Raw genomic sequence first — 111,565 nt, forward strand, 5'->3', positions numbered from 1 at the left:
CGGCGTTCGACCGCTACGGGTCGCCGTCCGAGGTGGCTTCGGCGGTGTCCTACCTGGCCGCGCCGGCCAGCGCGTACGTGACGGCCGCTGCCGCTCCGCTCGACCTGTCCACGACCTACCCGTCCCGCGACAGTGCCGCCGAAGCCGCCCGTGCCGAGCACGGCCACCCCCGTCAACGCCAGCGCGACGAGCGCTTTCCGCATCTAGTTGGCGCCTCCCGACTTGGCCGTGGCCTTGCGGGCCCGGATGGTCGCGCCGGCCCCGACGCCGAGCCCGATGGCGCCGACGAGCAGGCTGGCCCCGCCGAGCCAGCGGGCGGTGTTGTCGGACGTCGCCGCGGCGGCTTCGGTGTGCTCGCCGGTGGTCGATGCCGTCCCGGCCGCCATCCCGGCGTGGTCGTCGCCTTCCACCGCCTTCGCGGCCAGCTTGACGACCGGCGACGGGTGCTCCGGCTCCTCGCCGTTCGCCGGCTTCGGCTGGTTCCAGTCGACGACCTTACCGTCGCTGTAGGTCTGGTGGGCCGGGAACTCCACCTGGTCCACGTTGCTGGGCAGCGGGCCGAAGCTCACCGAGAACTCCTGGTAGTCGGTGGCCTTGAGCTCGTTGCCCGGCTGGGCGGTCCAGGTCACCGCGGTGACGGCTTCGGTGATCTGCGTGCCGTTGTCCTTGGTGATCGGCGTGGGCAGCTTCGACTTGACGACCTCGGCGGTCCAGCCGGGGAGCGGCTTGGTCCGCACCGAGCCGATGCCGTAGTCCGCCTTGAAGTCGACGGTGAGCTTCGTGGTGGTGAGGGGGGCCTTCTCCTCGCTCGGCACGCGGAACACGATCGCGGCGTAGCCGCCCTTCGTCGGCTGCGGGCCGTACACGTTGGCGGTGACGTGCGCGGAGGCGACGCCCGCGCCGAGGAGACCGGCGACACCGACGGTCGCGGCGAGGAAGCCGGCGCGCCTGAAGACGTGCTGGGACATGGGTTCACTCCTGATGAACTCAAGGGGACAACAGCGAACTCGGGGGTTCGCTGTCGTGAAGGAGGAAAAGCTGAGGTCAGGAGTGAACGGGCGGGCCGCGCCGCCCGCGGATCCGGCGCAGGTCGACGCCGACGAGGTGGTCCGGCCCGGCGGTGCGGGCCGGGACGAGGGCGGGAGCCGCTGCCGGCACCGGCAGCGGGGTGAGCAGCCGCGGCAGGATGGCGCGCAGCACGGCCAGCACCGTGAGCAGGGTCGCGTCCGCGCGGGCGAGCAGGAGCGCGGTCAGCACGGTCGCGACGGTGTGCGCGACAACCATGCCGAGCCCGGTGTTCCCGGGCGACGCGGCCATGCCGTGGTGCTCGGCGAGCGTGGTGAGCAGCAGGTGCATGACCAGCTGGGCGGCCCCCAGCAGGGTGATCGTGGCGACCGCTCCGCGTGCCTTACGGGTGAGGGCGGTCGCGGTCCAGCCGAACAGGCCGGTGAGCAGCACCGTCATCGCCGGGTCGGGCAGCCCGCCGTCGGCGAGCCGGTGCGCGGTCACGGTAAGCGCCGCCGCGCTCACGGCGAGCAACGCGCCGCGGGTAGCCCCGAGCACGGCGGGTCGCCGTGCCGGGACGTTCATGACGAGCAGCCTAAGCGACGCACCAATGGGTGATCGCGCGGTCCCGTCAGGTGAGCACACACAAAGTTAACGGCTCATGCGCCGGTTCGGTTCAGCGTGGTTGTTGCCGATCACGCCCGGATGCGGAACGGTGGCGGAATCACCGAGGCCGAGAACGGAGGTTTGGCTTCTCCGCACGGTGGGTACTGAGCCGTCGGTCAGGAGCTAGCCCGTTCGGGTGAGTCTCAATGGACGCGGGCGGGAGTGCGGACACGGATGAATCTCTTCGAGTACATCTCGGACCGGGCGAGCAAGTTGTGGCTGGAGGCCTACCTGCACACCAGCCTGGTGGTGCAGTGCACGATCCTCGCGGCGGTACTCGGCGTGCTGATCGGGGTCGCGGTCTACCGCAGCTCGATCGGTTCGGCGGTGGCCACCGCGTTGGCCAGCACGATCCTGACGGTTCCGTCGTTCGCCCTCCTGGGCCTGCTGATCCCGATCTCCGGGCTCGGACCGACGACCGCCGTCATCGCGCTGGTGCTGTACGGCCTCCTGCCGATCGTCCGGAACACCATCGTCGGGCTCGACGGCGTCGACCCGGCGATCACCGACGCCGCGCGCGGCATCGGGATGAGCCGCTTCGGCGTGCTCACCCGCGTCGAGCTGCGGCTGGCCTGGCCGGCGATCCTCGCCGGCATGCGGGTCGCGACGCAGATGCTGATGGGCATCGCGGTGATCTCCGCCTACGCGAAGGGCCCGGGCTTCGGCGCCGAGGTCTTTTCCGGGCTCACGAACGCGGGGAGCACGAACTCCCTGAACCAAGCCGTCACCGGCACGGTCGGGGTGGTCATCCTCGCCCTGCTCCTCGACGGCGTCTACGTCCTGATCAAGCGCTTCACCATCTCTAGGGGTGTCCGTGGCTGAGAACGAGGAAGTCTCCGGCGTCGAGATCGAGCTGGAGCAGGTGACCAAGCGGTACCCGGGCACCCGTGAGCCGGCCGTCGACGACTTCTCGATGGTCGTGCCCGCCGGCAAGATCGTGGTCTTCGTCGGCCCGTCCGGGTGCGGCAAGACCACCACGATGCGGATGATCAACCGGCTGATCGAGCCGACGTCCGGCCGGATCACCATCGGCGGCGACGACGCGCTCAAGCTGGACGTCGACACCCTGCGCCGCCGGACCGGCTACGCCATCCAGCAGGCCGGGCTGTTCCCGCACTTCACCGTCGCGCAGAACATCGCGGTGGTGCCGGGCCTGCTCGGCTGGGACAAGCAGAAGGTCAACGCCCGGGTCGAGGAGATGATGGACCTGGTCGGGCTCGACCCGGCCGACTTCCGCGACCGCTTCCCGCGCCAGCTCTCCGGCGGGCAGCAGCAGCGCGTCGGCGTGGCGCGGGCGCTCGCCGCGGACCCGCCGGTGCTGCTGATGGACGAGCCGTTCGGCGCGGTCGACCCGATCACCCGCGGCAACCTGCAGGACGAGCTGCTGCGGCTGCAGACGGAGCTGAAGAAGACGATCGTGTTCGTCACGCACGACTTCGACGAAGCCGTGAAGCTCGGCGACAAGATCGCGGTGCTCGGCAACCGGTCGTCGATCCTGCAGTACGACACGCCCGAAGCGATCCTGGCGAACCCGGCGGACGACACGGTCGCCGGCTTCGTCGGCGCGGGCGCGTCGCTGAAGCAGCTGACGCTGCTGCGGGTTCGCGACGTCGAGCTCCAGCAGGACGCGCTCACCGTGACCGTCGACGAGTCGCCCGCGTCGGTCCGGGAGAAGCTCGAGAAGTCGCGCAAGCACTTCGCGCTCGTCCTGGACGCCCGCCGCCGTCCGACGCGGTGGGTGCACAGCCGCGAGCTCACTTCGGCGTCTTCGCTGGCCAACCTCGGCAAGCCGCTGCGCGACGTCGTCAGCCTGCAGTCGACGCTGCAGGACGCGCTCGAGGCGATGCTCGCCGAGGGCGGATCGGTGCCGGTCACCGGTGCGCGCGGCGAGTACGCGGGCACCATCCAGCTGGACACCGTGATCGAGACCATCCAGCAGCTGCGGGACGAGCACACCAACGGCGAGGAGGTGTCCGCGTGACGGTTGACGTCGACACCGGTTTCAGTACCGAGTCCGGCTCCAAACGCGCGGAACGCGTCCGGCTCTTCGCGCAGCCCGCGGTCGTGCTGGTGATCGTCGCGGTCACGCTGGTCTCGGTGTTCTCCAGCGGGCTGACCGCGACCGAGAAGGAGACGCTCAACGCGTCGTCGTTGCTCACGGCGTTGTGGGACCACCTGCTGATCACGCTCGTGGTGACCGCGATCGTCGTGCTGGTCGCGGTGCCGCTCGGAGTCATCGTGACGCGGCCGTGGGCGCGCTTCCTGGCGCCGATCTTCCTGGCGATCGCGAACATCGGCCAGGCCGCGCCCGCGCTCGGCGTGCTGGTGCTGTGGTTCATCGTCACCGGCGCGACCGGCGGGATCTGGGTGGCGGCGCTGCCGCTGGCGTTCTACTCGCTGCTGCCGGTGCTGCGGAACACGATGGTCGGCATCCAGCAGGTCGACCCGGCGCTGATCGACGCGGGCCGCGGCATCGGGATGCCGGCGTCCGCGGTGCTCTGGCGGGTCGAGCTCCCGCTGGCCGTCCCACTGATCCTGGCCGGCCTGCGCACGTCACTGGTGCTGGCGGTCGGCACGGCGACGTTCGGCATGTTCGTCAACGCGGGCGGGTTCGGGCTGCTCATCGACACCGGCTACAAGCTGAACCTGACTTCGGTGCTGGTCACCGGTTCGGTGCTGGCCGTGGCGCTGGCGCTGCTGGTGGACTGGCTGGGCGCGGTCGCCGAACAGTTCTTCGGACCGAAGGGGCTGCGATGAAACTCCGGCGTTGGAAGGCCGTCCTCGGGGTGGCCGTGCTGGGCGCGACGCTTTCGGCGTGCGGGCTGACGGTCAACCAGGCGGTGCCGTACGACATCCGGCCCGGCTCGATCCAGCCGATCCCGTCGCTGCAGGGGCTCAAGGTCACGGTGGGGTCGAAGGACTTCACCGAGAACATCATCCTGGCGTACATGGCCGAGATGGCGCTGACCGCGGCGGGCGCGGAGGTCGTCGACCTGTCCGACATCAAGGGCTCCAACTCGTCGCGCCAGGCGCTGCTGTCCGGGCAGACGGACGTCACGTGGGAGTACACCGGCACGGGCTGGATCAACTACCAGGGCAACGAGCTCCCGGTCCCCGGCGGCGAGAAGGCCCAGTACGAGGCGACGGCCAAGGCGGACGAGGAGAAGTTCGGCGTCACGTGGCTGAACTACTCGCCGCTCAACGACCAGTACGCCTTCGCCGTCACCGAGGCGTACGGCGCGCAGAACAACCTGAAGACGACGTCCGACCTGGCGGCGTTCATCAAGCAGAAGCCGGACCAGGCGGTGTTCTGCCTGGAGACGGAGTTCACCAGCCGCCAGGACGGCTTCCCGGCGGCGGTCAAGGCGTACGGCTTCCAGAACCCGACGGTGAAGAACTTCGGCATCGGCACGATCTACTCGGCGGTGGCGAGCGGAACCTGCCCGGTGGGCGAGGTCTTCACGACGGACGGCCGGATTTCGGGCCTCAACCTGCGGGTGCTGGAGGACGACAAGAAAGCGTTCCCCCAGTACAACGCGGTCGCGACGCTGCGCACGGAGTTCATCAAGGCGCACCCGGACCTCCGCGGCCCCCTGGAGACGGTCAGCGCGGCGATCACCAACGAGCAGATGATCGAGCTCTGCAAGCAGGTCGACGTCGACGGCCAGGACGCGGGCAAGGTGGCCCACGACTGGATGGTCAAGAAGGGCTTCGTCAAGTAGCCGGTTCATCGACCGAACGGCCGGGCAGTTCGCTGCCCGGCCGTTTTGTCAAATCAGCCATCCACAGGACCGAAGTTGTCCACAGATTTCCGCGGCCGGGGTTTTTGCCCCCTGCCGCCGATAGACTGGATCTGGGGACGCCCCCCGGGACGGGTGGGGGCTGCCCTCAGATCCCCAGCCGGTGCAGCAGCTGGCCTTCCAGCCGTTCCAGCTCGCCGGCCACCGCGCGGTGGGCCGACTTCCGTCGCGCCGCCGGCATTCGCTCGGCCGCCCGGATCGTGGCCGACAGCTGCTCCAGCGTCCCGAGCGCGTCCTTCGCGAACTCCGTGTCCGTCGTCGAAGCCTTCGCCGACTTCCGCAGGTCGCGGCAGCCGTCGGCGAGGCCGGCGATCCGGGCGTGCAGGGCCGCGCCGCGGCCGGTGTACTCGCCCAGCTTCTCGACCGAAACCCCCAGCTTGCGCGCCTGGTAGCGGTCGTACACCTCTCGCGCGACGCCCGCCGCGCGGACCGCGTACGGCGCGACCACGGGAATCATGGCCGGGCCGAGCACCTTCGCCACCGCGATCGCGTTCTTCGCCTTCTTGGGGGTGAACCTGGCTTCACCCTCGACCTTGGCCTTGCGCGCCATGGCACCTCCTGCGACGTGTCGAGGTCGAACTTACTGGTCGCCCGGGTGGCGGGCATGGCGGCTCGGCGGTGGGAATCTAGAGTGATCTCCATGAAGGGCGAGGTGGTACTCGACGCGGGAGCGGTCAGCCGCTGCCGCCGTCGCGTGCACCTCGAACACGATCCGGCGATGCGCGAGGTCCCGCTCTCGCCGCCGGACCCCACGGCGCAGCAGCGGATCGACGACGCCGCCGCCCACCGCGAGGACATCGTCAGCCGGCTGATGGCCGCCAATCCCGGTCAGTGGGTGAAGATCGGCCGCGACCTCCCGGCGCATGAGCGCGTCGAACGCACCGAACAGGCATTCGCCGCCGAAGCCCCCTACATCTGGGGCGCGCTGCTGCCGGTCGACCCGGCCGGGCACCGGCGCGGCGGCATCGACCTGCTCGTCCGCACCGGCCGCGGGTACGTCCCGGTGCTGGTGGTGCGCCACCGCATCACCGACCGCGGCAGCGGCGCGATCGTCACCGGCCTGACCGACCTCGACCCGACGCACCGCGCGGCCGACGACGGCCGCAGGATCCGGTCGCAGCCCCGCGACCAGCTCCGGCTCGCGCACATCCGCCGCATGCTGCAGACGCTCGGGCAGGCCGACGAAAGCCTCGTGCTCGGCGGCGTGATCGGTCTGGACGCCGACGTCGTCGTCTGGCACGACCTCACGGCGGGCACCTGGCCCGGCGGCCGCAGCGCACTCACCGAGTACCAGGCCCGGTTCGCCGACCGGCTCGCCATCGCCACCGCGGCCGCGAACGGCGACGAGCCGCTGGCCGAGCCGTCGCGCGTGCTCGAGTGCCGCAGCTGCCCGTGGTGGCCGACGTGCGCGGCCGAGCTCGCCGAGGCCCGCGACGTCAGCCTCGTCGTCCGCGGCGAGGACGCGGTGGAGCTGCGCCGGGCCGGCGTGTCCACTGTGGACAAGCTGGCGGCGCTCGACCCGGCCGGCGAGTCGCCGTCGGTGAACTGGACGGGCGTCACCTTCCCGGACGCGGTCGTGCTCGCCCGCGCCTGGCTGGCCGACCTCACCCTCGTCCGACGCGTCGAGGAGGTGGAGGTGCCGCGCGCCGACGTCGAGGTCGACATCGACATGGAGAGCTTCGGCGACGCCGGCGCGTACCTCTGGGGCTGCCTGCTGAGCGGCGCCGACATCGGCCTCCCGCAGGGCTACCGCGCCTTCGCGACGTGGGACCCGCTGCCCACCGACGACGAGGCCCGGTCCTTCGCCGGCTTCTGGGCCTGGCTCACCGACGTCCGCGAGCGCACCGAAGCGGCGGGGCTGACCTTCCGCGCCTACTGCTACAACGCGCTCGCCGAGAACCGCTGGCTCTTCGGCTCCGTCGAGCGCTTCGGCGACCACCCCGGCGTCCCGGCGAAGAAGGAAGTCCAGTCCTTTGTGGACTCCGACGAGTGGGTCGACCTCTTCCGCAGCGTCAGCGACCAGTTCCTGTGTTCCCACGGCAAGGGGCTGAAGGTGATCGCCCCGGTCGCCGGGTTCTCCTGGCGCGACCCCGAGGCGGGCGGCGAGGCGTCGATGCGCTGGTACCGCGACGCCGTGGGCATGGACGGCGAGACGCCGGACGACGCCCAGCGCGAGCGGCTGCTGCGCTACAACGAGGACGACGTCCTCGCGACGCGGGCGCTGCGCGAGTGGATCAGCGCGCGGGCGCAGACCGAAGTCCCGTACATGTTCGACCTCTGAGTTGGTTTGTCGACTAAGACACTTGCCTCCTGGCGCGTCTTGCGTAATACTCGTCTGCGAGTACTCGTGGACGAGGAGTCCAGATGAAGCGGCGGAAGGTCGGCAACCTGCTCGGGCTGGCCGTGCTGTCCGTCGTGATCGAGGGCCCCAAGCACCCGTACGAGATGGCTGCCGTGCTCAAGCAGCGCGGCAAGGACTCGGACATGCCGATCAAGTGGGGCTCGCTCTACACCGTCGTCGCGAACCTGGAGAAGCACGGCTTCGTCGAGGCCGTCGAGAGTGTCAAGGACGGTGGACGGCCCGAGCGCACCGTCTACCGGATCACGCCGGCCGGGCGCGAGGAGTTCGAGGACTGGGTCCGCGAGCTCGTCGGCACCCTCGACCGGGAGCCGCCGCGGTTCAAGGCCGGACTGTCGATGATGGGCGTCCTCGGCCCGGACCAGGCGATCTCCCTGCTGCGGCAGCGGGCGACCGAGCTGGACGAACGCGCCGAGGCACAGCGGGCGGGCCTCGAACAGCTGCGCGGCGTGATGCCGCGGCTGTTCCTGGTGGAGGTCGAGTACGACCTCGCGATGACCGAGGCCGAGGCGCGTTGGGTGCGCACCTTCCTCGGCGAGCTGACCAGTGGCGCCGTGCCCGGCACGGACGCGTGGCGCCGCTGGTACGAGACCGGCGAATTCCCCGACGACCTGGGGGAGTTCGTGGAAGGGAAATAGCACGGACCCCGGGTGGTGCTGGCACACCGCCCGGGGTCCTCGACCCCGAACCGAGCACGCCCGGCCCCGAGGTGGCACCGAAAGGATAACCGGGCGGCTCTTCGGTTCGGCACACCGAAGAGGAGAGATCCATGGAGACGACCCGCAAGCACAAAGTGCCCGAGATGGAGGGCTTCCAGGCGCGCTGGTACGCCAAGAACCGGGGCACCGAGGCGCAGCTCGCGCAGTACCGGCGGCAGGCGGCCGAGGTCACGGCCGGGCTGGCGGAGGGCGCCGAGATCCTGGAGGTGGCGCCCGGGCCCGGCTTCTTCGCCGTGGAGCTGGCGAAGCGCGGCTACCGCGTCACCGGGCTCGACATCAGCCACACGATGGTCGAGATCGCCCTCGAAGAGGCCCGGAAGGCGGGCGTGGCCGTCGGCTTCCGGCAAGGGGACGTCACCGAGGCGCCGTTCGACGACGAGTCGTTCGACTTCGTGATCTGCCAGGCCGCGTTCAAGAACTTCCGGCGGCCGGTGGCCGCGCTGAACGAGATGCACCGGGTGCTGCGGCCCGGCGGGTTCGCGGTGATCCACGACCTGAACCACGAAGCGACCAGCGCGGACATCGAACGCGACGTCGCCGGGATGGACCTCGGCGTGGTCAGCGGCTTCACGGTCCGGCAGACGCTGGGGTGGCTGCGGCGCCGCGCGTTCACGGCCGCGCAGTTCGAGACGCTGGCCGCGGAAAGCGCGTTCGGCGGCTGCTCGGTCACCACGGACGGCATCGGCCTGGAGGTCCGTCTCACCCGCTGAGACGAACTTTCCCTAGGAAAGATGCGTCCGAAGGCCCTCAGACGCATCTTTCCTAGGGAAAGTGCCGTCCTTGGGGGTCAGCGCGGGGCCATGCGGAGGGAGCCGTCCATCCGGATGACCTCGCCGTTGAGGTAGTCGTGGTCGATGAGCGACAGCGCGAGCTGCGCGTACTCGTCCGGCCGCGCGAGGCGCTTCGGGAACGGGACCCCGGCGGCGAGCGACGCGCGGAACTCGTCGCCGACGGTGGCGAGCATCGGGGTGTCGACGATGCCCGGCGCGATGGTCAGCACGCGGATCCCGTGCGAGGCGAGGTCGCGGGCCGCGGGGAGCGTCATGCCGACGACGCCGCCCTTGGACGACGAGTAGGCGACCTGCCCGATCTGGCCGTCGAAGGCGGCGATGGACGCGGTGTTGATGATGACGCCGCGGGCGTCGTCTTCGAGGGGCTCGGTCTTCGCGATCGCCTCGGCCGCGACCGTCAGCACGTTGAACGTGCCGATCAGGTTGATCTGGATGACCTTCGCGTACAGCGCGAGGTCGTGGCGGCCCTTCTTGGACAGGATCCGCGCGGACGGCCCGATGCCGGCGCAGTTCACGACGGTCCGCAGCGGCACGCCGGACCCGGAAGCGGTCGCGACGGCGGCCTCGACCTGCTCGACGTCGGTGACGTCGGCCTCGACGTAGGTGATGCCGTCGAGCTGCTCCGCCTTCTCGATCGACGGCGCGAGGTCGAGCGCGAACACCCGGGCGCCCTTGGCCGCGAGCGCCGTCGCCGTCGCTCCGCCGAGGCCGGACGCGCCTCCCGTGACGAGCGCCGCGGTGTCGGTGATCTGCATCTGTGCCGTTCCCTTCGTGGCCTGCTGCTCGGATTCCGGACCCAGGTTAACGCTCGTTCGCACCGGCGATTCGTGTCTTCGCTCACCGCTCCCGGGCGCGACTGTTTCCGTTAGCGCGGTGGTCACGTCCGGCTGCCACCTTCAGCACCATGACGTCAGCTCGGATCGTGGTGGTGGGAACCGGTTACGTCGGCTTGACCACGGGGGCCTGCCTCGCGAGTCTCGGCCATTTCGTCACCTGCGTGGACGTCGACCGCGCGAAGGTGTCCCGGCTGTGTGCCGGCCGCGTCGACATCCTCGAACCGGGGCTGGCCGACCTGGTCGCCCGCGGGGTCGCGGCGGGGCGCCTGCGGTTCGTCGTCGGCGCGCGGGACGCGGTCCGCGGCGCCGAAGCGGTGTTCCTCTGTGTGCCGACGCCGATGGGGGCGGGCGGCTCCGCGGACCTCCGCGCGGTCGAGGCGGTGGTCGCCGAGATCGGCGACGTCGTGCCCGCGGGCTGTGCGCTGGTCACCAAGTCGACCGTGCCGGTCGGCACGGCGAAGCGGATCCGGGAGATGCTCGGCCGGACCGACGTGCCGGTGGTGTCGAACCCCGAGTTCCTCCGCGAAGGCACCGCGGTCGCGGACTTCCTTGGGCCGGACCGGATCGTCGTCGGCTCGGACGACCTCGCCGCCGCGCGCCGGGTCGGCGAGCTGTACGCCGACCTCGCGGCTCCGGTCGTCGTCGCCGACGCGGCGAGCGCGGAGCTGGTGAAGTACGCCGCGAACTGCTACCTCGCGCTGAAGCTGTCCTACGTCAACTCGATCGCCGAGCTGTGCGAACGGCTGGGCGCGGACATCTCCCTGGTCACCGAGGGCATGGGCTACGACCGGCGGATCGGCCGGACGTTCCTCAAGCCGGGCCCTGGCTGGGGCGGCTCGTGCCTGCCGAAGGACACCAGCGCGCTGGTCAAGGTCGCCGAGTCGGTGCACTACGACTTCAAGATGCTGACCTCGGCGATCGACGAGAACATCGCCCAGCGCGACCGGATCGTCGCGAAGATCGCCGGCGCGGTCGGCGGCACGCTGGCCGGCGCCCGGATCGGCGTGCTGGGCCTGGCCTTCAAGGCGGGCACCAACGACCTGCGCGACTCGCCCGCGCTGGCCGTGTCGTCGGTGCTGTGCGCGCTGGGCGCCGAGCTGATCGCCTACGACCCGGCGGTCGACGGCGAGATCGACGGGATGACCGTCGTGGACGACGCCTACCAGGTCGCGAAGGACGCGGACGCCGTCGTGGTGCTGACCGAGTGGGCCGAGTTCAAGCACCTCGACTGGACCGCGATGGCCGAGCTGATGGACGGCATCGACGTCGTCGACACGCGCAACCTGCTCGACCCACGGGCGATCGTGGACGCCGGGCTGTCCTGGCAGGGCGTCGGGCGGCCGCGGGCGGCGGCGCGAATCAAGGTCTCTTGAAAAGGCACTGCGTGAGCGCTCGATCTTGGCTAGGCTGGCCGCACGGCATCGCGTGTCGGTCACCGGCTGGGTGAGGCATGGAGGTGGCGGGAGTGCCCCGGAGGCATTTCAATCGTGTCAGTATCCGTTTCCGTTGAATTGAACCATTTGATCGTCCCGTCCCGGAACAACCGGGAATCCGCCGAATTCCTGGCGAACCTGCTCGGCCTCGAAGTCGGGGAGGAATGGGGCCCGTTCATCCCGGTCGAGACCCGCAACGGCGTCCGCCTGGACTTCGCGACCATCCCCGAAGAGGACCTTCGCCTGCAGCACTACTGTTTCCTGATCCCGGAAGACGACTTCGACGCCGTCTTCGCGCGGCTCGTCGAAACGGGTGTGACGTACCACGCCGACCCGATGGGGAAGCAGGTCGGCGAAATCAACAACAACCACGGCGGTCGTGGTGTCTATTTCCTCGATCCCGGTGGGAACGGGATGGAAATCATCACGCAGCCGTACGAGCCGGACCGGCGTCGCCCAGCTCGCTGGTAAGTTCCTTAGCAATGCGTACTATCGGGGCATGTTCACGACGAGGCCGGAGCTGGCCGGCACCTTCGGGATGGTGGCATCGACGCACTGGCTGGCTTCGGCCACCGGGATGGCGGTGCTGGAAGACGGCGGCAACGCGTTCGACGCGGCGGTCGCCGCCGGGTTCGTCCTGCAGGTCGCCGAGCCGCACCTGTGCGGGCCGGCGGGCCAGGTGCCCGGCCTCTTCGTGACGGCGGACGATCCGACCCCGCGGGCGCTGGCGAGCCAGGGCCCGTCGCCCGCGGGGGCCACGCCCGCGCACTTCGCGTCGCTCGGGCTGGACCTGATCCCGGGCAGCGGCCTGCTCCCGGCGACCGTCCCCGGCGCCTGGGACGGCTGGCTCCTGCTGCTGCGCGACTACGGCACGAAGTCCCTTCGCGAGGTGCTGTCGTACGCGATCGGCTACGCGCGCAACGGCGTCCCGCTGGTGTCGCGGGTCGGGGACACGATCCGCGCCGTCGAGCGGCTGTTCGTCGAGCACTGGCCGACGTCGGCCGAGCTGTGGCTGCCGGACGGCAAGCCCGCTTCGGGCCTGCATCGGAATCCGGTTTTGGCCGGCACGTGGGAGCGGCTGCTGCGCGAAGCGGAGTCCGTCCCCGGCCGGGAAGCGCAGCTCGACGCGGGACGTCGTGCCTGGTCACAGGGCTTCGTCGCCGAATCGATCGACGCGTTCAGCCGGCAGGCGTTCCGCGACGACTCCGGCCGGGACCACGCGGGCCTGCTGACCGGCGACGACCTGGCGTCGTGGTCGGCGACGTACGAGGAACCGGCGTCCGTCGACGTCGGCGACTGGCGCCTGGTCAAGCTGGGCGGCTGGACGCAGGGCCCGGCTCTGTTGCAGCAGGCGCTGCTGATGCACGGCTTCCGCGACGAGCTGTCCTATGTGGACGGCGTGCCGTCGGAACGCACGGTGCACCTGGCGGTCGAAGCGGCGAAGCTGGCCTTCGCCGACCGCGAGGCCTGGTACGGCGACACCGACGTGCCCCTGGACGTGCTGCTTTCCGCGTCATACACCGATTCCCGACGCGCCTTGATCACCGACACGGCGTCTCCCTCGCTGCGCCCTGGCGACGCTCGTGGTCCGGCGCGGCTACCGGCGATCTTGGATTCGCTGCGGGGCGTGCGGGCCGAGGGCGGCGCGACGGGCGAGCCGACGGTCGGCCCCCAGGGCCGGACCCGCGGTGACACGGTCCACCTCGACGTCGCCGACGCGGCGGGCAACCTGGTCTCGCTGACGCCGTCCGGCGGCTGGCTGCAGTCCAGCCCGGCCATCCCTTCGCTGGGCTTCTGCCTGGACTCGCGGGGCCAGATGTTCTGGCTGGAGCAGGGCCTGCCGAACTCCCTGGCACCGCGCAAGCGTCCCCGGATCACGCTGTCGCCTTCGCTGGCGCTGCGCGACGGAGTCCCGACGCTGGCCTTCGGCACCCCGGGCGGCGACCAGCAGGACCAGTGGCAGTTGTGCTTCTGGCTCGCGCACGTCTACGGCGGGCTGAACCTGCAGGAGTCGATCGATTCGCCGGCTTGGCACACGACGGCGTTCCCGAGCTCGTTCCACCCGCGCTCGTGGAACCCGCGCGAGCTGGTGGTGGAGTCCCGCCTCGGCACGTCCACTGTGGATGCCCTGCGCGCCCGCGGCCACGAGATCGTGGACGCGGGCGACTGGGCGTTGGGCCGCCTCTCGGCGGTCTCCCGCTCCGGAGGCCTGCTCCACGCGGCGGCCAACGCCCGCGGCATGCAGGGCTACGCCGCGGGCCGTTAGCTCGGGCGCTCCCAGAGCCAGAACTCGATGCCCTGGTTGTCCGTGCAGTCCGCGGTGGTCCCGTACGGGTGCCGCTCCGCCTCGCCCGCCTGGCCGCCCTGCTCGCGAACCCGCGTCCGCGCCGCCTCCAGGTCGTCCACCGCGTACATCAGCTTCCAGCCGACCTGGCGGTCGCCGGCCCACAGGCCACCTTCGAGACCCGGGCCCGAGAACGACCACGCGTCCGAGACCGAGCCCGGCGAGAACTCCCAGCCCAGCACCGCGCCGTAGAACGTCTTCGCCGGCTCGGCCTCCGGGACCTGGAACGTGAAGTACATGGCCTCGCCCTGCTTCGGCGCCGGCTTCGGCGTCGCCTGGGACACCAGCCAGCGCTGGCCGAACGGGTCGCGGAACGAGCCGCCGCGGCCGTACGGCGAATCGCTCACCGCGCGGATCAGCGTCGCGCCCAGCTCCACCGCCCGCGCCACGCTGGTGTCGGGATCCGGCACCTCGACCCGCACCGAAGCGCCACCCTCGCTCGCGGCGACGTGCCCGATCTCGGGGTACTCCTCGGCGAGCATCAGCACGGTGTCGCCGATGGCCAGTTCGGCGTGCCCGATCCGGCCGTCGTCCATCAGGATCGGTTCGGCGCGCCGCACCGCGCCGAAGACCTCGACGTAGAAGTCGAGCGCGGCCCGGGCGTCGGACACGGCGAGGTACGGGGTCAGCGAGCGTAGTTCGGCGCTCGTCGCGGGCGCTTCCGTGGTGGTCATCTCGGCTCCGTTCAAGATCAAGCGGCGCAGGTTGTCGCGCAGCTCGGCGGCGAAGTCCGGGTCGGGGGCGACCCGCTCGGAGGGACGGCGAAGCGCGTCGAAAGGCTCAGGCATCGCGACCCTCCTTCACTTCGTAGGCACGTCGGAACGCGGCACGGGCCCGCACGAGCAACGCCTCGGTGGCGTGCACGCTGCGCCCCAGGTGGCCGGCGACTTCGGGCACCCCGAGGCCGTCGACGTAGCGCAGGGTCAGCGCGGCCCGGTGGTGCGGCCCGAGGGATTCGAGCACCTGTCTCGCGCGCAGGGCGTCGAGCCGCTCGTCCCACGGGTCCTCGACGTCCGGTGCGCTGTCGTGCGCCAGCCGCAGCCCGCGTTCTTCCCGTTCTTTGCGCCGCCAGTGGTCGGCGAGCTTGTGCCGGGCGACGCCGATCAGCCACCCGGTGCTCACTGGAGGTGCGTACTCCTTGCGACAGGCGGCGACCGCCCCGAGGAACGTCTCGGACGTCAGCTCCTCGGCGAGCGTGCGGTCGCCGCACCGGGACAGCAGGTACCCGTAGACCTCCGGCAGCGCGGTTTCGTACAGCCCGAGCAGCGCGAAGGCCGGGTCCGGTCGCACCCGAGGTTCCGTCACACCCTCATCGTCGCTCCCCGCGCGCTTTTTCCGACGGGTGAATCCGTGATTTCTTCAGTCACGCGGGTCCGGCAACCGCCGCGCGGTGACCGACACGATCGCCGCCAGCACCGCGACCACCCCGATCACCAGTGCGAAAGCGTCCCGAGGGCCCATCGCGCCAGGCGCCGAGAGCGCCGCGTACAGACTCCCCAGCGTCGCCACCCCGAGCGCCAGCGACGTCTGCTGGTTCGTCGTCATCACGCCACTGCCGACCCCCGCCAGCTCGGTGGGCACGTGGGACAGCACGATCCGGAACAGCGTCGTCATCGCCAGTGCGTTGCCCACGCCGATCGCCACCATCGCGGGCGCCAGGTCCAGGATCGTCACGTGCGGCCACGCCGCCGAAGTCGTGCAGAGCAGCGCCACCATGCCGATCGCCGTGATCGCACCCCCCACCGCGACGACCTTCTGGCCGTAGCGCGCCACCAAGCGGCTACTCAGCATCGACACCGTGAAGTACGCGACCGCCAGCGGCGTCAGCGCGCCGCCCGCGCCCAGCGGCCCGAAGCGCAGGCTCTCCTGCAGCGTCATCGCGAACACGAACATGAACGAGCCGAACGCGCCGAAGAACGGGATCGCCACCATCAGCCCGCGCCGCACGCTGGGCAGCCGCATCACCGACGGCGGCAGCAGCGGCGTGCCGCCGAGCCGCTCGAGACGTCGTTCGACGTGCACGAACGCCGCCGCCGCGAACGGGGAGACCACCAGCAGGGCGATCGACCACGCCGGCCAGCCCAGCGCACGGCCCTCCATCAGCGGGACCAGCAACGACAGGAGCGTCACGGCCAGCAGCGCCGTGCCCAAGCGGTCGACGCCCAGCGGGTTGTGCGCGCGGCTCTCCGGCAGCCGGCGCGCCATCACCAGCACCACCAGGCCGATCGGCACGTTCACCAGGAAGATGGGCCGCCAGCCGGTGCCCCACAGGTCGGCCGCCACCAAGGCGCCGCCGAGCAGCTGGCCGACGACCGTCGAGATGCCGCCCGTCGCGCCGTAGAGACCCAGCGCCTTCGAGCGCCGCTCGCCCGACGTCGTCGCCTGGATGATCGACAGCACCTGCGGCAGCAGCAACGCCGACGCCGCCCCCTGCGCGGCGCGGGCGATCACCAGCGTGCCGGCCGTCGGAGCGACGCCGCAGGCCAAGGACGTCAAGGTGAACAGCCACAGCCCCCAGAAGAACAGCCGTCGCCTGCCGAACGAGTCGCCGAGGCGGCCGCCGACCACCAGCAGCACGGCGTACGCGATGCCGTAGGCGGCCACCACCAGTTCCAGGGTCGCGGTGGACGCGTGGAGGTCGGCGTCGATCGTCGGGAGTGCGACGTTGACGATGAAGAAGTCGATGATCGGCAGTGCCGCCCCCAGCAGCACCGTGACCAGTCCGGCGGGGGTCAGTCCCGGCCGAAATCTGGCTCCGGCCGCGCTCGGCGCGAGTTGAGTCGTGGTCATGGGTACTACGATCAACCCAGTTCGAACCTGGTACCAGTTGCTGTTTATCCGGGTACCGGTCACTACCTGGTACCAGGTTGGGCTGCGTGCCATCCTGGCACCATGACCACCGCTGTCGAATCCGAACTCCGCCGCCAGGAGCTGGCGAGGTTCCTGCGGAGCCGGCGTGAACGGATCACGCCCGAGCAGGTCGGCCTCCCGATCGTGGGTCGTCGCCGGACGCCGGGCCTGCGCCGCGAAGAGGTCGCGCAGCTCGCCGGCGTGGGGGTCACCTGGTACACGTGGCTCGAGCAGGGCCGCGACATCAACGCGTCCGAGCAGGTGCTGCAGGCGATCGCCCGCACCCTGCGGCTCGACCCGCACGAGCACACCCACCTCTTCCGCCTCGCCGGGGCGCCCGAGCCGGAGAGCGGGAAGGACTGCCAGATCATCACGCCGCAGCTGGAGCTCATGCTGAAGAAGCTGGAGCCGTACCCGGTCGCGGTGCGCAACGCCCGCTGCGACCTGCTCGGGTACAACCGCGGCTACACCTGGCTGATGGGTGACGTCGACGCGATCCCGTTCGAGGACCGCAACACCCTGGTCCAGTGCCTGCTCAACCCGCAGTGGCGGGAGCGGATGCTGGACTGGGAGACGAACATCCCGCGCGTGATCGCGTCCTTCCGCGCGGCGATGGCCGACCACGTCGCGGAGCCGGCGTGGAAGCAGCTGGTGAAGCGGCTGAAGGCCGAGTCGGCGCTGTTCGCCGAGCTGTGGCCGCACCACGACGTCAACTCCGAGCCGATCCGCACGAAGCGGTACCTGCACCCGGACGTCGGGCTGCTGCGGTTCAACTTCACGTACCTCTACTACGGCCGCCGTTCGGAGATCACCGTGTCGACCTACACCCCGGCCGACGAAGAGACGGCGGCGAAGCTCCCGCTCATGTTCGACTGACTACGGCGCCCGACGTACGCCGGGAGCCGCTTCGGGACGGACGCGGCCACCGCCGTCGCCCGGTAGCTTTCGCTGCATGAGATGGTCGCCGCGGTCGCGCGTGTCCCCGTGGGTGGGACGCGGGGTGCGCACCGTCGTCGTCCTCGTGTTCGTGCTCGGGGCGACCAATGCCTCGTCGCGGTGGCAGCCCGGCGCGTCGCCGCTGCCTCCGCTCGGTAGCGCGTGGCTGGCCGCGACCGTGCTGACCCTGCTGGTCGTCCACCGCTTCCCGCTCACGATCTTCCTGGTCACCGCCGCGTCCGCGTTCGGCTACTACGCGTCCGGCCTGCCGGGCGGGCCGGTCATCGCCGTGCCGACGATCGCGTTGTTCCTGCTGACCCGGCAGCGCGGGCCACTGACCGCCGGCGGCACCGGCGCGGCCGCGCTCGCCGCGGCCTACGTCGTGCACGTCGTCAAGTCCGGTTCGTTCGCGATCCAGATCGGCTCCTGGTTCCTCGTCGTCTGGCTGGTCGCGGTGATCGGGATCGGCACCGCCGTCCGGTACCAGTCCGCCGCGAACGCCGCCCGCCGCGAACAGGCCGACGAGCACCGGCACCGGCTCGCCGAACAGGAACGGCTGCGCATCGCCCGCGAGGTGCACGACGTCGTCGCGCACAGCCTCGCCATGATCAACGTCCAGGCGGGCGTCGCCGCGCACGTCGCCGACCGGCGGCCCGAGCAGGCGAAGGAGGCGCTGCTCAACATCAAGGCGGCCAGCGCGTCCGCGCTCAAGGACCTGCGCGCCACCCTGGCCGTGCTGCGCTCCGGTGAGGACAAGGCGCCCGCGCCGAGCCTCGCCCAAGCCGCCGAGCTGCTGGAACACGCCCGTGACGCCGGGCTCAAGGTCGACGTCCACGGCGAAGCCGGTGAACTCCCCGCGCCGGTCGACGGCGCCGCCTACCGGATCCTGCAGGAGTCGCTGACCAACGTCGTCCGGCACGCCGACCAGGCGAATCACGTCGACGTCCGGTTCGAGCGGCGGCCGGGGACCTTCACGCTCCGGGTCCGCGACGACGGCCGCGGCACCACCCGGCCGACCCCGGGCCACGGCCTGCGGGGCATGGCCGAACGCGCCGCGGCGCTCGGCGGGCGGTGCACCGCCGGTCCGGTCGACGGCGGCTTCGAAGTGTGCGTCGAGCTACCGATCGAGGGGGAAGCATGATCCGCGTCCTGCTGGCCGACGACCAGGTCCTGGTCCGCGCCGGGTTCCGCGTGCTGCTCGAGACGGAGGACGGGTTCGAGGTGTGCGGCGAAGCCGGCAACGGTGAGCAAGCCGTCGCGCTCGCGCTCGAGCACCAGCCGGACATCGTGGTGATGGACGTCCGGATGCCCGGTGTCGACGGCCTCGAAGCCACCCGCCGGATCACCGCGAACCCCGGCCTCGCCGGGACGAAGGTGCTGGTGCTGACCACTTTCGACGTCGACGAGTACGTCTACGAAGCCCTGCGCGCCGGTGCCAGCGGGTTCCTGCTGAAGGACACCGAGCCGGTCGAGCTGCTGCGCGCGCTGCGGGTCGTCGCGAGCGGGGAGGCGCTGCTGGCGCCGACGGTCACGCGCCGGCTGATCCAGGAGTTCGTCGGCCGCCCGGAAAACCGGCGCATCGACACCAGCGCCGTCCGCGAGATCACCGACCGCGAACGCGAGGTCCTCGGTCTCGTGGCGGGCGGCATGTCCAACGACGAAATCGCGGCCCACCTGGTGATCTCGACGGCGACGGCGCGCACCCACGTCAGCCGCATCATGACGAAGATCGGCGCCCGCGACCGGGCGCAGCTGGTGGTGCTGGCCTACGAGTCCGGGCTGGTCACGCCACGCCGCCCCGCCTGACCCGGCGCACCACGCGCATCGCCCGCACCAGGAACACGACGGCGAGGACACCGACCAGGCAGATCCAGATCACGGCGCCTCCTCTCCGGGCCGATGCTCTGCTCAGAGGGCGCCCGGGAGTGGGACGGCGTTCACCGACACGGCGGAAGTCACACCTTCGGGTTATCCGGCGACCTTCTGCAGCCAGATGTTCCCGCCGGAGTTGCCCGCCAGCGCGGGCACCCGGCCCTCCAGCAGATCGCGGTGGTGGGCCCACATGAACTGCTGGTACCAGCGGATCTCGAAGCGCCGGTTGTACATCAGGAACGCGCGGAGCAGGTAGTCCTCCTGCCACGCCCGGCCTTCGACCAGCCAGTCCATCGGGTACTCGAACGGGAAGAACACGTCGTGGACGTGCACCCACACGCCGTCGTTGAGGCGGGGGAGCACCTCGAAGAACAGGTAGTTGACGTCGGAGCCCGCCTTGACCACGTGGGTCGAGTCGATGAACAGCACGTCGCCCGCCCGCAGCTGCGCGAACGTCTCCAGCGGGACGTCCTGCACCGCCTGGCCGAGCACCCGCACGCGCTCCTCGTCACCCGGCCGGAACAGGCTCTGCAACAGCTGCGGGTACGGCTCGATGCAGGTCAGCTCCAGGTCCGGAAGCCAGCCGTCGGCCGTGTCGAGCGTCATCGCCGTCGAGTAACCCGAGCCGACTTCGATCATCCGCTTCGGGCGGAGGTGCCGCAGCATCGTGTGCAGGATGATCGCGTCCGACCACGAGTACGCGGTGTTCTCGTAGAAGTACCGGTGCTCGTCGGTGCGCTCCGCGGTGAACGGGAGCTCGCCGGCGAGGTCCGCGAGCGCGCCGAACAGCTCGATCTGCTCGGTTTCCCGCAGGTCGACCGCCTCGGGCCGGGCGTCGATGTCGAACATCGACGCGGCGCGCGCCCCGATCTCCTCCTTCGAGGCGAACGGCGAATAGAAGTGCCCGGGCGGCACCCACGTGCGGTACTGCTCCTCGAACGCCTGCTTCGCCTCGACGACCTCGGCGTGGCGGGCCTGCAGCTCTTCGTGGTGGTTCAGCAGGCTGTCGTAGCGCGCGGACAGCTGGTCGTAGCGCGAAGCGAGCCGCTCCTCGCGGATGGCGAGGTCGTCGTACGACTTCCTCGCCACGGCGTAGCGCTTCACGAACTTGCGAAGCCGTTTCTCGAGCCGCATGTCAGTTGTTCGTGCGCTCGGTCGGCGGCGCCTTCTGGACCTGCGCGGTCAGCAGCGTCTTGAACGAGCTGAGCGTGGCGTCCTTGTCCGTGCCGTAGGCGTCGACGATGATCACCCGGCTGTACAGCACGTACACCGCGCGGTAGACGGTCTGCTGGCCCCCGTCCGGCGCGGCGAACACCGGCACGCCGTGCAGCGACAGGTCGCGGCTGGCGGTCAGACCGCCCTCCTGCTGGGCGTTCGCGTACTCCTGCGCCACCGGCGTCGTGGCCTGGGGGTTCGGCATCTCGAGCGCGTACAGGCCGAGCGTGACGTCGCCGTCGGTGGTGGTCTTGAGCAGGCCCTCGGTCATCCCGCCCGACTTGAGCCGCTCGATGACCGTGGCCGGCAGGAACTTCGCCGACTCCAGCTTCGCCAGGTCGAACGTGCCTCCGCCGGCGCGGGTCTTCCCGGCCGGGGTGACCAGCGCCGCGGAGTTCTCGCTCGGCTCGGACTTGGCGGCGGGCGGCTCCGGCAGCGGCTTGGTCGACGGCACCGGCGGCGGCTGCTGGCTGGTGCTCTGCTGGGCGACCGGGGTGGAGCCGTTGTCCTTGATGAACAGCGCCCAGACCGCGAACCCGAGGCCCACGAGCACGACCAGCCCGAGCGCGGCGAACGCGATCTTCTTGCCCTTGCCGGACGACGACTGCGTCTGGAAGGTCTCGGGGCCCTGGCTGATCCAGTCCGCGTTGTTCGACGGCGCCAGCGGCGGGAACTCCGAGCCGCCCCACGGCGGGCTGACGTCCTGCTGGGACGCGCCCCACGGGTTCTGCTGCGGTGGCTGCTGCGGGTGCTGTGGCCGGGCGAACCCGCCGGCCGGCGAAGGCTGGCCGTACGGCGGCTGCTGCATCGGCTGCGGGAACCCGCCTGACGGCGAGTTCGGGTTGTGCTGCTGCTGCCACGGCTGCACCACCTGGGTGCGCTCGCCACCCGCGTCGGCACTGGAGACGATCTGCGTGGCTTCGGCCGAACCGGCCTGCTGGCCGGGGCCCGGTGGCGGCCCCTGCGGCGACACCGGGGTGATGATCTGCGTCTCCGCGGCGTTCGACGGCGGCTGCGACGGGGCCTGCTGCGGCTGCTGCGGCTGGTTGTCGGCGGTCGTGACGGCCATGCTCAGCACCCGATCACGCCGGCTCCGGTACTCGTCCGCCGTCAGGTTCCCCGCCGCGAGCTCCTCGTCCAGCCTGCGCAGCTCTTCCTGCCAGGTCACCCCGGTACCCCCTTCGGGTAGTTCGTCCCGAAACCCATGCGAACGTGTGGCGCGCGGCCGATGACCCTCGTGGCCGCACGCAGCCATTGTGCACGGGTGTGCTTACCCGTCGGCGTCCGCCACCCCGTCGTTACCGACGCGTGCCACCACCTGCGCCGAGGTCAGCGCGGGTGCTGGGCCAGCGCGTTCGCCAGCGCGCCGATCGTCTGGTCGCGCAGCAGCGCCGACGAGCCGCCGGTGACGCTCCGCTCGACGAACTCGAACGTGACGACGTCCCGGTCGGCGAACATCTCGGCGAGCCGCGCCTCGGTGCTCTGCGCGACGGTGTCGCTGTGCACGATGGTGACGTCCTGGCAGGTCGCGGCCAGGTACGGCGTCGCGAACTGGGTGAACGAGTCGGCCACCATCCCGATTTTGGGGGCGATCGAGCCGACCGGCCGCGCGCCGTCCGGCTGCGTCAGGCGCAGCGGGGACCGGAAGTCGCTGGCGATGTACCGGGCGCGGTCCACCCCACCGTCGGTGGAAAGGCTGTACGTCGGCAGCTGCCGCTGCTCGGTGCGGCCGAGCACCCTGGCCAGGTCCGCCGGCCACGGCCGGATGCCGTTCGGCGCCGCCCGCCACCCCGCCGTGCTGCCGGGGGCGATCGCCTGGCCCAGCGCGTAGGTCATGACCAGGCCGCCGTCGTACGACCAATGCGTGTCGTTCGGGTCGTAGAGCGGCCGGCTGAGCCGCTTCTCGGCGTCGTCGAGCGCGGGCCGCAGGTCGAGCGCGCCGGTCTCACGTGGCACCCGGTTCCAGAAGTCGGTGGTCCTGGCCTGGGCGCAGGCCTTGCCGACGTAGTCGTCCGGCAGGTGCGACGGCTCCTCGGTGTACTTGTCCGGGGCGAAGACCAGGACGAACCGGCGGCCGGAGCTCTCCACCGCCGCGCGCAGCCGTCCCAGCGCGGCGACGACGTGGTCCAGGTCCATCACCGGCCGGCACTTGGCGTTGACGTCCTCGCCGAGGTACAGCCAGCCGTCCTTGCCGGGGATGACGTTCGGGTAGACGTAGCCCGGGACGTCGCCGGTGCCCGCCGGCCGCTGACCCTGGCCCTGGTCGACGCCGACGGTGTCGTGGTTGGTGCCCTGCCCGGAGCCGGGCGGGTCGCCGAAGACCCCGGTCCCGATGCCGTCCGCGGCCTGGACGCCGGCCTGCCGCAGCGGCAGGTGGTCGGTGGCCCAGCCGGTCAGCCCGGTGAAGAACCCCCAGCCTTCGCCGAGGCCGGGGAACGACCGCAGCGGCCGGTTCTCGAACGCCGTCGGCCGCACCCCGGTGACCCACAGCAGCACCGGCGTCATGAAGAAGACGATCGCGCAGGTCAGCGCGGTGCGCTGACGGCTGCTGTGCCGCGGGCGGTAGAGGTTGTGCTCCTTCGGGAGCCAAGACTCCGGCGTCTGCGGAAGACTGCCTTCGGCAGGTGACTGCGGACGGAGTCGGGACGGCACAGCCGTATCGTAGCGCCGGGCCGGTCCCGAGCCGTTCGGAACCGGAGCCGGGGAAGCAGGGACGGGCGATGAGCGGTGGCCGAGGGCCGGCGTACGAGCAGCGGCTCGCGAGGGAGCGGGAGACCTTCGCCGACCAGGCGGAGGTGCACGGCAACCTGCCGCCGTCGGCGCACCACTGGGCCGCCCGGCACCTGCAGCCGAAGCTCGCCGCGCTCAGTGTCCCTGGCATCGACGAGCTGATCACCGGCGAAATCGCCGAGCGGGCGGAGCGGCTCGGCCGGGACGTCGTCGTGCTGTCGCTCGGCAGCGGCAACGGCGACCAGGAACTCGGCTGGCTGCGCGCGCTCGGTGCGGCGGGGCGGCACAACGTGCGGCTGCGGCTGCTGGAGCTGAACGCCGACATGCAGGCCCGCGCCGAGGCCGCGGCCCGCGAGCAGGGCGTCGCCGACCGGGTCGAGCTGATCACCGGCGACTTCAACACCTGGCGCGCCGACGCCGCGCACGACGTCGTCGTCGGGTTCCAGGCGCTGCACCACGTCCTCGACCTGGAACACCTCTACGGCCAGATCCGTGACGGGCTCGATCCCGACGGCGTGCTCGTCGTGCACGACATGATCGGCCGCAACGGCCACCGCCGCTGGCCCGAGGCGCTGGAGGTCGTCGACCGGATCTGGGCGACGCTGCCGCCCCGCCTGCGCCGCAACGCGCTCACCGGCGAGATCGACGAGCAGTTCGTCGACATCGACTGCGCGGCCGACGGGTTCGAGGGCATCCGCGCCCAGGACGTGCTGCCGGTGCTGCTGGAGTACCTGCACCCGAGCCTGTTCCTGCCCTACGCCAACGTGATCGACCCGTTCATCGACCGGATCTACGGGCCCGGCTTCGACCTGGCGAATCCCGAGGACGTCCGGTTGCTGGACCACCTCGGCGACCTCGACGACGCCCTCGTCGACCTCGGGATCGTCAGCCCGACGCACCTCATCGGGCTGTTCCACCCGTCCGCCCGCCCGCTGCGCGTGCACGGATCGCGGACGCCGGAGCGGTCCGTGCGCGACACCCGCGTCGTCGACCCGGCCGGGCGGGCGTCGTTCCGGCCCGGCGGCACCGGCGGGGAACGGCTGGTGCGCGGGGCCGGCATCGTGACCGGCCGGATGAACGGCGTCGCGCACGACGACTGGGCCGCGCCGTCGGTCGAGTTCCCGCTCCTGACGACGGCCACGGTGGCGGCCGTCGAACTGCGGACCTACCTGCCGGACGACTCCGCCGACCACGGCACCCTGACGATCGCGGTCGACGGCGTGCCGGTCGCCAAGGCGGACGTCGGGCCGGGACTCGTCGAGCAGGTGGTGCCGGTACGGCTGGCCGCGCACCGGCAGGTCCGGTTTTCGCTGGACGCGGACTGGTCGATCACCGCCGGTTCCGGCGCCGATCGGCGGACGCTGTCCTACATCCTGGTCGGCCTCGAGCTGCGGGAAAACTGAGGTCGGGCCCGGCGGCCCTGGTCGGGCGGCTAATCTGCCCGGCATGGGCAAGGGGACGAGCGGCGAGCGGCTGATCGAGTGGACCGGCGAGCGGTGCGTGCCGTGGACCGACGACTTCCAGGTGATCTACGAGCACTACCACCGCTATGCGTTCGCGGCCCGGTTCGTCGCCGGCAAGCGGGTGCTCGACCTGGCCAGCGGTGAGGGCTACGGCAGCGCGCTGATGGCGCGGTCGGCCACCGAGGTGGTCGGCCTCGAGCTGGACCCGACGACCGTCGAGCACGCCAGGAAGCGCTACCCGCTGGGGAACGCGCGGTTCGAGGTCGGCTCGATCACCGACCCGTCGGCCCTCGACGGCGAAACGTTCGACGTCATCACCTGCTTCGAGGCGATCGAGCACGTCGACGAGCAGGACCGGCTCATGGAGCTGGTCCGCAACCGGCTCGCGCCGTCCGGGATCTTCCTGTGCAGCACCCCGGACGTCGAGGTCTACACCCACGACCACGGCAACGAGAACCCGTACCACGTGCACGAGCTGACCGGTCCGGCGTTCCGCTCGCTGCTCTCGCGCAGCTTCGAGCACGTCGTCGTGCTGCGCCAGAACGTGGCCGTCGGCTCGCTGATCCACGACGGCGGCGCGGGCACGGGGGCCGAAGTGCTCACCGTGCGGCCGGACGACGCCGACGGCTGGGTCGTCGAGCCGGGGGCGCCGCACACCTACTTCGTCTCCGTCGCGTCGGCCGAGCCGGTCGAGGTGCCCTCGACCTCCGCCATGGTCGACCCGAAGCTGACGCTCGTCGCCCGAGCCGCGGCCGAGGCCGGGCGGCTCGCCGCCGAGCTGGCCCGCGCCGAAGCCGAGCGCGAGCGGGCGACGGCTTCCGAGACCCGCCTGACCGCGGAACTGACCGACGTCACCGCCGCCGAACGGCGGGCCGCGGCCGAGCGCGACGAGGCGCTTTCGCAGGCCGACCGCGCCCGCGAGGAGCGGCGTCGCGCGTCCGACGAGCTGAACCTGCTCAAGCGGAAGATCGGCTATGACACCGAACGCCTGGAGTGGCTGGCGGGCAACAACGCCGGGCTCAACGAAACGATCGGCAGGCTCGCCGCCGAGAACGCGAAGCTGCGCGCCGAGACCTCGGCCATCGCGCAGCGGCTGATCGGCCGGTACCGCGGGTCGATCGAGAAGTTCGCCCCGCGCGGCACGAAGCGGCGTGACCTCTACGAGACGGCACTCGGGCGCCAGGCGGGCGCCGTGCCGGCCACGCCACCGGTGCCCGGCCCGGTCGCGGTCACCACCAGCGACCAGCCGATCGTCAGCGTCGTCATCCCGGTCTACGGCAACTGGCCGTTCACCCGCGGCTGCCTCGACTCGATCCAGCGGCACCTGCCTTCGACGCCGTTCGAGGTGATCGTCGTCGACGACGCCTCGCGCGACGACTCGGCCGACCGGGTCGCCGGCTGCGCCGGGGTGCGGCTGGTCCGCGCCCCGAAGAACCTCGGCTTCGTCGGGGCCTGCAACCTCGGCGCCGAGCACGCGCGCGGCGAACACGTCATGTTCCTCAACAACGACACCGAGGTCCGGCCGGGCTGGCTGGACGAGTTGGTCGCCGTCGTCGAGTCCCGGCCCGAGGTGGGCCTCGTCGGCTCGAAGCTGGTCTACCCGGACGGCAGGCTCCAGGAGTGCGGCGGGATCATCTGGGCCGACGGGACCGGCTGGAACTACGGCAGGCTGCAGTCGCCGGACGCCCCGTGGTTCCAGGCCGTGCGCGACGTCGACTACTGCTCGGGCGCGGCCCTGCTCGTCCGGCGCGACCTCTTCGAGCGGATCGGCGGCTTCGACAAGCGCTTCGCGCCCGCGTACTACGAGGACACCGACCTCGCGTTCGCCGTGCGGGCGGCCGGGTACCGGACGGTGATCCAGCCCGCGTCGGTCGTCGTGCACCACGAAGGCATCACCAACGGCACGGACGTCTCGTCCGGCGTGAAGCGCCACCAGGAGCTCAACCGCGGCGTCTTCGTCGACAAGTGGAGCGTCCAGCTGCGCGACCACTTCCCCGAGGCGAGCCCCCGCGCGGTCTGGGCCGGGCGGCAGCGCACGAAGGACGGGCACCGCGGCGGCACCGTGCTGGTCGCCGACCACCAGGTGCCGATGCCGGACAAGGACTCCGGCTCGGTGCGGATGTTCCGCATCCTCGAACTGCTCGTCGGCCTCGGCCACCGGGTCGTGTTCATGCCGCTCAACAACGCGCTCCCCGAGCCGTACGCGGAGGCGCTGTACCGCGCCGGCGTGACGGTGGTGACCGGGCCCGGCGAACAGCAGGAGTTCCTCCGCGACGCCGGACCGGACCTGCGGCTCGCCGTGTTGTCGCGGCCGCACGTCGCCTGGCAGCTGCTGGAGCAGGTGCGCGAGCACGCGCCGGACTGCGTCATCGCCTACGACACCGTCGACCTGCACTTCGTCCGGCTCAACCGGCAGGCCGACCTGGCCGCGCGGCTCGGCGACAGCCGTGAGGAGCTGACGCTCCGGCGGCGCGCCGAAGTGCTGCGCGAGTCCGAACTCGGCCTCACCCGCGCCACCGACCTCACGTTCACCGTGTCCGATGTGGAGCGTGCGCTGCTGCGGGAGCTCGTGCCGTCGGCGCGCGTCGAGGTGCTGTCCAACGTGCACTACGCCGACGGCGCGCTGGCCGTCCCGGACGGCCGTGCGGGCGTGCTCTTCGTCGGCAGCTTCGACCACGTGCCCAACCGCGACGCGGCGCGCTGGCTGGCGACCGAGATCATGCCGATCGTGCGGCGCCGCCGCCCCGACGCGGTGGCGGAGATCGTCGGGAGCAACCCGCCGCCGGAGATGTTCGAGCTCGCCCGTGACGGCGTCGTCGTCCGCGGCTGGGTCCCGGACCTCGACAGCGCTTACCAGGGGGCCAGGGTCGTCGTCGCGCCGCTGCGCTTCGGTGCCGGCGTCAAGGGAAAGCTGGGGGAGAGCCTCGGCTACGGCGTCCCCGTCGTCGCGACCCCGCTGGCCGCCGAGGGCATGCACCTGACGCACGGCCGCGACGTCCTCGTCGGCAGCTCGGCCGAGGAGCTCGCCGAGGAGATCGTCACCCTGCTCGAGGACGACAAGCTGTGGCAGCGGCTCTCCGAAGAGGGCAAGACCGTGGTGGACCGCCTCTTCGGTGCCGACGTCGCCCGCCGCACGCTGACCTCGGTGCTCGACCAGGCCTGATCAGCTGGGCGGCAGCGCTTTCTGGAACACCGCGAGAGCGTTGTCCAGGCTGGCCTTCAGCTCGTTCTTGTCCTTGCCGAACGGCAGCGACGCCCAGAGCACGACGGCGACCTTGTCCGAGGTGTAGAAGGTGCCGTCCATCCGCCGGTCGCCGTTGCGGCCGGAGACGACCTTCGGATCGGCGGCGAGCGGGGCGAACCCGCCGGCGTCCGCGGCCGCGCGCAGGTAGTCGACGACGGCTTTCGCGCCGTCGGCGGACTCGGTGGGGACCGCGAACGCGATGTAGCCCGTGTCCCCGGCGCTCGAGCCGCGGTAGACGACCTGCGTGACGCCGTGCTGCGAGAAGACCTGGGCGGTCTCCTTCGGGTAGAGGTTCAGGTCCAGCCCCTTGGCCAGCGAAATCGTCGCGCTTTCGGGGAACTGCAGCCCGGGCAGCGGCGGAACCTGGTCCTCCAGCCGCGGCTGGGCCGCGGCGGCCGGTGGCTGCGTCACGACGGGTGTGAACGTGGACAGGGCGGTGGGCTTCGAGTCGTCCGATCCCAGCAGCATCGTCGCGCCGGCGATCATGCCGAGCACCACGAGCACCCCGAGCGCGATGAACGGCCAGGTCGTCCAGCTGCGCCCGGACGACTCGTCATCGGTGTCCCAGCGGTGCTTCCCGGGCGGCGGCCCCGGTTCGGCGTCGGGCAGCTGCGCCGGCGGGCGGGATTCGCCGCCCGGCGGCGTGATCGGCGGAAACCGGCTGCCCGGCCCTTGCTCGGGGGGACCGTCGACGCGCAGGTACCGGGTCGGCGTGATGTCGGCCGGGCTCGGCGCGGTCGTCATGTGGTCGGGGATGGCCGGGATGTGGCTGGTGGACAGCGCCTGCTGCGGCAGCCCGGTCCGCTGCCAGGGCGGGTGGGGCTTCTGGAACGGCGCCGCGGGCCGGGGCGACGCGGTGCGCTGCGCCGGGGCGTGCTGAATGGGCGCCGGGTGGCTCGCCGGGTTGGTGCTCCGCCAAGCGTCACCCGGACGGCGCAGCGGAGACGGCACCGGTGACGGCACCGTCGAACCGGAGGCCTGCGCGAGCAACTCGTCCCGCTGTTTGCGGTGGTCAGCGGGTTCGATGCGACCCTCCGCCAGCTCCGCGTCGAGTCGACGAAGCTCTTCCTGCCAGCTCATCCATGGACCCCCATCCACCATTCGGGGCATCAGTCTGGCACGCGCGGCCGACCTGCGAGGTTGCGGTTTGAGGTTGATCGGCAACGTAGCGCAAGTCCGGCGTTTTCGGGAGACCCCGTCCGCCGGCGGCCCGCTTCACCCGTCAAGCCCCCGAAACTGTCGTACGTATGTTCTAAAATTGGCGTTGTCCAGGGGAGATGCCGCTCGCGACCGCGAGTGGCGTGATGGAGGAAGGCAGGGCCATGGCCTACATCACCCTGCCCACATTCGTGGGCTACAGCGCGAGTTCCGGTCCGTCGCGGTCGTCGTTCGTCCGGCGGCAGCGCCGGCTCTACGAGGACCCGGCGCGGGCGGCGTTCAACTACTACCGGCGGGCGGCCAACGCGGTGCGGTCCGGGCGCGCGGCGAATCAGGACGAGGTGGCGCTGCGCGCGCTGGTCAACGCCGCGGACGAGCGGACGAAACCGCACTACGCCGCGATCGCCGAGGGCTGGCTGCGGTACCTCGGCCGCCGATCGCCCCGGCTGGTCGAGGTCGGCCGGGGCCGGTGCCGGATCGGCGAGCTCGAGATCGGCGTCAGCCCGCACCTGGGGCTGCGCAAGAGCGACGGCCGGCGCTACGCCACTTGGCTCTACTTCAAGGAGGAACCGCTGACGAAGGACTCGGCGCAGCTCGCGCTGTGGGTGCTGGAGCAGGCGATGCCGGACGTGCTGCCCGGCGGTGAGGCGCTGGTGATCGACGTCCGCCGGGCGAAGGAGTTCCAGCTGTCCGCCCGTGACCGCGAGCGGTTGCGCCCCTGGGCGCGTAGCGAGGCTTCGGCGTTCCTCACCCTCTGGGACGCCGCCTGAGCCGGGGAGGCGCCGGGTCCGTCCGGCGCCTCCCCCCCCCAGCATCGGCCCCGAGCGGTCAGCGAGCACGGTGCCACGCTGCACGCGATCATGGACGACCAGCCGGCGCTGGAGCGCGGCCGCGGTCCGCTCGGCGACGCCGTGCGCGGGCTGCTCTCACAGTCCACTTCGGACCGGCTCGACCCGGCCGAACTGCCGACGATCCTCTTCGCGCCGGTGACGGCCGAGGTCGCCGCGCCGCCACCGACCACAATGGACTGGGACCCGCCGTCGAAGACCAAGGAGTTCCTGATGGGCTACCTGGTCGTCTGAAGCAGCACCTCGGCCACCAGGTCCGGGCGCGTGACGAACGGGTGGTGCGCCACCGGCAATTCGACGACGTCGGTCGCGCGCGCCGCGTGGGTCCGTTGCTTCGATGGCGGCGTCGCGAGGTCGTCGCCGCAGACGACGTAGGTCGACGGGATCTCGTGCCACGCCGCCGCGGTCGTCCGCTGACCGAACACCGCTTCGTTCTGGGTGGTGAGCCGTTCCACGGCCGCGGCGTGCGTCGCGTCGTCGAAGTCCTGGGCGAACAGCGGCCGCAGCACCTCCGGCCGGACGCTCGCGGTGCCGTCGCCGTGGCTGACGTGCCACGACGGCGGCTCGCCGGTGCCGAAGTCCGCGAGCGCCTCGCCGGTGTCCGGCAGGAACGACGTCACGTACACGAGCCGGTGGACGCCCGGGTGGCCGGCGGCGGCCTCGCTGACCACCATCCCGCCGTACGAGTGCGCGACGAGCAACGCGGGCACCCCCGGCTCCTCGGAGGCGTCGAGCAGGGCGCGGACGGCCGCGGCGTCGTCGTGGAGGTCGCCGCGCGGCTCGCTTTCGCAGCTCGGCAGCACCGCCGCCGAGCTGCGCAGACCGTGCCGGGCGAGGATGTCCGCCGTCGGCCGCCACCACCATGCGCCGTCGCGGACGAACGCCCCGTGCACGAAGAGGACCCTCATGGTGACAACCTGGCAGAACCCACCCGGACGAGTGGCACAGTTCGCGACGAGCGGACGAGGACTGGACAAACCGGAGACCGAACACGAAGCTTTCGCGTGTTCTTTCGTGCCGGGCCAACGCAAAAGGTCGAAACAGTGATTGCTGCCTGGGAAGCCGTCTCCCGTGTCGCCGACGAGCCCGCCTGGTACTGGGTGTACGACAAGCTGGCGTTCTGGCCGAGCACCTACGCCCACGCCTGGCCGGGCTTCCGCGAGCCCGCGCCGTCGCGGGCGTGGGACCTTTCGTCCGGTGACCTGGACCGCGGCTCGGCCGAGTTCCGCCTCAGCCCGTTCGCGGTCGAGGAGCACCAGGTCGCGGCGATCGCGCTGGCCGCCTTCCGCGAGGTCTGCGGCCCGGACGACTGGCTGTGGGCGCTGCACTGGCAGCGCCAGTCCTACCGCGTCCGGCCGCACCGGATGACCGAGGGCGCTCGGTGGCCGGTGCCGGTGTTCCCGCGCGGGGACTATCACCTGTTCCTGGCGCAGGACTTCTCCTACGGCACGCTCGGCCATCCGTGGGAGCGCACGCTGTGCGTGTTCGGCGAGAAGCTGGTGCCCGCGTTCGAGCGGCTCGGCGAAGGCGTGCTGAAGAACGTCCTGCGTCGTGACGGGAAACCGGCCGAGCTGGCCCGCTGAGCTCGCGGTTGATCTCTTGCTACCGTTCTGCTGGTGTTCGAATATCACGGCTGGGTGACCATCCAGGCGACCGCGAGCGGCGATGACGACGCGGCGCTTCTGGACCGCCTGGTCGACCGCGTGCATCGCGCGATCCGCGACGCGGGTGATTTCGATCTGGTGGACCTCCGCTGGAGCGCGGGGATGCCGATGCTCCACTTCGCCGGCTTCGACAAACACGGCGGCCGGCTCGGCCCGGCGCTGCTGGACCTGTTCACCCGGGTCGGCGAGCTGGCCGCGGGTTCGTACGGCCTGCTGTATGTCTGGGACGACCAGGACACCGAGCACGACAACGACTTCCGCGTGTACCGCATGGCCCGCGGCCAGGTGACGGAGCGCGAAGATCCGCACCTGACCCCGGTGGCCCCCACGGTCCTGGACGTCTACGAGCTGTAGCCACATCGCAACCGGGCCTGAGTAGTCCTGCTCAAGACACCTCGGCGGGGTGCGCGAGACCGTGGTCCCATGCCCAAATCCGGAACCACATCCCCGACCACGACAGCCTTCTACATCCAGGCGGTGCTCTCGTTCGGCTTGGCGCTGGCGGCGGTCACGGGCGGGATCGCCTACCTGCCGGTCGACGGCTGGATCCGCGGTTTCCTCGCCCTAGGCATGCTCTACCTGATCACCTCGACATTCACCCTGGCCAAGTGCGTCCGAGACAGACAGGACGAAACCTCAGTGCTCTCCCGGGTGGACCAAGCCCGCCTGGACAAACTCCTGGCGGAGCACGACCCCTTCAAATCCCCAGCGGCCTGAAGAAGATGTGACAGTGGTCACCAAGCAAGATCACCGGCAACCCAGCCACGCAAACGAAGAGAACCCAGTCACGGCCCAGGATCAGCGACAACCCAGCCACACGGCCCACACGCGAAGTCCGAGGGAGGCACCGTGGGGGGTCCGGGGGGCTCGGCCCCCCGGGCGAAATGGCGAGCGGGGCACGTCGGCGCTTTCTGCCGACATGCCCCGCTCCCACGCGAGCGGATGACGGGATTCGAACCCGCGACCCTCACCTTGGCAAGGTGATGCGCTACCAGCTGCGCTACATCCGCGTTGTTACTGCGATGGACACACTCTATACCCCGCGTCAGTTGCTCCGATGAGCGGGTCCCCCCGTGCGCTGACCCGGTGCTTCGGTGTCACAGCTGACGTACAAGGGGTGACGACGGCTGATTCCCTCCGTATGGTGTCCCCATTCGACCGAATGGTGAGACCTTCGGGGAGGAGGTGCCGGGCCGGATGACCGAGCTGGGCACGGTGCCGCCAGCAGCGGCCTCGGAATCCGACGAGCAGGCACTGCTGCAACGGCTCCGCGACGGCGAAGACGCCGCGTTCGGGGAGCTGTTCGAGCTGCACGCCGCCGCCGTCCGCAGGCTCGCGCAGAGCTTGGCGGCCGACCGGTCCGAGGCCGAGGACATCACCGCGGAGACGTTTTTCCGTGTGCTGCAAGCACTCCGCCGTGGCTCCGGCCCGAGGGACTACGTCCGGGCCTACCTTCTGACCGTCGCTCGCCGGGTCTCGTGGGAGTGGCACGGCGCTCGCCGTGACGTCCCGGTGTCCGACGACGAGCTCACCTTCCGCGCCGGCGCGGGTGCCGACACGCACGCCCGAACGGCCGAGCACACGCTGATCACCACGGCGTTCACGAGCCTGCCCGAGCGCTGGCGGACGGTGCTGTGGCAGACCGAGGTCGAGGGCGAGCAGCCCGCCATGGTCGCGCCCCACTTCGGGTTGAGCGCGAACGCCACCGCGGCGCTGGCCCGCCGTGCCCGCCAGGGGTTGCGCGCGGCTTACCTGCAGGCACACCTCTCGGTGAACCGTGGCCCGGATTCGTGCCGCGCGGTCGTGGAGAAGCTCGGCGGGTTCACCGCGGGCAGCGTCACCGGCGCCGAAGCGGAACGGATCAAGGCGCATCTGCTCGGCTGTCCGTCGTGCCGGGCCACGCAGGACGAGCTGCGTGACGTCTGTTCGTCGCTGCGCGCGCACGCGGGGGTGCTGGTGCTGCTGGTGCCGGCCGCCGCGTCGGTGGGTGGCAGCGGGGTGCTGACCGGGCTGGGCGCGACGATCAAGGGCGTCCTGGTCGGTTCGAAGGTCAAGATCGGGCTGGCGCTGGCGTCGACCGCGGCCGTGGGCGCCGTCGGCGTCGCGGCCGGGCCGGTGCTGTTCGGGTCGACGCCGGTGCGGGACGTCGGGCTGACCGGCGGGGCGCCCGAGCTCGTGGTGGTGCCGCCGACCGAAACGCACCACCAGCCGCCGCCACAACAGCAGGAGGACCCGCGGATCGGCGTCGGGGTGATCAACGGCCGGGGCACCGGAGTCGCGATCCCGGTGCGCTCGCGCGACGAGGCCCGTCAGCTCGCCGCGAACGAGGTGCCTGAGCTTTCGGTGGCGGGGAGCGTCCCGATCGGGAACACCGGGGCCGGCGACGCCCTGACCCCTCGCGAAGACCTCACGTCCTCGACTTACACCCGGAGCGACCATCCGGCGACGTCGCCGCGGCTCGACACGACCAGTTCCGGCACGACGATGACCACCGACTCCAGCGGCAAGACCGTGCCGAAGAGCACTGACGCGCCCGAGCTGGCGCCGACCGGCGCGGACTCGTCGCCGGCGGAGACCGGCAAGCCGGAACCGGCCGACAGCGACGCCGGGACCGCCGAGCCGTCGACCACGGTGACGCCGACGTCCGGGAAACCGTGCCCGGGCAGCGCGTCCGAGGTCACTGGTTCGGGAGGACCGTCGGATCCGCCCCCGGCAACCCCGTCGGGTTCCTGATCAGCGGTGATCGACTCCGCTGGGCGGGATGCCCGATTGCTCCCTCGCGCGGGTGAGCCCGGGCACGGTACCGTTGAGGCGCTCACCCTGCGGGCGCCCCGGGAGGCAACTGAATGAACCGGCTGGTACGCGGCGAAGACGGCCGCGACTGGGTGGTCCGTGCCCAGATGGAATGGCGTGCGCCGGCCACGGCCGACGACTTCGAGCACGACGTCGCCGGCAGCTACGGCCCCGGCATCGCGATGATCGTCGTGACCGCCCTGCTGGCGGTGATCCTCGTGGTGTGGACGCCGGACCAGGTCGACATCCCGGCGTGGGTGCTGCTGGCGCTGCTGCTCATCGTGCTGTTCTTCCCCCTGCGGTGGATTCTCCGCCGTCCGTGGACGGTGGTCGCGGAGACCGAAGGCGACGTGACCGGCGACCGGCCGTCCGAGCGCTGGGTCGGCACCATCCGCGGCATGTTCACCGTGCAGGGCGAGGTCAAGAAGATCTCCAAGACCATCCAGCGGCACTCGCTGCCGGACTTCGACGGGCCGTTGCACCCGGTCGAGTAGCCGGTACCGCATTTCGGCCGGAGGGGTGAAACTGGGGACATGCCCGAGCTGCCCGAGGTCGAAGCGCTGGCCCATCACCTGCGCGAGAACGCCGTCGGCCGGACCGTCTTCCGGATCGACGTCGCCTCGCTGAGCGTGCTGAAGACGGCGATGCCGCCGTGGACCGACCTGCACGGCCGCGAGATCACCGGCGCGACCCGGCACGGCAAGCACCTCGACGTCGTCGCCGGTGACCTGCACCTGGTCGTCCACCTGGCCCGGGCGGGCTGGCTGCGCTGGTCCGACGGTCTGGCCGCCGCGCCGCTCAAGCCGGGCAAGGGCCCGATCTCGCTGCGCGTCCACCTCGAGTCCGCCACCGGGCCCGGCTTCGACCTCACCGAAGCGGGCACGAAGAAGGGCCTCGCGGTGTGGATCGTCAAGGATCCGCAGGAGATCTCGAGCGTCGCCCGCCTCGGCCCGGACGCGCTGGCGCTGGACGCCGCCCAGCTCCGTGAGCTGTTCGCGGGCAAGAACACCCGGCTGAAGTGGGCGCTCACCGACCAGTCGGTCATCGCCGGGATCGGCAACGCCTACTCCGACGAGATCATGCACCGCGCGAAGCTCTCCCCCTACGCCACGGTCGGCAAGCTCGACGACGGCGCGCTGGAAACCCTCGCCGAGGCGATCCACGAGATCGAAGCCGACGCCGTCGAGCGCTCGGTGGGGCAGAAGGCGGCCCGGCTGAAGGGGGAGAAGCGCTCGGGCCTGCGGGTCCACGCCCGCACCGGGCTGCCGTGCCCGGTCTGCGGCGACACGATCCGCGAGATCTCCTTCGCCGACAAGTCGTTCCAGTACTGCCCGACCTGCCAGACCGGCGGCAAGCCGCTGGCGGACCGCCGGATGTCGCGGCTGCTCAAGTAGCCCCGGCGCCCCCGTGACGTGCGTGGTCACGACGTCACGCAGCGGATTCCCCCGTTCGGCGGCAAGTGCTGCGCCGATGGCCGCTCCGGCGTCTCGACCGCTCGGACCGCGTCGACCGAAACCGCCTCCGGCCTGCTCCTTTCCCCGGATCCGGTGGAACAGGACGGCCCTTCCGCGTGTTGCGGTCAGTGACCGTGAGAACGGCTCTCGACTCTGAGTAGGGTCATGTCGACCCTCCGTCGTCACAGTTCGACAGAAAGTGGGATCAGGCCTTGCACCCGGTTGGTCGAGCGCAGAGCATGGACGCCGTGTCCGGGTTTCCGCTTGCGCAGATCGTTCCGTGGGGTCTTGCGGTGCTGCTCGGCATCGCGGTGATCGTGTTGCTCGTGAAACAGCGCAAGCCGGCCAGCGTGGTGGAGGACGCCATGCTGCAGGCGGTGCACCGGATGTCGAAGGCGGCGCCGAACCTCCGCTCCGGCCTCGACGAGGACGCCGCCGACAAGATCACCACGCAGCTCCTGCAGATGCTCGACTGCGTCGCCGTCGGCATCACCGACAGCGAGGGCACGCTGCTGTCCTGGGACGGCGAGGCGAACGAGCACTACATCGACCTGGTCGACGCCATCAGCGCGGCCATGCGCAAGCACCGCCGCGAGGTCGTCGGGCACGACAAGATGCAGTGCAACCACCGCGGCACCTGCCGGATGAAGACCGCGGTCATCGTGCCGCTGCTGGTGGAGGGCGAAACCGAGGCGGCGCTGATCGTCGTCGGCCGCACCCGCGGCCGGCTGGTGCAGATGGCCGACGCCGTCGCCCAGTTCGTCTGCACCCAGTTCGAGCTGTCCCGGCTCGACGAGTCGAAGCAGCAGCTCCAGCAGGCCGAGATCAAGGCGCTGCGCGCGCAGATTTCGCCGCACTTCGTCTACAACGCGCTCAACACGATTTCCGCGCTGATCCGCACGGACCCCGAAGAGGCCCGAGAGCTGCTTCAGGACTTCGCGGACTTCACGCGGTACTCGTTCCGGACGTCGGGCATGTTCACCTCGCTCGCCGAGGAGCTGCGCAACATCGACCGCTACCTGACGATCGAGAACGCCCGCTTCGGCGGACGGCTCGAGGTGCGGATGAAGATCGCGCCCGAGGTGCTCAGCGTGGTCGTGCCCTTCCTGATCATCCAGCCGCTGGTGGAGAACGCGGTCAAGCACGGTCTGGCCAGCAAGCCCAGCGGCGGCTGCGTCACGGTGATCGCGCAGGACTACGGCACCGAAGCGCTGATCAGCGTCGAGGACGACGGCATCGGCATGGACCCGCGGCGGCTGAAGGACGTCAAGAACGCGCACAGCACCGGCGCGCACGTCGGGCTCGGCAACATCAGTCAGCGCATGCAGCAGGTCTTCGGCAGCGACTACGCGGTGATGGTCGAGACCGCGCCCGGCGCCGGTATGAAGGTGACGCTACGGGTGCCCAAGTTCGTCCCGGGTGTCCGGCCGAACATGCCGGACTACAGCGCCGAAAACGACACGGGTGAGGCCGAGGTCCCGCCGCAGGGCGGCCGGGCCCAGCTGAACGGTGCTGAGGTGAACGGCGTGAACGGCACGCGCTCCGGCATCCTCCCCATGAGCTGAAGCCCGCTAGCCTGGCTTCATGAGCGTTACGGACAAGCTGGCTTCGCGGATCCCGGTGCTCGCCGACCGGGTCGAGCGCAAGGACGTCGTGGCCGTGGTGAAGCTGCACGGCGTGATCACGCCGTCGCCGTCGCCGCTGGCCAGGGGCGCGATCAACTTGGCCGCGGTGGAATCCGCGCTGACCAGGGCATTCGGGCACGACCGGCTGAAAGCGGTCGCGTTGCTGGTGAACTCGCCGGGTGGCGCGCCGACGCAGTCCGGGCTGGTCGCCGAGCGGATCCGCCAGCTGGCCGACGAAAAGGGCGTGCCGGTGCTGGCGTTCTGCGAGGACGTCGCCGCGTCCGGCGGCTACTGGCTGGCCTGCGCGGCCGACGAGATCTACGCGCACCGGACGTCGATGGTCGGCTCGATCGGCGTGATCAGCGGCGGGTTCGGGTTCACCGGGCTGCTGGAGCGCTTCGGCATCGAGCGGCGCCTGCACACGGCGGGCGCGAACAAGTCGCGGCTCGACCCGTTCTCGCCGGAGAAGCCCGAAGACGTCGAGTGGCTGAATAAGATGCACACCCAGCTCCACGAGCTGTTCGTGAACTGGGTCAAGGAGCGCCGCGGCGACCGCCTGACGGACTCGGAGGACCTCTTCACCGGCGACGTCTGGCTCGGCGCGAAGGCGGTCGAACTCGGCCTGGTCGACGGCGTCGGCAGCCTCCGGCAGATCATCACCGAGCGCTACCCGGACGCGGAGATCTCGGTGGCCGAGCCGAAGAGGCCGCTGCTGGCCCGCCTCGGCATCGGCGCGCCCGCCGCGGCGTCGGCGGTGCTGGACGCGGTGACCCAGAAGGCCGCGTGGTCCCGCTTCGGCCTCTGACGAGCAGCAACTCACCGTCTCCTTCGGCAGGAGTTGCGAACACTTCTGAAAAAGTTCCCGGCTTCGGAGGGCTCCGTGGCGGCGGCGCGTGCGCTCCGCAATGTGCTGGCTCACCTCCCGCGGGATTTGGCGGCGAAGGCGCTCCTCGACGAGTTTCCGTGGGTGGACGTCCTGCCCGAGCCTGAGCAGGCCCAGTTCGTCCGGGACTTCGCCCGCGCTTTCCAGGCCTCCGCAGAACTGGGTCAGTGGTCGGTGCTCGCCCAGACGATCACGGAGTGGCGCAGCACCGCCGCCATTCACGCCGACCCGGCGCTCGCGGGCAAACTCACTGGTCCGATCGAAGAGGACTTCGGTCCCGTGCCGGCCCCCACGGACGTCTGAACGATGCCTGCGAAACGCGGCGACCGCGTCGCGCCGCCCGCGCGTCCTGGTGGCAGGCCGCGAAGTCCAACACGTGGGAGGCGTGGATCGTCCTGACGGAACGGCCCACGTCGCCGGAGAATCCGGCACGGCAGCACAAACTCAAGGGCGCGTTCGCCACGCGTGAGGTCGGCGGCCGGGTGCTCGATCAGTGGCAATACGAGGTCACTGCGGGCGGTCGGATCTGGTACTTCCGGGCAGTCTTCGTGACCTGAATCACCCAACCCCTGTAACGCCTCTGGAATCCGCGTGAGGCGTCAGGTTTCCTCGTACACGGGCTTTGTTGTGATCGGCAACAAATCCGGACGACGAGGAGGTCGTACCTGATGCCCCACCTCTCCCGTTCCCCACGGCGGTTCGCGCTCGGCGCGGGCGCCGTGCTCGGTGCCGCGCTCATCGCCATTCCGCTGACCATCCCGGCCTCGGCTTCGATCCCACCGCCCGAGGCGGGGTGGACGACGGTGTTCGCCGACGACTTCACCGGCGGCTCCGGCTCGCTCCCGTCCAGTGCGAACTGGATCGTCGACACCGGCCACAGCTATCCCGGCGGCCCCGCCAACTGGGGCACCGGCGAGATCCAGAACTACACCGCGAGTCCGAACAACCTCTCGCTCGACGGCGCCGGCAACCTCCGCATCACGCCGTTGCGCGACGGCTCGGGCGCGTGGACGTCGGCGCGGATCGAAACCCAGCGCAGCGATTTCAAGCCGCCGCCGGGCGGGGTGATGCGGATCGAGAGCCGCATCCAGATGCCGAACGTCACCGGCGCGGCCGCGCTCGGCTACTGGCCGGCGTTCTGGGCGCTCGGCGGCCCCTACCGCGGCAACTGGTGGAACTGGCCCGCCATCGGCGAGTTCGACATCATGGAGAACGTCAACGGGATCAACTCCGTCTGGGGCGTGCTGCACTGCGGCGTCAACCCCGGCGGCCCGTGCGACGAGACCACCGGCCTGCCGAACCACCGGGCGTGCCCCGGCAGCAGCTGCCAGTCGGCCTTCCACACCTACCGCTTCGAGTGGGACGCGAGCGTGAGCCCGCAGGTCTTCCGCTGGTTCGTCGACGGGCAGCAGTTCCATTCGGTGAGCCAGAACCAGGTCGACGCGACGACGTGGGCCAACATGACCGGCCACGCCGGCTACTTCGTGCTGCTGAACCTCGCGATCGGCGGCGCGTTCCCCAACAACAACTCCGGCACGACCACGCCGGGGCCGGGGATCGTGCCGGGACACCCGATGGTCGTCGACTACGTGACGGTGACCACGCGCGGTGGCACGACGACTCCGCCGACGACCACGGCTCCGCCGGGAGGCAGCGCTTACAGCACCATCCAGGCCGAGTCGTACACCCAGCAGAACGGCCTGGCCAAGCAGACGACCACCGACACGGGCGGCGGCCAGAACATCGGGCCCGCCGGCAACGGCGACTGGGCCCTCTACCCGAACGTCGACTTCGGCGGCAGCGCGGCCACCAACTTCCAGGCGCGGGTGGCTTCCGGTGCCGGTGGCGGGGTCAGCGGGCTGGTGGAGGTGCGGCTGGACAGCCTGTCCAACGCGCCGATCGGGAGCTTCGCCATCGCCGGCACCGGCGGCTGGCAGAGCTGGCGGACCGTCCCGGCGAACATCAGCGCGGTGACCGGGGTGCACAACGTGTACCTGACCTTCACGAGCGGCCAGCCTGCCGACTTCGTGAACCTCAACTGGTTCACGTTCGTGCACTGATACGAGGGACCCGTGGGCGATGCGGTCCGCGGGTCCCCCCACTTCAGGCGGACGGGGGCTGGACATTGCACTCGGCAATGGGCAGGATGCGTTTCACTGTGAGTGCTCACGATGACACCCGGAAACTCGTGGTCCTGGCCGTGGACGACGAGCCGAACGGTCTTGACGAACTCGTCCACTGCCTGCGCAACAGCCCACACGTGGCGAAGGTGTTCCCGGCGATCGACGCCTCCGAGGCGCTGCGGTTGCTGTCCACCGACGACCCGAGGCTGCGCGAGCGCAAGGACCGCGGCCTGCCGATCGTCGACGCGGTCTTCGCCGACATCGACATGCCCGGCCTGTCCGGGATGGAGATGTCCCGGGTGTTCGCCGCGCTGCGGCCCTCGCCCGCCCTGGTGTTCGTCACCGGGCACGCGGAGGAAGCGGTCAACGCCTTCGACCTCGGCGCCCTCGACTACGTGCTCAAGCCGTACCAGCAGGACCGGCTCGACCGCGCGATCTCGCGGGTGCTGGACAAGCTGGCCGCCGCCGCGGCGCCCCCGCCCGGCGCCATGGGCGGCGATCCGGTCAAGAACGACGACGAGGTGATCCCGGTCGAGCTGGCCGGCACCACCAAGCTCATCCCGCGCTCCTCGGTCCGCTGGGTCGAGGCGCAGGGCGACTACGCGCGGCTGTTCACCACCGAAGGCAGCCACCTGGTCCGCATTCCGCTGGCCCAGCTCGAGGAACGCTGGGAGAAGGCCGGCTTCGTCCGGATCCACCGGTCGTTCCTCGTCGCGCTGCCGTTGATCACCGAGCTGCGCATGGGCCAGGGTGGCTACCAGGTCGTGATCGGCAACGAGGAGAAAGTGCTGCCGGTGAGCAGGCGGCACACCCGCGCGCTGAAGGACCGGCTGGTCGGTTCGGGCCGGAACGGCTGACCCGGGACCGGCCATGACCGACGACTTCCCCGAGCGCCGCGCGAACGGCGTCCGCGAACCCGATCCCACGCTCGGCAGGCATTCCCGCCCGCAACGTCCGCTGCCGCAGCCGACCGACCGGGCCGTCGTCGAGCCGCTCCCGCCCGCGCCGGAGAACGAGCCGCCGCCGAGGCCGGAACACCACGCGAAACCCAAGCGGGAGCGGGTGATCCTCGCCGACCCCCGCCGTGGCGCCGGCACCTTGCGCGCCCGTGTCGAGCTGGAAGAGCAGACCAGCTGGGGAAAGCTGCTCGTCCGCGACCACCTGGTGAAGGTGCAGCTGCGGACAGCGCTGCTGCTCGCGCTGCTCGTCGTTGGCGTGTTCGGCTCGCTGCCGGCGCTGTTCTACCTGGTTCCCGGGTTCTCCCGGTTGAGCCTGGCCGGCATCCCGGTGGCCTGGCTGATTCTCGGCGTCTTCCCGTTCCCGTTCCTGTTCGGCGTCGGCATCTGGTACAACCGGCTGGCCGAGCGCAACGAACGCGCTTTCGTGGACATGATCGAGAACTAGTTTCGCACCCACTCGTGCGAGGATTCCCCCGTGCAGCTGAACCCGTGGGCCTTGACCGGCATAGTGCTGGTCGCCGTGGTGGTGCCCTACCTCGGTCACCGCTCCTCGCGTTCGGCCACGAGCACCCACGACTTCCTGCTCGCGCGGCGCACGGTGCGGTCCCGGCGCAACGCCGCCGCCATCTCCGGTGAGTACCTGTCCGCGGCGTCGTTCCTGGGCATCGCCGGGATCGTCCTCAAGGACGGCGCCGACGCGTTGTGGTTTCCGATCGGCTTCACCGCCGGCTACCTCGCGCTGATGCTCTTCGTCGCGGCACCGCTGCGGCGGTCCGGCGCCTACACGCTGCCCGACTTCGTCGAAATGCGGCTGGGGTCGAAGGGGCTCCGCCGGTTTTCCACGGCGTTCGTGGTCTTCATCGGCGTCCTGTACATGGTCCCGCAGCTGCAGGGCGCCGGCCTGACGCTGGCGACGATCGTGCCGGTGCCGGTGTGGGCGGGCGCCGCCGTGGTGATGGTCCTGGTCGCGTTCAACGTGATCTCCGGCGGCATGCGCGCGATCACCGTCGTCCAGGCCTTCCAGTACTGGCTCAAGCTGTTCGCGATCGCGGTGCCCGCGTTCGTGCTGTGCATGGTCTTCTTCGCCGACGGCAGTCCGGACGGCTTCCGCCCGCTCGGCGCGGCCGCGCCGCCGGTGTTCACCGGCGACACGACGGTGAACGTGCAGACCGACGTGACGCTGCACGTCACTTCGGACACGTTCTTGTACGCCTACGGTCGCACCGACAACGGCCCGGCCGCCGGGCCGACGCACTGGACACCGCTGGCCCCCCACACGGTCTCCGAAGGCACCAAGCTGAAGTTCCTCGCCGGCACGCCGGTGCCCGTGGTCAGCGACTCCGTCGCGGACAACGCGAGCTGGCTGCACCCGGCCTCCGGCAGCCTCACCGACCTGCTCCAGACGTACTCGCTGATGTTCGCGACGTTCCTCGGCACGATGGGCCTGCCGCACGTGCTGGTCCGCTTCTACACCAACCCCGACGGCAAGGCCGCGCGCCGCACGACCGTGCACGTCCTGCTGTTGCTGGGGTTGTTCTACCTGTTCCCGACGTTGCTCGGCGCGCTGTCCCGGATGTACGTGCCGGAGCTGCTCGTCACCGGCAAGACGGACGCGGCGATCCTGCGGCTGCCCACGGCGATGCTGCCGGGGGTCGGCGGCCAGATCCTCGGCGCGGTCACCGCGGCCGGCGCGTTCGCCGCGTTCCTGTCCAGCACGTCCGGGCTGCTGGTGAGCGTCGCCGGGGTGGTGTCGACCGACGTGCTTCCCGGGCGGGTGCGGGACTTCCGCCTGGCGACCGCGCTGGTCGCACTGCTCCCGATCGGGCTGGCGGTCGCGCTGCGGCCCGAGGACATCTCGCTGTCGATCGGGCTGACGTTCGCGCTCGCGGCGTCGACGTTCAGCCCGCTGCTGGTGCTGGGCATCTGGTGGCGCAAGCTGTCCTGGCCGGGTGCGCTGGCCGGGATGTTCGTCGGCGGCGGCCTGGTGCTGGCCGCGCTGGGCGTCAACATCGTGAGCGGCTACACCGGCGGCTGGGCGCCCTGGTTCGTCAACCAGCCGGCGCTGATCACCGTGCCGGTCGCCTTCGTCACGACGTATCTGGTCAGCCGCGTGACCGGATACGGCCGCCCGGAACACGTCCACGACATCATGTTGCGGCTGCACGCGCCCGATCCGCTCGGTTTCATGCGCGACCGGGCCGTCGCGCGGTTCGGCCAGGCCGAGGAAAAGACGCGGATCGTCAGCCGCGGCCGGCATCGCAAGTGATCTGCCGACAGCCGAGTTTCGGTCTGGTACCCGGGGCCGGACCGTTCACACGTCCACCTCACGCGCGGGCAACACCCCCGCATGGCAGCATGGAGATCGTGGTGAGCCCTGCTGAACTGCCGACCGCCGAGGTCCGCGACCTGCCCAAGGACGGCCTCGTGCTGCTCGATGTCCGCGAAGACGACGAGTGGGCCGCCGGGCACGCGCCCGGCGCGGTGCACATCCCGATGGGGGAGCTCCCCGCCCGCGTCGGCGAGCTGGCGGAACTGCCCGACGACCAGCCGGTCCACGTGATCTGCCGCAGCGGCGGCCGCTCCGCGCGGGCGACCGCGTGGCTCAACCAGAGCGGCTGGGACGCGGTGAACGTCGCCGGCGGCATGGGCGCGTGGCAGCGGGAAGGCCGTCCGATGGTCGGCGAGCACCCCGGTATCGAACCTGAAGTGATCTAGCCTTGCACCCGGGTCCGCCTCCGCCGCGACCGCCGTACCCGCCCGGGTACTGGCCGAGTCAGGCGCCGCCGCCGACCGCCCAGCAGCTGCAGGGCCGGAGGCTGGCCGCCCAGCCGGAGCCGTATCCCTACCACCGCCGCCAGACCATCCGGCCGAAGCTGCGCTGGGTGGCGACCCCGCCGCCCGGCGCGTGGCCGCGGCGCCGGGTGCTGCCGCCCGAGCCGTACCTCGGGCCGCCGTCGTACCCGGTGCCACCGCGCTGGGGCTTCCCCAACCTGGTCTGGCGCCGCCCGACGTCGGTGCCCGGCACAGCGTCCGACGCGACCCGCCCGATCGACCGGGTGCCGGTGCTCAGCCGCAGCCTGATCGGCGTCCTCTTCGGATTCGCCCTCCTCGCCGTGGTCGCCGCCGGCGCGGAGATCTGGCGCTACGTGCTGCTCGTCCAGGGCCGGGATGCCGCGCTGACCCGCTCGGTCGTGGCGTTCTCCGACGGCTTCGTGCTCGCCACCGGCCTGCTGGCCTCGATCCTCGCGCTGCTGCCCGCCGGGCTGTCGCTCTGGTGGCTGCTGATCGCCCGGCGGGCGGCCGCGGACGTGTCGGGCGACGACCCGCCGCGGCCGGTGTGGCAGGTGCTGGTCAGCGTCCTCGTGCCGGTGGTGAACCTGCCGATGGCGCTGTCGGTCGTCGGCGAACTGGAACACGCGGTGCTGAGCCGCCCGCGTGACGTCCGGCCGAAGCCGTCCCGCCCGGTGCTGGTGTGGTGGGGCGCCTGGCTGCTGAACTGGGTGCTGCTCGGCGCTTCGATCGTCTGGCGCTTCCGCGACGACGTGCAGTCGATGGCCGACAGCGTCGTCCTGGTCGCGCTGACCGACCTCTCCGCGGCTCTGCTGGCCGTGGTGACGGCGTTGGTGGTCCGGCGGTTCTCGGCGCTGCTGGCGCCGTCGGACGCGCGGGACGTGCGCGAGATGCGCGTGCTGAAGGTGGAGGGTGCTCCGGAGCCGGAGTTGCGAACCCGGCGCCCGGCCGGCGCGGCGCGCTAGTCAGTACCCGCCCTCAATACCCGCCCTCAATACCCGCCGAAGGCCGGCTCGAGCTGGTCGAAAGCCTGCTCCGCGACGGGCCACAGGGTGTCCACGATCTCCTTCTTCGGCTGGTCGTCGACGGTCCGGTCGAAGACTTCCTCGAAGAGCACCCGCAGCACCGTGGTGAGGTGCGCGGCGGCGAGCACCGGGGCGAGGCCCTGTTCGGGGTGGCGCCGGATCAGCAGGTCGACGAGGTTCGCCTCGCGCTCGCGGTGCAGTTCGTGCAGCGCGTTCGTCAGGACCGGGCTCTGCCTGATCATCCACGCGAAACCCTTGCCCGAGAAGCCGACCAGGGCGTGCTGGGCGTCCAGCGCTTCGAAGTAGAGCTCACGGGTGTCGTGGAAGACGCTGTCGTGGATCAGGGCCGACGGCCAGGACGTGAAGTCCGCGCGGATGTCGAAGACCAGGTCCTCCTTGCGCGGGAAGTGGTTCGTCACGGTCATCTTGGCGACCCGCGCCTCGGCCGCGATGTCCGCGATCGTCACGTCCTCGAAGCCGTCGCGGATGAACAGCCGCGTCGCCACGTCGGAGATGGTCTTCCTGGTCTCGTGCTTCTTCTGGGCCCGGAGTCCCTCGCTCATGGGCGTCACTCTACTGGGTCGAACCCAAGATTGTGCTTGACCCATTGAGTGGGGCGGACCTAATCTGAGGTTCGACCTAATGAAGGGGGTGGGCATGACGACGGCAGCCGTCCGTCCGGATGCGGCCTTGTGGCGGCTGGGCGGTGTCCTGATCATGGGCGCGGTGCTGTCGATCCTCGACGCGACGATCGTGACCGTCGGGATCGACTCGATCGCCCGTGACCTCGGCAGTCCGCTGCCCACCGTGCAGTGGGTGGCGAGTGCGTACCTGCTCGCGGCCTCGGCGGCGATCCCGCTGTCGGGCTGGCTGACCGACCGGTTCGGCGGCCGCGCGGTGTGGCTGACCGCGGTGGCCATCTTCACCGCGGGCACGCTGCTGTGCGGTTTCGCCTGGTCAGCGCCGGCCCTGATCGCGTTCCGGGTGCTCCACGGCCTGGGCGGCGGGCTGATGCAGCCGGTCGGGCAGGCGGTCTTCGCCCAGGCGGCGGGCCCGGCGCTGGGGCGGATGATCGGCGTGATCGCCCTGCCGGCGACGGTGGCCCCGGTACTGGGCCCGCTGCTCGGTGGTGCGCTCGTGGCGGACTTCGGGTGGCGCTGGATGTTCTTCGGGATCGTCCCGCTGGGCGTGGCGACCTTCGTCTTCGCGCGCCGGCTGCTCCCGGCTCCATCGCCTGATGGCGTGCGCGAGCCCTTGGACGTCCGGGGAATCGCGCTGCTCTCGCCGGGACTCGGCGCGTTCGTCTACGGCCTGGCCGAGGGCGCGGCCGTCGCCTGGGTGGCCGGAGCCGCGTTGCTGCTGGCGTACGGCGTCCACGCGGCCCGGACCCCGTCCGCAGTGCTCGACCTGAAGCTGTTCCGGGACAAGGGGTTCTCGGTCGCGAGCGGGAGCACGTTCCTGCTCGGGGCGTCGCTGTACAGCTCGATGCTGCTGCTTCCGCTGTACTACCAGCAGGTCGAGCATGCGAGCCCGTTGCGGGCCGGCCTGCTGCTGGCACCGCAGGCCCTCGGCTCGGCCGCGGTCATGCTCGCGGGCGGCCGGCTCCAGGCCCGCTTCGGCCCCCGCCGGATGATGCTGGCCGGGATCGGACTGTCGTTGGTGGGCACGATCGCGTTCACCCAGCTCGGTTCCGCACCCGGCGGGGTCTTGCTGATGCTGTCGTTGGTGGTGCGGGGAGCCGGTCTGGGCGCGGCCGCCACGCCCGGCATGACCACGCTCTACAGCTCGCTGGAACGCTCCCGCATCCCGCGCGCGGCGAGCGCTTTCAACGTGATCAACCGGATCGGCGGTTCCCTCGGCACCGCCTTGCTCGCCGCGATCCTCCACGGCGAACTCGCGACCGCGGCCGCGCCCACGGCCTTCGCCACCACGTTCACTTGGGCGCTGGCGTTCACCGCCTTGACCTTGATCCCCGCGGCGTTCTTCCCGCGGCGTCCTGCCACAGCGTCCTTCCGGAAGGGAGTTTGACGTGACCCACCGCCTCCTGAGCGTCCACGCTCACCCCGACGACGAATCCAGCAAAGGTGCGGCCACCCTGGCCCGCTACGCCGCCGAAGGTGTCGACGTCCTGGTCGCCACCTGCACCGGCGGCGAACGTGGCGATGTCCTCAACCCCGCGCTGGACACCGAGACGACCCGCGCCGATCTCCCGGCGATCCGCCGCCGGGAGATGGCCGCGGCCGCCGAGATCCTGGGCGTGCGCCAACGCTTCCTCGGTCTGGTCGACTCCGGTCTGCACGAGCCGCTACCCGAAGGATGCTTCGCGGCCCTGCCGCTGGAAGAAGCCGCGGCTCCGCTGGTCGCGTTGATCAGGGAGTTCCGCCCGCACGTGGTGATCACGTACGACGAGACCGGCGGCTATCCCCACCCGGACCACATCCGCACTCACGACGTGACGATCGAAGCCTTCACCGCGGCCGCCGACCCCGCCCGCTACCCCGGCACCGGCGCACCATGGCGACCACAAAAGCTGTACTACCAAGCGGTCCTGAGCCGAGCCTGGTTCCAAGCCATGCACGAAGCGACCCTGGCCGCCGGCCTCGAGTCGTCCATGGGCCCGGTCCTCGAGGAACTGCCACCCGACGAGGAACTCCCCGTCACCACAAGAATCCGTTGCGAGTCCCACTTCGAGACGCGCGACCGAGCCCTGCTGGCCCACGCGACCCAGATAGACCCAGCGCACCCGTTCTTCACTCACTCAAGAGAAATCGAACGAAAAGTCTGGCCCTACGAGGACTACCACCTGGCCCACCCCACGCCAGCCCCCGAACCGGAAGACGACCTCTTCACCGGAGTAACCCATGAACCCACACCGTGATGCCTCCCCAATCACGCGAGATCCGCCTTCAATCACGCGAGATCCGTTTCCAATCACGCGAGATCCGCCCCGGATCACACGGTGACCCGAAGTTCGCGCAGTCCGCGGATCACGAACTCCGGCCGTCGCCGCGGCGTCTCGGCCAGGCGCAAGCCCGGCAGCTTGTCCGCCAACGCACTCAACGCCGCGGCGATCTCCACCCGAGCGAGAGGAGCACCCACGCAATAGTGAATCCCGAGCCCGAACCCGAGATGGGCGTTGGGCGTCCGTCCGATGTCGAGGCGATCCGGCTCGTCGAACACCTTCGGGTCGCGGGCCGCGGCACCCAGGAGCGCACCGATCTTCTGGCCGCGTTCGACGACGTGACCGCAGATGGAGACGTCCTCAGTGGCCGTCCGCTCGAACAGCTGGAGCGGCGCGTCGAACCGGATCAGCTCCTCGACGCAGGAGTCGAGCAACTCGGGTGACGCCAGCAGGCGCTCCCACTGGTCCCGGTGCGTCAGCAGCGCCGTGATCCCGTTGCCGAGCACGTTGACCGTCGCTTCGTGGCCGGCCATCAGCAGGAGCACGGCGGTGGCGACCAGCTCGTCGGGCGTCAGTTCGCTGCGGAGGAGGTCGCTGATGATGTCGTCGCCCGGTGCGGCCGCCCGGGCCTCCGCGACCTCGCGGATGTACGAGACGAACTCGGCGGCCGCCCGCTCGGCGGCGTCGCGCCCCTCCTCGGAGAGGCCGTACTCGTACATCTTGACGATCGCGTTCGACAGGTGAACCATCCGCGGCCCGTCGGTGCCGGGGACGCCCAGCAGCTCGGCGATCACCGCGACCGGCAGCGGCTGGGCCAGGTGCTCAAGCAGGTCGGCACTGCCCTCGGTGGCGATTTTGCCGGCCAGGTCGTCGACCATGCGGGCGGCGAGCGTCGCGACCATCGGGCGCAGCCGCTGCACGTGGCCGCGGCCGAACGCGCCCGCGACCAGGCGGCGTAGCCGGGTGTGGGCCGGCGGCTCGTTCTCCAGCAGCGAGTTGCGGTGCAGGAGGTTGAACGAGGCGAACCGCTCCAGTGGCTGGGCGTCCTGCCAGATCCGCCCCAGCCCGCGGTGGCGCAGCACCGCCGACGACGCGGCGTGCGACACCGCGACGGCGAGGCCGAGCCCGTCGTGGTGGTGGACGTCGCCCCGCTCGCGGAGGGCGGCGAACGCCGGGTACGGGTCGGCCAGGAACACGGGATCGCGGGGGTCGAACACGTCGCGAGGGTAACCCTTCGATAGCGTCTCAAGCCGAGCCAGAGGAGGCAGCCGTGGGCAAGGGCGCGCGCAAGAAGGGTCCCAAGCAGGCGTCGGACCGCAAGCCGAAGGTGCGCGACGTCTTCGTCGGCCAGCCGTTCGAAGGGCTGGCGGCGGAGCCCGAGCTGATCGCGCTGCGCGAGTTCGTGCCGTCCGCGACGGCCGAGCTGACCCTCGCCGATGGTGGCGACGTCACCTTGGGCACCGTGCTGCCGATGGCGGCGGCCGCGTTCGTCCGCTCGGACGGCCGGCGCTACCTCGGCTTGCAGGTGCAGACCCGCTCCTCCGACATCAGCCGTGACCTCGGCCGGTCGCTGAAGTGGCTGCTGGACGCCAAGGAGGGCGACGTCCTCGGCGTGCCGGACACCACCACCCCGCCGGCCGCCGACGAGCACGCCCGCCTCCAGGACCTGCTGGCGCCGGGTGTCGAACTCGACGTCACGCTGCACTCCGACTTCGGCTGGTGGCTGCCCGAGGACGCGGACGCGACCGGCGACGTCGCGGTGTCCCTCGAGCGCGCGAACGCCGCGATCATGCCCACCGAACGGCTCGGCTCGGGCGCCTACTGGGTCCTGGCCGGCGAGAAGGCGCACCTGCGCTGGGTCCGTCCGGAGCCTGAGAACCTGCTGCTCCAGGCCCTGGCCCGGCTGTCAGCGGCCGGCGAACTCGGCCTCGGCGAGGGCTCGCGGTACGCGGGCTCGTTCCGTGCGCACGGCCTGCTGGTCCCGGTGTGGGACCTCGACCCCGAAGCCCACGCCCGCGAGTGGGCGGAGGCGAAGGATGCCCTCGGCGCCCGTCTCGAGACGGCGCTCAAGTCGCTCGACGACGAACCGCTGAACGCCGCCGAGCGCCGCGCTCGTGACGGCCTCGTCGGCCGCCAGCTCACCCTGCGCTGACCTTCGGCAGGCTCCGGACCACCACTTTCGTCCCAGTGGTCCGGAGCCACTCGATGAGCGTTCAACCAGGCATTATGTGGCGCACGAGACACCGCCGCCGGATCGCGCCGGTGGGACGATTCTCGGCGTGATACTCCACATCTGCGGGGCGGCCGAGTGGGCCGAAGTGGGAGAGGGCGCCGAGTACCGGCCGCCGTCGCTGGGAGAAGTCGGGTTCATCCACTGTTCCGACTTCGGCACGGTGCACCTGCCGGCCAACGTGCGCTACCGGGGCCGCACCGATCTGGTGCTGCTCGAGATCGACCCGGCGAAGATCGGCGTCCCGGTCCGCTGGGAGGAGGGCCTGCCACCGCACCCCGCCGGGATCCACTTTCCGCACGTGTACGGCCCGATACCGCACGCCGCGGTCGTCGGGGTGCACGGATTCACCGAGACGGACGACGGCGGCTTCCGGCTGCCCGACTCGCTCGCGCACCGCTGACGTGGGCAACTCATCACCCGGCCGGACGTCTACGAACCCGGGCGGGAACGCGGGCAACCTGAGGGGGCTGTGATGCGTGTTGGGGAGGAAAGCGATTCGGCTTCTGGCTGTCCGACCCCGATGGGAGGCGATACGGTGACCGCTGCGGCACCCGTCTTCACCGGGGGAGATACCTGGGCGGCCAGCGCAGGCCGAGGGAGGGCCGCGACGTTGCCGGGTGAGTTGGCCGACTTCGGTGATTTCGTGCAGGCCACCCTGCCGGGGCTGCTGCGGTACGGCCACGCGCTCACCGGCAATCCGCACGATGCGGCGGACCTGGTGCAGACCGTGCTGGAGAAGATCGGTGCGCGCTGGACCTACGTGCACGAGAAGACCGGTGACCCGCTGGCCTACGTCCGCCGGTCCATGGCGAACGCGCACGTGAGCCGCTGGCGCCGCACGCGTCGCGAAAACCTGGTGGCCGACCTGCCGGACACCAGCCCGCACGTGCCGGCCGACCCGTTCGAGCACGAGCCGCTGTGGCGTGCGTTACGAACGCTGCCGCCGAGACAACGGGCCGTGATGGTGCTGCGTTACTACGAAGGTCTCTCGGAAGCGGAGATCGCCGGTGCGCTCGGCGTCACACAGGGCACCGTCAAGAGCCAGGCCAGCAAGGCGATCACGTCGCTGCGGATGAAACTGCGGTCGGCCGACAGCGAGGGCGAAGGGAGTGACGCGGGTTGAACATCTCCGAGGAAGAACTGGAGCAGCGCCTGCGCGCGATGTTCGCTGACGAACGGCTCGACCTGCCGCCGCCGCCCGACGCCGGCACGGTCATCGTCGCCGGTGCGCGTCGACGTCGGCGACGCCACCGGAGCATGCAGGCCGTGGCGGGAGTCGCGGCGGCCGTGGTGGCCGTCGCGGGTGGGCTGACCGTGTTCCGGCTCCACACCGAAAGCGGCACCGCGGTGATGACCGCCGACGGCACCGAGATCAGCATCAAGCCACCTGAGAACCTCACGGCGGGCCGGGCACCGGCGCCGTCGACGCCCGGGCCGACCAGCACCCAGAGCATCCAGGTTTCCTCGCCGCCGGGTTCGCCGTCGACGAAACCTCCGCGGCCGCCGTCCTCACCACGGCCGACGACGCTCCCGCAGGTGTCGAGCGGGCCGCTGCTCGCGACGGACGGCTTCGGCAAGCTCAAGCTCGGCATGTCCGAGGCCGAGGTGACCGCGCAGGCCGTCACGCTCGGCGAACCGCAGGCCGGGGCGAGCTGCACCGTCTACCAGGCCGAGGGCAGCGGGATCCCCGTGTCGGCGAGCGTCGTCATCTCGAAGGCGGCCGGGCTGGTCGTCGTCACTCCGGACGTGGCCGCGCACACCGCCGAAGGCATCGGCGCCGGATCCACCAAGGAGCAGGTGCTCGCCGCCTATCCCGCGGCCAAGGCCGAGCAGGGTGGCGTCGTCGCCCCGGCGACCGCCGCCGCCGAGTACCACTTCACGCTCGGCGACACGGGAGTCGTCCGGACGAGTCTCATGAGCGTCAACCAGGACTGCGCCGGCTGAATCGCCGGCTCCATGCGGAAACCCGGGCTGTCCACAGGGGGAGAGCCCGGGTTTCCGGCGTTCGAACGTTACGTCGTGGAGGACGCGGTCAGAGCGCTCCGCCGGCCACCGGCGGCATCTGCGAGTCGGAGCCACTGTTGCCGACGGACTCGCGGTACAGGTGCGCCTCGACCTCGAACAGGTTGCCGTTCGCGCGCTTGACGACGTTCAGCAGCGTGCTCATCTGGGAGATCTCTTCGACCTGCTCCTTGAGGAACCACTGCGTGAACTGCTCGCCGATGTAGTCCTCTTCGGCGCGAGCGGCCTTCGCCATCGCGGAGATGTCGGCGGCGACCTCTTTCTCCTGGTTCAGCGCGAGCACGATGAGCTCGGTGACGTCGGAGAAGTCGTTGCGCACCTCGCCGGTGCCGGGGATCTCGACGTGGTGGTCGCGGTCGAGCATGTACTGCACGAGCGCCATCGCGTGGTTGCGCTCTTCGACGGACTGCTTGTAGAAGTGCTTCGCCAGCTGCGGCAGGTCCTCGGCGTCGAACCACACCGCGAGCGCGATGTACTGCTGGGACGCGTTGAACTCGTTGTGGATCTGCGCCTGGAGCAGTTCATAGAACTTCGAGCGCGGTTCTTTCTTCTTGGTGAGGGCCATGTCGGACACGGTACGCCAGAATGAGCATTCTCACCACTTCGGACTGGTGATCTGCAGCCTATTAGGATTACCATTCCTAAACAAGAGTCACCTAATTAAAGCAAGCCTTCCCTAAATTGCCGTAGCCATTTAGGGAAGGCTTGCTTCATTTACAGCGGATCGCGCCGGACCGGGCAGGACATGCAGCGCGGGCCGCCGCGGCCGGAGCCCAGTTCGGACCCTGCGATCGGCAGCACCTCGATGCCGGCCGCCTCCAGCCGCTCGTTCGTCTCGGCGTTCCGCTCGTAGCCGACGACCACGCCGGGGGCCAGCGCGAGCGTGTTGTTGCCGTCGTCCCACTGCTCGCGTTCGGCCGTCACCGGGTCGAGCCCGGTGTCGATGACGCGCAGCCGGTCGATGTCCATCGCCTCGGCCGCGGCCACCAGGAACGGCGCCGGGCCGGCCACCTTCACGCCGCCGTCGCCGGTCGGGCGCAGCGTGAACGCCGTCAGCGAGTCGCGCGCCAGCGGGTACATGACCACCGCGTCGACGTCGACCATCGTGCACACCGTGTCCAGGTGCATGGTCGCGCGGGACTGCTCGATCGGCACCGCGAGCACGGTGTGCGCGATGCCGTCGGCGAACACCGACCGCGCGAGGGACTCCGCGCCGGCCGCGGTGGTGCGCTCGCCGACGCCGATGGCGAGCACGCCCGGCGCCAGCAGCATCACGTCGCCGCCTTCGATCGGCGCCGAATGGGCGCCGTACGCGCGGGCGGCGTGGCGGAACTGCGGGTGGTAGGCGTAGATCAGGTCCAGCACCGCGGTTTCCCGGCGGCGCGCGGGCATGGTCAGCGACGAAATGGCCACCCGGTCGGCGATCCACACGGACGAGTCGCGGGTGAACAGCAGGTTCGGGAGCGGGTCGACGGCGAAGTCGTGCGGGTGGTTCATCATCCGCACCAGCGACGCGCCCTCCGCGGACGGCAGCTCTTCGAACGTCATCCCGGCCATCAGCACCTCGGCGAGGGCGGCCGCGTCGACGCTCGAGAGGTGCGAACGCAGCGAGTCGGCCAGGTCGCCGCCGAGCCGCCGGTCGTCGACCGCCGCGTGCACGCCCGCCGCGTGGGCGCGGTCGTCTTCCAGCGCCGTCCGGAGCGCGTCGGCCAGCAGCAGGACGTCGACGCCGCGGCTGCGCAGCACCTCGGCGAACGCGTCGTGCTCGGCCTGGGCCCGGTCGACCCACGGGATCGAGTCGAACAGGAGCTGGTCGTTGTTGCGGGGCGTCAGCCTTTTGAGCTCGTTGCCGGGCCGGTGCAGCAGCACCGCGCGCAGAGGTCCGACTTCGCTGTCCACCCGGGGAGGTGCCGTTTCGTCGATCACCTGCCGAGCTTACTCAGGGCAACCAGGAAACGTGACCCTTGAGCAGCGAATACCCGACGAACGACACGAAGTCGAACAGGGTGTGCGCGGCCACGAGCGGCCACAACCGGTTGGTCTTCTGCCACAGCCGCCCGAACACCAAACCCATGATCAGGTTCCCGGCGAATCCACCGAACCCCTGGTAGAGGTGGTACGACCCGCGCAGCACGGCGGCGCCGAACACCGCGTTGTTCTCCCGGACGCCGAGCTGCCGCAGCCGCGTCAGCAGGTAGCCGACTACCAGGACCTCTTCGGCGAACGCGTTGCCGAACGCGGAAAGCGTCAACGTGATCGGGCGCCACCACGTGTCGCCCAAAGTGGACGGTTGCACCGCCAGGCTGAAGCCCAGGTGGTAGGAGACGAAGTACAGCGCCAGGCCGGGGATCCCGATCAGCGCGGCCAGCCCGAGGGTCAGCAGCGCGTCGCGGCCGGGGGTCCGCCGGTCCAGCCCGACCTGCGCGATCTTGATTCCGGCCCGCCACAGGAAGTACAGCCCGAGCGCGCCCCAGCCGACGAGCTGGGCGGCCGAGAGCAGCTGCTTGAGCAGGTCGATCAGGCTCGCCGCGGCCTGGGGCACGTTGAGCTGGACCTGCTGCTGGGCCAGGGGCGTCGGCTGCAGCAGGGAGTCCACAAGGGACAACAGGCTGCGTACGCCGGACAGGCCGAGCGTGATGCCGAAGACGATCAGCAGCTCGATCTTGACCGCCCGGCGTTCACGCGGGTCCTCGATCGTTCCGGGGAACTCGGGACGGGCCGGGGCCAGCCACGATCGCGCGGTGAACGTCATGAGCGCACGCTACCTTCGGGGTATGCCGAGGAGCATCGCCACCAACGAAACCGTCGACCGCGCCGCGCTGGTCGAGTTCCTGTCCACTCGCCACCGCGCGATCCTGCTGACCACCAAGGCCGACGGCGGTCCCCAGCTGTCGCCGGTCACCTGCGGCGTCGACGCCGAGGGCCGGCTGGTCGTCTCGACCTACCCGAAGCGCGCGAAGGTCGTGAACATCAAGCGCACCCCGCGGGTGTCGGCCTGCGTCCTGTCCGACGAGTGGAACGACCAGTGGGTCCAGCTCAACGGCACCGCCGAGGTGCTGGACATCCCGGATTCGGTCGAACCGCTCGTGGCGTACTTCCGCAGCATTTCCGGCGAACACCCGGACTGGGACGAATACCGCGAGGCGATGGTCAAGCAGGGCAAGAGCATCATCCGCGTCACGATCGAGAGCTGGGGTCCGCTCGCGAAGGGTGGCTTTCCCGCCGAACTAGCGTGACGTCCCCCGCAGGAACGGGCAGCCGACCAGCCGCCGCAGCTCCGTCGCGAGCTGCGGCGGGCTGTCGACGGACTTCGAGAACGCCAGCCGGACGTCGTGGTCGCCGGTGTCGGACTCGACGCGCAGCCGCAGCCCGAACCGGTCGAGCCCGAGCGGCCGGATGCGGCCGCCGCGTAGCCCCGCCGGCAGGTGCTTCGCCAGCTGCTCGACGACGTCGGAGTGGTCGCTCTCCAGGTGCCGCAGCCACCGGGCCTCGTAGTCGTGGAACGGGTCGGGCGGCGCGGCGCTGAACATGTGCGGGCGCAGCGAGTGCGTGCCTTCGGCGTCGGCGAGCACGAGTGACGCCGGGGTGAGCCGCAGCACCGTCACGCCGTGGCCGACGTCGAGGAGCCGCTCGTCCGGCCGGGTTTCGGCGATCGCCACCGCCCGCGCGCGGGCCGACACCGGCGAGAGCGGCCGCAGCCAGCCGGTGATCCACAGCAGCCCGCGGATCGGTTCCCGCAGGTCGACCGGCGCCTGGTCGGCGAGTTCCACCAGCACGGCCAGCTCGCCGCGCTGGGCCTGCTTGGCCGCGCCGACCATCGGGTGGTCGTCGGGCAGCAGCACGCTGACGCTGCCGCTGGGGTGCACGTGGTGCAGGACCGGGACGACGCGCTCGCCGTCGAGGCCGGCGCGTTCGCAGGTCGGCAGCAACGACGCGGGGCCGTTGCGGGTGGCGATCGTCTTGGCGCGCTCGGCGGGGTTCGGTGCCGGCGGGCGGCGGATGGATGTGGGTGCCTCGGTCACGGCTCACCTCCTACTTAGGTGAGCCTAACCTGAATCGCCAGGTCTGGGTAGTCGCGGCGGTCACGTTCGCACCCGCTGAGCGGGGCATCCGGTAACGCCGGTGTGCAAATCACCGAAAAGGCGGATGACCAGTGCCGACACGGTGGGGGCCCCGCGTGCAGATCGTCCCGGTTCCCGAGCGCGTGCCCGCGTTCGAGCTCGACCCCGCGATGCCCTCCGGCGCGCTGCCGATTTTCGGCGAGTACCTGGACCGGATCGGCCGCACCGCGGCGAACGGGCGGCTGCTGACCTGGGTCCTTCCGGTGTTCGGGATCGCCCAGTTCTTCACCGGCGCCGGGATCGCGCTGCCGGTGGGCACGATCGCGCTGGCCGGTTCGGTCCTGGCGTGGTGGCGCTACCGCGCGCACGTCCGGGTGCCCGAGACACGGCTGAAGCGGGAACCGTTCCGCCAGTTCGACATCGCGCCCGACGGCTTGGTCGCCGCCGGACGGACGATCGGGGTGCGCCTGCCGGACGGTCGCTGGCTGCGCGTCCGGCTCGACGAGGCGTACCGGCTGCTGCTGGCCGGCCACCGGCGAGTGTGGCTGCTGGGGCGGGGCCCGAAGGTGTTCGTCGGCTTCTCCGGGGTCGTGCGGGTCCGCCGCGCCCGGATCTTCGACGCGCCGCCGGCAGGCGCGGTGGCCGTGCCGCCCCTGGCCGGGTCCGCTTCGCCGCGGCTCGACCCCGTGCTGGCCGCGCACCGCCGCCGGATCGCCCGTGAGCTCCGCGCGGCGTCCGCGTTCCTGCTGACCTTGGCCGGATTCGCCGTGTGGGTGCGTGCCGACTTCCCGGTCACGAAGTGGGGCGCCTTGATCGTCGCGGGCGGTGCGCTGCTGGGCGCGCTCGGGGCGGCGACGCGCTCGTTCACCTACGGCCGCCCCCTCCCGGCCGACCACTGGACGGAGCTGCGAGCGGTCCTCGACGGTCCGGTCCGCATGGGCCGCCGCGGCGCGGCCCACCTGAGCGGCCTGACCATGCTCGCCGACGGTCGCATCGTCGGGTTCAGGATGCACAAGGCCGACCCGTCGATGGCCGCGAACGTCGCCGCGACGGGCCGGCTGTGGATCGCGGGCGTGCCGCGGCCGGGCCGCGCGATGAAGACGGGGGTGCCGGGCTACCCGGTGCTGGGCACGGTCTGGCTCGGCTGAGCGGGCGTCCGGTCGCGACGCGGCAGCAGGAACGGCGTCACCAGCACCAGGACCCCCGCGACGCCGATCGCGACGCGGGGACCGGTGACGCTCGCGATCAGGCCCCACAGCGCGGTCATCGCCGCGATCGCCGCCTTGGTGCTGACCGACCACGCCGAGAGCGTCCGGGCGATGCGGTCCGCCGGGAGCTGCTCGAGCCGGTAGGTGGCCAGCACCGGGTTGAACACGCTGCAGCAGACGATCAGGCCGAGTTCGACGACCATGACGAAGGCCAGCCCGCCGGTGCCGCCCGGGATGAAGGCCAGCGCGAGCAGCCAGCACGCGCGTAGCGCGCCCGCCGTCAGCAACACGGTGTGCCGCCCGAACCGCCTGACGAGCCGCGGGGTCAGCCGTGAGCCCGCGAGCCCGCCGAGGCACGGCACCGCGAAGGCGAGCCCGTACTGCCAGGGCGCGAACCCGAGGTGGTTCAGCAGCAGCACCGCCAGCAGTGGCTCGGTCCCCATGATCAGGCCGTTGAACAGCAGGACGTTGAAGAACAGCGGCCGCAGCCCGGGGTGCGTCAGCAGCGTGCGCCACCCGTCGGCCAGGTCACGCGCGCGCAGCCGGGTGGTCGTTCGCGGCGCCGGCTCGCCTCCGCCGATCGCGCGGATCCCCAGCGCCGAGAGCAGGAAACTGACGGCGTTGGCGACCACCGACGTCACCGGGCCGAGCAGGGCGAACGCGGCCCCGCCGAGGGGCGGCCCGAGCGCGGTCGCGGTCCAGTTCGTCGACTCGAACCGCCCGTTCGCGACGAGGAGGTCATCCGGCGGCACGAGCCCCTTCAGATAGGCGCCGCTCGCCGCGGTGAAGGTGATGTCCGCCGCGGCGACGGCCACCGAGACGACGAGCAGCTGGGCGAAGCTCAGCAGGTCGAGGGCGTAGGCGGCGGGCACGCTGATCAGGGCGGCGAACCGGACGAGGTCCATCGCGACCATCACCGGCCGCTTGCGCCGGTGGTCGACCCAGGGGCCCAGCGGCACGGCCACGAGCGCACCGACGGCCGGCCCGACCGCGGCGAGTGCCGAGACCGCCGCCGGCCCGGCGTGCAGCACGAGAATCGCCAGCATCGGGAACGCGCCGAAGCCGAGCCACGTGCCGAACGCGCTGACGGCGTAAGCCGACCAAAGCCACCTGAACCGCGGCCCCAGCGACCGCCCGCGCATCACCGGGAGATCAAAGCGGGGAACGGCCGAGCGCGGCAAACAACCGACGCGGCGGCGAGCCACAACGGCGCGTTGTGAATCTAGAGTCGTCCGCTGTGGACCTCGATGCCGTTCGCACGTTCGTCGCCGCCGTGGAGGCGGGCCGGTTCCAGGACGCCGCGGTGGATCTCTCCATCACGCAGCAAGCCGTCTCGAAGCGCATCGCCGCGCTGGAGAAGGCGCTGGGCGTGCGGTTGTTCACCCGCACCGCGCGTGGAGCCGTCCTCACCGGTGACGGCGAGGCGTTCCTGCCGCACTCCCGCGAGCTGCTGCGGGCCGCGGCGCGGGCACTGGCGTCGGTACGCACCGGGCCGGTCCGGGTCGACGTCATCGGCCGGCGGCTGTGCCCGGCAGCGTTGCTGCGCGGGTTCCACGAAGCTCATCGGGAGATCGCGTTGGAGGTGGTGACGCTCTTCGACGCCGTCTCGGCGGTCGCGGCCGTCCGGGAAGGAAGCATCGACGCGTCCTTCCGCGCGGTCGGCGTTCTGCCCGACGACGTGGAATCGACCTGGGTGTTCGATGAGCCGCTCCAGCTGCTGTGCGGACCCGGGCACGCCCTGGCGAGCGCGGCGACGGTCACGCCCGGGCAGCTGCGCGGGCACCGGATCCGGATGCCGGGGATCGTGCCCGGCACGGAGTGGGGTGCTTACTACGCCGAACTGGCGGACGTTTTCGGGTTGTCGATCGACGCCGCCGGGCCGAACTTCGGGACCGAGGTGGTGCTGGACGAGCTGAGCGGATCGGGCGAGGTGGCGACGCTCGTCGGAGCCGGCGTGCGGCTGTCGTGGCCGGCGGGCCACGACCTGCGGCGAGTGGCGATCGGGGATCCGGAGCTGGTGTACCCGCATTCGCTGGTCTGGCGGCGGGGCAACGCGCACCCGGGGCTGGCCGCGCTGCGGAGGCACCTCGAAAAGGGCGAGCGCGTCAGCGACGCCTGGCGGCCGGGCTGGGCGAGCTAACCCAGCGACCTCCGCGTCGCCTGCTCGGTCTCGAGGACGCCCTGCCGGATGCCTTCGAGCTGGTCGCTCAGCTCCCGGACCGCGCCGGTGTCCACGGTGACGTCCGTGGTCGCCGCCGTCAGCTCGGCGACCCGCGCCACCAGGCTGTCCAGCCCGAGCGCGCCGGACTGCAGCTGGGCCAGCAGCTTGTCCCGGGCGCCGGAGAGCCGCGTGTGCACGTCCGCCTGGGCCTGCACCGCCGCCAGTGCCTGTTCGAGGTCGCCGCGGACGTCTTCGTTCGCCGACCGCAGCTCGCCGTCCAGCCGCCGCCGTTCCCGCTTGACGGCGTCGAGGTCGACGCGGGAGAGGGCCTTGCCGGTCGCCGAGGCGCGGCCGGCCAGGCGCCGCAGCGTCTCCAGGGTTTCGCGGACGACGGGTTCCATGTCCGCGACGCGGTCGGCGAGCGGTCCGGAGTCGAGGGAGTCGCTCAGCGAGACGAACCCGTCGGCCGCGCCCTCGGCCCGGCGCAGCCAGTTCTCCTCGGCCGACCCCGGCGAGACGTCGAGCACGCGCGCTTCACGCCGTTCCGGCTCCTTCTCGCGGGTGGCGATGGCCACGCCCGCCCTCGCGGCGAGGACGGCCACCCCGACCCCGACCGCGGCGACGACCGGCAGCTGCACGGCCCACGCCATTCCGGCCGACGTGGCGGCGAGCACCAGCCCCCACGGTTCGGCGAGCTCACGGGCGAACTTCATGACCGGAGGATCTCAGAAATTCGAGATCACGGACGTGAAGACCTGGTTGATCGAGTCTGGTTTGGACGAGTCGTACTCCGAACCCTCGGTCGCCTCCGCGATCTGCTTCAGCACGTCCTGGTCCGCGTCCGAGCCGTAGGCGATCGTGAACAGCCGGACCGTCTCCGCGTTGCCCTCCGGCCGCAGCTGCGGGAGGAGGTGTTCGAGGTCGACGCCGCCGGAGTCCTCGTTGCGGCCGTCGGTGAGCACCACGACCGCGTTGATCGCCGCCGGGTCGAGGTGCGCCTTCATGTGCTCGTACGCGGCCAGCGACGAGTCGTACAGCCCCGTGCCCGACTGCGGCGTCAGCCCGCTCAGCCGCATCGCCAGGGTCTCCTTGCCGTTGTTCCCCAGCGCCTGCACCGGCACCAGCTCCTGGTAGTCCTTGTCGCTGTCGAGCCGGGTGGAGAACTGCCAGAGCCCGACCTGGTCCCGCGGCACGAACTGGCCCAGCGCGTCGATCGCGGCCTGCTTGGCCAGGTCGATCTTGCTCTTGCCGGTGCCCTTGACCTCCTCGCCCATCGAGCCCGAGACGTCCACGACCAGCAGCACGTTCGCCTTCTTGCGCAGCTCGGTCCACGTGGTCAGCAGCTTCGACAGCACGGTCGGCGACGGCGGCTGCAGGAAGGTGATCTTCGCGTCCGGCTGGACGCCGTTCGCGGTGGTCGCCTGCGGGCCCGGCTTGCCGTCGAACGACCGGAAGCCCAGGGCGGCGAACCGCTGCTGCGGCTCCGGCCCCCGCAGGTAACCGAGGAAGTCCGCGGCGATCTGCTTGCGCGTCGGGTCGGCCCAGTTCAACGTGACGAACGGGTGGTCCGAGTTGAGCGTGCCGTCCGCCGGGTAGATCGCGACGATCGGGACCTTCGGCGGCGCGTGCTGGCCGACCTTCGCCGGGTCGTTCGTCGGGTTGCCCTGGTTGTAGCCGATCAGCGAGCTCTCCTCGACGGTCACCGCCGAGATGTAGGACAGCGCCGCACCGCGGTCGTCGGCCTTCTGCAGGTTGGTGAGGAAGGTCAGCGTGTTGTCGCCGTAGTGCACGATCGCCTGTTCGATGTTCGAGACGAACTGCTTGGCCTCGGGCTTCTCGAGCGCGGCCGCGGTCAGGTCGGACGACGTGCCGGTGGCCGCGTAGTACGCGCCGATGGTGGCGTTCAGCCCGGCGGTGGAGATGTTCGGGTTCGTCTTCCCGAGCCGGAACTTGCCCCACTCCGGGTGGCCGTACTTCGCCCAGCCCGCCGGGTCGGTCGCGAGCGCGGTGAGGTCCTTCCAGCCGATCGGCTTCGCCGGCCAGCCCAGCGCCTCGGCCATCGGCTTCGGCATGGCGACCGTCAGCGGCGAGTTCGCGACCGACTGCGGGTCGCCATCGGGCACGATCGAGCCGGTGTCGCCCTTCGCGTTGACGCGCAGCAGGTTGACCCAGCCGCTCGCGGCCGGCGTCCAGACGTCCGGGCGCGGCCCGTCGGTGGCTTCGTTCCAGCCGTTCGCCAGCGCCCGCATCGCGACGCCGGAGGACTTCGATTTCACGATGACGTCGACGCAGTGCCCGGCGACCGACCGCCCGGAGTAGGCCTTCGCGGCCTCTTGGACGATGCCGGCTTTTTCCGGCGAAGACGCGATGTTCAGCGCGACGGCGTCCGAACCGGTGCATTTCGGCTGGTCCGCCTCGTCGCTCGAGCCGCTGGTCCAGTACCGGATGCCGACGATCAGCCCGGCGGCGACCACGATCGCGGCCACGAACGGGAGAATCTTTCTCTTGCGTCGCGCTGGTTGGGAATTGATCATCGAACCCCTCCCCGTGCCGCTTCCTGTGGTCATTATCCGGTGAGGACCGGGTGGCCGGGGGTGCGTTGCCGAACCGTTGCCCGGAAAATCCGCGTGCCGGAGCCGCGTGGCGGCAAAAAGGCCGTCACGCTATTTGTTTCGCATTCACAACTTCATGCCGGTCGAAATCCTCGGTCGTCCGCAGCGGCGGTGCCGCAGAACCGCCGCCGTCGCCGTCGACGCGGCGGCGAGCAATGCGGAAACGGCGGCCGCCGCGGAAAGCCGGCGTCGCCTGCGGTGGGTGGTTTCTTCCGCGTCGCGGTGCCGCGCGGCGGCATCGAGGAACCGCCGTTCCTTCGCGTTCGGCCGGGCGTCGAGCTGTCGTGCCCAGGTCAGCGCCTCGTCGAGCCGGCCGCCCCGGTACAGGGCAGCCGGCTCGCGATCCGCCGCTTCCCACAGCCGCGTGGCTTCGGTGAGCCGTCGGTGGACGCGCAGGGCGTCGCGGTCGGCGGCCAGCCAGGCGCGCAGCCGCGGCCAGCCGTCGATCAGCGCGTCGTGCGCCAGTTCCAGCCCCGCCCGGTCGGCCGTGACCAGCCGCGCGCCGACGAAGTGCGCCACCACGCTCGGGGTGGCCGGCTCGTCGTGGGGAACGAGCCGCCGGGTGTCCGCGGTGCTCTCCCCGAAGGTGACCAGGCGCAGGAACAGGTCCCTGGTCGCGGCCCGCTCGACCGCGGAAAGCCGCCCGTAGACCGCTTCGGCCTGGCTGACCACGGCGGCGGTGATGCCCCCGGTGGCGTCGTAGCCGGCGAGCGTCAGGCTGCCGGTCCGCCAGGTCCGGCGCAGCGCTTCCGTGGCGAACGGCAGGGCGCCAGGCTGCCGCGTCACCTCGGCCATCAGTGTCGCGACCAGCGCGTTCTCCAGAACGCGGCCGACGTCCGCGGCCGGCCGCACGAGCGCGGCGCGCACTTGCCCGGCTGTCAACGGGCCCAGCGGGATCAGCCCGTCACGCAGCGCCCCGGACAGCGCAGGGTGTCGCGCGGCGACGTCCGTGAACTCGGCGCGCAGGCCCAGGACCACGCGCACCGGCGCTCTGGCCGCCCCCGCGACCGCGGCCAGGAAGCCGTCGTCCTCGCCGGTCAGGACGTTCTCGAACTGATCGACGACCAGCAGCAGTTCGGTGCTGCCGGTCGTCAGCGCCTGCCGGACCCGCAGGTGCAGCCGGCCGGGGTCGGCCGCGAACTCCGCGCGCAACCGGGCCGCCGGGATCCCGGTCAACGGGGCGAGCCGTGCCGCGCACTCCGCCAGCGGCTCCCGCCCTGGCTGCAGGAACACCACGGGCCGGCCGGAGCGCTCCAGGCCCGCCCGCAGCAAGGAAGTCTTCCCGCTGCCCGACGGCCCCGCGACGACCAGCAGGTGCTCGGTGGCCAGCCGGTCCAGCAGCAGGTCGACGACGTCTTCGCGGCCGAAGAACCGCCCGGCATCCCCCGGGCCGAAGGGCGCGAGGCCCAGGTACGGCGGTTCGGCGGCGGCAGGCGCGGCCAGGCGTCGCCGGGCCAGTTCGGCCGCCACGTCGTGCCACTTCCGGTCCCATTCGGTGACCGGCCCGTCGCAGGCGCGGACATAGGCCAAGGTGACCGCGAGCGTCGGCAGTTTCCGGCCGCTCGCGGCGTCGGACAATGTTCCCGCCGAGTAATGCGCCCGTTTTCCCAATTCCCGATAAGGCGGGCTTCCCGCCTTCTCCCGCAGTCGTCGCAAATCCCCGGCGAACTGTGACAAAACTTCATCGTCCGTATCAATCGGACGCTCCCCACGCGGCATTACGCCACCCCCTAGTGCATTCCATTGTTCGGAGTTTGTCGTTCGCTGTCCACCGAGCGGGACAGAACAACCCCAACGCACTAGACCGGAAAGTGATCAGCGCAGCACAACACTGGAGGGGTTCATGAAGATCGACACGATGAAGCGGGCCGGCGCCGCGGTGCTCGGCGCGGGCGCACTGGTCGCGATGGGGCTGGCGGGAGCCGGTACGGCCTCGGCCGCCGACGCGCCGAAGGGGGCGACCATCCACTGGGTGTCCGACGGCCCGGGCGAGGCGACCTCGAACCACGTCTCGAGCTGGCAGACCACGCACGTCGACGGTGACGACTGGTCGGCCAACGTGCGGGTCGACTACGGCCGGAGCGGGGCCGTGACCCGGTGCTCCGACGGCAGCGTCAAGTACGGGCCGTCGCAGGGGCCGGGCTACTGGATCTTCGCCGGCAACTGCTACGGCAACGGGTCGCTCACCGGCTACGGCTACTACAACGCCTGACCGGTGATCCCGCGGACGGGCCCTTCCTCGCGAACGCGGGGAAGGGCCCGTTTTCGTCAGCTCGACGGGCCGCGGCCCGACCACGTCCACGCGTAACCGGGGTCTTCGGACGCGTCGGCGGCCTCGCCGAGGTCCAGCGGCGCGAACGTGTCGACCATGACCGCGGTCTCGTCGAAGAACTCCGCGCCGATCGACGCCTCCGCCGCGCCCGGCTGCGGCCCGTGCGTGAAGCCGGACGGGTGCAGCGAAAGCGAGCCGATCCCGATCCCGGAGCCCTTGCGAGCCTCGTAGTTGCCGCGCACGTAGAACATCAGCTCGTCGGAGTCGACGTTCGCGTGGTTGTACGGCACAGGGATCGAGTCCTCGTGGTAGTCGACCTTCCGCGGGCAGAAGGAGCAGACGACGAAGTTCGGGCCCTCGAACGTCTGGTGCACGGGTGGCGGCTGGTGCACGCGGCCGGTGATGGGCTCGAAGTCGTCGATGTTGAACGCCCACGGGTAGAGGCAGCCGTCCCAGCCGACGACGTCGAAGGGGTGCGTCGCGTACGTGTAGCGCGTCAGGCCCGCGCGGTGCCGCACGAGGACCTCGACGTCTTCGCCGTCTTCCAGCAGCGGCTCGGACGGCCCGCGGACGTCGCGCTCGCAGTACGGCGAGTGCTCCAGGAACTGGCCCTTCGCCGACAGGTACCGCTTCGGCGGCCCGATGTGCCCGCGCGCCTCCAGGATGAAGAGGCCGACCTCGCCGTGGGGGAGGACGCGGTAGGTGCACGACGTCGGGAGCACGAGGTAGTCGCCGTCGCCGATCTCGAGGCTGCCGTAGATCGTCTCGACGGTCGCGGAGCCGCCCTGGACGTAGAACAGCTCGTCGCCGGCCGCGTTGCGGTAGAGCGGGCTGGGCGCGGTCGCGGTGACGAACCCGATGGTGACGTCGTTGTTGCCGAACAGCCGGCGCCGGTCGGTCACCGCGTCGGCCTCGCCGCCGAACTTGAGGTCCTGGGTCCGGTACGCCCGCGGCTTGAGCGGGTGGTTCGGGGTCAGTGACCCGCGGTCCTCGTCGACGGCGACGGCGTCGACGATCGCCGTCGGCAGGCCGCGGTGGTAGAGCAGCGCGGAGTCCGCGGAGAAGCCCTCGACGCCCATCAGCTCCTCGGCGTAGAGCCCGCCGTCCGGCTTCCGGAACGCGGTGTGCCGCTTGTGCGGGATCTCGCCTACTCGCCGGTAGTAAGGCATCGACGTCCCCTTCTGACGTGTCCGTTGTGCGAACGATTTTGTCCTGATGTCGTACGCTACTAGCGTGTCAGTCGTGTCAAGCGCTGTGGAACTCACGCCCCCCGGCCCCCGTGGAATTCCTCCCCTGTTCGCGAGGCTCGTCGACGACTCGGCGCTGTTCCCTCCGGGCGATGCGGCCATGCCCGAAGCGCTCCGCGCGCACTTCGCGAGCCGGGAGTCCGAACACGCCGGTGTACTGGGGGTTTTTCTCTGCCAGGCGTCCCGGCTGCCGGAGCTGATCACCGAGTTGATCAAGATCAAGCCGAAGCAGCCGCTGCCCCTGTCGCTGATCATCGACACCGGCCTCGGCGGCGTCCCGAAGGCGATCTCGATCGTCGAGTCGCGCAGCGAGCTGCTCGCGCTGCGGATGGTCGAGATGCCCGCGCCGTCGGACGTCGACGAGGTCTGGCTGGAGCGCGTCTCGGAGTTCGTCCCCGAGGACGTCATCCGGGTGGTCGAGCCGCGGCGCGGCGTCGGCTGGCTGGACGGCGTGCGGAAGGTCATCGAGCACGGCAGCTGGCCGAAGATCCGCTGCGGTGGCAAGGCGGGCGAAAACTTCCCCAGCGTCGACGAGGTCGCGGACTTCCTCGCCGTGGTGAGCGGGTCGGCCGGGGCGTCGTTCAAGGCGACGAACAGCCTGCACCGCGCGGTCCGGCACGCCGACCCCGGCACCGGCTTCGTGCACCACGGCTTCCTGAACCTGCTCGTGGCCTCCGCGCGCAGCCTCTCCGGCGGCGACGTCCGGGCGGCGCTGGAGTCGACGGACGGCCAGGCGCTGGCCGACGAGGCCCGCGCGCTGTCCGAGCCGGCGGCGAAGGCCGTCCGGGCGCTCTTCGCGTCCTACGCGGCGGCGTCGTTCGACGAGCCCGTCGCCGACATGGGCGAACTCGGCTTGCTGTGACCAGCCGGGAGGGCTCGCTGACGCTCGACCGGGGGTTGGCGCTGCTGCAGGCGGTGGCCGACGCCGGTGGCGACGCGGCGACCATCTCCGAGCTGGCCGTGGCCATCGGGGCCAGCCGCGCGGCGGTCTACCGGCTGCTCGTGCCGCTGTCGGAGCGCGGGCTGGTCTGGCGCGACGGCACCAAGGTCCGGCTCGGCGTCGGCCTGCTCCGGCTGGCCGGGCAGGTGCTGCCGCAACTGCGGGACGCCGCCGGCCCGGTGCTGCGCGAGCTGGCCGAGAAGGTGGGCGCGACCGCGCACCTGTCGGTCGCGCAGGGGCCGCAAGCGCTTGCGGTGGCCGTTGTCGAGCCGTCGTGGACGAGTTTCCACGTCGCCTACCGCGTGGGGAGCCGCCATCCGCTGACCGCCGGCGCGGCCGGCAAGGCGATGACGCTGCGCCCCGGCGGCACCGGCTGGGTGACGTCGACCGGGGAGCTCGAGGCGGGCGCGTCCGGCGTCGCGGCGCCGGTCCGCGGGGTGCCCGGACTGCGAGCGAGCGTCGGGGTCATCTCGCTGGAGCCGCTCAAGGCCGCTGAAGTCGGGCCGCAGGTCGTCGCGGCCGCCGCCCGGCTGGCCGGCATCCTGCGAACGGACGCTTAACGCAGCGGCCGGACCATCGTCAGCAGCAGCGCGACGTCGACGGTGAACAGCAGGCGCTCGAACAGGCCCAGCGTGACGTCCTGCTGAGCCGGGCCGAGCACGAGCGTGAGGACGAACCCCCCGAGTACCACGCCGACGCTGGCCAAGCTCGCGGTGGCCAGGCGTCGGATCGTCGTGCGCCGTGGCTCCCACGGGCAGCGCTCGCGGCCCTTCCTGGTCAGCACGAAGGCGGCGGCGGGCAGCGCGACGAACGCCGTGAGCGCGGCGAGGTTGTGGACCTGTCCGGAGAGCGAACGCGCCTGCCCGTCGGGGTCGACCGGCACGAGCCCGCACACCAGCAGCCCGGCCGACCAGACGCCGAGCAACACGCAGACGGCGGTGGTGCCCGGGCGGTGGGCCTTGGCGATCCCGGCGAGCAGCGCGACCGAGCCGAGCGACAGGGCCAGGCACATCACGCTGAACAGGGGAGCGGCCGACGACGTGCCGAGCTTGCCGTAGACGTACTCCGACAGCGTCTGCCAGATCGGGCTGACCTGGCCGGAGAGCCGCAGGTGCAGGCCGATCGAGATGGCCACGGCGAGGCCGATGCCGCCGAGTGCGATCCGGCCGTGCAGCGGCGAGACCGCGGTCGAGGGCTTGTTCACCTGGTGCTCCCCCTTTCGTTTCCGAAAGGTTACCGGGCGAACCTGTGAAGGAGCGGTCAGAAGGCCAGCTGGAGCAGCGCGAAGGCCGCGAAGCCGGCGAACCCGAACCCGGCGCAGCGCTGGATCAGCTTCGGCTTGATCCGGCTGCGGAGCTTGGCGCCGATGAACACGGCGAGCCCGGCGACCACGACGAGCGCGCTGAACGCCCCGACGCCGACGGCGACGGGGTTGCCGATCCGGGCGGTGAGACTCGCCGTCGCCAGCTGGGAGGCGTCGCCCCACTCGGCGGCGAAGAGCACGCCGAACGACGTCATCGCGGAGCGCGTGAAGGACAGCGGCGAGGGACCGGTGCGGGAAGCGTCTTCGCCTGCTTCGTCCGCTTCGCTGAATCCCTCGCGAAGGAGCATGAAAGCGCCGAGACCGAACATCGCGGCGACGACCAGCGAAAGGACAACATCCGGTAACAGCGTCAACACGCTACCGAAAGCGACCGCGATGACGCATTGCGCGGCGAACGCGACGCAGACCCCGGCGAAAACCGGCCAGCCGCGGAAACGGGTGGTCAGCACCAGGGTCGCGACGAGCGTCTTGTCCGGCAGCTCCACGGCGAGGACCAGGCCGAACGCGCTGATCAGCGCCACCATCGCGGCAGTCATGAGTATTTGTCGCCCCTTTCACTGCAACGATAAAGGGGAGAAACGGAACGCCGCAAGCTGATCGCTCCCGCGAAATTGCCCGATCGGCGGCCATGAATTTGTCGTCAAGGGCAGGCGCACATATTTTTTCGGTGTGCCGAATTTTCGTTTGTGTCCTGGGGTAGGTTGACCGTCATGGGGTCTGAAGCGCGCGCTGCGCAGGTCGACGAGGTCATCCGCCGGTTGGAAGCTCACTACGTGTTCCCCGACGTCGCGGCGAAGCTGGCGGAGGTGCTTCGCCAGCGCCTGGGCGACGGCGCGTACGCACGCCTCGGCGACGCCGAATTCGCGACGGCCGTCACTGCCGATCTGCAGTCGGTGAACGGGGACAAGCACCTGCGCCTCCGCCACCACGTCGACCCGGTGGCCGACGACGGCGACGCGGCCATGAACTCCGAGGGGTACCGGCTCGAGGCGGAGCTGGAAGGGTTCGGCATCGCGGAGGTCCGGCGGCTGGCCGGCAACGTCGGCTACCTCGACACGACCATGCTCTACCCGCCGGAGCTGGCCGGACCCGCGATCTCGGCCGCGATGACGCTGCTCGCGCCCACGGACGCGCTGCTGCTGGACGTGCGCCGCAACCGCGGCGGCAGCCCGGGGACGAGCGCGTTGCTCCAGACCTACCTGGTCGACGAGCAGACCCACTACCTCGACATCTACGAGCGCGAGGGCCACCGCACGACCCAGATGTGGACCCTGCCGTACGTGCCGGGCCTGCGGTTCGGCGGCACCAAGCCGGTCTGGGTGCTGACCGGTCCGCGGACGTTCTCCGGCGGCGAGGACCTCGCGTTCTCGCTCCAGCAGCAGGGCCGGGCCAAGACGGTGGGGGAGGCGACCCGCGGCGGCGCCCATCCGCGTGAGCAGTACAAAGTGGACACCTACCTCGACGTGACCGTGTCGATCGCGCGCTCGTTCCACCCGGAGACCGGGGAGAACTGGGAAGGCACCGGCGTCCGCCCCGATCTCCCGGTCGCGGCGGACCAGGCGTTCGACACCGCGTACGCGCTGGCCCTGGCGCACGTGCTCGAACTCGGCGACACGGGCCCGCGGCGTGCGGTGGCCGACGAGGCGCGGCTGGCGCTCACCCGGCGGTAGGGCGCCCGGGACGTTGGTCCCGGGCGGAACGGGACCACTTGAACTGGTCGCGCCCCGGCGGCCGGAGCACGCTGGACCACGTGGAGGTCCTAGAGCTCGCGCGGTGGCAGTTCGGCATCACGACCGTCTACCACTTCCTGATGGTCCCGCTGACCATCGGGCTGTCGATCCTGGTCGCGGCGATGCAGACCCGGTGGGTCCGCACCGGGGAGCCGCGGCACCTGAAAATGACGAAGTTCTGGGGCAAGCTGCTGCTGGTCAACTTCGCCATGGGCGTGGTGACCGGGATCGTGCAGGAGTTCCAGTTCGGGATGAACTGGAGCGCGTACTCGCGCTTCGTCGGTGACGTCTTCGGCGCGCCGCTCGCGATGGAGGGGCTCGTCGCGTTCTTCGTCGAGTCCACGTTCCTCGGGCTGTGGATCTTCGGGTGGGACCGGCTGCCCAAGCAGGTGCACCTGGCGTGCGCGTGGGCGTTTTCGCTGGCCACGATGGCTTCGGCGTACTTCATCCTGGCGGCGAACTCGTGGATGCAGCACCCGGTGGGCGTGACGTTCGAGAACGGCAGGCCGACCATGAACTCGATCTGGGCGGTGCTGACGAACAACACGGCGCTGGCCGCGATCCCGCACACGCTGGCCGGCGCGTTCTCGGTGGCGGCGGCGTTCCTGGTGGGGGTCGCGGGCTGGCACCTCTGGCGGCGCGGCGACCACGAGGACGTCTGGCGGTCCTCGCTGCGCCTCGGCGGCTGGGTCGGCGTGGCCGCGTTCGCGGTGCTCTCGATCACCGGTGACACGCAGGGCAAGCTGATGTTCGAGCAGCAGCCGATGAAGATGGCGTCGGCGGAAGCGTTGTGCCACACGGAAAAGCCCGCGAGCTTCTCGATCATCGCGATCGGCGACGTCGCGGGGTCGAACTGTGAGGACGTCAAGACGTTCAACGTTCCGGCGCTGCTGTCGTTCCTGGCGCACAACGACTTCTCGACCGAGGTCAAGGGGGTCGAGGACCTGGTCGGGGAGTACCAGGCGAAGTACGGCACGAACTACCCGGACGACCCCGCGCTGGGTTCGCTGGCCGGCAAGCCGATCGACTACGTGCCGAACCTCCCGGTGACGTACTGGGGCTTCCGCATGATGATCGGCTTCGGCGCGGTTTCGGCGGGCATCGGGGTGCTGGCGCTCTGGCTCACCCGCCGCGGCCGCCTCCCGCGTGCCCGCTGGTTCCCGTGGCTGGTCCTCGGCGGCATCGCCACGCCGTTCCTGGGCAACAGCGCGGGCTGGATCTTCACCGAGATGGGGCGTCAGCCGTTCGTGGTCGTGCCCAATCCCACGGGCGTCGACGGCGTGTGGATGTTCACGGCCCAGGCGGTCTCCCGTCTGACGACGGGCGAGGTCTGGACGTCCCTGATCGCCCTGACCACGGTGTATGCCGCCCTCGGCGTGGTGGAGCTGTACCTGATGCGCAAGTACGTCCGCGGTGGCGTCGACGCGGTGATGCCCCCGGAAAAGCCGGACTCGGACAAGCCGGGCGAGGATGCGCTCGCCTTCGCGTACTGAGGAGCCGAGCTGTGAACTGCACTCAGTGTGCCGGCGTTTTCACTCACGCGAGTTACCCACAGTGGGGCTGTGGACAACTCCACCCCCTGTGGATAACTCGCCGCTACCGAGGAGCGACCCGATGACCCTCGCGACGGTCTGGTTCTGCGTCATCGCCTTCTTCTGGCTCGGCTACCTCTTCCTCGAAGGCTTCGACTTCGGCGTCGGCATGCTGCTGCCGGTGCTCGCGCGCGACAACACCGAGCGCCGCGTCATGGTCAACACCATCGGTCCCGTCTGGGACGGCAACGAGGTGTGGCTCATCGTCGCCGGCGGGGCCATGTTCGCCGCCTTCCCCGGCTGGTACGCCAGCCTGTTCTCCGCCGCCTACCTGCCGCTCCTGCTCGTGCTGCTCGCCCTCATCGGCCGCGGCGTCGCCTTCGAGTACCGCGGCAAGGTCGACTCCGAGCGCTGGCGGCGCAATTGGGACCGCGTGATCATGATCGGCTCGTGGATCCCGCCGCTGGGCGTCGGCCTCATCCTCGCGACCACCGTCCTCGGCCTGCCCCTCGACGCCGACGGCAACCGCGTCGGGTCCGCGTTCGCCGCCGTCCGCTGGGACACCCTGCTCGGCGCGCTCGCGATCGTCGCGTTCTCCCTGACCCACGGCGCCGCGTTCCTCGCCCTCAAAACCAGCGGTGACCTGCGAGAACGCGCTCGCACCCTGGCTGTCCGGCTGCTGCCGTTCGCGACGGGGCCGATGGTGGCGTTCCTGGCGGTCGTGCAGTGGCGCGGGGGCACGCTGTGGACGTTGCTCGCGTTCGGGATCAGCGTCGTCGCCGCGGTCGCCGCCTGGCTGCGGCTGCGCGCCGACCGCGACGGGCAGGCGTTCGCCGCACTCGGCGTCGTCATCGCCGGCGCCGCGGTCACGATGTTCGGCACGCTCTTCCCGAACGTGCTGCCGTCGACGCTCGACACCGCCGACACCCTGACCATCGCCGGTGCCGCGTCAAGCCCGTACACGCTGACCGTGATGACCTGGGTCGCCGTCTTCGGCGCCCCCGCCGTGCTGATCTACCAGGGCTGGACGTACTGGGTGTTCCGCAGGCGCATCGGCACCCAGCACATCCCGGCGGTCCACGCGCCATGACGAAGGGAAAAAGCCCGCTCGGCGCACAGCCGGCCCTCGTGCCGGCTGTGCGCCGAGCGCTGGCCGTGGTCGGTTTCCTCTCCTTCCTCAACGCCGCCGCGCTGGTCGCACAGGCATTCCTGCTCGCGGACGTCCTCGCGGCGATCGTCGGAGCAGGTTCCGGGGGACGCACCGCCCAGCTGGCCGCCCTGCTCGCGCTCGTCGCGACGCGCGCGAGCACCGGCTGGGCGGTGCGCACGGTCTCCGTCCGCGCCGCCGCGACAGCGCAACGCGAGCTGCGCGCCAAGGCCGTCGACCACGCGCTGCGCCTCGGTCCCGAGTGGATCGCCCGCCGCGGCCACGGCGAGCTGACCGCGCTCACCACCCGCGGCCTCGACGCGCTCGACGCCTACTTCCGCGAGTATCTGCCCGCGCTCGTGACGGCGGCGGTGGTGCCGCTCGGCGCCGGCGCGGCGATCCTGTTCGCCGACTGGCCGTCCGGCGTCATCGTCGCGCTGACCGTGCCGCTGCTCCCGGTGTTCGCCATCCTGGTCGGCAAGTTCACCGCCGGGCGCGTCGCCGGCGCGACCGACGCGACCCACCGGATGTCCGAGCGGCTCCTGGAACTCGTGCGCGTGCTGCCGGTGCTGACCGCGTTCCGGCGCGCCACCGCGCAGGCCGAGACCGTCCGCCTGCTGTCCGAACGCCACCGCCGCGCGACGCTCAAGACGTTGAAGGTCGCGTTTTCGTCGGCGTTCGTGCTCGAACTGATCGCGACGCTGTCGGTGGCGCTGGTCGCGGTGGTGATCGGCGTCCGGCTCGTCGGTGGTCACCTGCCGCTCGCCATCGGGCTCGGCGTGCTGATCCTCGCGCCCGAGTGCTACCAGCCGCTGCGCGCGGTCGGCGCCGCGTTCCACGCGAGCGAGGACGGCGTCGAAGCGGTCCGGCGCGTCGCCGATCTGCTGGCCACGCCCGCGCCCGCCGGCGGCAACGCGGTCCCTTCGCGAGGCGAGCTGCGCGTGTCCTCGCTGCGCATCGCGCGACGCGGCGGGTTCGCCCCGGACGGCGAGACGTTCACGGTTCGCCCGGGCGAGACGGTTTGGCTCCGCGCCCCGAGCGGGGGCGGGAAGTCGACGACGCTCTCGGCGTTGCTCGGCTTCGTCCCGGCACACGACGGCGCCATCACGGTCGGCCCGGCGAACCTCGCCGACGCCGACCTGGCGCGCTGGCGCGAGCAGGTCGCGTGGGTCCCGCAATCGCCCGTGTTCACCGGCGGCACGGTTCGCGAAGAGCTGGGCTCCGATCCTGACGCGGTGCTCGCCGAACTCGGGTTGGGCGGGCTCGCGGACCGCCCGGTGGCGCAGCTGTCGCTGGGGCAACGTCAGCGCGTCGCCGTCGCCAGGGCGTTGCTGCGGGTACGGGACGGCGCATGGCTGCTGCTGCTCGACGAGCCGACGGCGCACCTCGACGAGGCCGGCGCGCGCCTGGTCCTCGACGCGGTGCGGCGCGCCGTCGACGACGGTGCCGCGGCGATCATCGCGGCCCACGAGCGCACGGCCGCCGTCGACCTTCCGCCGGACGACATCGCGGCGTCCGAATTGTCCATAGTGGACGCTTCGCGCCCACCACTGTGCTGGCGAGCGCTCCTCGACGGACGGCTCTTCGGCGGTGCCGCGCTGGGCGCGGTCGCGCTGCTGGCCGGGGTCGCGTTGACCGCGACGTCGGGCTGGCTCATCGCCAAGGCGTCGCAGCAGCCGCCGATCCTCACCCTGACGGTCGCGGTGGTCGGCGTCCGCGCGTTCGGGCTCGGCCGCGCCGGGCTTCGGTACGTCGAGCGGCTGGTCACGCACGACGCCGCGTTCCGCATCGCCGGCCGGCTCCGCGTCCGGCTGTGGAACTCGCTGGTCCGGCTCGGGCCCGCGCGGGGGCTGCGCGCGGGCGAGGGGCAACGCCGGCTGGTCGCCGACGTCGACACCGTGCGCGACCTGCTGCCCCGCGTGGTGTCGCCGCCGGCGGTGGTCGCGCTGGTCGCGGCCGGGGCGATCGCCGTGCAGACGTGGGTCCTGCCCGCGGCCGGGCTGACGCTCGCGGCAGCGGTGGCGCTCGGGCTGTGCGCGCCATGGGTCGCCCTGCGCGCCGAACGCCGGGCGACGTCGGCGCTGGCGGACGGCCGCCGCGCAGTGGCCGCGCGAGTCCTCGTGCTGTTCGAAGCGGCGGCCGAACTGCTCGCCTTCGGCACGGACCGGGACCATCGCCGCGCCCTCACGGACGCCGACACCCGCCTGGTGACGCAGGCGCGTCGCCAGGCTTTCGGCGTCGGCGCGGCGGAAGCGCTGGTCACACTGGTCTGCGGAGCGGCCGCGGTCGTCAGCACGGCACTGGCCGCGACGGCGGTGGCCGACGGCCGGCTCGACCCGGTCCTGGCGCCGCTGGTGGCGTTGGTGCCGCTCGCGCTGGCGGAGGTGCTCGCGCTGCTGCCGCCGGTGGCGCAGCACTGGGACACGCTGCGGCGCGCTCGGCGTCGCCTGGCGGACGCCCCGGAGGAGCCGCACGCGCAGGTGCCGGGAACCACGGTCGAGCTGCGGGGAGCGGACCTGGGCTGGCCCGGCGGGCCGGTCGTGCTGCGCGATGTCGACGTTTCTCTCGCACCGGGCACGTACGCGGCTGTCGTCGGGCCGAGTGGTGCCGGCAAGTCGACGCTCGTCGCCGCGCTGCTGGGGTTTCTCGCTCCCCGGAGCGGTGCGGTCACGGTCCCGGAGGGGATCGCGTGGGCACCGCAGGAACCGATGCTCGCCGCGACGACGGTCGCCGAGAACCTCCGGCTCGCCCGCCCGGCCGCGACCGGCGACGAGCTGCGCGAGGCGTTGCGGCAGGCCGCGCTCGCCGACGTCTCGCCGGAGACGATGCTCGGCAGCGGCGGCAGCGGACTGTCCGGCGGGCAGGCACAGCGTGTCGCGCTGGCGCGGGCGTTGCTCGGAGCGCCGTCGGCGGGACTGGTGCTGCTCGACGAGCCCACCGCGCACCTCGACGAGCCGACGGCCCAGGCCGTGCGCGCGCACCTGCGTGAAGCGCTGGCCGGCCGCACGGTGGTGCACGTGACCCACCGCGCCGACGAGGCCGACGGAGCCGACGTGGTCCTGGAAGTCCGCGACGGCCGGGTCGTCGCGCGGGTGCCGGTGCCATGATTGATTCCCGCGCTGTCGTTCCCCGCCCTGTCGATTCCCGCGGTGTCCTTGCCGCGCCGCCACCGCGCCGCGCGATAATGACGGAACTCATGGATCCGACGCTTGCCGCGCGGGCGCTGTCCGCCGCCACCGAGATCACGAGCACCGCCCTGTCCGGCGACGACCCGGGAGCGGTGCTGGACACGGTCGTCGCCAGGGCGGCCGAGCTGGCCGACGCCGACCTCGGACTGGCCATGGTGAGCGCCGACGACGGTCGCGTGGTGGTCGAGGCCGCGCACTACGCCACGGCCCACCCGGCCGATTACGCCTCGCACGGCGGAGAGCCAGCCACCGACGTGGTCCGTACGGGGGAGTCGTTGCGAGGGCTCGCTCTTCCCGAAGACTCCGCGGCCGGGCGGGTGGCCCGGGGTGGGGAACCCGTTGCCAGCGAGGACTTCACCGTTGATCCGCGGACCGCGCCGTACGTGCCCGCCGAACTCCAGGGCTACGGGCCGTTCGCGGCCGCGCCGTTCGGGTCCGGGGGGCGGGTGCTGGGGGCGCTGACCGTCTACCGGAAGCGGGGCCGCGAGCCGTTCTCCGCGGGGACCGTCGAGATGCTCGTCGCCTTTGCCGCGCAGGCCGGGGTCGTGCTCGCGCTTGCCGAAGGCGCCAATGCGCGTCACCGCGTCGCGCTGTACGAAGAGCGGGAGCGCATCGCCCGCGAGCTCCACGACGTCATCGTCCAGCGGCTCTACGGCGCCGGCATGCAGCTGGACCGGGTCCGGCGCAACATGCGCAAGCGGTTCGCCCAGGCCGACGGCGCTCGCCTGTCCGACGCGATCGACCAGCTCGACCAGACCATCGAGGAGATCCGCGGCACTGTGCGCGCGCTGAGGTCACCGGAGCCTCGCCACGACACCGGCACGCCCACCGACCTCGCCGAGTCGGCGCGCGGCGAGGTTCGTATCGCCGGCGAACTGCTCGGGTACCCGCCGACCCTGGAGCTGTCCGGCGAATTCGCCGACATCCCCGCGGAACGCGCCGACCACATCCGGGCCGCCCTGCGCGAAGCACTGTCCAATGTGGTCAGGCACTCCGGAGCCAGCGAAACCCGCGTGACACTGACCAGGGACTCCGGCGGCGTGAAACTCCGCGTCCGGGACAACGGTTCCGGCGTTCCCCAAGGCGTCGCCACCCGTGGCCTGCGTCATCTCGCCGAACGCGCGGAGGCCGCGGGCGGGAAGTTCTTCCTGAACTCCTCACCCAGTCTCGGCACACTCGTCGCGTTCGACCTTCCACTCGACTGACCGATACTGTGCCGTCTGACCGATACCGTGCCGCCTGATCGATACTGTGCCGCCTGATCGATACTGTGCCGTCGGTACCAATCCGACGGCAGTCACGGCGGAAACCGTCGCCTCGAGCAGATCGGCTGCGAACCGTGTCCGCCTACTTTCGGTCGGATTGGTACTGCTGCGCGACCTAACCTTCTCGGGTCATCCAGCCTCCCTTCCTGGCCCTCGGCATGATCGTACCGGCACGTCGAACATATATTCGACTCACGTTCGAGTGAATCTCGCTCCGCGGAACCGCTGATCGATATGGCGTTCCGTGACGAGGACAGGAAAAGAACGCAACGAACGGCGGCTTGCGAACAGGCCGGTCGCTCGGGTGTTATTTCTCGCGGCGCACGATCCAAGCGGCCGCCTGCGTCCGCCGCTGCATGCCGAGCTTCGCCAGCACGGAAGTGACGTAGTTCTTGACCGTCTTCTCGGCGAGGAACAGCCGCTCGGCGATTTCGCGGTTCGACAGACCCTGGCCGATCAGCTCGAGGACGTCCCGTTCGCGCTCGGTGAGCGTCGCCAGCTCGTCCGTCGGCGGGTGCCGCATCTTGTCCAGCACCCGCGCGGTGCTCACCGGGTCCAGCAGCGACCGGCCGGCCGCGACCTCGCGGACCGCGTTCACCACGTCCTGCCCCCGCACCTGCTTCAGCAGGTAGCCGGCGGCGCCGGCCATGATCGCGCCGACCATGGCCTCTTCGTCGTCGAACGCCGTGAGCATCAGGCACGCGGGCGGGTTCGGCTTGGACCGCAGCTCGCGGCAGAGGGTGACGCCGTCGCCGTCGCCGAGGCGGACGTCGACCACCGCGACCTCCGGCTCGACGTGCATCGCCACCGCCAGCGCCTCTTCGACGCTGCTCGCCTCGGCGACGACCTCGATGTCGGGCTCGTCGCCGAGGAGGTCGCGGAGCCCGCGGCGGACCACCTCGTGGTCGTCGACGAGCAGTACCTGGATCGGCATACTCCGAGGTTACGGGGTATGCCGCCGCCCGCGGCGGCCGGTCGGCGCCGGCCCACCGAGATCGCCGATCAATTTCCTCGAAGGTGTGACGGCAAAAGCTGTAACACTCGCATTGCGACTCTTTGCGCGCCCGGCGTTTCCGAAATCCCCGAATATTCCGTAACGGTGCCACGGCGGCCGCGACAGTAACCACGCAATCGCTCCGAATCTCCTCGGAAAGGACCTCCGTTGTCCTTCTTTCGTCGTGCCCTGACCACGGCCGTCGCCGTGGCCGGGCTCGCTCTCCTCGGCCCTGTCCCGATCGCTTCCGCGCAGCTCGCGACGCCACTGGCCGGCGATCTGGACTGCGAGGACTTCAAGTACCAGGAAGACGCCCAGGCCGTTTACGACCAGGACCCGTCCGACCCCAACGGTCTCGACGGCGCGCCCAAGGACGGCATCGCCTGCGAATCCCGGCCCGCCACGGGCGGCCAGGTGAAGGTGAAGCCGGTCGGCGGCGTGGCCACCGGCGGCGGTGAGCCGGACGACGAGGCGCCCGGGTTCCTGGTGTTCAGCGGCTCGCTGGTCGCCGCGGCGGCGTCCGGCGGCATGGTGCTCTACCTGCGCCGGCGCCCGAATTGAGGCACCCACGCCTGTGGCCGGCGGTCACGGCGGTCGCCGCCGCGCTCGGCGTCGTCGTGGCCGTGGCTCTCCTTCTCGTCTTCACCCGGAAGGCGCCGGAGCAGATCGCACCGCCGAGCCCGGCCGCCACGAGCGCCACGACCACCGCGGCTGAGACCGCCGGTCGTCTCCCGGCGGCGAAACCGGCGTCCCTGACCATCCCGGCGATCGGCGTCCGGGCGGACAGGATCACCGACCTCGGGCTCGCCGACCGGGGTGAGCTGGAGGTCCCGGGCGACGCCACGACGGTCGGCTGGTTCACCGGCGCGCCGTCGCCCGGCGAGGCCGGGCCGGCGGTGCTCGTGGCGCACGGCGACACGGCAGAGCCGGAACTGCGGATCATCACCTGCGGCGGGGCGTTCGACCGGTCGAGCGGCAACTACCTCGGCAACTACCTCGACAACGTCGTGGCCTACGCGCGGCTCACCGCCGTCGAGGCCTGAGCCAGGTCGATCCGGGCCAGCTCCAGCCGGCGGTAGGCGCGGTCGCCGAGCGACCAGACGTCCAGGACGTCGCCGTCGAGCTCGGGGTACGCGATCACGAGCCGGGTGGGCTCGGCGCCGTCGGCGCGGTACACGACGTCCACCGGGATCCCGGCTTCGAGCTGCCAGCAGAGCTGTTGCTGCTTCGTCGTGAGCCGGCCCGCGTAGCGGTCGCTCATCGCCCGCGCGAGCTGCCCGCGCAGCAGGGCCGGACCGCTCGCCGGGGCCGCCAGCAGCCGCTCGGCGTGGTCGACGGGATCGGGCGGCCGTTCGCCGGGTTCGGGATCGCGGACGACGACTGTCGGCTCGGCCTGTTCGCGCGTGGGCAGCACGATGCTGCCGTCCGCGGCGTGGCGAGTCGGCGCGTAACCGGCTTCGCGCAACGCTTCGAGCGTGCCTGACGCGTCCACTGTGGACGTCAACACGGTGGGCGCCACCGCGCGCAGGCCGAGTTTGGCCAGCCTCCGGTGCGCGGCGAGTTCCGCGAGCATCGCGGGTTCGCCTACGACGACGCTCGCGATGTCGATCACCCGCGCTTCGCCGTGCCGCCGCGCGACGTCGTTGACCAGGTACACCAGCGGTTGCGGCAGCTCGCCCGCGGCGATCGCGCCCAGGTCGCCGAGCAGCTCGGCAGCCGACGCGCCCTGGTCGAACGCCCGCCGGACGGTCGCCGGGGAGAACCGCCAGCTGGTCGCGGTGCCCTGGGCCTCCCGGTCGGCGACGCGGTCCAGCAGCGCGGCGAGCCGCGCGTCGGGCGAGCCGGGCACGATCGCGGTCAGGTCGGTGCCGAACAACGCCGTCGTCCGCGCGCGGGACACCAGCTCGTCGGTGACTTCGACGAGCCTTTCCGGTGCGAGCAGGGCGCGCCCGGCCGCGGTCACCGCGCCGTGCGCGACCACGCCGAGCAGTTCGCCCTCGTCGAGCGCGGCTTGGACGTGCTCCGCGAAGTTGTCGGCAGACAGCATCGCCGCGTGCCACCCGGCGAGCCGGGTCAGTGCGTCGGCATCGGTGACGGCGTCGCCGGGTTCGAGCCGCGCCAGCAGCCGCACGACCAGCCGCCGCACCAGCGTGGCGACGTCGGTCTCGTACTCCGGCGGCGCCGGGTCCCACCAAGTCGTCACCAGCAGGCGGTACAGCAGCGCGGGAGCGGGCCGGGCGAGGTCCGGATCCGGCGCGAGCGTGGGCGGCGGCGCCTTCTGCCCGCGCCGCGGCGCGGGCGGCTCGTCGGCCAGCAGCAGGCCCGCCTGTGCCGCGAGGTCGATGGCCAGCTCGATCTCCGCCGGCGCGCCCCCGGTCTCCTTGGCGACCTTCTTGACCAGCCGTGCCCCGATGGTGCCGTCCTTGAGCAGCGGGAACGGCTCGGCGGCGGCCAGGTCGAGGATGGCCGACACGCGGTCGAGCAGCCGCAGCGCGGCGGCCGACGACGCGGCCTCGGCCGGCTCGGCCCCGGTGTGCGTGACGGGCAACTCGGGTTCTTCGGGCGTGAACGACAGCTGGTGGTCCGGGCCGCGCAGCGCCAGCGACACCTCGATCGGCATGGCGGCGCTGCCGTAGTAGGTCCCGAACAGGAAGCCGTGGTCGAAGGCCCAGCCCTCCGGGGTGTGGAACGGCATCATCCCCTCGACCTCGGGAACGCCGTCCGCCATGTCCCGCAGCACCTTCCGCGTTTCCTCGGGCGCGGTGGCGAAGAGCTCGCGCACGCGGTCGCCGTCGCGGAAGAAGCGCACGAGGCCGAGCAGGAGTGCCGGCCGCCGGCCGGCGTCGGGCAGGCCAAGGGCTTTCGACAGCTGCGTGAGCCGGGTCGTGCCGAGTTCCCCGAGCAGGTTCGCGACCGGCCGGCCGAGGCCTTCGGCGCGGAAGCTGTCCTTCCGCAGCAGTTCCGGCAGCGTGACGCCGTCGGGATCGCGCCACAGCAGGGCGCGCTCGGCCAGTTCGTCCACAAAGGACTCGACGGTCGCCGGTTCCGTGCCGAGCAGCCGGGCGGCCTCGGCGACGGGCACCGGCCGCAGCCCCAACGCGTGACACAGCTGGACGGCGATCACGACCTGCGCCTGCGGCAACGACAACCCGAGCAGGGCTTCGTTCACGGACTCGGGCGACCCCAGCCGCGCCGCGACGACGTCGAGCCTGCGCGGCCACGGCTCCTGGAGCACGTCCGGGCGATGGGTGAGCACCTTCGCCAGGCGTTCCCGGTCGAGGCTCGCGAGCCTGCCGAGCAGTTCGTCGGCGGTGGTCATCGGCCCAGGTTAGATCACCGCTCGCAGGCCACGCCGTCGTCGGCGTCGAAGCGCATCGGCGGGGGGATCACCGAGCCCGCACCGCGGTGATCGGAAGCCCACCGCCCCGGTGCGGCCGGGCTGAGCCGGTCGGGTTCACTGGTGCCATGGCGGGCATTCCGGAACTGGCGTTGCGGCAGATCGAACGGTGGTGCGCGCAGCGCGTCCCCGAGCGGCTCAAGGACCAGATCCGGGTCGAGTGCCGCACGCGCGGTCGCGTGGTCACCATCGTCGAGCGCCGTGCGCCGTGGTCGCCGGAGGCCGGCCCCGACTGGACCGAGCAGAAGATCGCGCAGCTGCGCCTCGACGAGTTCGGCATCTGGTCGGTGCGCTGGGCCGACCGGAACGGGCGGTGGCTGACCTACCCGGACGCGCCGGTCGCGAGCACGCCGCCGGCGTTGCTGGCCGAGATCGACCGCAACCCCAACGGGGTGTTCTGGGGCTAGCTCGGCGACGGCGGCGGGAACCGCACCTCGTTCCGGTCGATCTTCGCGTGCGCCGCGGCGGGCAGGTCGACGCCGAGGCGGTCCGCCAGCTGGAGCAGGTACAGCGTGACGTCCGCGATCTCGTCCAGCACCTTCGCCGCCAGCTCCGGGTCCTCGCGCCACGCGTCGGACTCCTCCGGCGTCAGCCACTGGAACAGCGAGGTCAGCTCGCCGACCTCACCGGACAACGCCATCACGAGGTTCTTCGGGGTGTGGTACGGCTCCCACGCGCGAGCCGCCGCGAAGCCGCGGAGGCGCTGGGTCACGTCTTCGAAGGTCACGGTGGCGATTGTCCTCGACAGTCACGATGCGCTATCGGCCGTATGGCGGATTGGCGTTGACCGGTGAATCTCTCACTCAATAGGTTGAGTTTCGTCGGGATGAGAGCGGGGTCCAAGGCTGGGAAAGGAACGTCTTGAAGTACCTGCGATCCGTCCGCGGCCGCATGCTGAGCATCGCGTTCATCCCCGGCGCCGCGCTCGTCCTCGTGGCCTTGGTGATCGCCACTTTCCTGGTCCACCAAGCGGTTCTGACGCGGGACGGCGCGATGGAGACGGCGGCCGCCGCGGACCGGACGGCTCGCTCCGTGGTCGCCCTGCAGGCCCAGCGGAGCGAGGCGATGGCCGTGCCCGACCGGCGGACCACCGCGTACGCGAATTTCACCCAGCGGATCGACGCCGCCATCGCCGGCCTGCGCGACTACGCGCGCCGCGCGCCCGACGCCGAATCCGCCTATCAGCAGACGACCGCCGTCGAGCTGCTTTCCGTAGCCGAAGGCATGTACCGCTCCGATTCCCTCGCACTGGCGGGGATCGACACCGTGACGCGGCGGCCGTTCGCCTCCGCCGTGGCCGCCTACCGGGCCGAACTGGCCCGGCTCGCCCCCCAGCTCACCGAGAGTGGCCGGACGGCGTACGAGTCGCTCACCCGCAGCGCCGACTGGAGCAGGCTGGCCGCCGCCGAGGACGCGTTCGCCGCCGCCGAACCGTTGCCCATCCCCGACTCCACCTGGCGCAGCGCCGCCTACACCGTCTCCGAACAGCTCGGCCTGCTGTACTCCCAGCAGAGCCAGTACGCCGTGCAGCTCACGCTCGACGACGGCCGCCGCACCCTGGGCGGCGCGCTCGCCGCGGGGACGGCGCTGGTGCTGTTCGCCGCGCTCCTGCTGGTCGTCGTGCGGCGGCTGGTGGCGCGGGTGCCGGTGCCGGTCGTCCCGATCATGGTGCCGACTTTCCGGGCGGCGGCGATCCCGCTACCCCGGCACGCACGGTCACGACGGCCGCGCATGCCGGAACCCTGGCCGCTGAACGCCGTGCTCGACGACCTGCGACGCCGATGAGCCCTTCACCCGTCACGGATTACTCCGAAAAGAGCACGCGGTCGGCCCACACGCGCCTCCGTCGGGCTCAGGCACACTGGTGCGCGTGAGTCCTCCCTCGGATCTTCGCCCCTACCTGCGCACTTTGGACGCGGAGACGCTGGTGGACCTGCTGCACGGCCACGCCGAGCGTGACCCTGAGTTGCGTCATTCGCTCGAACTGCGTGCCGCCACCCAATCCGGTGACGTCAGCGAGGCGCACCGGCTGCTCGACACCGCGGTGACCGACGGGAACGGCGAGTACACCGCGAAGGTCGGTGCGGTCCTCGACACGCTGCGGCGGATGCTCGACGCCGGCAGCCGCGCCGACCTGGCCCCGCTGGCCCGCCGCACGGTCGACGACATCAGCGCGGTGCTGGAACAGTCCGGCGACCACGCCGGCGACCTCGCCGACCGGCTGGACCGGGCCGTGGAGCTGTACGCCCGCGCGTGCGCCGCCCGGCCACCGGACCCGGAGAAGCTGGCCGACTGGATCATCGAGGTCGAGTTCGACGGCCCCGGCCGTCCGGTGATCGACCTCGCCGGGTTCGCGGGGCCGCTGGGCGAGCCCGGCCTGCGCCGGATCAAGTCCACTGTGGACGACGTGCTCGCGGCAAGCGGGCCGGGGCACCGCCGCGACGTGGCCGAACGGCTGCGGGAACAGCTGGCCGAGGTGCTCGGCGACGTCGACGGGCTGCTGGCGATCCTCTCGGCCAAGCCGCCGAGCCGCGACGTCAGCCTCAAGATCGTCCGGGTGCTGCGGGCCGCCGGGCGGCACAGCGAGGCCATCGCCCACGCCGCCCGCGCGCTCACCCACGACAAGAACGGCCACGCGCAGACGCCGCTCAAGCCGCCCGAGGACGACGAGGTTTCCCGCCGCCGCAAGGACTTCGACGCCCGGCCGGACCACGAGACGTACGCCGCGCTGCGAGAGGCCGCGACGACCACCGGGGAGTGGACGGCGCAGCGCCGGACCGCGCTGGCCCGGCTGCGTGAACTGGCCGCCGAGGGCGTCGAGCAGGCCGACGAGCTGACCCGCGTGCTGCTCGACGAAGGCCGTCCCGACGAGGCTTGGCGGGCCTGTGTGCGATTCGGGGCGTCGCCGCGGCTCAAGCTCGAGCTGGCCGAGCAGCGGGCGGCGGAACACCCGGCCGAGACCATCCCGGTCTTTCGCGAACACGTCGAAGAACTCATCGAGCACAAGGACCCGCAGGCCTACCGCGAGGCCGCGCGCCGGCTGAAGCTGTTGCGCACGCTGCACAAACGCTCGGACACCCCGGACGAATTCACCGCATACCTCGCCGGGCTGGTGGAAACCCACCGGCGGAAAACCCGGCTGATCACGGAAATCCGCGCCGCCCGCATCGCTCTCCCGAAAGCCGTAACCTCGCCGCGCACCCCTCGTTGACCGAGGTGAACCGGTGTGCACGTGCATCGGACATCGAGGGCCCGCGCCAAGGCGGTGAAGCCGCTGTGGCCAGCGATGTCGCGGTGGCCTTGTTCCGTCGTCCGGCTCGGCGCCTCCCCGTCGAGCATCCGGCGGACCCGCGCCAAGGCCACCGTGACCCGCTCTCCCGGCTGTGACAACCGGGGGCCGAGTGATGAGGCCGTCCGGATGCGGCGGAAAGCGGTTTGCCGGAACCCTGCCCCGGGCCGGGGGCTCCGCCACCCGGACCCCCGGATCGCATGAAAGCATGAACCCATGAGCCCGGTCAGTCGCGCCCGCAAGAAGGCCCCGCAGCCCGTCACCCACAGCGTGACCGGCCTGTTCAAGGATGTCCTGAACGACTTCTCGGCGCTGGGCGCCGACCCCGCGCCGGTGGACGTCGAACTGCTCGCCTCCGAGGTGCTCGGCCAGTTCCACGACCTGCCCGTCGAGGACGGCGAGGAGCCGCTCGGCCTGGAACTGATCGCCTTCGCGCAGCGCAAGATCACGCCCGGCGCGGCCGCGCTGCTGGCCGCGCTCAAGGTCGTCGCGGAGACCGACGTCGAGCGCAAGGCCGCCGACGACGGCCTGCAGGTCGTCCTCGGCCGCGGCATCCCCGCGCCCGCCTGGGCCGCCGGCCTCGGCCTGGTCACCGCCGGCGAGTGCTGGCGGACCGGCGACGTCTACGGCGACGAGTCGTCCCTGCTCTGCGTCTTCGCCCACGACGACCAGGTCCACGGCCTGCTCGCCCTGCTCGACTTCACCGAGGGCGGCCGGGTGCGGGACCTCGTCGTCATCGAGCACCCCGCCGACGTCCTCGCCGAGATGCGGCAGCAGGCCGACGCCGACCCGGAGCTGGTCGTGCTGGAGGCCGTCGAGCCCGCCGAGGCGCACCGCCTCATCTCGGACGGCCTCGCGGTGACCGACCACCTCGACGAGGCCGACGTCAGCGAGGACTACGCGCGCTTCCACGCGGTCGCGCTGACTTGGTGCCGCGCGCTGCCGGAGCCCGCGCTGGTGCCGGAGGTGGCCGCGTGGTCCGACGACGAGCGGGCCGCCGTCGTCGAGCAGTTCGTCGCGGCGAGCGGCGAGGAAGCCGGCGCCGCCCGCGCGATCGGCGCCCTGCTGCTGGAGCACGGCCTGCGCACCGACCCGGCGAACCCGCTGCGCGTGGGCCCGGAGAAGGTCGCCCGGTTCCTCGAGGGCCTGCTGGGCGAGGAGTACGAGCTCGACGCCGACCACGAGGACGCTGTGGAGCCGGTGGTGCTGGCCTGGGTGCAGTGGACGGCGGAGCGGGCCGGGCTGTCCGAGACCGCCGTCGCCGCGCTCGAGGAGGCCGTCGCCGAATACCTTGGCGAGTACACCGACGAGGACGATTCGCCGCTGGAGCACTACTTCGGCGAGCTCGGCGACCTGTCGCCGAGCGAACTGGCCGACGCGCTGGACCGCCGGATGTTCGCCGTGCCGTCGCTGACCACGGAGATCGAGGACGAGGAGGTCGACCTCGACCCCACCGATCCGGAGCAGCGCCGGGCGCTCGTCATCGCCGAAGCCGACGAGGACGAGGAAGAGCAGCGGCTGGTGCTGCGCGCGACGATCGTCGATCAGCTGTGGGACGACGAGCCCGCCGAGGCCTGGGCCGCCGTGCAGCGCCTGCAGGAAGCCGAGCTCGACCGCGACGAGATCTTCGAGCAGCTGATCGACGCGCTGGAAAACAGCCTGCTGGATTCGGAAACGCTCGAATACGACGCTGACGGTTACCTCGAGGCGCTGGCGGAGCTCGGCTGACTCAGGGGATGGGGCCCGTCGGTTCGGCGGGCTTCGCCTTACGACGGCGCTCCTGCAGCCTGTCGTCGAAGTCCACGACGAACGTCCCGGCGGCCATCGCGATCAGCAAGGCGAGACCGAGCACTGCGCCGGCCCAGGTGAGGATGATCGAGAACATCGTGGGCCTCCTCCCCAGCTCAGAGTCGTTTTCCGGACTCCTTCAGGGTCGCTTTCCAAACGGCGTACCGGTATCGGCCAACCGGTTACGGCTGACTGCGGCGCATCGGCCGATCGGCCGGTCGCCGGATGCGGAAAGTGGCGAGGAGCGACAACGAGTGGCCAGGTGTTCGCCCAGCGTGGCAATGGGCGGCATGTGGGTGACGCGGCGCGTCACCGATCCGGCTTCCCGGGTTCGTGACCAGCGCTAGAGCTTGCGGAGCCGGACCCGGTTGATGGCGTGGTCGCAGTCCTTGCGCAGCACCAGCGTCGCCCGCGGCCGGGTCGGCTTGATGTTCTCCATCAGGTTCGGCTCGTTGATCGAGCGCCACAGGTGCCGCGCTTCGGCGCGGGCCTCGTCGTCGGGCAGGCCGGCGAAGTGGTGGAAGTGCGACGCCGGGTCCGCGAACGCCGTGTGCCGCAGCTCCAGGAAGCGCTCGATGTACCAGCGCTGGATGTCGTCGGTGTGCGCGTCGACGTAGATCGAGAAGTCGAAGAGGTCGGACACCATCAGCCGCGGCCCCGGCTGCAGCACGTTCAGGCCCTCGACGATGAGGATGTCCGGCTGCCGCACCACCTGCTCCTGGCCGGGCAGGATGTCGTAGGCCAGGTGCGAGTACACCGGCGCGGCGACGCGCTCGGCGCCCGACTTCACCTCGGTGACGAACCGCAGCAGCGCCCGCCGGTCGTAGCTTTCGGGAAACCCCTTGCGGTGCATGATCCCGCGCCGCATCAGCTCGGCGCGCGGGTGCAGGAAGCCGTCGGTGGTGACCAGGTCGACGCGGGGGTGGTCCGGCCAGCGGGCGAGCAGCGTGCGCAGGATGCGGGCGGTGGTCGACTTGCCGACCGCCACGCTCCCGGCGATACCGATCACGAACGGGACCTTCGTGCCGCGGGAGTCGTCACCGAGGAACGTCGTGGTCGCTTCGTAGAGCCGCTGGCGCGCGGCGACCTGGAGGTTGATCAGGCGGGACAGGGGGAGGTAGACGTCGGCCACCTCGGCCAGGTCCACCTGCTCGCCGAGGCCGCGCAGCCGCAGCAACTCGGCCGCGGTCAACGGCAACGGGGTGGAACTACGCAGTTCCTTCCATTGTTCCCGGTGCAGCTCGACATACGGGCTGAGTTCGCGGACCCGGGTCATCGCACACTCCTCCGGCCGTCGCCTGCACTGGCGGACGTTTCACCTGAATGATTAACGGTAGGGCTTACGGCGGGTGAACGCGCTGTGATGTAGTCCACCCCGTAAACGGGGGAAATCACCGACCGTGACGGTTTCCGAAGACCTCGTCCCACGCCGCCGCGACCTGCCGGGCGCACGTCGCGGGCTCGACGCCGCCGACGCCGGTGCCCAGCCCCGGCATCGCGATGGTGTCGACGAACTCCCGCACCGCGCCGTGGTCGAGCCGTCCGTCGCGCCACCGCAGGAACACCGCGCGGGCCGCGAGGTAGGGGTGCACGGTGTCGGCGGGCAGCCGTTCGCCGGGTTCCCGCATCGTCGGCGCGCTGATCAGCCAGGCCGGCTCGGCTTCGCCGGTCGGCACGACCACGGCGTCGCCGATCGGCAGTTCGCCGCCGTGAAAGGCCAGGACGGCGCTGCGGACGCTCTGTTCCACGCCGGGGAACGCCCGCGCGTAGACGGCGTCGATGCCGCCGCGCATCCAGCCGTAGGAATTGGCCGGGCTGACCACGGCCTGGGCGACGACGTCGAGCACCGACCCGCGGTGCACCCGGACCCGGCCGGCCAGTTTTTCGGCGGCGGCGGTCCAGGCATCGGCGAGTGGTTCATCGACGGCGCACAGCACCAGCTCCGGGGTGCGAGGGGAGACCGGCGGGTGGGCGCCCTCACGGCCGGTGTGCGTGCCCGAGTCGGCGGTCACGCACCCAAGCATCGCAAAAAATGCCACCCGGCGTAACCGGTTCGCGTACCGGCTGTCCGAGTGAATGTCGCCACGGCCCGACCCCGTAGCCTGGATGCTGTGTCACGGATCGCATACTTCGGCCCCCGAGGGACCTTCACCGAACAGGCCGCGCGGATCCTCGCCGCCGGCGAAGAGCTGATTCCGGTCGAGACCATCCGGCTGGCGATGACGGCCGTCCGCACGGGCGAGGTGGACGCCGCGTGCGTGCCCATCGAGAACTCGGTCGAAGGCGTGGTGCCCGCCACGCTCGACGCGCTCAGCGAGTCGACGCCGCTGGTCGCCGTCGCGGAAGCGATACTGCCGGTCCACTTCAGCGTGCTGGCCCGGCCCGGTGGCGGCGACATCCGGACCGTCGCCAGCCACCCGCACGCGCTCGCCCAGGTCCGGGAGTGGCTCGAGGCGAACCTGCCGGACGCGCACCCGGTGGCGTCGTCGTCGACGTCCGCCGCCGCCGTCGGCGTGCTGGAGGGCGATTTCGACGCCGCGGTCTGCGCGCCGGTCGCGGTCGAGCACTACGCCCTCGAGGTGCTGGCCACCGAGGTCGCCGACGTCACCGACGCGGCGACGCGGTTCCTGCTGGTCCGCCCGCCGGGCGAGCTGCCGGAGCCGACCGGCGCCGACCGGACGTCCGTGGTCGCCGCGGCCGTGAACCGCACCGGCACGCTCGCCGAACTGCTCACCGAACTGGCCACCCGCGGCATCAACCTGACCCGGCTCGACGCCCGGCCGACGCGCAGCAACTTCGGCGAGTACCGCTTCTTCATCGACTTCGAGGGCCACGTGGCCGAACCGCGGATCCTCGACGCGCTGACGGCGTTGCGCCGCCACTGCCGTCACCTGCGGTTCCTCGGCTCACACCCGCGCGCCGACGGGACCCGCACGACGATCGAGCCCGGCTTCGGCAACGACGACTTCGTCGAAGCGGCCGTGTGGGCCGACGCGGTCCGCAAGGGGGACCTGGCGTGAGGCTGCTGCTCATCCGCCATGGTCAAACCGAAGGGAACATCCGGGGCGCGCTCGACACCGCCCTGCCCGGGCCACCGCTGACCGAGCTCGGCCACCGGCAGGCCGGTGAGCTCGCGGCGCGGCTGGCGGGGGAGCCGATCGTCGGCGTCTACGCGTCGCAGGCGACCCGCGCCCAGCAGACGGCGGCGCCGCTGGCGGCGCGGTTCTCCCTGGACGTGCAGGTCGTCGACGGCGTGCACGAAGTCGTCGCGGGTGATCTCGAGGGGCACACCGGCCATGAGTCGATCCGGACCTACATGGACACCGTGCGGCGGTGGACGCTCGGCGAGCTGACGGCGTCGTTGCCCGGCGGCGAGAACGGCACCAGCGTGCGCACCCGGATGCTCGACGCCGTCGGCCGGCTGCGGGCCAAGCACGAGCAGGCCGACCCGGACGGCGTGATCGCCCTGGTCAGCCACGGCGGCGTGATCCGCCTGGGCAGCGAGTGGCTGGCGCCGAACGTCCACGCGGACGTCGCCAACGCGGCGCTGATCCCGAACACCGGCCTGGTGGAGCTGGCGGCCCGCCCCGACGGTCAGTGGCACTGCCTGACCTGGGTCGACACCCCGCTCTAGCCGTCACGAAAGTGTGATCCCGTCACGTTTAAGACACGTTTGGTGGGGAATTAACTGTTCTGACCAACCGGCCCGGGAATCCGTGCGTCTACCCAGTACCACAGCACCAGGGAGGCGATTGAAATGGTTCGGACGAAACTTTCACGGTTCTTCCCGGTCGTCGCGGCTTCGGCGGGCGTGCTGGCGCTCTCCGCCTGCGGGAGCGGTGGGACCACGCCCGCGGCGAGCACCTCGACGCCGTCGTCGCCGGAATCCCCGACCTCGGCCACCACCACTACCACCGTGTCGAGCCCGAGCACCTCGGCGCCGGCCACGGCGCCGGTCGCCGCGCCGGTGGACAGCGGACTCTGCAAGGCCGGCGACGTCAAGCTCTCGCTCGGCCAGGGTGACGCCGGCGCCGGCTCGTTCTACCGGCCGCTGCTCATCACGAACGCCAGCTCGAAGCCGTGCCTCATCCAGGGCTTTCCCGGGGTGTCCTACGTCGCCGGCACGGACGGGCACCAGGTCGGCAAGGACGCCTTCCGCGAAGGCACCAAGGGCAACGCCGTGAAGCTGGACCCCGGCCAGGCCGCGGCCGCCGACATCCAGTTCGTCAACGTGCAGGCCTTCGACCCGGCCACCTGCCAGCCGACGCCGGTCAAGGGCCTGCGGATCTACCTGCCGCAGGAGACCGCGTCGAACTTCGTGCCCGCCGACGGCACCGGCTGCGCGAGCACGAAGATCCCCGGAAACCAGCTCTCGGTGAAGACGGTCCATCCCGCCTGACCCGGACGGGCGTCGCCCGGCTGGTCAAATTCTGGCGCAGATCTCCTTGGCCTCGATCAAATGCCGCTGGCCTGAGATGTCGTTGAAGTGCACGCTGAGCACCATCCGGCTGACGCCGTCGATGTGGTCGGCCAGCGGCTCGTAGTTCGCGTTGGCCTGGGCGGCGGCCGCGGCCAGCTCCCGTGCGGCCGTCATCCGGTGCAACCGCTCCGCGGTGAGGCCGGGTGTCAGCGACGGCCGCGCGTCCCGGCTCGTGTCGGGGAGATCGCCGACGCGGTCGAGTGCCTGGCAGGCCGCGACGGCGTCTTCGAGCGCTCCGGCGTGCACGCCGGACAGTCCCCAGAGCAGACCGAGCACGCTGCCGCCGAGCACGAACCCGGCCACCGCGCTCAGCACGAGCAGCCGGCGAGAGTGCGGCAGCGGTGCCGCGACCTCGCCGGAGTCGTCCGAGGGCTCGTCGAAGTCGGGACCGGCATCGGCGCCGGTTCCCGGGTCCACGGTGCGCATAGCCGCCTCCCACCACCTGGGTGATGAGACATTTCAGCTCACATTCACGGATCTTGGTGCGATTGCGCCACGGCTGAGTCCGATTTGTCATCGAGCCTGGTGCGAAGGTTTCAGCCCCAGCCGAGCTCGTGGAGCCGGGCGTCGTCGATGCCGAAGTGGTGGCCCAGCTCGTGCACTACGGTGATGAGGACCTCCTCGACGACCTCGTCCTCGTCCTCGCACATGGCGAGGATCGGCCGCCGGTAGATCGAGATCCGGTCGGGCAGCACGCCGCCGTACGACGATGTCCGCTCGGTCAGCGCGATCCCGTGGTACAGCCCGAGGATGTCCGGTGCTTCGTCGTTGAACTCCTCGACCAGCACGACGACGTTGTCCATCGCGCGGGCGAACTCGGGCGGCACCTCGTCCAGGGCTTCCGAGACCAGTTCCTCGAACCGCTCCCGGCTCATCTCGACGGGCATCAGCCGCTCTGCTTCGTCGACGGCGGGGCGGAGTTCGTCGTGGCCGGACCGCCACCCCCGTCCGAAGGCGGGCCGTCACCCGGCCGGCCGCCGTCGGTGCCCGGCGGGGCGCCCTTGAGGCTGCCGGTCACCGCCTGCAGGCCGCTCTTGTCGGGCAGCGCCGCCGCCACCTTGCAGTTGACCTTGGTCGAGCCGGCGTCCCAGCTCTCCTGCTCCCGCAGATCCCAGGTCAGGATCAGCTTCTTCGCGTCGAGGTCGGCGCCGCCGGTGTAGTCCGGCACCGCCTTGTTGCACTCGGTGTCGAGCCAGCTCTTCTGGTCGTTCTGCGCGGGGTAGCCCTCTTTGAACTTCGTCTTGAGGTCGAGGGTCGCGATGATCTCGTAGGAGTGCGGGTTCGCGCACTCGATCGGATCACCGACGCCCTTGCCGAGCAGCGCCAGACAGGTGCCCGGCTCGAAGACCAGCGACTGGTCCTGGTCCTTCGCCGGCCCGGTCGTCGGGAGCAGCTTGCCGCCGGGGCCGGCCCACTGCAGGCCGCACCGCAGCTGGCGGTCGCCGTCGTCCCACTGCGACGGCGTCGGGCGCAGCAGGTTCGTCGTGAGCTTGCCGTACGGGTCGAGCTTGTGCCCGAGGTACGGCTTCACGTCCGAGGTGCACTTCTGCTGCGCGATCTGCTGCCACTGCTCCAGCGACGGCACCGGCGCGCCCGCCGGGAACTGGGGGCCGATGTCGACGAGCGTGGTCACCTCGAACAGGTGCGGCTGGGGGCACGGCACCTTGCGCGCGTCGCTCGCGTCCGGGTTGTCCCAGGTCAGGCAGCTGCCGGGCGGCGAGTGGAACGCCTCTTCGGCGGCCGCGGACAGCTTGCCGGCGCCGCCGCCCGCCCCACCGGTGACGCCGTCGCTCCAGGAGAACACGACGCTGAGCGCGAGCGCGATGAGCGCGCCCGCGAAGATCCCGCCCATCACGACGCGGGTGCGCAACGTCTGCGTGGCGGTGGGGAACCGATCGGCGCTGGGAGACATCGCAGTCCATGATGCCCGCGTCGCGCGAGACGTGCGCGGTCCGGGTGGTTAGGGTGGTCAGGGTTTCGCGGTGGCCGGTGATTACGGAGCGCACATGACGCAGGACAACAATGCTGGGGACCAGCCGCCCCCCGAGCCGCCGAAGCGCGGTTCGATGAGGTTCCAGGACGCCGAGAACACTCGTGCCCGGCAGCCGTCAGTCGCCGAGCAGCGGGCGCGGCAGCAGGCGCTCGCCCAGGAGGAGCGCGACGAGGAGCTGGCCCGCCAGGCCGACGCCAAGGCGGCCACGCGGCGCAAGATCCTCATCGGCAGCGGCGTCACGGTCGGGCTCGTCGGCCTGGTCGCGACGTTCTACACCGTCGCGAAGCCGAACAACGTCACGGCCGTCTGCACCGACTCCGGCGGGGTCGTCCAGAACGACGACTACTGCGACGACAACTACGTGACCAGCCACGGCGGCTACCACAGCGGTGGCTTCCTGTTCCTGCCGATCGGCGGTGGCGGCTACAACAGCTACCGCTACAACTACGGCGGCAGCGGCACCATCGGCCAGCGCGTGTCCGGTGGCTCCTACGACCCGCCGTCGTCGCGCACCAACGTCAACACGAAGTCCGGCAAGTCCGTCCAGCGCGGCGGGTTCGGCATCAGCGGCAAGAGCGGCACCACCGGGGGCTCCGGCGGCAGCGGCAAGAGCGGGGGATCGTAGGTGTACCGGGACCGGCGTGAGCCGCGGCGCGACTGGCAGCGGATCGTCGAGGAGCAGGGGCTCGTCTACGGCACGCCGGCCCGCGACAACAGCGGCCGGGTGCGGCCGTACTGGGACGAGTCGGTGCACTACGTCTTCGAAATGGACGAGGTGCTTTCGCTCGAGGCCGACGTCGAGCTGCTCCATTCGATGTGCCTCGAAGCCGTCGACAACGTCGTGACGACCGAGGGCTACCAGCGGTTCGGCATCCCCGAGTGGGTCTGGCCGCACATCGCCGAGTCGTGGAAGCGGCAGGACCCGCACGTCTACGGCCGGTTCGACCTGCGCTACGACGGCAAGTCGCCGGCGAAGCTGCTGGAGTACAACGCGGACACGCCGACCACGCTGCTGGAGGCGTCGCTGCTGCAGTGGCACTGGAAGACCGACGTCTTCCCGGACGACGACCAGTGGAACTCGATCCACGAGAAGCTCGTCGAGCGCTGGGGACAGCTCCAGGACAAGCTGCCGTCGAACGAGCTGCACTTCACCTGGTCGGCGGCCGACCCGAGCGGCGAGGACAACGTCACCACGGCGTACCTGCAGGAGACCGCGGCCGAGGCCGGGCTCGACACGGTGGGGCTGGCGATCGAGGAGATCGGCTGGGACCCGGTGCTCAAACGGTTCGTCGACCTCGAAGAGCAGCAGATGGCGACCGTGCTGAAGCTGTACCCGTGGGAGTGGGTGGTCGACGAGGAGTTCGGCCGCCACGCCGTCGAGTCGCTGCCGCGGACGCTGTGGATCGAGCCGCTGTGGAAGATGATCCTCTCCAACAAGACGTTGCTGGCGATCCTGTGGGAGAACTACCCGGGCCACCCGAACCTGCTGCCCGCGTTCGCCGACGACCCCGGCCTGCTCACCGAGTACGTCCGCAAGCCGAAGCTGGGCCGTGAAGGCGCCAACGTCCAGATCGTCGCCACCGGCTACGAGACCCAGACCGACGGCGTCTACGGCGCCGAAGGCTTCGTCTACCAGGCGTTCGACCCGCTGCCCGAGTTCGACGGCTACCGGCCGGCGCTCGGCGCGTGGATCGTCGGCGACAGCTCCGCGGGGCTGGGCATCCGCGAAACCGGCGGGCTGGTCACCGACGACGGGGCCGCGTTCGTCCCCCACCGCATTCCCGAGTCGTGATACAACACCTGCGCTGATCAGCTCTTTTCACCTGGGAGAAACTCGTGACCACGACCCTTGCGCTGTCCGACACGTTCGGCTCCGACCTCGTGCGGGGGATCGGCGCGATCCTGCTGTACGGCGTCATCGGCCTGCTGCTGATGTTCGCCGGGTTCTACGCGATCGACTGGACCACGCCCGGCAAGCTGTCGAAGCTGGTGCACGCGGGCCTGCCGAACGCCGTGATCGTGACCGCGTCCGGGCTGCTCGCGATGTCGTTCATCGTCGTCGTGGCGATCTTCAACTCGGCGAGCGACCTCACCGAGGGCCTGATCACCTCGCTCGTCTACGGCCTGCTCGGGATCATCGTCCAGGTCGTCGCGGTCCGGCTGCTGGAGTGGGCGACCCGCATCGACGTGGCGTCGACCATCGAGAGCGAGAAGTTCGCCCCGGTGAGCATCGTCGTCGCGGCCGCGCACATCGGCCTCGGCCTCGTCGTGGCGGTCGGCATCTCCTGACCCGGCTTCCGTCGTGAGCCGGGCCACGCGCGTGGCCCGGTTCCGCCGTTCGCACTAGCGTGGGATTCGTGCGCCTGCTGAGGACACCGGAAGACCGGTTCACGGACCTGCCCGACTTTCCCTTCGAACCGAAGTACACCGAGCTCCGCGACCCGCACGGCGGCGTGATCAGAGTCGGCTACGTCGAGGCGGGGCCGGCCGACGGCAAGCCCGTGCTCCTGCTGCACGGCGAACCCAGCTGGTCGTTCCTCTACCGCAAGATGCTCGCGGTGCTGGCTGCTGCCGGCCTTCGCGCGATCGCGCCGGACCTGGTCGGCTTCGGCCGGTCCGACAAGCCGGGTGACCTCGTCGACCACACCTACGCGCGGCACGTGAACTGGATGCGCGGGTTCGCCTTCGACGCCCTCGACCTGCGGGACGTGACGCTCGTCGGCCAGGACTGGGGCGGCCTGATCGGGCTGCGGATGGTCGCGGAGGACCCGTCGCGCTTCTCCCATGTCGTCGCGGCCAACACCGGCCTGCCGACGGGTGATGTCGACATGCCTCCGGTGTGGCACTCGTTCCGCGAAGCCGTGCAGAAGGCGCCGGTGCTGGACGTCGCGCGCTTCGTCCAGTCGGGCTGCCGGTCTTCGCTGTCCGACGAGGTGCGCGCGGCCTACGACGCGCCGTTCCCGAACGAGATGTACAAGGCCGGCCCGCGGGCGATGCCGGGCCTGGTGCCCCACCGGCCGGACGACCCGGCGTCCCCGGCCAACCGCGAGGCGTGGAAGACGCTGACGGAGCTGGACATCCCGTTCCTGGTCGCGTTCTCCGACGGTGACCCGATCACCGGCGGCATGGCCCCGATCCTGAAGCGCTCGATGAAGGGCGCCCAGGGGCTGGAGCACCCGGTGATCGCGGGCGCGGGCCACTTCCTCCAGGAGGACGCGGGCGAGGAGCTGGCCGAGCACGTGGCGAGGTTCGTCCGGGGCTGAGCAGCCCCCGTTTTCCACGCTACCGGGGTGGGCCGACAGTTCCGCTCGCCAAAAGCCGTGAATGTCGCATTGAGAGACTCTAAGTCCCTCAATGCGACATTCACGGACTTTCCACGTCCCGAGACTGTCGGGGCTCCTCGCTAGGCTGGAATCGGGGGCTGCTCAGGACAGTGCGGCGTGCGTCGCCGCCAGCGAGTCGACCAGGATGTCCAGGCCCTCCTGGGACTCCTCCGCCGTCAGCGTCATCGGCGGGCCGAGCCTCAGCACGTTCCCGTGCAGCCCGCCCTTCCCGATCAGCAGCCCGCGCTTCTTCGTCTCCTCCAGCATCCTCGCCGCCGCGGCCACGAAAGGCTCCGTCGTGCCCGGCTCGACCAGCTCGATGCCGATCATCAACCCCTTGCCCCGCACCTCGGCCACCAGCGGACAGGAAGCGGCGCGCAACCCCGAAAGCAGCTGCGCGCCGCGAGCCGCGCAGTTCGCCTGGAGGTCGTGGTCCTTGATGTAGTCCAGCACCGCTGTCGCGCCGGCCATCGAGACCGGGTTGCCGCCGAACGTCGAGAACGACTGGGCCTGGAAACAGTCCAGCACGTCGCCGCGGGCCACCACGCCGCCCACCGCGAGGCCGTTCCCCAGGCCCTTCGCGAACGTCATCATGTCCGGCGTCACGCCGTGCGCCGTGATGCCCCAGAAGTGCTCGCCCGTGCGGCCCCAGCCGGTCTGGACCTCGTCCGAAATGAACAGCACCCCGTGGGCGTCGAGCACCTCTTTCATGGCGCGGAACAGGCCGTCCGGCGGGAGGCTGAACCCGCCGACACCCTGGATCGGTTCGGCGATCAGGCAGGCGACGTCGCCCGAGGTCGCCGTGTTCAGCACGTCCACCAGGTCCGCGACGCACGCGTCGATGTAGGCGGCGTCGGAAAGGTCCCGGAACGGGCTGCGGTACCGGTAGCCGCCGTGCACGTAGTCGACCTTGACCGGGCTCAGCGCCGACGCCGACCAGCCGCGGTTGCCGGTGATCGCGACCGTCCCGAACGAGCGCCCGTGGTAGGAGTTCCGCATCGCCAGCACCTGGTTGCTGCGCCGGTACTGCGTCGCGAGCATCAGCGCCGTGTCGTTGGCTTCGCTGCCGGAGTTCGTGAAGAACACCTTCGCGTCGGGAATCCCCGACAGCTTCGCGATGCGCTCGGCCAGCTCGACCTGCGACCGGATCAGGTACAGCGTCGAGGTGTGCAGGATGCCGGTGTCGAGCTGCTTGCGCACCGCGTCGCCGATCTCGGCGACGTCGTAGCCCATCGAGTTGGTGAGCACCCCGGCGAAGAAGTCGAGGTAGGTGCGGCCCTGCGAGTCCGTCATCCGCCGGTCGTGCGCGTGGACGATCTCGATCGGCTCTTCGTAGAGCAGCGACATCCAGCTCGGCATGACGGCGCGGTGGCGGGCCAGCAGGTCGTCGGTCATCAAACGCCTCCTCAAGGTCTCCAAGGAGTATGGGGAGGCCGTGAACAGCGCTTCAACGATCAGACTGTCGGGACAACCGAGTACGGGCGCACAGTCTGTACGGACTACCCTCTGTCCTCGTGATTGACCCCAGGACTCTGCGCGATGACCCGGAAGCCGTGCGCGCGTCGCAGCGCGCCCGTGGCGAAGACGAGGGAGTGGTCGACAAGCTGCTCTCCCTCGACACCCGGCGCCGGTCTTCGATCGCGGCCGCCGACAAGCTGCGCAACGAGCAGAAGGTGCTGGGCAAGCAGATCCCGAAGGCGCCGCCGGCGGAGAAGCAGCAGCTGCTGGCCACCGCCAAGGAGCTCGCCGCGCAGGTCAAGGCGGCCGAGGTGGAGCAGAACACCGCGTCGGAGGAGTTCGACCAGCTCTTCCGCACCGTGGCGAACCTGGTGCACCCCGACGCGCCGGTCGGCGGCGAGGACGACTTCACCGTGCTCAAGCACGTCGGCGAGCCGGTGAAGTTCTCCTTCACCCCGCGCGACCACCTCGAGCTGCTCGAAGGCCTCGGCGGCGTCGACATGGAGCGCGGCGCCAAGGTGTCGGGCTCGCGGTTCTACTTCCTCACCGGCGTCGGCGCGCAGCTGCAGCTCGGCCTGCTCAACATGGCCATCGCGCAGGCGCTCGAGAACGGCTTCACGCCGATGATCACGCCGTCGCTGGTGCGCCCGGAGATCATGGCCGGCACCGGCTTCCTCGGCCAGCACTCGAGCGAGATCTACCACCTCGAGGACGACGACCTGTACCTCGTCGGGACGTCGGAGGTGCCGCTGGCCGGCTTCCACGCCGACGAGATCCTCGACCTGAACGACGGCGCGAAGCGCTACGCGGGCTGGTCGTCCTGCTACCGGCGCGAGGCCGGGTCGTACGGCAAGGACACCCGCGGCATCATCCGCGTCCACCAGTTCGACAAGGTCGAGATGTTCGTCTACGCGAAGCCCGCCGACGCCGAGGCGGAGCACGAGCGGCTCCTCGGCTGGGAAGAGCAGATGCTGGCGAAGATCGAGGTGCCCTACCGGGTGATCGACACCGCGACCGGCGACCTCGGCACGTCCGCGCACCGCAAGTTCGACTGCGAGGCGTGGATCCCGACGCAGGAGACCTACCGCGAGCTGACGTCGACGTCCAACTGCACGACGTTCCAGGCCCGCCGCCTCTCGGTCCGCTACCGCGACGACAACGGCAAGCCGCAGATCGCCGCGACGCTCAACGGCACGCTGGCCACCACGCGGTGGATCGTCGCGATCGTCGAGAACCACCAGCAGGAGGACGGCTCGGTTCGCGTGCCGGAGGCGCTGCGCCCGTTCCTCGGCGGCAAGGAAGTCCTCACGCCGCGCTGAATCGAATGGATCCCCGATGCTCCCCCGTCCGTCCCAGTATCGTGCGGGCCGAACGGGAGAGGACTCATCGTATGCGCTTGAAGTGGCAGGTCGGCCTGGCTTTGGCGACCCTGACCGTGGTGGCGGGGTGCACGGTGACGGTCGGCGGTTCGGCGTCGCCGGTGCCGGGCCAGGGGCCGATCGTCAAGGCCGTCGACGCCTGCGCGTTGCTGAGCCCGGATCAGGTCGACGCCCTCGGCTACGAGAGCCCGGGGAGGCCCGTGCAGGAGAACAAGGAGCGGCTCCAGCCGCCGATGTGCCTGTGGACCTCGAAGGACGACATCGACCCGTCCGCCGTGCTCAACGTCGGTCTCGCGACGGGCATGGACATCAACGAGTACCTCTCCGGCGCCGTCCCGAAGTCCTCGCCGCAGCAGATCGGCGGGTTCAGCTGGACGCAGTACGGCTCGCTCCTGCCCAACGACTGCGTGTTCTACGCCGTGCTGGGCACCAGGTCGTTCGTCTACGTCGGCGTTTCCACTCTGACGCTGGACAAGTCGTGCGAGCTGGCGAAGCGCGTGATCCCGCAGGCCGCCGCGCACCTGCCCGGAGGCACGCCGGCGCCGCCGATCACGCCGTCCGGGCCGGTGAAGCCGGAGCCCGGTGGCCCGCTGCTGTCGGTGGACCCGTGCACGATGCTGAAGCCGGACCAGGTCGCCCAGCTCAAGAACATCTCGCCCGACGGCGAGAAGGACAACTCGTCGTCGGTGCCGAACGCGTCCTACTGCCTGTGGGACGACACCGACGGCGACGACGGCCAGAAGGCGTTCGAAGTCTGGTTCGGTCCCAGCACGCCGGTGGGCGAGTGGCCGGGGGCGAAGGGCGTCAACCCGACCGAGACCGTCGACGTCGGCGGCAAGAAGTGGGGCCTGTTCCCGAACATGGGCGGCCTGCGGGTGACCTGCGGCGCGACGCTGGCGATCACCGACACGTCGTCGGTGCAGGTGGTCAGCGGGTTCATCGGCGACGACGGCAAGACCTGCGACCTGGTCAAGCAGGGGCTGCCGCTGGTGACGGCGAACCTGCCGGGCTAGGCCGAGACCTGGTCCGCGATGTGGCGCGCGATCTCCAGCGCGCTTGTCGCGGCCGGTGACGGCGCGTTGAGGACGTGCACCTGGTCGCGCGCGGTCTCGATGAGGAAGTCGTCGACGAGCGAGCCGTCGCGGCGCATCGCCTGGGCGCGCACGCCGGAGCCGTGGCGCACGATGTCGTCCTCGCTGACGGCCGGGACGAGCCGCGCGAGGCTCGCGGCGAACCGCTTCTTCGAGAACGAGCGCCGCACCTCGTCGAGGCCGGTCGGGAACGCGTACTTGCGCGCGAGCCGCCAGACGCCGGGGAAGGCCGCCACCTCGGCGATGTCCTTCGCGGAGAAGTCGCCCCAGCGGTAACCCTCGCGGCGCAGCGCGAGCACGGCGTTCGGGCCGGCGTGCACGCTGCCGTCGAGCATCCGCGTGAGGTGCACGCCGAGGAACGGCAGCGTCGGATCCGGCACGGGGTAGATCAGGCCCTTGACCAGGTGCCGCCGGTCGGGCTTGAGCTCGTAGTACTCACCGCGGAAGGGCACGATCTTCGCGGACGGCGTCAGCCCGGCGAGCCGCGCGACGCGGTCGGCGTGCAGGCCGGCGCAGTTGACGAGCGCGTCGGCGGCGACGACGTCGCTGCCGGTGGCCACCTCGACACCGCCGTCGCTCCCGGCGCGGATGGCGAGCGCGGGACTGTTCAGCCGGAGGTCGACGCCGGCTTCGTCGAGCAGCCGGACGAGCGCCTGGCAGACGCCGGGGAAGTCGATGATCCCGGTCGACTCGACGCGCAGGGCGGCGACGCAGGCGACCTCGGGCTCGTACTCGCGGGCTTCCTCGGGTGAGATCTTCTTCGCCGGCACCCCGTTGGCCTCGGCTCGCTCGGCGAGGGTGTTCAGCGCCGGGATCTCCTTCTCGTCGGTGGCGACGACGAGCTTCCCGCACACCTCGACGGGCACGCCGTACTGGCGCGCGAAGTCCACGATGGACCGGTTGCCGGCGACGGACATCCGCGCCTTGAAGGAGCCGGGCTTGTAGTAGAGCCCGGCGTGGACGACGTTCGAGTTGTGCCCGGTCTGGTGCGCCGCCCAGCGCGGCTCCTTTTCCAGCACGGTGACGTCCAGCCCGCGCCTGGTCAGCTCCCAGGCCACGGCCAGACCGACGATCCCGCCCCCGACGACCACCACGTTGCGCACGATCGATCAGGCTACGCGAGTACTCCGGGGTTGGTCTCCTGGCGTTACCTAACCATCGTCAGGTAAGGTACCTAACCGATGTCAGGTAAGCGATTGACGCGGGAGGCGCGGCGCGAGCGGATCCTCGCGGCGGCCAGCGAGGTGTTCGCTTCGGCCGGCTACGACGCGGCCGGGATGCGCGAGGTCGCCGCGGCCGCCGGGATCAGCACACCGGTGCTCTACGACCACTTCCCGGCGAAGGCGGAGCTGTACGCGGCGCTCCTGGAGTCCGAAGTGGACGGATTGCTGGCCGGCTGGGGCTCGCTTCCGCGGTCGGACGATCCGGAGGTCCTGTTGCGAAGCCGCGTCGCGGCGATCCTGGCGTGGATCGAATCCCACGAGCGAGGCTGGCGGATGATCTTCGCGGAGTCGCCGTCCGACCCGGTGGTCGCCTCGGTGCACCGAGCCGGCCAGGCGAGAGCGACCGCGAACCTGACCGCGCTGTTCCACGGCATCCCGAGCCTCGGCCTGACGGCGCGCATCCCGCGTGAGCTCGCCGACGAGGCACTGGCGGACGCCTGCAAGAGCGCCCTCAACGCGATCGCGACGTGGTGGTGGCGCCACCGCGAGGTCCCGCGCGACGAGGTGGTGGCGCTGACGGTCGACCTGCTGTGGCGCGGGCTCGGCACACTGATGAAGGGGGAACGATGAGCACGGAGACGTACCGCCGCGCGGCCGAAGCGGGCGACGTGGACCTGGCGCTGACGGCGTTCGCGCCGGACGCGGTGCTGCGTTCACCGCTGACGTCCCGCGTGCGCTTCACCGGACACGCGGAACTGCGGCCGCTGATCGAGGTGGCGTACGCGCACCTGTCGGAGATCCGGTTCCACACGGACGTCGGCGACGAGCGGACGCGGGTGGTGGTCTACTCCGCCCGGATCGGCGGCGAGGACATCGAAGAGGCGACGCTGGTGAAGCTGAACGACGAGGGCCTGATCGTGGAGGCGACGTTGTTCGTGCGGACGTTGCCGGCGTTGGTGGCGTTGATGGACCGGTTCGGCCCGGACATCGCCCGCCGCAACGGCCGCCCGCTGGTCGCACGGGTGTTGAGCGTGCTGACGAAGCCGCTGCTGGCGATGGTGCGGTCGGGGGACCGGCACGCGGTCCCGCTGACCGCTCCCCGGGCCGGGTAGCGCGACTCGAGTCCGTCAGTCCGCCAAGCCCGCCGCGGCCAACGCCTTCCGCGTGCCCAACCCCGCACCCGCCCCGTAGGCCCGCTCGAAATCCTTCGCCCCCAAGGCCGCCACCACCCTGGCCCGCACCGAGGAGGCGTCCGGGTCCCCGCTGATCGCCGTCCCACGGACCGCCGCCGCCGCGCCGAGCAGCACCGCTGCCTGTTCCGGCTGGGCCGCCGCCCCGGCCAGGCCCTCCAAGGCGAAGGCCATCACGTCGCCCGCGTGCCACTGCCGGGCGGTCAGCAATGCCGAGCGGTGCAGCCGAGCCGCCTCGTCCGGCCGCCCTTCGACACAGGACAGCCAGCCCAGCGAGATCATCGCCGCCGCGCGGACCGACTCCGCCGCGAACGAGCCGCCCGTGCACTCCGCCAGCGCGCGTTCGTTCAACGAGCGTGCCGTGACCAGGTCGCCTTCGTGCCGGGACAGGTTCGCCAGCCCGATGTACGCCGCCGCGCGGGATTCCGGCATGCCCGAACGGCGGGCCGTCGCCACCGCCCGTTCGTAGTCCGCCCGGGCGCCCGCGTGGTCGCCCTGGAGGAGACGGGTCCAGGCGCGGCGGCCGATCAGGTCCGCGGCGTCGTCCGTCGCGCCGATCTCGTGCATCAGGCCCAGTGCCTCGTCCATCAGCGGCAGCGCGGCGTCGTGGTCGCCGCGCCACGTCAGCAGCTGCGAAAGGTGGTCGAGCGCCATCGACAGGCCCCACCGCTCACCCAGCGCGCGGAACTGCGCCGCGCCCTCGCGCAGGCCTTCCTCGGCCCCGGCCGGGTCGCCCGCCATCATCGCGCGCAGGCCCACGCCCATCGGCAGCAGCGCCCAGGCCCACGCGTCGCCGTGCGCCAGCAGGCCTTCGGCGCGGCCGGCCAGCTCCGTGTCGTCACCGGGCGGGCCGACGACCACGCCCAGGAGCATCACCAGCATCGGGTTGCGGGGCGCCCAGTCGCTGTCCGTCGCGTACCGCCGGACCAGCGGCAGGTACTGCTCCAGCGACTCGTGCGGCGCACCGGACATCGCCTCGAGCACGCAGACCAGGAACTCTTCGACGTACTGCTCGCGCACCTCCGGCGGGCACCGCGAAACCACGGCCAGCGACAGCCCGGCGCCCTCGAACCGCCGTCCGCGCATCCACCAGTACATCGCCAGCAGCGGCACCAGCCGCAGCGCCAGCACGACGTCGTTGCCGGTCGCCCAGCGCAACGCGGCCAGGAGGTTGTCGTAGTCGGCGTCGATCCGCCCGAGCCACTCCAGCTGCGCCGCCGTCCGCAGCATCGGATCGGCTTCTTCGGCGAACCGCAGGAAGTACTCCGCGTGGGCGCGGTGGATCGCCTCGGCCTCGCCCGCTTCGGCGAGCTTCTCCGCGCCGAACGCGCGGATCGTCTCCAGCATCCGGAATCGCCCGCCGGCCACTTCGACCAGCGACTTGTCCGCCAGTTCCGGCAGCAGGTCGGGGTCCGCGCCGCAGACCTCGGCGGCGGCCGCCGCGGTCGCGCCGCCGGGGAACACCGTCAGCCGCCGCGCCAGCTCGCGCTCCTCGTCGCCGAGCAGGTCCCAGCTCCATTCGACGACGCCGCGCAGCGAGCGGTGGCGCGCCTCGGCCGTCCGGCTGCCGCGGGCGAGCAGCCGGAACCGGTCGTCGAGCCGGGTCGCGATCTCGCCGAGGTCCAGGGTCCGGACGCGCGCCGCGGCCAGCTCCAGTGCCAACGGCAGGCCGTCGAGGGCCGCGCAGACGTGCTGGACGTCGCCGATCGTCGACTCGTCCACGGCGAACGCGGGGTCGCTCGCGGCGGCGCGGTCGGCGAACAACCGGATCGCCGGGAACTCCAGGGCCCGCGCGGCGGACGTCCCGGGCGGCGGGACGGCCAGCCGCGGCACCGGCGCCAGCTGCTCGCCGGTGATGCCGAGCGGCTCGCGGCTGGTGGCCAGCACCCGCAGGCCGGGGCACGCGGCGAGCAGCCGCGCGGCCAGCCGGGCCGCGACGTCGACGACGTGCTCGCAGTTGTCGAGCACCAGCAGCGTCGCGCGGTCCCGCAGCGCCGCGACCAGCCGCTCGGCCGGATCCTGCGCGCCGCCGCGCGTGGTGAGCGGGGCGTCGCGCAGGCCGAGCGCGGTCAGCACCGCGCGGGCGACGCCGGCACTGTCGTGCGGGGCCAGCTCGACGAAGGCGACCGGCCCGGCCTCGGCCGCCGAAACCTCGACCGCCAGCCGCGTCTTGCCGGTGCCGCCCGGCCCGGTGAGCGTCACGAGCCGGTTGTGCGCCAGCAGGTCCGTGACCTGCCGCAGCTCGGCGTCCCGGCCGACGAAGCTGGTCAGCTGCGCGGGCAACGCCGAGATCGCCGGCTTCTCGCCGTCGCCGCGGAGCACGGCGAGGTGCGCTTCGGCGAGGTCGGGGCCGGGGTCGGCGCCCAGCTCGTCGGCCAGCGTCCGGCGGGCGTCCTCGAACGCGGCGAGCGCGTCGGCCGGCCGTCCCGCGGCGGCCAGCGCGCGGACCAGCTGCGCGCGCGGCCGTTCCCGCAGCGGCCGGGCGGTGACGGTCTCCCGCAGCCCGGCGAGGACGTCGTCGGCCTGCCCCAGCGCCAGCCGCGCCTCGACGTGGTCGTCCACCGCGTCCGCCCGCAGCTCCTCGAGCCGGGTCGCCTGGGCGGCGGCGAACGGCGCGTCCGTCAGGTCGGTGAACGCGGGCCCCCGCCACAACGCGAGCGCCTCGCCCAGCACGGCCGCCGCTCGCGCGTGCTCCCCGGTCTTCAGCAGCGCCCGGCCTTCGCGCGCGAGCCGCTCGAAGCGGTGGACGTCGACCTCGTCCGGCTCGACGGCCAGCCGGTACCCGGCCGCGGTGAACTCGACCGGCGCCGGGTCCTTCAACGCCGCCCGCAGCCGCGACACCTGCGACTGGAGCGCGTTGGCCGCGCCGTCCGGCGGGTGCTCGCCGTACATGCCGTCGATCAGCCGTTCGGCCGGGACGAACCGCCCGGCTTCGAGCGCGAGCAGCGCCAGCAGCGTCCGCGACCGCGGGCCACCCACCGCCACCTGCCTGCCGTCCGGGAGCCACGCGGCGACGGCCCCCAGCACCCCGATCCGCATGCGCCCAGCGTAGGACGTCCTTCGGCGTGCGGTGGGAATCACTCGAAAGTGCGGTTCGGCGTGGGGCTGTGAATCAGCTGAGCGTGCGTCTATACACTTCGCCGGGTCCCCACGCAATGGGAGAGGTATGCCGTCCGAGAGCATTGCCCTAGGTCAGCCGACCGTGGGCGAAGAGGAACTCGCCGCCGTCGCCGAAGTCTTCCGGTCCGGCTGGCTGGCCGGTGCCGGCCCGGCGTGCCGCCGCTTCGAAGAGCGGTTCGCGAAGGTCACGGGCACCGCGCACGCGCTGACCACCGCCAACTGCGGCTCGGCGCTCTTCCTGGGCCTCAAGGTGCTGGGCGTCCGGCCCGGCGACGAGGTCATCGTCGGCGACTACACCTTCCCGGCCACCGGCCACGCCGTCGTGCAGGCCGGCGCGACGCCGGTGTTCGCCGACATCCGCCCGGACACCTTCAGCGCCGACGCGGCGCACGTCGAAGCCCTGGTCACGCCGCGAACGGTCGGCATCATCGCCGTCGACGTCGCGGGCCAGCCCGGTGACTACGACGACTACCGCGCGATCGCCGACAAGCACGGCCTGTGGCTGTTCGAGGACGCCGCGTGCGCCGCGGGCGCGACCTACCGGACGCGCCCGGCCGGCAGCCTCGCCGACCTCGCCGCGTTCTCCTTCCACGGCCGCAAGGGCATCACCGCCGGCGAAGGCGGCGCGCTGGTCTCGGACCGCGAGGACCTCATCGCGCACGCCCGCAAGCTGCACACCTACGGCATCGAGCCGGCGATCAGCCGCGAAGGCTCGAACGCGCTGCCGATCCCCGAGTTCCACGAGCTCGGCTACAACTTCCGGCTGTCCGACGTCCAGGCCGCGATCATGAACGTCCAGCTCGACCGCCTGCCGGACCTCCTCGCCGCCCGCCGCTCGGTCGCGAAGCGCTACCACGAGGCGTTCGAAGGCGTCGACGCGCTGACCGTGCCGGCCGAGCTGCCCGACCGCGAGCACCCGTGGCAGGCCTACCTGCTCACGGTCGCGCCCGAGGTCAGCCGCGACACCCTCGCGCTGCGTATTCGTGAGCGAGGCGTCCAGTGCAACTTCGGCACGTACGCCTCGCACCTCCAGCCGGTCTACGGGCCTCAGGCCCCGCTGCCCGTGTCGGCCGACGCGTTCGCGCGCCAGCTGGCCATCCCGATGCACGCCAACCTGACCGACGCCGAAGTCGCCCGCGTCGGCGAAGTGGTGCGCGAAGCCGTGCAGTCCCTGTCCTGAAGCCACCTACCGAGGAGAAATTGGTGTCCGACAAGAAGGTGCTCTTCACCGGCGGCGGCGGGTTCATCGCCGCGCACGTGATCCCGCTCCTGATCGAGGGTGGCTACACGGTCCGCGTCTTCGACAACATGACGCGCGGCGACCGGGCCCGCGTCAACGAGTTCGTCGCCACCGGCCAGGTCGAGCTCGTGGAGAAGGACGTCCGCTACGGCGGCGCGGTGCGCGAGGCGATGCGCGGCTGCACGCACGTCATCCACTTCGCGACGGTGTCGATCAACAAGTCGATCGCCGACCCGCACGAGTCGATCGACATCAACATGATCGGCAACCACAACGTGTTCGCCGCGGCGGCGGACGAGGGCGTCGAGCGGCTGGTGTTCGCCTCGACCGCGTCGGTCTACGGCGACCCGAAGCGGCTGCCGATGCACGAGGACGACGAACTGCGCCCCCTCACGCCGTACTGCATCTCGAAGCGCGCGGGCGAGGACCTGCTCGGCTTCTACGAGCGCACCAAGGGCCTGTCCTGGAACGCGCTGCGGTTCTTCAACGTGTACGGCCCCGGCCAGAAGATCGAGGCCTACTACACCTCGGTGATCAACCACTTCATCCAGCGCCTGCGCGCCGGCCGGCCGCCGATCATCGACGGCCGCGGCGACCAGTCGATGGACTTCGTGCACGTCACCGACCTCGCCCGGTCCGTCGTCGCGGCGCTGGAGTCGGAGAAGGCGAACCTGCCGATCAACATCGGCACCGGCATCGACACGTCGATCGCCGCGCTCGCCAAGATCCTCATCGAGGCCGTCGGCGTCGACGTCGAGCCGCTGTTCAACGAGCGTGACGTGCTGGTCTCGCGGCGTGCCGCCGACATCAGCCGCGCCCGCGAGGTGCTGGGCTGGGAGCCGCTGATCACCGTCGAGGACGGTATGCGAGAACTGGTCAAGGAAACCGAGTGAATGCCACCGCGGGCCCGGCCCGAGGACGTGCGATGCGCATCGCGGTGGTGAACAACTTCTTCCCGCCTCGGGTGGGCGGCAGCGCGCACATGGCGGCGTCGCTGGCGGCGCAGTTCGTGGCGGCCGGGCACGAGGTCCTGGCCATCACGGCGGCCTACGACGAGGCCCCGGCCGAGGAGGAGCGCGACGGCTACCGCGTCGTCCGCGTCCCGGCGGTGAAGATGCCGCAGATCGGCCTGTCGATCGACTTCGACATGAGCTTCGCGTCGCTGCGGCCGGGCAACTGGCGGCGGCTGTGGAAGCTGCTGGACGAGTTCAAGCCGGACGCGATCCACCTCCACGGCCAGTTCTTCGACCTGTCGTGGCTGGCCGGGATCTACGCGCGGCGGCGGCATATCCCGACGCTGCTCACCATCCACACCCTGCTGATCAGCGACAACAAGCTGTACGGCGGCGTGTTCCGGCTGCTCGACGCCGTGCTCGTGCGGCCGATCCTGAGCTACCTCAAGCCCCGCTACGTCATCCTCGACAAGCTCGGCGTCGACTACTGCGTCGATCGCTACGGCACCAGCGACGCGAATTCGGAGTACTTCCCGATCGCCGTCGACACCGGCCACTTCGCGAAGCCGGTCACGAAGGACGTCCGCGCGGAGCACGAGATCGGCGACGCGCCGCTGATCGTCTCGCTCGGGCACGTGATCCCGCTGCGGAACCGGCTGCCGCTGATCGAGGCGCTGCCGTCCATCCTGGACAAGCACCCCGGGCTCCGGGTCGTCGTCGTCGGCCGCGTCTACCACGACGCTTTCCTGAAGCGGGCCGCCGAGCTGGGTGTTTCGGACGCGCTGGTCGTCACCGGCGCGGTGCCGAAGGAAGACGTCCCGGCGTACTTCGCGGCGGCGGACATCGTCACGCACGACCTCAACGGCGGCTGCGGCACGGCGTCGCTGGAGGCGATGCTGTCCGGCACGGCGACGATCGCGTCGGTCACCGAGGACAACTACCCCGGCATCGAGCTGCGCAACGGCGAGAACGTGCTGCTGGTCCGCCCGGACGACTCGGAAGCCGTGGCCCGCACGGTGATCGAGCTGCTCGACGACCCGGAGTGGCGGGCGCTGATCGCGCAGCGGGAGAGCGAGCTGGTGCGGTCGAACTTCGGCCTCGACGTCGTCGCCGAAGAACATTTGAGGACGTTCGAGAAGCTGGTGTCGGAAGCCGATGTTCTTCGATGACGAGCGCAGCCACCGGCTGCGCCCGCAGATCCTGACCGAGCTCGTCTCGCAGTACATGAACGACGCCGAGCGGGCTCGGTTCTACGGGCTGCCTTCGACGTGCCGGGTGCGCGAACGCGTCAAGATCATCAGCCCCGAGAATCTCACGATGGGCGACCACTGCTGGATCGGCGAAGGCGCGGCGCTCGACGCGAGCGGCGGCCTGGAGATCGGCGAGCACACCAGCATCGGGCTGAACACGCTGATCTTCACGCACTCCAGCTGGCTCGCGAACATGACGCTGCAGAACCATTCGGGCAGCGACCTGATCGAGCGCAAGCCGGTGAAGATCGGCAAGGGCTGTTTCATCGGCGGCCTGGTGGTGATCATGGCAGGCGTGACGATCGGCGACTTCGCCACGGTGCAGCCGAACTCGGTGGTGGCGAAGGACGTCCCGCCGCGCACGCTGGTGGCCGGCAACCCGGCCCGGGTGTTCCAGCGCTACGACGAGGAGTACATCCAGTCCGAAGTGGACCGGGTCCGTACGGAGAACGCCCGCCGCCGCGCGATCGCCGAGGAACGCGGCGGCGGCGAAGCTTCCGGCTGGGGCGCCCCGTCGGGCGACTTTTCGGAGTAGCTGTCCGCCGGGTGTGACATTTCGGGCTGGAGAGCCCCATCGGGCGACTACTCAGAGCAGTGGCAATTCGGCAGTCTGACGTGAGAAGATGACGTCCAGTAACTGACGGTGGGGAGAAGGCGGATGAGTGTCATGGAATGGCCGCATCGCTTTCTGACCCTCGACGACTGGGCCGAACTCCCGGAAACGCGGGAGTTCCATGTCGAGGTGGTCGAAGGGGTTCTCGCTGTGTCGCCGCGCCCGTTGTCGTTGCATCAGCGTGCCATCAACAGACTGACTTACTGGCTCGAGGAGCAGCTTCCGGCCGGCTACAGCGCGTTGCAAGAAGTAGAGATCGTCATCGACGAGACGCCGCTGACCGTCCGAGTTCCTGACGTGATCGTTGTCGCCACGGATCTGGTCGAGGCGAATCCGCCACGCTATGACGCTCGCGCCGTTCGGATGGCGATCGAGGTGCTTTCGGAGGGGAGCCGACGGACCGACCGTGTCACAAAGTTCTCCGAGTACGCCGAGGCGGGTATCGAACATTACTGGATCGTCGACATCGATCCTCCGGCCAGCATGATCACCTATCGGCTGATCAATGAGGTCTACGAGGACTTCGGCGAGCGGTCGGGTCACGCGGAAGTCGAGTTCGACGGCACGCCGCTCAAGTTCGATCTGAACGCGCTGACGTCTCGCACTCAGCGGCCCTGACTTCGAAGTGGATGACGGCGGCGTCGACGTCATGGTCGACGCCGCCGTCGTGGAGCCGCCCGGCACGATCATCAGTCATGCGGCGGTGAAGATTCCCCCCAAGGTGTGTACGGGGGACAATCTAGCTCCATGTCACCGTCCGTGGGGTATCGGTAACACAACGTTTCAGCCGTGGCCGACGCCCGTGTCGCCCGCCGGGAGCTCGTTGCCCGCCGCGTCGTAGGCCGTCAGGTTCTCCGGGTCGGGCCCGTTCGGGTTGAACCAGAACACGACCACGTTCGGGTCCGCGCTCCAGCGGGCCTGGTGCGCCACCCCGATCGTGCCGTAGATCCGGCCCGTGATCTTCGCGGCCGGGCCGTAGTAGTAACCGAAGCTCGGCACGTCGTGGCCGTCGATGGTCAGGGCGCTGGTCACCGCGTGGAAGCCCGGCGCCTTGTCGGAGCCCGCCGTCTCGTTCGTGATGACCAGGTCCTTCAGGCCACCCGCCGCGTCACGCGCGCCGGCCATGATGCCGAACGTCGTCTCCGGGAGCCGCGGCTCCTGCATCTTGACGCCGTAGTAGACGACGTCGCCGAAGCCCGACGGGATGACGTCGCCCAGCACCTCGTGCTCGGACGCGGCCACGCGGGTCGGCGGCGGCGACGGCGACGCGGCCACGACCGGCGCGGCCGGCGCGGAGGCGGCGCTCGCGGTGGTCAGGACGCCGGACACCACCAGCGCACCGCACGCGACGGCGACCGTGCCGGCGATGGCGAGACGTTTCTTCAAAGGCTTTCTCCCTCAGTCGGCTCCCCGGC

At 71.2% G+C, this 111,565-nt stretch carries 109 protein-coding genes and 1 tRNA gene; 71 read left to right on the forward strand and 39 right to left on the reverse strand.

The annotated features are described in order from the left end of the window. Positions 1-203: 203 nt before the first annotated feature. Together AB0M82_RS21240 and AB0M82_RS21245 are read right to left on the reverse strand one after the other, a co-directional pair. Positions 204-968, reverse strand: a complete 765-nt coding sequence (locus AB0M82_RS21240; RefSeq protein ID WP_364724263.1) for a YcnI family protein — start codon at positions 966-968, stop codon at positions 204-206. A 76-nt stretch (positions 969-1,044) separates the two neighbouring features. Then, positions 1,045-1,539 carry a DUF5455 family protein gene (locus AB0M82_RS21245; protein ID WP_364724600.1) on the reverse strand — a complete coding sequence of 165 codons (495 nt, stop codon included), beginning with the start codon at positions 1,537-1,539 and terminating at the stop codon, positions 1,045-1,047. Between the two features lie 306 nt (positions 1,540-1,845). On the opposite strand from AB0M82_RS21245, the gene AB0M82_RS21250 reads away from it, so the two are divergent. The 4 genes from AB0M82_RS21250 to AB0M82_RS21265 are packed head-to-tail and all read left to right on the forward strand — an operon-like array spanning position 1,846 to position 5,393. Beyond that, positions 1,846-2,493 carry an ABC transporter permease gene (locus AB0M82_RS21250; protein ID WP_364724266.1) on the forward strand — a complete coding sequence of 216 codons (648 nt, stop codon included), beginning with the start codon at positions 1,846-1,848 and terminating at the stop codon, positions 2,491-2,493. Beyond that, positions 2,486-3,652, forward strand: coding sequence for an ATP-binding cassette domain-containing protein (locus AB0M82_RS21255; RefSeq protein WP_364724269.1), 1,167 nt, complete (start codon positions 2,486-2,488; stop codon positions 3,650-3,652). The genes AB0M82_RS21250 and AB0M82_RS21255 overlap by 8 nt, the downstream gene beginning before the upstream one ends. After that, complete coding sequence (locus AB0M82_RS21260; protein WP_364724272.1) at positions 3,649-4,428, forward strand: ABC transporter permease; 780 nt, start codon at positions 3,649-3,651, stop codon at positions 4,426-4,428. Before AB0M82_RS21255 ends, AB0M82_RS21260 begins: the two co-directional genes overlap by 4 nt. Then, positions 4,425-5,393: a glycine betaine ABC transporter substrate-binding protein gene (locus AB0M82_RS21265; protein ID WP_364724275.1), complete on the forward strand. Its 969-nt coding sequence runs from the start codon at positions 4,425-4,427 to the stop codon at positions 5,391-5,393. The genes AB0M82_RS21260 and AB0M82_RS21265 overlap by 4 nt, the downstream gene beginning before the upstream one ends. Before the next feature lie 166 nt (positions 5,394-5,559). On the opposite strand, the gene AB0M82_RS21270 is transcribed toward AB0M82_RS21265, so the two are convergent. Beyond that, positions 5,560-6,021 carry a DUF6474 family protein gene (locus AB0M82_RS21270; RefSeq protein WP_364724278.1) on the reverse strand — a complete coding sequence of 154 codons (462 nt, stop codon included), beginning with the start codon at positions 6,019-6,021 and terminating at the stop codon, positions 5,560-5,562. A gap of 90 nt (positions 6,022-6,111) precedes the next feature. On the opposite strand from AB0M82_RS21270, the gene AB0M82_RS21275 reads away from it, so the two are divergent. The 3 genes from AB0M82_RS21275 (at position 6,112) to AB0M82_RS21285 (ending at position 9,259) form a co-directional block, all read left to right on the forward strand. Further along, positions 6,112-7,752 carry a TM0106 family RecB-like putative nuclease gene (locus tag AB0M82_RS21275; protein ID WP_364724281.1) on the forward strand — a complete coding sequence of 547 codons (1,641 nt, stop codon included), beginning with the start codon at positions 6,112-6,114 and terminating at the stop codon, positions 7,750-7,752. A gap of 83 nt (positions 7,753-7,835) precedes the next feature. Continuing rightward, positions 7,836-8,468: a PadR family transcriptional regulator gene (locus AB0M82_RS21280; protein WP_364724283.1), complete on the forward strand. Its 633-nt coding sequence runs from the start codon at positions 7,836-7,838 to the stop codon at positions 8,466-8,468. Between the two features lie 131 nt (positions 8,469-8,599). Further along, positions 8,600-9,259 (forward strand): class I SAM-dependent methyltransferase, encoded by a 660-nt coding sequence (locus AB0M82_RS21285; RefSeq protein WP_364724286.1) that lies wholly within the window; start codon positions 8,600-8,602, stop codon positions 9,257-9,259. Between the two features lie 77 nt (positions 9,260-9,336). Here the strand turns inward: AB0M82_RS21285 and AB0M82_RS21290 are convergent, their stop codons facing one another. Continuing rightward, entirely contained in the window at positions 9,337-10,095 is a 759-nt protein-coding gene (locus AB0M82_RS21290; RefSeq protein WP_364724288.1) for an SDR family NAD(P)-dependent oxidoreductase, read from the reverse strand. Positions 10,096-10,244: 149 nt separating this feature from the next. Here AB0M82_RS21290 and AB0M82_RS21295 point away from each other — a divergent pair, with 149 nt between their 5' ends. The 3 genes from AB0M82_RS21295 to AB0M82_RS21305 all read left to right on the forward strand — a co-directional run bounded on the left by AB0M82_RS21295 (position 10,245) and on the right by AB0M82_RS21305 (position 13,875). Next, positions 10,245-11,549: a UDP-glucose/GDP-mannose dehydrogenase family protein gene (locus AB0M82_RS21295; protein ID WP_364724291.1), complete on the forward strand. Its 1,305-nt coding sequence runs from the start codon at positions 10,245-10,247 to the stop codon at positions 11,547-11,549. A gap of 147 nt (positions 11,550-11,696) precedes the next feature. Next, positions 11,697-12,080, forward strand: coding sequence for a VOC family protein (locus AB0M82_RS21300; protein ID WP_364724294.1), 384 nt, complete (start codon positions 11,697-11,699; stop codon positions 12,078-12,080). Positions 12,081-12,108: 28 nt separating this feature from the next. Further along, a complete protein-coding gene (locus tag AB0M82_RS21305; protein ID WP_364724297.1) occupies positions 12,109-13,875 on the forward strand; it encodes a gamma-glutamyltransferase in 1,767 nt (588 codons plus the stop codon). On the opposite strand, the gene AB0M82_RS21310 is transcribed toward AB0M82_RS21305, so the two are convergent. From AB0M82_RS21310 to AB0M82_RS21320, 3 genes are read right to left on the reverse strand one after another with little or no spacing between them, the layout of a single operon-like run. Further along, positions 13,872-14,741: a VOC family protein gene (locus tag AB0M82_RS21310; RefSeq protein ID WP_364724300.1), complete on the reverse strand. Its 870-nt coding sequence runs from the start codon at positions 14,739-14,741 to the stop codon at positions 13,872-13,874. The genes AB0M82_RS21305 and AB0M82_RS21310 overlap by 4 nt on opposite strands. Then, positions 14,734-15,258 carry a sigma-70 family RNA polymerase sigma factor gene (locus AB0M82_RS21315; RefSeq protein ID WP_364724302.1) on the reverse strand — a complete coding sequence of 175 codons (525 nt, stop codon included), beginning with the start codon at positions 15,256-15,258 and terminating at the stop codon, positions 14,734-14,736. The genes AB0M82_RS21310 and AB0M82_RS21315 overlap by 8 nt, the downstream gene beginning before the upstream one ends. A 54-nt stretch (positions 15,259-15,312) precedes the next feature. Beyond that, positions 15,313-16,743, reverse strand: coding sequence for an MFS transporter (locus AB0M82_RS21320; protein ID WP_364724305.1), 1,431 nt, complete (start codon positions 16,741-16,743; stop codon positions 15,313-15,315). Positions 16,744-16,845: 102 nt separating this feature from the next. Between AB0M82_RS21320 and AB0M82_RS21325 the strand changes: the two genes are divergently transcribed. From AB0M82_RS21325 to AB0M82_RS21335, 3 genes are all read left to right on the forward strand, one after another. Further along, positions 16,846-17,679 carry a helix-turn-helix transcriptional regulator gene (locus AB0M82_RS21325; protein ID WP_364724308.1) on the forward strand — a complete coding sequence of 278 codons (834 nt, stop codon included), beginning with the start codon at positions 16,846-16,848 and terminating at the stop codon, positions 17,677-17,679. 76 nt (positions 17,680-17,755) lie between these two features. Beyond that, entirely contained in the window at positions 17,756-18,880 is a 1,125-nt protein-coding gene (locus tag AB0M82_RS21330) for a sensor histidine kinase (RefSeq protein ID WP_364724310.1), read from the forward strand. Then, positions 18,877-19,545 carry a response regulator transcription factor gene (locus tag AB0M82_RS21335; protein ID WP_364724313.1) on the forward strand — a complete coding sequence of 223 codons (669 nt, stop codon included), beginning with the start codon at positions 18,877-18,879 and terminating at the stop codon, positions 19,543-19,545. The genes AB0M82_RS21330 and AB0M82_RS21335 overlap by 4 nt, the downstream gene beginning before the upstream one ends. A gap of 162 nt (positions 19,546-19,707) precedes the next feature. Here AB0M82_RS21335 and AB0M82_RS21340 read toward each other — a convergent pair whose 3' ends face one another. The 3 genes from AB0M82_RS21340 to AB0M82_RS21350 form a co-directional block, all read right to left on the reverse strand. Then, positions 19,708-20,745 carry a class I SAM-dependent methyltransferase gene (locus AB0M82_RS21340; RefSeq protein ID WP_364724316.1) on the reverse strand — a complete coding sequence of 346 codons (1,038 nt, stop codon included), beginning with the start codon at positions 20,743-20,745 and terminating at the stop codon, positions 19,708-19,710. Between the two features lies 1 nt (position 20,746). After that, positions 20,747-21,994 carry a DUF1707 domain-containing protein gene (locus tag AB0M82_RS21345; protein ID WP_364724319.1) on the reverse strand — a complete coding sequence of 416 codons (1,248 nt, stop codon included), beginning with the start codon at positions 21,992-21,994 and terminating at the stop codon, positions 20,747-20,749. 161 nt (positions 21,995-22,155) lie between these two features. Continuing rightward, entirely contained in the window at positions 22,156-23,478 is a 1,323-nt protein-coding gene (locus tag AB0M82_RS21350) for a hypothetical protein (protein ID WP_364724321.1), read from the reverse strand. Between the two features lie 68 nt (positions 23,479-23,546). Here AB0M82_RS21350 and AB0M82_RS21355 point away from each other — a divergent pair, with 68 nt between their 5' ends. Continuing rightward, positions 23,547-24,959 (forward strand): class I SAM-dependent methyltransferase, encoded by a 1,413-nt coding sequence (locus AB0M82_RS21355; RefSeq protein WP_364724324.1) that lies wholly within the window; start codon positions 23,547-23,549, stop codon positions 24,957-24,959. Between the two features lie 43 nt (positions 24,960-25,002). After that, positions 25,003-28,182, forward strand: a complete 3,180-nt coding sequence (locus AB0M82_RS21360) for a glycosyltransferase (RefSeq protein WP_364724326.1) — start codon at positions 25,003-25,005, stop codon at positions 28,180-28,182. On the opposite strand, the gene AB0M82_RS21365 is transcribed toward AB0M82_RS21360, so the two are convergent. Then, positions 28,183-29,343, reverse strand: a complete 1,161-nt coding sequence (locus tag AB0M82_RS21365) for a hypothetical protein (RefSeq protein ID WP_364724329.1) — start codon at positions 29,341-29,343, stop codon at positions 28,183-28,185. It abuts the gene before it with no gap. 242 nt (positions 29,344-29,585) lie between these two features. Between AB0M82_RS21365 and AB0M82_RS21370 the strand changes: the two genes are divergently transcribed. Together AB0M82_RS21370 and AB0M82_RS21375 are read left to right on the forward strand one after the other, a co-directional pair. Then, entirely contained in the window at positions 29,586-30,191 is a 606-nt protein-coding gene (locus AB0M82_RS21370) for a hypothetical protein (RefSeq protein ID WP_364724332.1), read from the forward strand. 90 nt (positions 30,192-30,281) lie between these two features. After that, a complete protein-coding gene (locus AB0M82_RS21375) occupies positions 30,282-30,503 on the forward strand; it encodes a hypothetical protein (RefSeq protein ID WP_364724334.1) in 222 nt (73 codons plus the stop codon). Here AB0M82_RS21375 and AB0M82_RS21380 read toward each other — a convergent pair. Continuing rightward, entirely contained in the window at positions 30,488-31,177 is a 690-nt protein-coding gene (locus AB0M82_RS21380) for an alpha/beta hydrolase (RefSeq protein WP_364724337.1), read from the reverse strand. The genes AB0M82_RS21375 and AB0M82_RS21380 overlap by 16 nt on opposite strands. Before the next feature lie 135 nt (positions 31,178-31,312). Here AB0M82_RS21380 and AB0M82_RS21385 point away from each other — a divergent pair, with 135 nt between their 5' ends. The 3 genes from AB0M82_RS21385 to AB0M82_RS21395 all read left to right on the forward strand — a co-directional run bounded on the left by AB0M82_RS21385 (position 31,313) and on the right by AB0M82_RS21395 (position 32,650). Continuing rightward, positions 31,313-31,852: a DUF2716 domain-containing protein gene (locus AB0M82_RS21385; protein WP_364724340.1), complete on the forward strand. Its 540-nt coding sequence runs from the start codon at positions 31,313-31,315 to the stop codon at positions 31,850-31,852. A gap of 33 nt (positions 31,853-31,885) precedes the next feature. Next, positions 31,886-32,287, forward strand: coding sequence for an immunity 7 family protein (locus AB0M82_RS21390; protein ID WP_364724343.1), 402 nt, complete (start codon positions 31,886-31,888; stop codon positions 32,285-32,287). Between the two features lie 69 nt (positions 32,288-32,356). After that, positions 32,357-32,650: a YiaA/YiaB family inner membrane protein gene (locus AB0M82_RS21395; RefSeq protein WP_364724346.1), complete on the forward strand. Its 294-nt coding sequence runs from the start codon at positions 32,357-32,359 to the stop codon at positions 32,648-32,650. Positions 32,651-32,870: 220 nt separating this feature from the next. Here AB0M82_RS21395 and AB0M82_RS21400 read toward each other — a convergent pair. Continuing rightward, positions 32,871-32,943 (reverse strand) — tRNA-Gly (locus AB0M82_RS21400). A 187-nt stretch (positions 32,944-33,130) separates the two neighbouring features. On the opposite strand from AB0M82_RS21400, the gene AB0M82_RS21405 reads away from it, so the two are divergent. From AB0M82_RS21405 to AB0M82_RS21460, 12 genes are all read left to right on the forward strand, one after another. Continuing rightward, the gene (locus tag AB0M82_RS21405) at positions 33,131-34,666 is read left to right on the forward strand and encodes a sigma-70 family RNA polymerase sigma factor (protein ID WP_364724349.1); all 1,536 of its coding nucleotides are present in this window, start codon (positions 33,131-33,133) and stop codon (positions 34,664-34,666) included. 113 nt (positions 34,667-34,779) lie between these two features. Further along, the gene (locus tag AB0M82_RS21410) at positions 34,780-35,220 is read left to right on the forward strand and encodes a DUF983 domain-containing protein (protein WP_364724351.1); all 441 of its coding nucleotides are present in this window, start codon (positions 34,780-34,782) and stop codon (positions 35,218-35,220) included. Positions 35,221-35,259: 39 nt separating this feature from the next. After that, complete coding sequence (locus AB0M82_RS21415; protein ID WP_364724354.1) at positions 35,260-36,120, forward strand: DNA-formamidopyrimidine glycosylase family protein; 861 nt, start codon at positions 35,260-35,262, stop codon at positions 36,118-36,120. Between the two features lie 299 nt (positions 36,121-36,419). Then, positions 36,420-37,745 carry a histidine kinase gene (locus AB0M82_RS21420; protein ID WP_364724356.1) on the forward strand — a complete coding sequence of 442 codons (1,326 nt, stop codon included), beginning with the start codon at positions 36,420-36,422 and terminating at the stop codon, positions 37,743-37,745. Between the two features lie 19 nt (positions 37,746-37,764). Then, positions 37,765-38,610, forward strand: coding sequence for a S49 family peptidase (locus tag AB0M82_RS21425; RefSeq protein ID WP_364724359.1), 846 nt, complete (start codon positions 37,765-37,767; stop codon positions 38,608-38,610). A 75-nt stretch (positions 38,611-38,685) separates the two neighbouring features. Then, on the forward strand, positions 38,686-38,991 hold the full coding sequence (locus AB0M82_RS21430) for a hypothetical protein (protein WP_364724362.1): 306 nt from the start codon (positions 38,686-38,688) through the stop codon (positions 38,989-38,991). A gap of 365 nt (positions 38,992-39,356) precedes the next feature. After that, positions 39,357-40,748, forward strand: coding sequence for a glycoside hydrolase family 16 protein (locus AB0M82_RS21435; RefSeq protein WP_364724365.1), 1,392 nt, complete (start codon positions 39,357-39,359; stop codon positions 40,746-40,748). An 86-nt stretch (positions 40,749-40,834) separates the two neighbouring features. Next, positions 40,835-41,668: a LytTR family DNA-binding domain-containing protein gene (locus tag AB0M82_RS21440; RefSeq protein ID WP_364724368.1), complete on the forward strand. Its 834-nt coding sequence runs from the start codon at positions 40,835-40,837 to the stop codon at positions 41,666-41,668. A 13-nt stretch (positions 41,669-41,681) separates the two neighbouring features. Next, entirely contained in the window at positions 41,682-42,215 is a 534-nt protein-coding gene (locus tag AB0M82_RS21445; protein ID WP_364724371.1) for a hypothetical protein, read from the forward strand. 30 nt (positions 42,216-42,245) lie between these two features. Continuing rightward, entirely contained in the window at positions 42,246-44,036 is a 1,791-nt protein-coding gene (locus tag AB0M82_RS21450; RefSeq protein ID WP_364724373.1) for a cation acetate symporter, read from the forward strand. 89 nt (positions 44,037-44,125) lie between these two features. Continuing rightward, positions 44,126-44,485 carry a rhodanese-like domain-containing protein gene (locus AB0M82_RS21455; protein ID WP_364724376.1) on the forward strand — a complete coding sequence of 120 codons (360 nt, stop codon included), beginning with the start codon at positions 44,126-44,128 and terminating at the stop codon, positions 44,483-44,485. Positions 44,486-44,487: 2 nt separating this feature from the next. Beyond that, entirely contained in the window at positions 44,488-45,525 is a 1,038-nt protein-coding gene (locus tag AB0M82_RS21460; RefSeq protein WP_364724379.1) for a DUF4328 domain-containing protein, read from the forward strand. 26 nt (positions 45,526-45,551) lie between these two features. On the opposite strand, the gene AB0M82_RS21465 is transcribed toward AB0M82_RS21460, so the two are convergent. Further along, on the reverse strand, positions 45,552-46,148 hold the full coding sequence (locus AB0M82_RS21465) for a TetR/AcrR family transcriptional regulator (protein WP_364724382.1): 597 nt from the start codon (positions 46,146-46,148) through the stop codon (positions 45,552-45,554). Positions 46,149-46,242: 94 nt separating this feature from the next. Here AB0M82_RS21465 and AB0M82_RS21470 point away from each other — a divergent pair, with 94 nt between their 5' ends. Together AB0M82_RS21470 and mca are read left to right on the forward strand one after the other, a co-directional pair. Continuing rightward, positions 46,243-47,613 carry a DHA2 family efflux MFS transporter permease subunit gene (locus AB0M82_RS21470; RefSeq protein WP_364724384.1) on the forward strand — a complete coding sequence of 457 codons (1,371 nt, stop codon included), beginning with the start codon at positions 46,243-46,245 and terminating at the stop codon, positions 47,611-47,613. A gap of 1 nt (position 47,614) precedes the next feature. Further along, the gene (gene mca / locus AB0M82_RS21475) at positions 47,615-48,463 is read left to right on the forward strand and encodes a mycothiol conjugate amidase Mca (protein WP_364724386.1); all 849 of its coding nucleotides are present in this window, start codon (positions 47,615-47,617) and stop codon (positions 48,461-48,463) included. A gap of 74 nt (positions 48,464-48,537) precedes the next feature. Here mca and AB0M82_RS21480 read toward each other — a convergent pair whose 3' ends face one another. Beyond that, the gene (locus AB0M82_RS21480; RefSeq protein ID WP_364724387.1) at positions 48,538-49,704 is read right to left on the reverse strand and encodes a cytochrome P450; all 1,167 of its coding nucleotides are present in this window, start codon (positions 49,702-49,704) and stop codon (positions 48,538-48,540) included. Positions 49,705-49,757: 53 nt separating this feature from the next. On the opposite strand from AB0M82_RS21480, the gene AB0M82_RS21485 reads away from it, so the two are divergent. The 4 genes from AB0M82_RS21485 to AB0M82_RS21500 all read left to right on the forward strand — a co-directional run bounded on the left by AB0M82_RS21485 (position 49,758) and on the right by AB0M82_RS21500 (position 52,664). After that, entirely contained in the window at positions 49,758-50,639 is an 882-nt protein-coding gene (locus AB0M82_RS21485; RefSeq protein WP_364724390.1) for a DUF5926 family protein, read from the forward strand. 127 nt (positions 50,640-50,766) lie between these two features. Further along, positions 50,767-51,120: a DUF952 domain-containing protein gene (locus tag AB0M82_RS21490; RefSeq protein ID WP_364724392.1), complete on the forward strand. Its 354-nt coding sequence runs from the start codon at positions 50,767-50,769 to the stop codon at positions 51,118-51,120. Positions 51,121-51,330: 210 nt separating this feature from the next. After that, positions 51,331-51,843, forward strand: a complete 513-nt coding sequence (locus AB0M82_RS21495) for a SigE family RNA polymerase sigma factor (protein ID WP_364724395.1) — start codon at positions 51,331-51,333, stop codon at positions 51,841-51,843. Next, complete coding sequence (locus AB0M82_RS21500) at positions 51,840-52,664, forward strand: hypothetical protein (RefSeq protein WP_364724398.1); 825 nt, start codon at positions 51,840-51,842, stop codon at positions 52,662-52,664. Before AB0M82_RS21495 ends, AB0M82_RS21500 begins: the two co-directional genes overlap by 4 nt. Positions 52,665-52,752: 88 nt before the next feature. Here AB0M82_RS21500 and AB0M82_RS21505 read toward each other — a convergent pair whose 3' ends face one another. The 3 genes from AB0M82_RS21505 to AB0M82_RS21515 all read right to left on the reverse strand — a co-directional run bounded on the left by AB0M82_RS21505 (position 52,753) and on the right by AB0M82_RS21515 (position 55,494). After that, positions 52,753-53,307, reverse strand: coding sequence for a ferritin (locus tag AB0M82_RS21505; protein ID WP_364724399.1), 555 nt, complete (start codon positions 53,305-53,307; stop codon positions 52,753-52,755). 149 nt (positions 53,308-53,456) lie between these two features. Continuing rightward, the gene (locus tag AB0M82_RS21510; protein WP_364724603.1) at positions 53,457-54,641 is read right to left on the reverse strand and encodes an arginine deiminase; all 1,185 of its coding nucleotides are present in this window, start codon (positions 54,639-54,641) and stop codon (positions 53,457-53,459) included. Positions 54,642-54,681: 40 nt separating this feature from the next. Continuing rightward, positions 54,682-55,494 (reverse strand): type II CAAX endopeptidase family protein, encoded by an 813-nt coding sequence (locus AB0M82_RS21515; protein WP_364724402.1) that lies wholly within the window; start codon positions 55,492-55,494, stop codon positions 54,682-54,684. Positions 55,495-55,516: 22 nt separating this feature from the next. Between AB0M82_RS21515 and AB0M82_RS21520 the strand changes: the two genes are divergently transcribed. Then, entirely contained in the window at positions 55,517-55,978 is a 462-nt protein-coding gene (locus tag AB0M82_RS21520; RefSeq protein ID WP_364724404.1) for a PPOX class F420-dependent oxidoreductase, read from the forward strand. Here AB0M82_RS21520 and AB0M82_RS21525 read toward each other — a convergent pair. Continuing rightward, the gene (locus AB0M82_RS21525; protein WP_364724407.1) at positions 55,970-56,764 is read right to left on the reverse strand and encodes a DUF2470 domain-containing protein; all 795 of its coding nucleotides are present in this window, start codon (positions 56,762-56,764) and stop codon (positions 55,970-55,972) included. The genes AB0M82_RS21520 and AB0M82_RS21525 overlap by 9 nt on opposite strands. Before the next feature lie 155 nt (positions 56,765-56,919). Here AB0M82_RS21525 and AB0M82_RS21530 point away from each other — a divergent pair, with 155 nt between their 5' ends. After that, positions 56,920-57,951, forward strand: coding sequence for a hypothetical protein (locus tag AB0M82_RS21530; protein ID WP_364724410.1), 1,032 nt, complete (start codon positions 56,920-56,922; stop codon positions 57,949-57,951). Here the strand turns inward: AB0M82_RS21530 and AB0M82_RS21535 are convergent. Then, a complete protein-coding gene (locus tag AB0M82_RS21535; RefSeq protein WP_364724412.1) occupies positions 57,918-59,156 on the reverse strand; it encodes an MFS transporter in 1,239 nt (412 codons plus the stop codon). The two genes, AB0M82_RS21530 and AB0M82_RS21535, sit on opposite strands and share 34 nt — an antisense overlap. Positions 59,157-59,248: 92 nt before the next feature. On the opposite strand from AB0M82_RS21535, the gene AB0M82_RS21540 reads away from it, so the two are divergent. Further along, complete coding sequence (locus tag AB0M82_RS21540; protein ID WP_364724415.1) at positions 59,249-60,151, forward strand: LysR family transcriptional regulator; 903 nt, start codon at positions 59,249-59,251, stop codon at positions 60,149-60,151. On the opposite strand, the gene AB0M82_RS21545 is transcribed toward AB0M82_RS21540, so the two are convergent. The 3 genes from AB0M82_RS21545 to AB0M82_RS21555 all read right to left on the reverse strand — a co-directional run bounded on the left by AB0M82_RS21545 (position 60,148) and on the right by AB0M82_RS21555 (position 64,362). After that, the gene (locus tag AB0M82_RS21545; RefSeq protein WP_364724417.1) at positions 60,148-60,885 is read right to left on the reverse strand and encodes a hypothetical protein; all 738 of its coding nucleotides are present in this window, start codon (positions 60,883-60,885) and stop codon (positions 60,148-60,150) included. The genes AB0M82_RS21540 and AB0M82_RS21545 overlap by 4 nt on opposite strands. Before the next feature lie 12 nt (positions 60,886-60,897). Then, a complete protein-coding gene (locus AB0M82_RS21550) occupies positions 60,898-62,706 on the reverse strand; it encodes a substrate-binding and VWA domain-containing protein (protein WP_364724419.1) in 1,809 nt (602 codons plus the stop codon). Positions 62,707-62,850: 144 nt separating this feature from the next. Then, positions 62,851-64,362, reverse strand: a complete 1,512-nt coding sequence (locus AB0M82_RS21555) for an ATP-binding protein (RefSeq protein ID WP_364724422.1) — start codon at positions 64,360-64,362, stop codon at positions 62,851-62,853. 265 nt (positions 64,363-64,627) lie between these two features. On the opposite strand from AB0M82_RS21555, the gene AB0M82_RS21560 reads away from it, so the two are divergent. Further along, a complete protein-coding gene (locus AB0M82_RS21560) occupies positions 64,628-64,996 on the forward strand; it encodes a hypothetical protein (RefSeq protein ID WP_364724425.1) in 369 nt (122 codons plus the stop codon). Between the two features lie 56 nt (positions 64,997-65,052). On the opposite strand, the gene AB0M82_RS21565 is transcribed toward AB0M82_RS21560, so the two are convergent. After that, positions 65,053-66,225 carry a homogentisate 1,2-dioxygenase domain-containing protein gene (locus AB0M82_RS21565; RefSeq protein ID WP_364724427.1) on the reverse strand — a complete coding sequence of 391 codons (1,173 nt, stop codon included), beginning with the start codon at positions 66,223-66,225 and terminating at the stop codon, positions 65,053-65,055. 85 nt (positions 66,226-66,310) lie between these two features. Between AB0M82_RS21565 and AB0M82_RS21570 the strand changes: the two genes are divergently transcribed. Together AB0M82_RS21570 and AB0M82_RS21575 are read left to right on the forward strand one after the other, a co-directional pair. Then, complete coding sequence (locus tag AB0M82_RS21570; protein ID WP_364724605.1) at positions 66,311-67,165, forward strand: hypothetical protein; 855 nt, start codon at positions 66,311-66,313, stop codon at positions 67,163-67,165. Beyond that, on the forward strand, positions 67,162-67,803 hold the full coding sequence (locus tag AB0M82_RS21575) for a helix-turn-helix domain-containing protein (protein WP_364724430.1): 642 nt from the start codon (positions 67,162-67,164) through the stop codon (positions 67,801-67,803). The genes AB0M82_RS21570 and AB0M82_RS21575 overlap by 4 nt, the downstream gene beginning before the upstream one ends. Here AB0M82_RS21575 and AB0M82_RS21580 read toward each other — a convergent pair. Together AB0M82_RS21580 and AB0M82_RS21585 are read right to left on the reverse strand one after the other, a co-directional pair. After that, entirely contained in the window at positions 67,800-68,447 is a 648-nt protein-coding gene (locus tag AB0M82_RS21580; RefSeq protein WP_364724432.1) for a DUF998 domain-containing protein, read from the reverse strand. The two genes, AB0M82_RS21575 and AB0M82_RS21580, sit on opposite strands and share 4 nt — an antisense overlap. Before the next feature lie 56 nt (positions 68,448-68,503). Then, the gene (locus AB0M82_RS21585) at positions 68,504-69,091 is read right to left on the reverse strand and encodes a TMEM165/GDT1 family protein (protein WP_364724607.1); all 588 of its coding nucleotides are present in this window, start codon (positions 69,089-69,091) and stop codon (positions 68,504-68,506) included. A 186-nt stretch (positions 69,092-69,277) separates the two neighbouring features. Between AB0M82_RS21585 and AB0M82_RS21590 the strand changes: the two genes are divergently transcribed. The 5 genes from AB0M82_RS21590 to AB0M82_RS21610 all read left to right on the forward strand — a co-directional run bounded on the left by AB0M82_RS21590 (position 69,278) and on the right by AB0M82_RS21610 (position 77,369). After that, positions 69,278-70,237, forward strand: a complete 960-nt coding sequence (locus tag AB0M82_RS21590; RefSeq protein ID WP_364724434.1) for a S41 family peptidase — start codon at positions 69,278-69,280, stop codon at positions 70,235-70,237. Between the two features lie 80 nt (positions 70,238-70,317). Continuing rightward, positions 70,318-71,790, forward strand: a complete 1,473-nt coding sequence (locus AB0M82_RS21595) for a cytochrome ubiquinol oxidase subunit I (protein WP_364724437.1) — start codon at positions 70,318-70,320, stop codon at positions 71,788-71,790. Positions 71,791-71,911: 121 nt separating this feature from the next. Continuing rightward, positions 71,912-72,919 (forward strand): cytochrome d ubiquinol oxidase subunit II, encoded by a 1,008-nt coding sequence (gene cydB / locus AB0M82_RS21600; RefSeq protein WP_364724439.1) that lies wholly within the window; start codon positions 71,912-71,914, stop codon positions 72,917-72,919. Further along, positions 72,916-76,083: a thiol reductant ABC exporter subunit CydD gene (gene cydD / locus AB0M82_RS21605; protein WP_364724442.1), complete on the forward strand. Its 3,168-nt coding sequence runs from the start codon at positions 72,916-72,918 to the stop codon at positions 76,081-76,083. The genes cydB and cydD overlap by 4 nt, the downstream gene beginning before the upstream one ends. Before the next feature lie 89 nt (positions 76,084-76,172). Next, positions 76,173-77,369, forward strand: coding sequence for a GAF domain-containing protein (locus AB0M82_RS21610; protein ID WP_364724445.1), 1,197 nt, complete (start codon positions 76,173-76,175; stop codon positions 77,367-77,369). Between the two features lie 367 nt (positions 77,370-77,736). On the opposite strand, the gene AB0M82_RS21615 is transcribed toward AB0M82_RS21610, so the two are convergent. Next, positions 77,737-78,363, reverse strand: coding sequence for a response regulator transcription factor (locus AB0M82_RS21615; protein ID WP_364724447.1), 627 nt, complete (start codon positions 78,361-78,363; stop codon positions 77,737-77,739). A gap of 228 nt (positions 78,364-78,591) precedes the next feature. On the opposite strand from AB0M82_RS21615, the gene AB0M82_RS21620 reads away from it, so the two are divergent. Both AB0M82_RS21620 and AB0M82_RS21625 read left to right on the forward strand, forming a co-directional pair. Further along, positions 78,592-78,984: a calcium-binding protein gene (locus AB0M82_RS21620; RefSeq protein ID WP_364724449.1), complete on the forward strand. Its 393-nt coding sequence runs from the start codon at positions 78,592-78,594 to the stop codon at positions 78,982-78,984. Further along, complete coding sequence (locus AB0M82_RS21625) at positions 78,981-79,466, forward strand: class F sortase (RefSeq protein ID WP_364724452.1); 486 nt, start codon at positions 78,981-78,983, stop codon at positions 79,464-79,466. Before AB0M82_RS21620 ends, AB0M82_RS21625 begins: the two co-directional genes overlap by 4 nt. Here AB0M82_RS21625 and AB0M82_RS21630 read toward each other — a convergent pair. Beyond that, complete coding sequence (locus AB0M82_RS21630) at positions 79,436-81,742, reverse strand: helicase-associated domain-containing protein (RefSeq protein WP_364724455.1); 2,307 nt, start codon at positions 81,740-81,742, stop codon at positions 79,436-79,438. The two genes, AB0M82_RS21625 and AB0M82_RS21630, sit on opposite strands and share 31 nt — an antisense overlap. A 146-nt stretch (positions 81,743-81,888) precedes the next feature. Here AB0M82_RS21630 and AB0M82_RS21635 point away from each other — a divergent pair, with 146 nt between their 5' ends. Further along, entirely contained in the window at positions 81,889-82,227 is a 339-nt protein-coding gene (locus AB0M82_RS21635) for a DUF3024 domain-containing protein (protein WP_364724458.1), read from the forward strand. Here AB0M82_RS21635 and AB0M82_RS21640 read toward each other — a convergent pair. Continuing rightward, entirely contained in the window at positions 82,224-82,547 is a 324-nt protein-coding gene (locus tag AB0M82_RS21640; RefSeq protein ID WP_364724460.1) for a nucleotide pyrophosphohydrolase, read from the reverse strand. The two genes, AB0M82_RS21635 and AB0M82_RS21640, sit on opposite strands and share 4 nt — an antisense overlap. A gap of 134 nt (positions 82,548-82,681) precedes the next feature. Here AB0M82_RS21640 and AB0M82_RS21645 point away from each other — a divergent pair, with 134 nt between their 5' ends. The 3 genes from AB0M82_RS21645 (at position 82,682) to AB0M82_RS21655 (ending at position 86,837) form a co-directional block, all read left to right on the forward strand. After that, positions 82,682-83,605: a nitrate- and nitrite sensing domain-containing protein gene (locus AB0M82_RS21645; protein WP_364724462.1), complete on the forward strand. Its 924-nt coding sequence runs from the start codon at positions 82,682-82,684 to the stop codon at positions 83,603-83,605. 85 nt (positions 83,606-83,690) lie between these two features. Beyond that, positions 83,691-85,031, forward strand: coding sequence for a hypothetical protein (locus AB0M82_RS21650; RefSeq protein WP_364724464.1), 1,341 nt, complete (start codon positions 83,691-83,693; stop codon positions 85,029-85,031). A gap of 294 nt (positions 85,032-85,325) precedes the next feature. Beyond that, entirely contained in the window at positions 85,326-86,837 is a 1,512-nt protein-coding gene (locus AB0M82_RS21655; protein WP_364724467.1) for a hypothetical protein, read from the forward strand. A 1-nt stretch (position 86,838) separates the two neighbouring features. Here AB0M82_RS21655 and AB0M82_RS21660 read toward each other — a convergent pair whose 3' ends face one another. The 3 genes from AB0M82_RS21660 to AB0M82_RS21670 all read right to left on the reverse strand — a co-directional run bounded on the left by AB0M82_RS21660 (position 86,839) and on the right by AB0M82_RS21670 (position 88,909). After that, positions 86,839-86,994, reverse strand: coding sequence for a hypothetical protein (locus AB0M82_RS21660; RefSeq protein ID WP_364724469.1), 156 nt, complete (start codon positions 86,992-86,994; stop codon positions 86,839-86,841). A 246-nt stretch (positions 86,995-87,240) separates the two neighbouring features. Then, entirely contained in the window at positions 87,241-88,173 is a 933-nt protein-coding gene (gene coaA, locus AB0M82_RS21665; RefSeq protein WP_364724472.1) for a type I pantothenate kinase, read from the reverse strand. 115 nt (positions 88,174-88,288) lie between these two features. Continuing rightward, positions 88,289-88,909 (reverse strand): macro domain-containing protein, encoded by a 621-nt coding sequence (locus AB0M82_RS21670; RefSeq protein WP_364724475.1) that lies wholly within the window; start codon positions 88,907-88,909, stop codon positions 88,289-88,291. A gap of 99 nt (positions 88,910-89,008) precedes the next feature. Between AB0M82_RS21670 and pheA the strand changes: the two genes are divergently transcribed. The 3 genes from pheA to AB0M82_RS21685 all read left to right on the forward strand — a co-directional run bounded on the left by pheA (position 89,009) and on the right by AB0M82_RS21685 (position 91,296). Then, on the forward strand, positions 89,009-89,917 hold the full coding sequence (gene pheA / locus AB0M82_RS21675; protein WP_364724478.1) for a prephenate dehydratase: 909 nt from the start codon (positions 89,009-89,011) through the stop codon (positions 89,915-89,917). Continuing rightward, on the forward strand, positions 89,914-90,531 hold the full coding sequence (locus tag AB0M82_RS21680; RefSeq protein WP_364724480.1) for a histidine phosphatase family protein: 618 nt from the start codon (positions 89,914-89,916) through the stop codon (positions 90,529-90,531). Before pheA ends, AB0M82_RS21680 begins: the two co-directional genes overlap by 4 nt. 123 nt (positions 90,532-90,654) lie before the next feature. After that, complete coding sequence (locus AB0M82_RS21685; RefSeq protein WP_364724482.1) at positions 90,655-91,296, forward strand: DUF4232 domain-containing protein; 642 nt, start codon at positions 90,655-90,657, stop codon at positions 91,294-91,296. Between the two features lie 24 nt (positions 91,297-91,320). On the opposite strand, the gene AB0M82_RS21690 is transcribed toward AB0M82_RS21685, so the two are convergent. From AB0M82_RS21690 to AB0M82_RS21700, 3 genes are all read right to left on the reverse strand, one after another. Then, complete coding sequence (locus AB0M82_RS21690) at positions 91,321-91,803, reverse strand: hypothetical protein (protein ID WP_364724484.1); 483 nt, start codon at positions 91,801-91,803, stop codon at positions 91,321-91,323. A gap of 110 nt (positions 91,804-91,913) precedes the next feature. Beyond that, positions 91,914-92,264, reverse strand: coding sequence for a metallopeptidase family protein (locus AB0M82_RS21695; RefSeq protein ID WP_364724485.1), 351 nt, complete (start codon positions 92,262-92,264; stop codon positions 91,914-91,916). Next, positions 92,264-93,289, reverse strand: a complete 1,026-nt coding sequence (locus AB0M82_RS21700; protein WP_364724487.1) for a septum formation family protein — start codon at positions 93,287-93,289, stop codon at positions 92,264-92,266. Before AB0M82_RS21700 ends, AB0M82_RS21695 begins: the two co-directional genes overlap by 1 nt. A gap of 94 nt (positions 93,290-93,383) precedes the next feature. On the opposite strand from AB0M82_RS21700, the gene AB0M82_RS21705 reads away from it, so the two are divergent. The 4 genes from AB0M82_RS21705 (at position 93,384) to AB0M82_RS21720 (ending at position 96,633) form a co-directional block, all read left to right on the forward strand. After that, a complete protein-coding gene (locus AB0M82_RS21705) occupies positions 93,384-93,995 on the forward strand; it encodes a cell envelope integrity protein TolA (protein WP_364724490.1) in 612 nt (203 codons plus the stop codon). Then, positions 93,996-95,162, forward strand: coding sequence for a glutathionylspermidine synthase family protein (locus tag AB0M82_RS21710; protein ID WP_364724493.1), 1,167 nt, complete (start codon positions 93,996-93,998; stop codon positions 95,160-95,162). A gap of 44 nt (positions 95,163-95,206) precedes the next feature. After that, positions 95,207-95,659 (forward strand): DUF350 domain-containing protein, encoded by a 453-nt coding sequence (locus tag AB0M82_RS21715; RefSeq protein WP_364724495.1) that lies wholly within the window; start codon positions 95,207-95,209, stop codon positions 95,657-95,659. 68 nt (positions 95,660-95,727) lie between these two features. Beyond that, positions 95,728-96,633, forward strand: coding sequence for a haloalkane dehalogenase (locus AB0M82_RS21720; protein ID WP_364724497.1), 906 nt, complete (start codon positions 95,728-95,730; stop codon positions 96,631-96,633). A 162-nt stretch (positions 96,634-96,795) separates the two neighbouring features. Here the strand turns inward: AB0M82_RS21720 and AB0M82_RS21725 are convergent, their stop codons facing one another. Beyond that, the gene (locus AB0M82_RS21725; RefSeq protein ID WP_364724500.1) at positions 96,796-98,088 is read right to left on the reverse strand and encodes an aspartate aminotransferase family protein; all 1,293 of its coding nucleotides are present in this window, start codon (positions 98,086-98,088) and stop codon (positions 96,796-96,798) included. Positions 98,089-98,207: 119 nt separating this feature from the next. On the opposite strand from AB0M82_RS21725, the gene serS reads away from it, so the two are divergent. Together serS and AB0M82_RS21735 are read left to right on the forward strand one after the other, a co-directional pair. Continuing rightward, entirely contained in the window at positions 98,208-99,470 is a 1,263-nt protein-coding gene (gene serS / locus AB0M82_RS21730; RefSeq protein ID WP_364724502.1) for a serine--tRNA ligase, read from the forward strand. A 71-nt stretch (positions 99,471-99,541) separates the two neighbouring features. Beyond that, a complete protein-coding gene (locus tag AB0M82_RS21735; protein ID WP_364724505.1) occupies positions 99,542-100,543 on the forward strand; it encodes a DUF3558 family protein in 1,002 nt (333 codons plus the stop codon). Here AB0M82_RS21735 and lhgO read toward each other — a convergent pair. Continuing rightward, positions 100,540-101,724 carry an L-2-hydroxyglutarate oxidase gene (lhgO, locus tag AB0M82_RS21740; protein ID WP_364724508.1) on the reverse strand — a complete coding sequence of 395 codons (1,185 nt, stop codon included), beginning with the start codon at positions 101,722-101,724 and terminating at the stop codon, positions 100,540-100,542. The two genes, AB0M82_RS21735 and lhgO, sit on opposite strands and share 4 nt — an antisense overlap. Positions 101,725-101,802: 78 nt before the next feature. On the opposite strand from lhgO, the gene AB0M82_RS21745 reads away from it, so the two are divergent. Beyond that, complete coding sequence (locus tag AB0M82_RS21745; protein WP_364724510.1) at positions 101,803-102,414, forward strand: TetR/AcrR family transcriptional regulator; 612 nt, start codon at positions 101,803-101,805, stop codon at positions 102,412-102,414. Beyond that, positions 102,411-102,896 carry a nuclear transport factor 2 family protein gene (locus AB0M82_RS21750; protein ID WP_364724512.1) on the forward strand — a complete coding sequence of 162 codons (486 nt, stop codon included), beginning with the start codon at positions 102,411-102,413 and terminating at the stop codon, positions 102,894-102,896. The genes AB0M82_RS21745 and AB0M82_RS21750 overlap by 4 nt, the downstream gene beginning before the upstream one ends. Before the next feature lie 15 nt (positions 102,897-102,911). On the opposite strand, the gene AB0M82_RS21755 is transcribed toward AB0M82_RS21750, so the two are convergent. After that, the gene (locus AB0M82_RS21755; protein ID WP_364724515.1) at positions 102,912-106,013 is read right to left on the reverse strand and encodes a BTAD domain-containing putative transcriptional regulator; all 3,102 of its coding nucleotides are present in this window, start codon (positions 106,011-106,013) and stop codon (positions 102,912-102,914) included. Positions 106,014-106,140: 127 nt separating this feature from the next. On the opposite strand from AB0M82_RS21755, the gene AB0M82_RS21760 reads away from it, so the two are divergent. The 5 genes from AB0M82_RS21760 to AB0M82_RS21780 all read left to right on the forward strand — a co-directional run bounded on the left by AB0M82_RS21760 (position 106,141) and on the right by AB0M82_RS21780 (position 110,768). Then, the gene (locus AB0M82_RS21760) at positions 106,141-107,274 is read left to right on the forward strand and encodes a DegT/DnrJ/EryC1/StrS family aminotransferase (protein ID WP_364724518.1); all 1,134 of its coding nucleotides are present in this window, start codon (positions 106,141-106,143) and stop codon (positions 107,272-107,274) included. 23 nt (positions 107,275-107,297) lie between these two features. Then, a complete protein-coding gene (locus AB0M82_RS21765; RefSeq protein WP_364724521.1) occupies positions 107,298-108,227 on the forward strand; it encodes an NAD-dependent epimerase/dehydratase family protein in 930 nt (309 codons plus the stop codon). Between the two features lie 32 nt (positions 108,228-108,259). Next, positions 108,260-109,456 (forward strand): glycosyltransferase family 4 protein, encoded by a 1,197-nt coding sequence (locus AB0M82_RS21770; protein WP_364724523.1) that lies wholly within the window; start codon positions 108,260-108,262, stop codon positions 109,454-109,456. After that, positions 109,443-110,072 (forward strand): acyltransferase, encoded by a 630-nt coding sequence (locus AB0M82_RS21775; protein ID WP_364724525.1) that lies wholly within the window; start codon positions 109,443-109,445, stop codon positions 110,070-110,072. Before AB0M82_RS21770 ends, AB0M82_RS21775 begins: the two co-directional genes overlap by 14 nt. A 123-nt stretch (positions 110,073-110,195) precedes the next feature. Next, positions 110,196-110,768, forward strand: coding sequence for a Uma2 family endonuclease (locus AB0M82_RS21780; protein WP_364724528.1), 573 nt, complete (start codon positions 110,196-110,198; stop codon positions 110,766-110,768). A 165-nt stretch (positions 110,769-110,933) separates the two neighbouring features. Here AB0M82_RS21780 and AB0M82_RS21785 read toward each other — a convergent pair whose 3' ends face one another. Beyond that, the gene (locus tag AB0M82_RS21785; RefSeq protein ID WP_364724530.1) at positions 110,934-111,536 is read right to left on the reverse strand and encodes a hypothetical protein; all 603 of its coding nucleotides are present in this window, start codon (positions 111,534-111,536) and stop codon (positions 110,934-110,936) included. Positions 111,537-111,565: the final 29 nt, after the last annotated feature.

Source organism: Amycolatopsis sp. NPDC051128, from assembly GCF_040682715.1.
Taxonomy (GTDB): domain Bacteria; phylum Actinomycetota; class Actinomycetes; order Mycobacteriales; family Pseudonocardiaceae; genus Amycolatopsis.

Excerpts from the sequence above, each read along its gene's own strand:
- AB0M82_RS21635 (WP_364724458.1), top strand. The coding sequence starts at position 81,889 with ATGGCGGGCATTCCGGAACTGGCGTTGCGGCAGATCGAACGGTGGTGC.
- AB0M82_RS21415 (WP_364724354.1), top strand. The coding sequence starts at position 35,260 with ATGCCCGAGCTGCCCGAGGTCGAAGCGCTGGCCCATCACCTGCGCGAG.
- AB0M82_RS21565 (WP_364724427.1), bottom strand. The coding sequence starts at position 66,225 with ATGCCTTACTACCGGCGAGTAGGCGAGATCCCGCACAAGCGGCACACC.
- AB0M82_RS21425 (WP_364724359.1), top strand. The coding sequence starts at position 37,765 with ATGAGCGTTACGGACAAGCTGGCTTCGCGGATCCCGGTGCTCGCCGAC.
- AB0M82_RS21590 (WP_364724434.1), top strand. The coding sequence starts at position 69,278 with ATGGGGTCTGAAGCGCGCGCTGCGCAGGTCGACGAGGTCATCCGCCGG.
- AB0M82_RS21505 (WP_364724399.1), bottom strand. The coding sequence starts at position 53,307 with ATGGCCCTCACCAAGAAGAAAGAACCGCGCTCGAAGTTCTATGAACTG.
- AB0M82_RS21470 (WP_364724384.1), top strand. The coding sequence starts at position 46,243 with ATGACGACGGCAGCCGTCCGTCCGGATGCGGCCTTGTGGCGGCTGGGC.
- AB0M82_RS21250 (WP_364724266.1), top strand. The coding sequence starts at position 1,846 with ATGAATCTCTTCGAGTACATCTCGGACCGGGCGAGCAAGTTGTGGCTG.
- AB0M82_RS21745 (WP_364724510.1), top strand. The coding sequence starts at position 101,803 with ATGTCAGGTAAGCGATTGACGCGGGAGGCGCGGCGCGAGCGGATCCTC.
- AB0M82_RS21695 (WP_364724485.1), bottom strand. The coding sequence starts at position 92,264 with ATGCCCGTCGAGATGAGCCGGGAGCGGTTCGAGGAACTGGTCTCGGAA.
- coaA (WP_364724472.1), bottom strand. The coding sequence starts at position 88,173 with ATGACCCGGGTCCGCGAACTCAGCCCGTATGTCGAGCTGCACCGGGAA.
- AB0M82_RS21685 (WP_364724482.1), top strand. The coding sequence starts at position 90,655 with ATGGTTCGGACGAAACTTTCACGGTTCTTCCCGGTCGTCGCGGCTTCG.
- AB0M82_RS21515 (WP_364724402.1), bottom strand. The coding sequence starts at position 55,494 with ATGACGTTCACCGCGCGATCGTGGCTGGCCCCGGCCCGTCCCGAGTTC.
- AB0M82_RS21690 (WP_364724484.1), bottom strand. The coding sequence starts at position 91,803 with ATGCGCACCGTGGACCCGGGAACCGGCGCCGATGCCGGTCCCGACTTC.
- AB0M82_RS21780 (WP_364724528.1), top strand. The coding sequence starts at position 110,196 with ATGAGTGTCATGGAATGGCCGCATCGCTTTCTGACCCTCGACGACTGG.
- AB0M82_RS21370 (WP_364724332.1), top strand. The coding sequence starts at position 29,586 with ATGGCCTACATCACCCTGCCCACATTCGTGGGCTACAGCGCGAGTTCC.
- AB0M82_RS21240 (WP_364724263.1), bottom strand. The coding sequence starts at position 968 with ATGTCCCAGCACGTCTTCAGGCGCGCCGGCTTCCTCGCCGCGACCGTC.
- AB0M82_RS21585 (WP_364724607.1), bottom strand. The coding sequence starts at position 69,091 with ATGGTGGCGCTGATCAGCGCGTTCGGCCTGGTCCTCGCCGTGGAGCTG.
- AB0M82_RS21705 (WP_364724490.1), top strand. The coding sequence starts at position 93,384 with ATGACGCAGGACAACAATGCTGGGGACCAGCCGCCCCCCGAGCCGCCG.
- AB0M82_RS21310 (WP_364724300.1), bottom strand. The coding sequence starts at position 14,741 with ATGCCTGAGCCTTTCGACGCGCTTCGCCGTCCCTCCGAGCGGGTCGCC.
- AB0M82_RS21270 (WP_364724278.1), bottom strand. The coding sequence starts at position 6,021 with ATGGCGCGCAAGGCCAAGGTCGAGGGTGAAGCCAGGTTCACCCCCAAG.
- AB0M82_RS21775 (WP_364724525.1), top strand. The coding sequence starts at position 109,443 with ATGTTCTTCGATGACGAGCGCAGCCACCGGCTGCGCCCGCAGATCCTG.
- cydB (WP_364724439.1), top strand. The coding sequence starts at position 71,912 with ATGACCCTCGCGACGGTCTGGTTCTGCGTCATCGCCTTCTTCTGGCTC.
- AB0M82_RS21330 (WP_364724310.1), top strand. The coding sequence starts at position 17,756 with ATGAGATGGTCGCCGCGGTCGCGCGTGTCCCCGTGGGTGGGACGCGGG.
- AB0M82_RS21295 (WP_364724291.1), top strand. The coding sequence starts at position 10,245 with ATGACGTCAGCTCGGATCGTGGTGGTGGGAACCGGTTACGTCGGCTTG.
- cydD (WP_364724442.1), top strand. The coding sequence starts at position 72,916 with ATGACGAAGGGAAAAAGCCCGCTCGGCGCACAGCCGGCCCTCGTGCCG.
- AB0M82_RS21445 (WP_364724371.1), top strand. The coding sequence starts at position 41,682 with ATGACCGACGACTTCCCCGAGCGCCGCGCGAACGGCGTCCGCGAACCC.
- AB0M82_RS21320 (WP_364724305.1), bottom strand. The coding sequence starts at position 16,743 with ATGACCACGACTCAACTCGCGCCGAGCGCGGCCGGAGCCAGATTTCGG.
- AB0M82_RS21275 (WP_364724281.1), top strand. The coding sequence starts at position 6,112 with ATGAAGGGCGAGGTGGTACTCGACGCGGGAGCGGTCAGCCGCTGCCGC.
- AB0M82_RS21435 (WP_364724365.1), top strand. The coding sequence starts at position 39,357 with ATGCCCCACCTCTCCCGTTCCCCACGGCGGTTCGCGCTCGGCGCGGGC.
- AB0M82_RS21545 (WP_364724417.1), bottom strand. The coding sequence starts at position 60,885 with ATGAAGTTCGCCCGTGAGCTCGCCGAACCGTGGGGGCTGGTGCTCGCC.
- AB0M82_RS21335 (WP_364724313.1), top strand. The coding sequence starts at position 18,877 with ATGATCCGCGTCCTGCTGGCCGACGACCAGGTCCTGGTCCGCGCCGGG.
- AB0M82_RS21550 (WP_364724419.1), bottom strand. The coding sequence starts at position 62,706 with ATGATCAATTCCCAACCAGCGCGACGCAAGAGAAAGATTCTCCCGTTC.
- AB0M82_RS21420 (WP_364724356.1), top strand. The coding sequence starts at position 36,420 with ATGGACGCCGTGTCCGGGTTTCCGCTTGCGCAGATCGTTCCGTGGGGT.
- AB0M82_RS21610 (WP_364724445.1), top strand. The coding sequence starts at position 76,173 with ATGGATCCGACGCTTGCCGCGCGGGCGCTGTCCGCCGCCACCGAGATC.
- AB0M82_RS21770 (WP_364724523.1), top strand. The coding sequence starts at position 108,260 with ATGCGCATCGCGGTGGTGAACAACTTCTTCCCGCCTCGGGTGGGCGGC.
- AB0M82_RS21325 (WP_364724308.1), top strand. The coding sequence starts at position 16,846 with ATGACCACCGCTGTCGAATCCGAACTCCGCCGCCAGGAGCTGGCGAGG.
- AB0M82_RS21290 (WP_364724288.1), bottom strand. The coding sequence starts at position 10,095 with ATGCAGATCACCGACACCGCGGCGCTCGTCACGGGAGGCGCGTCCGGC.
- AB0M82_RS21380 (WP_364724337.1), bottom strand. The coding sequence starts at position 31,177 with ATGAGGGTCCTCTTCGTGCACGGGGCGTTCGTCCGCGACGGCGCATGG.
- AB0M82_RS21560 (WP_364724425.1), top strand. The coding sequence starts at position 64,628 with ATGAAGATCGACACGATGAAGCGGGCCGGCGCCGCGGTGCTCGGCGCG.
- AB0M82_RS21440 (WP_364724368.1), top strand. The coding sequence starts at position 40,835 with ATGCGTTTCACTGTGAGTGCTCACGATGACACCCGGAAACTCGTGGTC.
- AB0M82_RS21655 (WP_364724467.1), top strand. The coding sequence starts at position 85,326 with ATGAGCCCGGTCAGTCGCGCCCGCAAGAAGGCCCCGCAGCCCGTCACC.
- AB0M82_RS21455 (WP_364724376.1), top strand. The coding sequence starts at position 44,126 with ATGGAGATCGTGGTGAGCCCTGCTGAACTGCCGACCGCCGAGGTCCGC.
- AB0M82_RS21280 (WP_364724283.1), top strand. The coding sequence starts at position 7,836 with ATGAAGCGGCGGAAGGTCGGCAACCTGCTCGGGCTGGCCGTGCTGTCC.
- AB0M82_RS21305 (WP_364724297.1), top strand. The coding sequence starts at position 12,109 with ATGTTCACGACGAGGCCGGAGCTGGCCGGCACCTTCGGGATGGTGGCA.
- AB0M82_RS21285 (WP_364724286.1), top strand. The coding sequence starts at position 8,600 with ATGGAGACGACCCGCAAGCACAAAGTGCCCGAGATGGAGGGCTTCCAG.
- AB0M82_RS21360 (WP_364724326.1), top strand. The coding sequence starts at position 25,003 with ATGGGCAAGGGGACGAGCGGCGAGCGGCTGATCGAGTGGACCGGCGAG.
- AB0M82_RS21355 (WP_364724324.1), top strand. The coding sequence starts at position 23,547 with ATGAGCGGTGGCCGAGGGCCGGCGTACGAGCAGCGGCTCGCGAGGGAG.
- AB0M82_RS21465 (WP_364724382.1), bottom strand. The coding sequence starts at position 46,148 with ATGAGCGAGGGACTCCGGGCCCAGAAGAAGCACGAGACCAGGAAGACC.
- AB0M82_RS21755 (WP_364724515.1), bottom strand. The coding sequence starts at position 106,013 with ATGCGGATCGGGGTGCTGGGGGCCGTCGCCGCGTGGCTCCCGGACGGC.
- AB0M82_RS21725 (WP_364724500.1), bottom strand. The coding sequence starts at position 98,088 with ATGACCGACGACCTGCTGGCCCGCCACCGCGCCGTCATGCCGAGCTGG.
- AB0M82_RS21760 (WP_364724518.1), top strand. The coding sequence starts at position 106,141 with ATGCCGTCCGAGAGCATTGCCCTAGGTCAGCCGACCGTGGGCGAAGAG.
- AB0M82_RS21410 (WP_364724351.1), top strand. The coding sequence starts at position 34,780 with ATGAACCGGCTGGTACGCGGCGAAGACGGCCGCGACTGGGTGGTCCGT.
- AB0M82_RS21700 (WP_364724487.1), bottom strand. The coding sequence starts at position 93,289 with ATGTCTCCCAGCGCCGATCGGTTCCCCACCGCCACGCAGACGTTGCGC.
- AB0M82_RS21660 (WP_364724469.1), bottom strand. The coding sequence starts at position 86,994 with ATGTTCTCGATCATCCTCACCTGGGCCGGCGCAGTGCTCGGTCTCGCC.
- AB0M82_RS21365 (WP_364724329.1), bottom strand. The coding sequence starts at position 29,343 with ATGAGCTGGCAGGAAGAGCTTCGTCGACTCGACGCGGAGCTGGCGGAG.
- AB0M82_RS21750 (WP_364724512.1), top strand. The coding sequence starts at position 102,411 with ATGAGCACGGAGACGTACCGCCGCGCGGCCGAAGCGGGCGACGTGGAC.
- AB0M82_RS21615 (WP_364724447.1), bottom strand. The coding sequence starts at position 78,363 with ATGCCGATCCAGGTACTGCTCGTCGACGACCACGAGGTGGTCCGCCGC.
- AB0M82_RS21735 (WP_364724505.1), top strand. The coding sequence starts at position 99,542 with ATGCGCTTGAAGTGGCAGGTCGGCCTGGCTTTGGCGACCCTGACCGTG.
- AB0M82_RS21375 (WP_364724334.1), top strand. The coding sequence starts at position 30,282 with ATGGACGACCAGCCGGCGCTGGAGCGCGGCCGCGGTCCGCTCGGCGAC.
- AB0M82_RS21265 (WP_364724275.1), top strand. The coding sequence starts at position 4,425 with ATGAAACTCCGGCGTTGGAAGGCCGTCCTCGGGGTGGCCGTGCTGGGC.
- AB0M82_RS21630 (WP_364724455.1), bottom strand. The coding sequence starts at position 81,742 with ATGACCACCGCCGACGAACTGCTCGGCAGGCTCGCGAGCCTCGACCGG.
- AB0M82_RS21395 (WP_364724346.1), top strand. The coding sequence starts at position 32,357 with ATGCCCAAATCCGGAACCACATCCCCGACCACGACAGCCTTCTACATC.
- AB0M82_RS21520 (WP_364724404.1), top strand. The coding sequence starts at position 55,517 with ATGCCGAGGAGCATCGCCACCAACGAAACCGTCGACCGCGCCGCGCTG.
- AB0M82_RS21405 (WP_364724349.1), top strand. The coding sequence starts at position 33,131 with ATGACCGAGCTGGGCACGGTGCCGCCAGCAGCGGCCTCGGAATCCGAC.
- AB0M82_RS21340 (WP_364724316.1), bottom strand. The coding sequence starts at position 20,745 with ATGCGGCTCGAGAAACGGCTTCGCAAGTTCGTGAAGCGCTACGCCGTG.